Below are 115,343 nucleotides of genomic sequence, written 5' to 3'. Positions count from 1 at the left end.
AGAAGACATTTGAAGAGCAAAACGTGAAAGCACAGGTCGCTTATGCAAGTAAAGCATTTTCGACGATTGCCATGCTTCAACTGGCGGAGGAAGAAGGTCTATCGCTTGATGTTGTATCTGGTGGAGAGTTATATACGGCCATCGCTGCAGGGTTTCCATCTGAGAGAATTCATTTTCATGGAAACAATAAGAGTAGAGAAGAATTAGAAATGGCGTTAGATCACAAAATTGGCTGTATCGTGGTTGATAATTTTTATGAATTAGATCTATTGAAAACCATCTGTCTTGAAAAAAGTGAAACCATCAGCATTTTGCTTCGGGTAACACCTGGCATTGAAGCGCATACACATGATTACATCTTAACAGGGCAGGAAGATTCTAAGTTTGGATTTGATTTGCAAAATGGACAAGCCGAAGAGGCATTAATGAACGCACTTCGGGTTAAGCAATTTGATGTTTTAGGACTGCATTGTCACATTGGCTCACAAATTTTTGAAACAACTGGTTTCTTGCTCGCAGCTGATAAAATTGTTGGCAAAATGAATCAATGGAAAAACACGTTAAATTTTGAAGCTAAGGTTTTAAATCTTGGCGGCGGTTTTGGAATACGCTATACAAGTGAAGATGAGCCACTGTTACCTTCACAATATGTTAGTGAAATTATTAAAGAAGTGAAGAGATTGATACAGCAATACTCCATGGAAATGCCAGAGATTTGGATAGAGCCTGGACGCTCACTTGTTGGTGACGCAGGTACGACTCTATATCAAATAGGTTCCTCGAAAGAAGTTCCAGGAGTTAGAAAATATTTAGCTGTTGATGGTGGAATGAGTGACAATATTAGACCTGCTCTCTATCAGGCTAAGTATGAAGCTGTTTTGGCAAATAGACCTTTAGCCGAAGCGACGGCAAAGGTTTCTATAGCAGGTAAATGCTGTGAATCAGGTGATATGCTGATTTGGGATTTACCACTCCCAGAGACAGAGGAAGATGACCTTTTGGCTGTATTTTGCACAGGGGCATATGGATATGCGATGGCAAACAATTATAATCGAATACCACGCCCTGCAGTCGTATTTGTAGAGAACGGCAAAGCAACTCTTGTCGTTAAAAGAGAAACGTATCAAGATCTGCTTCGGTTAGATCTTCCCTTAAAATAAATTAGCTGCCGCAATGCGGCAGTTTATTTATTTTGTTTCTTAAATGGATTATTTTTTAAATATAGTGTAGAATGACAACATGTACGCTATCTTCAAATTACATTTGGAGGATTTCTCATGAAGAAAAGTAATTGGACGGTTTTTAGTCTCCTTGTTGGACTTGCCCTGCTATGGGGGATTATTTATTGGGTTTTTATTGTACCAAAATAATAATGCTAATTGGGATTGATAGATAAACAATTATTATGTATGATTGACAATAATGAAACACTTTACGAATTTGACTACATATTATAGAGAAAACTGTTTATATAAGATGGTTAGAAAAAATATACTATCCCCTAATCTGGGTTTATTTAATATAATGAGGGAGCTATTATGTTAATTCGTTATAAGAAAACATTTGAAAAAATAGCCATGGGCTTATTGTCCTTTATGCCAACTGAAAAGGACTTGAAGAAACTCCAGTTAACCATTAAGGAGTATGAAACAGAAGAAAACTTGCAGCTTTTTCTATGGAAGGAAGAAGATATTATCGGACTTATTGGGGTTCAAATGAATGAACATGATTCTTCCATAATGATTCAACACATTTCTGTCAATCCCTCACACCGCTATCAAGGGGTGGGGAAACGAATGGTTAAAGCCTTGAAGGATTTGTATCCAGAAAAGAATATAACAGCTAATAATAATACTGCACCGTTTGTTGAAAAATGTGATTTTTGCTAACCCTATAATAGAAAGGCAACGAAAAATTATTCGTTGCCTTTTTTATTCATCATCGCTTTCATTCGTTCTTTTATAACGTCAGTACGGTCTCGTAACATATGTCTATGAATAATAGATTCATCATCAAAATTACTTTCTTGTCCCCAGTTAAACCCTTTGTTTTCACATTCCTTTATGCAGGCTTCTAAAAGTAGGGGATCAGAAATCGGCAATGTAATGGTTTGGTAGCTTTCTTCATTAGCAGCTTGCGCTAACAGTTTTGTAAGCAAAGGGAAAATTAGATCACAATCCAATCCAAGAAGGTTTAACTCCCGATCATGGCCAGAAAAGATTTTTATCGCTTTTTCCAATGTACGTTTAGCGCCATTAAAGTTTCTTCGTCGATGATGGTACCTTGAAACCGCCAAAAGGATAAAGCCTACCCAAGTAGAATCTTTACTTTTGTCGTTAGATTCTTTCCAATACTCTTCTAGTATCTCATGGCATTCAAAATAATCTCTGTCTCCATTAAAATGGACTAAAAATTCAATATACTGCGCTGGGTACAAAAAATCACCCCTAATTGATTAGATATGTACAGTGTAGCACATAATCAATGTTTCTTCAGTATTCCCCTATGGGAAAAACCCGCCTAAGAAAGGCGGGCTCGCTTGGATTTAATCTCTAACTTAGAACCAAGAAGCACCAACGATAATTAACAGAATAAATAGTACCACGATTAATGCAAAACCGCCTCCGAAACCGCATCCATCAGACATGTGTCAAAACCTCCTATATGTTTTGTTATTCTTTTCACTCTCATCATATGTACAGTCCCTGTCCAGTGTTATGGGCAAACATCAATTTTTCAATAAATAGCGAAGCCAATTCATTTTCCTATTGGATAACCTATTTGATTCCTCTATACTAGTAATAGTCATAAATATGAAATATACTTCAAGGATTCTGGTGAAAGATGATACACTATAATGTAAAAATTGATGCGTTTGAAGGTCCATTGGATTTATTGCTCCATTTAATAAATCGGCTTGAAATTGATATATACGATATTCCTGTTGCCCAAATTACTGAGCAATACTTAATCTATATAAAAACAATGTCAGAACTTAAATTGGATATAGCCAGCGAGTTTCTCGTAATGGCCGCAACCTTATTAGCCATCAAAAGTAAAATGTTATTACCCAAGCATGAAGAGGAATTGGATGATTTAGATTCCGACATTAGTTACGAAGAAGACCCTCGGGACGAGTTAGTTGAAAGGTTAATTGAGTATCGGAAATATAAAGATGCTGCTCTTGATTTAAAGTCGCTCGAGGAAGAACGAGGACTCATGTATACGAAACCCCCGAGTGACCTTTCAGATTTTGAAAAAGACAAACAGCAGGATAAGACTGAATTAAATGTTACTCTATACGACATGCTGGCCGCTTTTCAAAAGCTATTACGCAGAAAAAAGCTGCAACGTCCAATGGCTACAAAAATTGCCAGACAAGAAATATCTATAGAGGCAAGAATGACAGAAATTATGAATGAATTAAAGCATATAAAAGGACGAAAAAACTTTTTCGATTTATTTCCCGTTGCTGCAAAAGAACATATCGTTGTGACATTTTTGGCAGTATTGGAGCTTATCAAAAGAAAAGCAATAGACGTAGAACAACATGAAAACTTTGGAGATATTTTTGTTCATGCAGTTAAGGAAGGAGCAGAAGGGCTTGGAAATAGTTAATTGGCACAGTATTTTAGAGAGTCTTTTATTCGCTGCGGGTGACGAGGGGCTTACGTTAAAGCATGTGGCCGAGGTCCTCGAGGTAGAAGAACTCAAGGCAGGAGAAATAATAGAAGAATTAAGACAAATATATGAAATAGATAAGAATCGCGGCATTATGATTGTCCAGCTCGCTGGTACCTATCAGCTTGCAACAAAAAAAGAAAATGCAGCGTATCTTAAAAGACTAGTTGACTCCCCTAATACTTCTGCTTTGTCTCAGGCAGCCTTGGAAACATTGGCTATCATCGCTTATAAACAGCCAATCACACGTGCAGAAATAGAGGAGATTCGTGGTGTAAAAACAGAAAGGCCGCTCCATACCTTAATGACGAAAGCACTTATAAAGGAAGTTGGAAGGGCGGAAGGTACAGGAAGAGCATACCTATACGGGACCACAAAAGAATTTCTTGATTATTTTGGATTAAAAAACATCGCTGAATTGCCCAAACTCCCTGATAGAGTCGAAGAAGAATTTGTACAGGAAGAAGCTGACCTCTTTTTTGAAAAGTTCCAGGAAAGCATGAACCCTTAAAAGTAAAACAATTTCATTAGTTGTGATAAAATAAAAATATGATTTCAAAGAATTTCCGAAAATTCTACTTATTCGCGGCTAAAGGGGATTGATTTAATTGTTAATTAAAGAATGCACCGGATACGAATTGGAAAAGGAAAAATCAAACACTTCTGAAGACTTCTTTAATAGAAGTGAAGTAACTTTCATCGATGGTTCTGAGGAAAGAACACTGCACGTATTGTATGTTAGATACTTTGATGAGTTTCTTCAAGAACTCACTCCTTTTCAGGAAAACCCAATTTTGTCACAAGACAATATTGAAGTGAACTTTAAGGATATTGTGGCATTAGTATGTTTAATCAAGAACCCGGGTTTACGTAATCGAAAACGGTTATACATTAACTCCAAACAGGAATTTGCTTCATATTTTCAAGATATTGATTTTGATAAATTACCAGAAATAGTACTTGCTGTTAAGCAAAACCATAAATTTGAACTCCGTTCTCCACTGGACTACATTAAGCAATCGAGATAAGAGGAGATTTTAAGAATGCAGAAGGGGTGTTTGGATGGGAAATTCACTAGTTAAGACACAGCTAAAAGATGTTGGAGGATTTTTAACTTCGACAATCGGAACACTAGAAAATTATTTGAATGAAACAACGCTATCTCAAATGGAACAAGAATTATCAGGAGATTCAAGTTATTATAGATTAATTCTTTCCAATTTGAGAAAATTGCTTGTTTTTTGTGAAGAAGGTCTAGATGCTTGTTCAGTAATTTTGCAAAGTGAACCTTTTCAAAAGCCCACTGCTGAGAAAACTCTTTATCGTATTTTTCATCAGTGTATTGAAGAATTTTTCTCTCCCAAAAACGATGCTTGGTTTGAGGATAGTCGCTCTGCCTATACAGGACGAAATTCGATAAAATTTTATAAATCTGTACCTGAAAGTATACAAAAGTTAGTTAAAGGTCTTGAAGGTGAATTTCAAAGGGTTAGAGAAGAACTGGAATATTATGAAACAGATTATCGTACGAAAATGATTCAATCTAAATAAATGATTAAAAAACTGTCCTTTTATAAGGCCAGTTTTTTTGTTCATATTCCATAATATTTTTCATACCTTTTAGGGTTAGATTTGAAATAAAAGGGAGGGATATTATGAATCGATTTAGTCAATATGTCCAAGAGTTATTTGAATGGAACGAGCAAATGAAAGAATTTCTAGAAACAGAAGATGTCAAGGATAATTTAGAGTTATGGGAACAGCTTGAACATTTTACTGATTTAATCGAGAATACTACCGGAACATTATCTGATCATGACATGCTAAGTCTTCAATCGAAAGCTGAAGAAATTCATGAACACTTGGAAAGTTATTTTGCTCGTAAACAAGGAGTGGGGAATATCTGGGGTGAAAAAAAGAGCGTGCCGCCTGGCGGTCATACACTCCCAGAACTCCCATATGCCTATAATGCCCTAGAACCCTATATCTCAGAAGAAATTATGAGACTGCATCATGATAAGCACCATCGCTCCTATGTAGAGGGTTTAAACAAAGCAGAGGTAAATTTGAAGAAGGCTAGAGACAACAATGATTTCTCCCTTATAAAACATTGGTCAAGGGAATTAGCCTTTCATGGTTCAGGGCATTATTTGCATACAATTTTTTGGAGAAATATGATCCCAAAAGGAGGAGGAAGCCCTCAAGGACTCCTAAAAAAAGAAATAGAAAATTATTTCGGCAGCTTTGACAAATTTAAAAAACAATTCTCAGAAGCAGCGAAACAGGTTGAAGGCGTTGGGTGGGCGATCCTTGTTTGGTCCCCGAGGGCGAGACACCTTGAAATAATACAATCCGAAAGACATATGTTGTTGACACAGTGGGACACCATACCTCTCTTAGTTTTAGATGTTTGGGAACACGCGTATTATCTTCAGTATAAGAATAATAGAGCTGGTTACGTGGAAAATTGGTGGAATCTTGTCAACTGGAACGATGTCGAGATGAGGTTTGATAAAGCCTCTGAAATTAAGTGGCCAGCATACTAAATGAGAAGGCAATCGGCTAGGAGGCGATTGCCTTCTCATTTTTTAGGACAAATAGTCATATCAAGCCTTGTCCTGCATAAAATTTTAGAAAGCAAGGGCAGTAAGTATGGCTGCTAGAAATGTTAACGAAGGGGACGAGGTAAACTTATGAGAATGATTTGGAAGCTAGTCATTTTTGCCCTCATGGTCTCACTATTCATTGCAAACATTCCTCAAAAGGTGGATGCTTCCGTTTCCGTAAGTGCACGTGGTGCAGTTCTAATGGAGCAAGAATCTGGGCGTGTCCTATTTGAGAAAGATGCCCACACAAAAAGAAGGATTGCTAGTATTACGAAAATAATGACAGCAATTCTTGCGATCGAATCGGGTAAAATGGATGAGATAGTGAAAGTAAGTGAACAAGCTACCCGTGCTGAGGGATCATCAGTGTACTTAAAGCCGGGTGAAAAGATTAAACTTAAGCATTTAGTTTATGGACTTATGCTAAGGTCAGGAAATGACACAGCTGTTGCTATAGCTGAACATGTTGGTGGAAGTATGGATGGGTTCGTATATTTAATGAACCAAAAAGGAAGAGAAATCGGAATGTTAAATACACATTTTTCGAATCCACATGGCTTAGACGACCATGAAGACCACTATTCAACCGCCTATGATATGGCCTTATTAACCCGGTATGCTATGAAAAATAAAACATACCAAAAAATCGCTGGAACAAAGACTTATAAAGCACCAAATCCTACTGAAAATTGGGATCGTCAGTGGAAAAATAAAAACCGTTTACTCACAAAATACAAATATACGACTGGCGGTAAAACTGGGTATACAAAACGGGCCAAAAGAACCCTTGTTACAACAGCAGCCAAAGGAGACATGAGTTTAATTGCTGTTACATTGAATGCTTCTGATGATTGGAATGATCATATTGCCATGTATGAAAATGCTTTTAAAACTTATGATATGGCGGAAGTGTTGTCAAAAGGGAAAATAGAAATAAAAACAAATAAGATTTATCAAAAACATCTATATATTAAAAATACTATTGTTTACCCTGCCACAAATGAGGAAATGGACTTGTTCTCCATAAAATATAAATTAAATAAGCCGGGAGAAGATTGGGAGGACTCGGACCATAATGGTGAGGCTGTTGGTAAAGCGCAGGTGTTCCTGGATGGAAAAGTGGTTAGAGAAACACCTATTTATTATCAAGGAAATCCTGAGAAGAAAAAAGGACTATTTGATTCGTTAAAAAGTATATTTCTATCAGTTATTGGCGTGAAACTAAATGGTTAATTATATTTGGGTTTTTATGACAATTGTTGGTTTCGTTTTTGCGATGATTAACGGAACAATGGAGGAAGTAAATAAAGCAATATTTGATGGAGCAAAGGAGGCAGTGACTCTTTGTATTGGTTTAATCAGCATTCTTGTTTTTTGGCTGGGGATGATGCGGATTGCTCAAGAATCAGGGTTGCTTGAATTATTAACTAAATTATTTCGCCCGCTTGTAAAAAGATTATTTCCTGATGTGCCAACGAACCACCCCGCAATGGGATATATATTATCTAATATGATTGCTAATATGTTCGGCCTGGGTAATGCAGCTACTCCGCTTGGAATTAAAGCAATGGAGGAATTAAAGCAATTGAATGGCGGCAAGAATTCAGCCAGTCGTTCAATGGTTACGTTCTTGGCTATAAATACGGCGAGTATTACCATCATTCCTACAACGGTCATTGCAATTCGAATGAACTATAATTCTGCATCCCCAACTGAAATAGTTGTACCAACCTTAATCGCAACCATCATTTCCATGCTCGGAGCTGTTTTGATAGATCGTTATTTTTATAATCGACGAAGTCGTAAAGGATGAATGGAATGGAATTTCTTTCGGTCATTTCCCTAGGTTTTATCCCAGTTTTAATAGGAATTATCCTTCTATATGGTACGGTTAAACGAGTTCCGACCTATGAGAGTTTTGTTGAAGGTGGAAAAGAAGGAATCAAAATTGCTTTTTCCATCATTCCATTTCTTGTAGGTATGCTGGTGGCGATTACGGTCTTCCGTGCTTCAGGTGCGCTGGAAGCATTAATGAACTGGATTAGACCAATGATGGAAGCAATAGGTGTTCCAGCAGAAATTGTCCCCTTAATCTTAATAAGACCGATATCTGGAACAGCTGCACTAGGTATGACTAGTGATTTAATTGCTGTATATGGTCCAGATTCTTTTATTGGAAGGCTGGCCTCTGTATTGCAAGGCAGTACAGATACGACCTTTTATGTGTTAACGGTTTATTTTGGTGCCGTAGGGATCAAAAAAATGGGAGACGCATTAAAGGTTGGACTACTTGCGGATGTGGTGGGCATAATAGCAGCTATTCTTGTTGTGATAGTTGTATTTGGTGCAAAGTAAAAAGCTTAATTTGTTCATTATATAAATAAGCAGGTTCCTAGTAAATGACATTTATAGGAACCTGCTTATTTATTTTTTTTATAAAATAGCCGTTACTTTGAAAAAAGGCGATTTTGTGTCATAATTCATTAGGAAAGAATAACTAATTGTTTTCCTAACAAACTGTGGTACTGCACATAGTGTTCAAAATAAAGGTAAACAGCTGAGGTGGATCATAATGGAAAGATTGCAAAAGGTAATGGCACGAGCTGGTATAGCTTCACGAAGAAAATCTGAAGAGCTAATAAAAGAAGGTAAGGTAAAAGTTAATGGGAAAATAGTTACAGAAGTAGGTGTAAAAGTTACACCTTCTGACAGGGTTGAAGTGAATGGAATCCAAATTGAGAAGGAAGAACCCGTTTATTTTCTTTTGTATAAACCACGCGGTGTCATATCGAGTGTAAGTGATGATAAAGGAAGAAAGGTGGTAACAGATTTCTTTCCATATATACAAGAAAGAATCTTCCCGGTGGGACGGCTTGATTATGATACTTCCGGATTATTACTGCTAACAAATGATGGGGAGTTTGCAAATTTACTTATGCACCCTCGGAATGAGATAGAAAAAACTTATGTAGCTAAAACGAAAGGAATTCCATCAAAGGAGAATCTTAGAAAACTGGAGAGAGGAATTCGTCTTGAGGATGGAAAAACTGCGCCTGCTAAAGTCAAAATGCTTTCTGTAGACAAGCAAAAACAAACTGCAATCGTGGAAATTATCATACATGAAGGGCGAAATCGTCAGGTTAGGAGAATGTTTGAAGCAATTGGACATGAAGTTTTGAAACTTAAACGGGAACGATATGGTTTCTTAACATTGCATGGTTTATCTGCTGGGGACGCTAGAGAACTAACGCACCATGAAGTGAAACTATTAAGAGGACTATCATTGGAGTCTACTAAAAAAAATTCATAAAGCTGTCACAATTGTGTTTGTATGTAATTACTATTGCTATAGGGGAAAGTGATATAATTTAGACAATTGTGTTTAGAAATAGGAACTTTCAGGGGGGAGAAAAATGAAAAAACGGCGATTAGTTATGAGGACAACAATCCTCATTGTTCTTGCTGCGGCCGTTGCCTACACGCTGTATGCCAACCTTACAAAGGATAATAGAATGAAAGTGGAAGTTGGTAAACAAGCTCCTGATTTTGCATTGGTTGATATGGAAGGTGAAAAACATAAACTTTCCGATTATAAAGGGCAGGGAGTATTTTTGAATTTTTGGGGAACTTGGTGTAAGCCGTGTGAAGCGGAGATGCCTTATATTAATAACCAATACAATCATTATAAAGACAAAGGTGTTCAAGTACTGGCAGTTAATGTCAGTGAATCTGAATTAGCCGTAAATCAATTCGCAGAGCGAAAGGGGTTAGACTTTCCGATTGTGATTGATACCGACGGTCAAGTTCAAGCTGCATATGGAATTAACCCTCTTCCAGCAACATTTTTAATCGACAAGGATGGTAAAGTGGTTAAATATCATACAGGGACATTAACTGAGTCAACTGTAAGGGAGTTTATGGAGAAAATTAAACCTTAAGGGTTTGTAGGGAGTTTTTTGCAATGAAAGATATTAAATGTGAATGCGGACATGTTAATCCACATGGAACCGTATTGTGTGAGGCATGTGGTAAAGTTTTTGATGAGCAATCAAAAGATAAATCGTTGCTGGATATGCGGTATGAAGGCAGTGCTCGCCGTTCACAAACATATAATAAATCTATTGTTGATAAAATATGGAACTTTTTTTCTTCGGTAAAGGTAGGTGTGTGGCTCATTGTCATCACCTTAGTTGCTTCTGCAGCTGGGACGATTCTTCCACAGGAAATGTACATACCCCCTACAATGCCGGCAGAAGAATACTATGAAGATCAGTATGGTTGGTTTGGGAAATTATACTATGAGTTAGGCTTTAATAATTTGTATAGCTCATGGTGGTATCTAGTATTAATCGCAATGATAGGTATTTCTCTGGTCATTTGTAGTCTAGACAGGGTGGTGCCCTTGTATAAGGCACTAAAAGCCCAAAGAGTAACTAGGCACGAGGGATTTTTAAAACGCCAGCGTCTGTTTGGAACAAGCGAGAACGTTATCGAACAGGACATCGCTGGTGTTAGAGAACGATTGAAGGCAAAACGCTATCATATAAGAGAAGAAAACGGGGACTTACTTGCTGAAAAGGGTCGTTTTTCTCGTTGGGGTCCGTATGTGAACCATGTTGGATTAATTGTCTTCTTAATCGGAGGCATGCTGCGATTTGTTCCAGGAATGTACATTGATAAAGTCTTGTGGCTTCGTGAAGGTGAAACCAAGGTTGTACCCGAAACAGACGGACAATACTATGTAGCAAACGAGAAGTTTATTCTTGAAAATTATGATAAGGAAAGAGACAAAACCTTTGAAGCGGCGATCGATCGCGCTGGCATGGTAGTTAAGAATTATCAGACAAATGCAGTGCTATATAAAAGAGTTGGACCTGCAATTCCTGGGGAAAAGCCAGAATTAAAAAAGGTTAAGGAACACGCAATCAGAGTTAATCAGCCATTGAAGTTTGAAAAGTTCGCTCTATATCAAGTTGACTATAAACTTGATGAACTTAATACAATGTTTTTCTCATTAACAAACAAATCTAGTGGTAAAACCTTTGGAGACATAAAAATAAACCTTTATGATCCAAAGCCAAAATATGACCTAGGAAATGGATATCAGGTTGAAGTTTTGAGCTTCTTTCCAGATTTTGAATTTGCAGAAAGTGGAGAGCCTACTACAAAATCAAGAATACCTAATAATCCTGCCTTTGTTTTTAAAATGACTTCACCAGAAGCACCAAATGGGGAAACTAGTTTTGTTGCGATTCAGCAAACCATTGAGCCATTAGGGGATAATCAATACAAAATGGCTTTCAAAGGAATCGAAACCAAAAATGTTACGGCCCTAACCGTTCGAAAAGATTTAACAATTTGGATTATTATGTTAGGCGGTATTCTATTTATGATTGGTGTTATCCAAGGCGCATATTGGAACCATCGCAGAATTTGGGTACAACATAAAAATGGTGAAATCTGGATTGCAGCCCATACGAATAAAAATTGGTATGGTCTAAAAAGAGAAATTGAAAGTGTACTAGCTAACACGAAAATTAATATACCTATTGACCAGATTGAAAGTCAAAAAGTGGATAAGGAGGGAGTCTAGTTGGTAACAATAAGTAGTAATTTACTTTATATTTCGTTTGTTCTTTATTTAGTTGCGACCCTCTTCTTTGGTGGAGCCATCAAGGCTAAAAAAGATATTGGAGAAAAGAAAGGTACAAACCGCTGGGGGAAAATTGCCGTTTTTTTAACAATAGTCGGCTTTATTTCACAGGTGGGATATTTTATTACAAGATGGATTGCCGCTGGACATGCACCGGTAAGTAATCTATTTGAGTTTACAACCTTTTTCGGAATGTGTCTCGTTGGTGCATTTATAGTCATTTATTTTATTTATCGGACACCGCTACTTGGGTTGTTTACAATGCCTGTTGCAATACTTGTTATTGCCTATGCAAGCATGTTTCCTAGAGATATTTCTCCATTAATACCTGCGCTGCAAAGTGACTGGCTTCATATCCATGTTACAACCGCAGCCTTAGGTGAAGCAATTTTAGCGATTAGCTTTGCAGCTGGATTGATTTATCTAGTAAAGGTAATTGATCAATCTAAAGCGAGCAAGAGAACATTTTGGCTCGAAGCGGTGATGTTTGGTTTAGTAACCACCCTTGGGTTTGTTCTTGTCTCCACATTATTCTCTGCTATGGATTACAAAGCAGAATTTAATTGGATTGATAAGAATAACCAAGTGGCCACAATTGAATATACAATGCCGGCGATTACTGGACCTCATGAAGGGGAACTCCTAACAAAAGATAAATTTGAACCGCTCGTAGAAATGCCTGCAATAATAAATGGAAAGAAAATGAATTCTGTTATTTGGTCATTTATCGGAGGTTTTATACTCTATGGGTTATTAAGATTAATACTAAGAAAACGAATTTCGGCTGCTCTTCAACCTTTAGTTAAAAACATTAATCTGGATTTTGTTGATGAAATAAGTTATCGTTCAGTATTAATTGGTTTCCCGGTATTTACCTTAGGGGCATTGATTTTTGCAATGATATGGGCACAAATTGCCTGGACAAGATTCTGGGGCTGGGATCCAAAAGAGGTATGGGCGTTAGTTACGTGGTTATTCTACGCAGCCTTTTTACATCTCCGTCTTTCAAAGGGCTGGCATGGGGAAAAATCAGCATGGCTGGCCGTAATTGGTTTTGTTATTATCATGTTTAACTTAGTGGCAGTAAACCTTGTGATTGCGGGCCTCCATTCATATGCTGGATAATAAGAAATGAACTTTATAGCCTTTACTTGTCCCAAGTAAAGGCTATTTTTCAAATATTTAGTTTGTAATTAGTTGGTTTGTCAAAAAATCGACACTTTTTGCAGAGACAATTTCGTTTAGTTGTAGATTATAATAGTCACATTTTGTAAAATAACTGCATGGGGGGATTATTAATGGATAAAGACGTGAAAATTTTAGTAGTAGATGACGAGGAAAGAATTCGTCGTTTATTAAAAATGTATTTAGAGCGTGAGGAATATTCAATTGATGAAGCTGAGGATGGGAATGAGGCATTAGCGAAAGCGATCGCAAATGATTATGATGTAATCCTTTTAGACTTAATGATGCCTGGTAAAGATGGATTAGAGGTTTGCCGTGAATTAAGGGAAAAGAAGGCTACACCTGTAATCATGTTAACTGCCAAAGGTGAAGAGGTTAATCGTGTACAAGGCTTTGAAGTGGGTACAGATGACTATATTGTAAAACCATTCAGCCCGAGGGAAGTAGTTTTGCGAGTAAAGGCTCTATTAAGAAGATCATCTCAAACAAGTTATCTCCAAACAGATACAACAACAAAGGATGTTATTGTGTTCCCACACTTAACAATTGATAATGACGCACATAGAGTTTTGGCTGATGGTAAGGAAGTAAGTTTAACGCCTAAAGAATATGAGTTACTATATTTCCTAGCTAAAGCACCTGATAAAGTTTTTGACCGGGAGCAATTACTAAAAGAAGTATGGCATTATGAATTTTTTGGTGATTTACGTACGGTTGATACACACGTTAAGCGTCTCCGTGAAAAGTTAAATAAAGTTTCTGAGCAGGCAGCAAGAATGATTGTAACAGTTTGGGGAGTAGGCTACAAATTTGAGGTAGTTAATGAATGACCTTTTTACGCAGTGTAGTTGGTAAGCTCTGGCTTACCATAATATTTTTGGTTACCTTTATCCTTTTTATTCTAACAGTCATGCTACTTGAGTTTTTTGAGAATAACACCATTATGGGAACCAAAAATGATTTAACTCATCAGGCTGAGAAAATAGCTAATGTTCTGGAAAATCATCCTGATGAGCAATTTCCTTTAGGTTTAGAAATCTCTTGGGAAATTATTGATGAAGTTACAAATGTAGTCATCATTAAAAATGACCAGGAAGTTTATTTCTCTCCTAACTCGGAAAAATCAGTAAAGTTGTCGGTTCCAGACATCCAAAATGATATCGAATTGTCCAAAGTGTTTGAAGAAAACAGGACAGTTGAAAAAGTATCGAAGCTTTCCATTAATGAATCGGACCAAGACGCTGCAAAATATTCAATCATTGGTGTTCCGCTGCACATTGATGGACAAAATGGTGCTGTTTTTATTTATCAATCATTGGAAGTAGTCGAGGAAACTACTCATTCAACAACTAATTTTATATTGCTTGTTGCGGGTGTTGCAATTATCTTGACAACTATTTTTGCTTTCTTTTTGTCTACCAGGATTACTGCGCCATTAAGGAAAATGAGAGAAGCAGCATTCGAAGTAGCAAGAGGGAAATTTGACACGAAAGTACCAATCCTCACCCATGATGAAATAGGGGAACTTGCTACAGCTTTTAACCAAATGGGGCGGCAGTTAAAGTTCAATATGAATGCCCTTAGTCAGGAAAAAGAACAGCTTGCTAGTATTCTGAGTAGTATGGCAGATGGTGTAATAACCTTTAATCGTGATGGGACAATCTTAATAACCAACCCTCCTGCAGACCGCTTTTTACAATATTGGTACTATGAAAAAGGTGGACCTCACACCACTTCTGAAGAAATACCAACAGAAGCTATGGAACTTTTTCAAAGAGCTGTTGATACGGAGAAGGAGCAAATAGGGGAAATTTCTCTTCAGGGCCGCCATTGGGTCATTCTGGTAAGTCCGCTTTATAGTAACCGATTTATTCGTGGAGCAGTAGCTGTACTAAGAGATATGACAGAGGAAAGGGTATTAGAAAAAATGAGAAAGGACTTTATTGCAAATGTTTCTCATGAACTTCGAACGCCGATTTCCATGTTACAGGGCTATAGTGAAGCCATTGTCGATGATATTGCAGAATCTCAGGAAGAGAAAAAGGAAATGGCTAAAGTCATCTATGATGAATCTCTAAGGATGGGGAGACTTGTTAATGAGCTGCTTGATCTTGCTAGAATGGAAGCAGGGCATATTCAATTAACACTTGATGAGGTTAACCTCTATTCGTTTATGAATAGAATTGTCCATAAATTTCAAGGTCTGGCTAGGGAAAATGATATCTACTTAAGTGCTGACCTAGAAAATGATTTACCTAATGTTTTATTTGACCCTGATCGTATTGAACAAGTACTGACCAATTTAATTGATAATGCAATCCGTCATACTCCACAAGGAGGATCAGTCAGGCTACTTGTCAAAGCTGATGATTTAGGAATAAAAGTGGAAGTGTCGGACTCAGGTTCAGGTATACCGGAAGAAGATTTGCCTTTCGTCTTTGAACGTTTTTATAAAGCGGATAAAGCCCGAACGAGAGGAAGAGCTGGTACAGGACTGGGATTAGCTATTGCGAAAAATATAATTGATGCCCATCGAGGGCATATTTCCGCACAAAGTAAAATTGGACAAGGAACGACATTTAGCTTCTTACTTCCACGAAAATAAGAAAAAAATGGCGATTTCTATTGATTCACGGGAAACATATTCTAAAATCTAAAACTCATCTACTACGGGTGAGTTTTTTTGTTTCCTTAGAATGCCTTCACTTTTTGGCTTAAAAAGTCTATATTTAAAATGTGAAACTTTTTGTACATAAGTATCGACTAATTCTATGAACGGGGAGGGGAATGGATGAACTCCGTTTTCGATGAACTATATCAAAAATATCATCATGACGTTTTTCAATTTTTATTTTATATGGTTAGAAATAAAGAGCAGGCAGAGGATTTAGTACAAGAAGTATATATCAGGGTGTTTAAATCGTATCATCGCTTTGAAGGAAAGAGCAGCGAAAAAACATGGCTATTTTCTATCGCACGTAATGTTGCAATTGATTCTTTTCGGAAGCAAAAGGGATGGAAGGGCAGGCTGCTAGAAAAGTTTGATTGGTCTTCCAGCCAAGTAAAAGATGACTATCCCATCCCAGAAGAAATTATGATTCATAAGGAAGAAATTAAACGGATCTATCAATGTTTGGAACATTGTACAGTGGATCAGCGTTCTGTTGTCATATTGCGATTTTTAAATGATTTATCAATAACTGAAACGGCCGAAGCTCTTGGATGGACAGAGGGTAAAGTGAAAACTACACAGCACCGTGCAATAAAAGTATTAAAGAAGCATATGGAAATGTTTAATGAAAAGGAGGGATTAGATAGTGAAGAAGTCAGAGTGGAGCGATAAGCAGCTCGAAGAATTACTAAGGCAAATGCCCAAAATCCATGACCATCGCAATCCTCGTGACATATACCAAAATCTTTCCATAAAAAAGCGAAAACGGTCTGCATGGATTATACCGGGTATTGCAACTGCAGCCGCATTACTTCTTTTTTTCTTATTAGTTCCAACAATGTTCGATAGAACTGAATATTCTCTTGATCGTGCTGTTCAGGAGAAAGTTTCCAAGGAGGAACAAAAAAGTTTATCTCAAGAAGATTCATCGACTCTGAAAGAGGATTCAACGAAAAACGAGACAGGAATATCAGGCACGGAACAAAAAATGCTCATGACTTCGAGTGATAAAACAGCATTGTATGATGATGAATTAGGAAATGGGACAGTTCTTACCTACTGGATTCCTGATTCTCAAGCACAAATTTTAGTGCCTGTATCTACAGTTGTTCAACTAGATCAAAATAAAAACTGGCTCACTGCTTTCATCGAAACAATGGGATTATTAAAGGAAGAGGAATGGGGATTATCAGACTATTATCCTCTAAATGCGACTTTAACATTAGATACTACAAATAACACCGTAATGGTTGATGTGCCTATTAATCATAAATATGGAGAAGGTTCAGCGTCTGAAACGAAATTTATTGATTCTTTAAAGAAAAATATCTCTTCAAATAGTCAAGTTAATAAAATTATGCTTACTACGAATGGTCAACCAGGAATAGAATTTGGTAATTTTGGTGAAATCAAAGAAATACAAGTTGAATCAGAAGGTAAACATGCCTATTTCTTTTATACACCAGATGGAATGGAAACCACCTACCTTGTCCCTACCACTGATAGTTATCAAAATATTAATGCTGCTTTCGAAGCGATGAAGACAGAGCCATTAGAAATGGGTTTAACAGCCTCAGTAGTACCATCCTTTTCTTTTAAGGATATTGAAATCAAGGAAAATAAATTAATTATTACAATAGATGAAAATGCAGTAATGGAAAATAATTTAGAAAATGTTTACTCCTTAGAAGCTATTTTATTGACAGCAAAGGGTTTTGGAATAGATACTGTAAGGCTTCTAAACGCTCCTATCAATAGTTTAGGACCGTTTGATTTAACAAAGGATATAAAGGTTCCATTAGCGCCCAATTATCGTCCAATTCAATAAAATTAGACAAAAAAAGATTAACCGTAACAAGGTTAATCTTTTTTTATCTAGTTTCACAAGAGTAATCTCCTGGATCGAAGCCTCGCACCACGAGGAGGCACCTTTCACTTTTCGATACTTTTATGAATAGGGCTCTTTTAAAACTGAATGTTAATTTAACTGTGTTTGGAGAGTAAGCGGAGAATTTCCGTTTAAATTGGTAATTACCCATATTTCCTTAAAAATAAGCGGAGTTTTTCCACTTATTGTATCGAAATCCATGGAATTTGTCTTATTTAAAGCAGTTAACCGGAATATCTCCGCTTATTTCTGCTTTTTAAGCTCATCTTTATACAATAGCCGGAAATTCTCCGCTTATGAATTCTCGGCCCTACACGAAATCAACAATAAATAATAACAGAGCAATGAATAAAAAACCATTTCTCTCCAAATTATAACAAGTATGTTCAACCGCTCTCATCAAATTGTATGTTCTAAACATGAAGAGATAAACATATGGTTTGTGGAGGAGAGGACAAGATTAAGGAGGAAAATAATTAAATGCGAGACTACATAAGGCGGCTTTTAATCGCCGCAATTATGGCGCTTTGTGTCAGTTTATTATTTTTAGGCGGTAAGCAGACCGAAGCGAGTATGCAGGATTCAAAAGAAATAAAAGCTGGATGGATATGGCCCACGGATGGTGTCATATCTGATACATATGGGACTAGGCATGGTACACATAAAGGAATAGATATAGCTGGAGGTCTTAACTCTCCTATAGTTGCTGTAGAGGATGGTGTAGTAGGTAAATCCTATTATTCCAAAACATATGGAAATGTTATCTTTATTAAACATCCCAATAATTTTGTTACGGTATATGCACACTTAAATAATCGACTTGTAAATGAGGGGCAGGTGATTAAGCAGGGTGATAGAATTGGAACCATGGGAAGAACGGGTGAATCTACAGGTGTTCATCTCCATTTTGAGAGTCATCAAATCGAATGGACGTATGATAAGAAAAATGCTATAGATCCTGAAAGGATGCTTGGCAATGCTGAGGTGGGTGTGGCAGTAACAGGAGGTATGGCGAGTACTTCAGATAGCTTAGCAGCTAGTACCAATGTAAATAGTGATAAATCCCATTATATTGTACAAACTGGAGACACACTGACTTCCATTGCAAAGAAAAGTCATCTTTCAGTTGAAAAGCTAAAGGAAGTAAATCAACTAAAATCAGATCTTATCATGCCTGAACAAATTTTAGTTCTCCATTGATAATTTACAGTGCACTAACCAATACATATGCGGTTAGTGCTTTTTTCTTTTCAAGACTAATTTTTATTTGTATAATAAAATGGAAACTAAATATCGATCTATCTTCGGGGCAGGGTGAAATTCCCGATCGGCGGTATTAGAGTAAAACTCTTGAGCCCGCGAGCCGTAATGGCAGGATTTGGTGTGATTCCAAAGCCGACAGTATAGTCTGGATGGGAGAAGATGGAGGTTCTGCGACGTTTAAAAAATGCTGGTATTTTGAACGTTTATTAAGAGTGCCTTTGTAAAATCCCTCAAGATATTCTTCTTGGGGTTTTTTAATTTTAACTCGGACACCTTATCGCTGATGAACCTCTCTTCCTAACTTGATGGATCAAAAAGGAGAGAGGAAAAATTGAAAAAAAAAATGAGTGTCAAAGCAATTGTATCAATTGGAATGCTGAGCAGTATCGCATATCTTTTAATGCTAATTAACTTCCCGCTTCCGCCATTCCCAAATTTCTTATTTATTGATTTTAGCGATATCCCAGCTTTAATCGCAGCTTTAATTTTTGGACCTGTTGCAGGAATATTAGTTGAGTTTTTCAAAAATGCACTTAATTATGTAGCTACTGGAAGTGCAACAGGATTTCCCGTTGGGCATATTGCTAATTTTCTAGCTGGTATTTTGTTTGTACTGCCTACGTACTATGTCTATAACAAAATGAAAACCAGAAAAGGAATGACTCTTGCACTCATCGTCGGAACTCTTATTATGGCGGTCATGATGAGTATTTTAAATTACTTGTTTATCTTACCTGCTTATACTTCGCTGCTAAAGTTCCCTGACATGCGTAATTTAGTAGTACCCGCTATTTTACCTTTTAATATCATTAAAGGCATTGTAATGTCTTCAATATTTATGCTGTTATTCATTAGAATGCAGTCTTGGATTAATAAATTAACCATTGTAAAAAGTGCTTAAAGCTAAGAAACCAGGTGTGAGCTTGGTTTCTTTTTATTTCAGGTACACAGATACATAAATAACCCCCGCCTAAGTTAGCGGGGGTAGCAGCTTAACAATCTTTTAATGACAAAATATTATTCGAATTTTGTTGCGTTGCCATCAAATGGTTCGTCAGCAACTTTAATTGAATCTGTTGGACATCCCTCGAAAGCATCCATCATATCATCAATTAAAACATCTGGGATTTCAACAATACCCTCATTATCATCAAGAGTTACGAATGCAATACCCTCATCATCATAATCGTAAATGTCTGGTGCTGCTGCGCCACATGCTCCACATGCAATGCAAGTTTCTTTGTCAACAATCGTATACTTTGCCATGAAAAAAAAACCTCCCAATAAAATAACTTACTATCTTCCATATATTATGGAAACGCATTACTCATTCCTATTGTAAAACTCTACGAGTAACTTTTCAATAGAAAAATGCTCTATAGGTTTTGGATTCCCCCAATCTTCCACAATTTTAAGCAACATCACCCTCAGTTTCATGGTAGAATAAAGGATAGAAAAATAGGTGATTTTGTCGATTCTCAACAAAAAGTGGTGGAATGGAATGAGTAACATTAAAAACATTTTGTTATATTGTTTAAAACAATTAAATGGTGAACGAACAATTTATTCCATCTATCACCTATTAAATGGAAAGAAGTCGTCGCAAACCCTTCAGGATGCACATTTATTTTCATTAAAAAGGTACTTTCGAATTCTTGAACCATTAACCCGTGATGCTTTTGATGAAATTTTCAACCACTTACTTGAAAAAAAACTGGTGGAAGCTTGTGGGGAACAAAGATTTCTACTTACCTCAGCAGGTGAAGATTATTTATTAAATCATGCACAGCCGTATTATGTGAATGGATGGCGATATCAACCCTTTACTTTAATAGTATGGGAAAGACTCTCGCTGTTAGTACAAGTCACTTCAAATTTTACATTCCAAGAAACAAAATATATCCCAATTCAAAAAAATGTGGAAGTTCATAACTGGCTAAAGGGGTTTCTGAAGTCTACATCTGTACCAAAGGCAGAGCTCGGAAAATCGCTTTTTTTTGAATTAGTGCAAATTCTAGAACACGCAAGGGATGTCAATCCAGAGGTCTTGATATTTCGATTAACAGGATACAAACAAATTGGAAGGACTTCATCCCAAATTGCCAAAGAATTAGAGTTAGATTCAATACAATATCATCTTGAATTTATCAATGCAATTCATTGCTTACTTCATTTTGTTGAAAGTGAACCGGCTCGCTTTAAAGTGTTATCATCGCTGTTTACTAATTTAGACCATAAGGATACCTTAACGCTTTCGGCGCGTAAAACCCTGGTACTGTTAAATCAAGGCTTTACCACTGAGGAAATCGCCGGCATTCGGAATTTAAAAATAAGCACGATCGAAGACCATCTAGTGGAATTTGCTTTGAATGTTAAAGATTTTTCAATTAACTCGTTTGTAGATGAAGAAATTCAGCTAATGATTCTAGGAATTTCAAGGCAAGAATCGACTAGGCAGCTTAAGGTAATTAGGAACCATATCAAAACAGCTTCTTACTTTCAAATCAGACTCGTTCTTGCAAAGTATGGTGATAGACAATGGAACTAGAGAATCTTTTGAATAAGCATTTTGGATATAAAACCTTTAAAACGGGGCAGAAGGAAGTGATTTCTTCTCTGTTAGGAGGAAACCACACGATTGCCATGCTTCCGACTGGCACTGGTAAATCCTTATGTTACCAACTCCCCGCTTATTGTTTGGATGGTCAAATTTTAATTATTTCTCCTCTGTTATCTCTTATGCAGGACCAGGTGGAACAATTAATGAAGTTTGGCGAGAAACGGGTCATTGCATTAAACTCGTTTCTTGACGCTGAAAAGAGAGGCTACGTATTACGTAATTTAAAACAATACAAATATATTTTTGTTTCGCCCGAGATGTTAAGCATGCCTATAATAATGAAAAAACTGCAGGCTCTTACTGTTTCATTATTTGTAGTAGATGAGGCACATTGTATTTCACAATGGGGCTACGACTTTCGCCCGGAATATTCGAAATTAGGGGATTACCGAAAACAATTAGGGAATCCTCTAACCCTTGCTTTAACAGCAACAGCAACCAAAAAAGTAAGAGAGGATATCATTCAATCTCTCGACTTACAGAAATTCACTAAGATTGAATCAACGATTGACCGGCCAAATATTGCTTTTTATATTGAAGAAGTAACTAACTATTATGATAAACAATCAAGACTGATTGAATTAGTTCGAAAGCTTCAGAAACCTGGTATCATTTATTTTTCAAGTAAGAAAATTGCTGAACAAATGGCCTCACTATTAGCGGACAAGGGAATTACGAGAGCTATGGCCTATCATGGAGGCTTAGACCAGGAGCAAAGAATATTAATACAACAACAATTTATTCACGGACAACTCGATATTATTTGTGCAACAAGTGCTTTTGGGATGGGAGTTAATAAGGAAAATATTCGATTTATCGTTCATTATCATATGCCAATGCAAATTGAGTCTTACCTGCAGGAGATTGGTCGAGCTGGACGCGATGGTGAGGATAGTGTTGCAATTTTATTATATGCTCGGGGAGACGACCAGCTTCCTATACAGCTGGCAGAAGGCGAATTACCGTCTGAACAGCAAATTGATTGGCTGTTCTCATATTTTCCAAAGGAAGAAATACTGATTGACCATTTTCTTGACATGAATCAGCACTTAAGAGAGGATGGGGGATTCTCCGAGGTTCAGTGGAGGATCATTCAAGACTTTATCAAAAAGTCTCTGAAATTCACCAATTTAGAACAAGCAAAACAGCGATTGAAGGACTTTGTTAATGCTAGATTAAAGGTGAAAAAGGACAATATTCATTATCTGAAAAAGTGGATTGAATCCAAGTCGTGTAGAAGAGAATTAATTTTAAATTATTTTGAAGACGAGCTGGTACTAGAAAAAATACAGAATTGCTGCGATGTTTGTGGTATACAGTTAGAACAATACCAGGCAGCTGAAGATTTCCACAGCCATCCTGATAATGCAAAAATGTGGAAGGATTATTTAGCCAATATTCTACTAAATCGTGAGTTGAGGTAATGAAAAATAAATACAATGAACTAATCAAAGGATTAACGGATAGAGAACTTCTCTCTCATCTATATATGACCCAAATCTTCCTGCTTGTCATTACTTTTGTTTTAGGCATTCTTTTGTTTGACCATTTTTCATATTTGTATACAATTGACTTCTCGGATATAAGAATTTTGTTAATCGGCATTCCTGCCGGTGTAGCTGTTGTCATTGTTGATATTATATTAATGAAATTACTCCCGAAGTCTTTTTACGACGATGGCGGACTGAACGAGAGGATATTTAAAAATCGAAGCGTCATCCACATAGCAGGGATAGCCGCATTGGTAGCATTTAGTGAAGAGTTGCTCTTCCGTGGTGTCATCCAAACCAAGGTTGGACTAATTTTTGCAAGTATTATTTTTGCTATCATACATTATCGTTACCTTTTTAATTGGTTTTTATTTTCTAATATTGTCATTATTAGTTTTTTAATTGGCTTCATTTATGAATGGAGTAACAATTTAGCCATAACGATAATCATGCATTTTACCATTGATTTTTTATTAGGGCTTTATATTAAATATAAAAACACCATAGATGTCGATGGAACAGGAGGATTGCTTCATGAATAAAGAAGAACCTTTTAGAAGCCAGGCAGAACGGCTAAAACGGAGAATTGAAAAAATTAATGAAGAAACAACTGAGGTTCGTGACCAATTACCTCCAAGAGAACAAATTCATAGGGAAAAAAGAAAGAAAACAAAATGGAAAGTAAAATATCCTATCATTCGTATTTTAGTATTATTTTTTATTCTTCTTCCAATCGTTATTTTTAGTGCATACTCGTATCTTGAGGAGGGAAAAGGCAGCAAAACTGAGAAAGTTACTGGTGACTCTTCTGGATATGAAGTGATTAACTTTGAAAAAACTGAAACTGAAAGTACTGTTGAAACAAAGGTAGAGGAAAATGAAAATACTCCAGTGGAGGAGGAGCAAGAGGCCGTTGAAGTTCAAAAATCTATCAGTGAAGATACTTCAATAGCAACTCCAGCTCCTGAACCAACAACGATTAGTGGGCAAGGCACAGATAAAAATGTTGAACCAGCTCCTCAAGTGATTTATCATACGGTTAAACCGGGAGAAAACCTATATCGGATTTCATTGAAATATTACCATTCAAAAGCTGGGGAGGATATTATCCGAAAGGCCAATAACATTTCTAGTAATGAAATTTATTTAGGTCAGGTTTTAAAAATTCCATTAAACAAGTAGCCGATCATGTTTGATCGGTTTTTTTTTATTTAATTCTTTCATAATTTATCGGACAAGTTCATATTTATGTTACTGAGGTGGTTATAGTATGGATAAACCAATTCGTTCACTTGAACATACTGATGAGGCAACAAAACAAATGCTAGAAAACGTACGTAAAAGGAAAATAAAGTTTGATACAGCCAAGAGATGGCACTATTTAACAATCTATTCTATGCTGTTATTTGCTCTTTTATTTTTTAGTTATTTTTATTTTAATATTGCAAAACAATACTCTTATTCTTTCTTTGCAATGTTTTCTGCCTCTGTAAGTGATGCTATAAATATTGGATTGTTTGCCATTACAGCAATTCTCTATGGAGCAATGAATGTCCTAAGACAGCAGAAGGATAAAAAGGAGAAGGAATACCAAGAATTAAGGTGTGAAATAGTAAATCGAAGTAAGGATCTTTGGAAGAAAGAAGAACATTGGAAAAATCGCCATATTGATTTTGAGGTAATGAAAAATATATATGACATTAATCTTTATCACGAAAAAAAATAAGAAGCAGTATTAAACTGCTTCTATAGTCCGATATTAAAAGAACTTCTTCTTACCCTGTTCTTCCTTTAATATTTCTACTGCTTCCATGAAGCGTTGCGAATGAATAATTTCGCGTTCACGTAGGAACCGTAACCCATCATTTAAATCTGGATCATCGCTCAGGTTAATAATCCATTGATAAGTAGCTCTTGCCTTTTCTTCAGCCGCAATATCCTCGTAGAGATCAGCAATGGGGTCACCTTTAGCTTGTATATAAGTTGCTGTCCACGGTACCCCAGAGGAATTTTCATAATATAAGGCGTTATCATGAATAGCATAGTGATCTCCTAAACCGGCTGCTTTCATCATTTCTGGAGTGGCATCCTTTGTGAGTTTATAAATCATTGTGGCAATCATTTCCAGATGGGCGAATTCCTCTGTGCCGATATCCGTTAATAATCCAATTACTTTATCAGGTATAGAATATCTTTGATTTAGATATCGTAATGCCGCTGAAAGTTCGCCATCAGCACCGCCATATTGTTCAACTAAATATTTTGCCAATGTAGGATTACAAGTACTCACCCGAACTGGGTATTGAAGCTTCTTTTCGTATATCCACATGTACAATATTCCCTCCCTGAGTTTTTATATTTAGACTTGCCATGGCCAAGGTGGTTCGTTCCAATTCCATGGATGTCCAGAATAACTGTGCCCATATTGCATCAGTGGTCCAAATTGGCTTTCAAATGCCTTTTTTACGGTCTTTCTTTCTTTAACATAATGATTGAATTGCTTAATAGCTTCAAGATCATCAGGGTGTGTATCTAAATATAAGGTTAATTCAACTAAGACAAAGTCAACCGCTTGTAACTGCTCCATGATTTGATAATATTCTGGCGGGATTTGTTTCATCTAGGGTTTCCCCCTTTGGCTAACTCAAATGGGTTGAAGTAGGGATCGTAAAAAGCTTTCCACAGTGTTCCTGCTCTTAGTGCTTCCTGTGGTGAGAATTGAGGCAAATTTGGCGGCTGGAATCCGATATATAGATTCGGCGGAGTAGAAAAAGTTTTTTCTAGAATCGGCTTGCAGGGGTCAAATGGACTAGCAATAGGGTGCCAAGTTTTATATAGTGTAAACATAGTAGCCCTCCCTTGATTAATATCATTAATAAATATGAAAAATCTCTAGATTCATGACATAATATTGAAATAAAAAGGATATTCCCAATGTTTTGTTGAAGTATAAATAGGAAGGATAATTACTTAGAGGTGATGGATAGTGTTTGTTAAAAATATGATGATTCCAAATCATGCCTGTGTGACGGTACAAGAAGACACAACATTGGCTGTTGCATTAGAACAATTAGAGAAAAATGAAATTGATGGAGTTCCAGTTTTACAAGGAGAAAAGTATATAGGGGTAGCAACACGTTACAAGATTTATGAGAGCTACTTTCATTCCGGCAAATCAAAAGAAGAGTATATAAATACCATCACAGTTAAAGATGTTGCAACCCATCAGGAAAAGTTTTTAGTGGGCGAAGAAGTTTTTGAAAAAACACTTCTAGATTTAAAGGATTTTCCATTATTAGCGGTGGTTGACTCAAACCGTAAATTCCTAGGGGTTGTGACACGGTCAGATGTACTATCCACTTTTCAGAGCGCTTTCGGTGTAAACCGTCCAGGGGTACGGATTGCCTTTACTTCGGTAGAAACAGAAGGTCGAATTGCTAGGCTTTCTGAAATTGCCCATCACTTCCATGAACATATTATTTCACTTGTAACGTTTGATGAGACTGATAAATTAGTTCGAAGAATTGTTATGAAGGTTGAAAAGAAAGATAATATCGATCGGTTTACAAAGAAACTGGAAGAACAAGGTTTCCGGATCTTAAGTATACAGGAAGATTAGTTAATCGAATTGGAAAGAAATTAAATCCTTCTCATACAATCTATGGGAGGGATTTTTGTGTTGAAGTTAATCTGGCGGATGTTTTTTATTCTTCTGTGCGGGTATTTATTTATTGAATGGTTTCCAATTACTTATCCATTTCATATTTCTGATATTTTGGTCGGACCGATTATTTATCCATTGGAATTTTTTGCTGCCTTATTCGCTTTTTTCTTCGGATTAGGTGTAAGTGTACAACAAATTCAAGAGATTCTGAAACTTATAAAGAAGGGATTAAAGAAAAAAAGGAGCAAGCTTTAGTTGTTTTTAGTTTTAGTTTTCTTTATGGTATGATTTCCGTAGGACACCTTAGAAGGGAAAAGGGGAATTGAATGAATATTATTTTTGTTTTTGTTTTACTTTTAATTCTGGGAATAGCTTTAATCTTATATATGGCTAAAGAAGCATTCCTCAATCATGTGGTACATCATAAAATGACCTTTGAAGACTTTCCAGAGTCATTCGGAGCGGTATCAATATTTTTTATCTCTGATATACATAAGCGCCTCATTTCAGATGATATTATCAATGCAGTAAAAGGAAAAACTGATATTGTAATAATTGGCGGGGATTTAACGGAGAAGAAGGTTCCTTTTCCAAGGGTTAAGAAAAATCTAGAGAAATTGAAACAGGTAGGTCCTGTATATTTTGTATGGGGCAATAATGATTATGAAACTGACTTTCGTAAATTAGATGCCATACTCTTGGATTATGGAATAAAAGTTTTAGATAATACTTCAGCTATCTTTGAATCTAAAAATGGTGATAAAATATCTTTGCTTGGTGTGGATGAACTAGGTCAAGGGAGAGACAGATTGGACTTGGCGTTGTTAGACGCGGAGAATAACAGCTTTAAAATATTAGCAAGTCACTACCCGGATATCACAGATAAAATATTGCCAGAACATAATATTCGTCTTGTGCTAAGTGGTCATACTCATGGTGGACAAATACATATTTTGGGTTACAGTCCATTTGAAAAAGGGAAAGTAGAAAAATTAGATAATACTACTATTTTAATTAGTAATGGGTATGGTACGACAGGGGTCCCGTTAAGGTTAGGGGCACCTGCACAGTGTCATTTGATCACAATCAAAAAAGGTAGTTAATTTTTTTCAAGAATGGTTTGTTAAATGTCGGAGGAATCAGGATGGACGACCAAGAAGGTAAATATAATATTAAAGCGGCTGCATTAATGTTGGGGATTCAGCCAGGAACGCTAAGAGCGTGGGAAAGAAGATATCAAATGATTGCTCCAGTTCGAAATGAAGCTGGCCATCGATTATATACAGAAGAGCATATCAAAATACTTCAGTGGTTAATAAAGAAGGTTAATCAGGGATTTACTATTAGTCAGGCCGTCTCTTTACTGGGGCACAATCAATCGCTAATGGATTCAGAAACCTTAACCCTTAATCAGGGAAATCCACTAATCAATATAACAGACTCTCTTTATGAAGCCTTAACTCACTTTGAGCATGAGCGGATAGCCGAAATTATTAATAATATGTTTAGTATCTTCACAATGGAAAAAGTAATTATTGATATTTTTGGTCAGATTTTAAAGAAAATAGAGGATTCTTTTGTCTCAGGGAAAATAATACCTGCACAAAAGTATTTTTCCTCTTCGCTTATAAAAGCTAGAATTACGATGATTATTAACAGCTTTCCTATTAATGTACATCATAATAAAGCTATCTGTATAAACTGGGCTGAGGATCAGGATAATACTGATCTGCTATTGTTTACTTTTTATTTACAAAAACGTGGTGTTCAAGTTATAAATATAGGTAAAATTTATTCAGAAGGTGAGCATAATCAAATAACGGATATGATTCATCCAGATTTAATCATCATTTTCTGTGAAGTCCAAGAAGAGTTAACAGAAGTACTTTCATTGGTTAAACACCTATCGTTGAAACATAGGGATATTACGATTGGACTTGGAGGTAAGGCTATAACCGCCATAAAACCATCTGAAAAAGGTCAATACGCATCCTTTATTTTTGGACAAACAAGGAATGAATGGGAAATGTGGCTTTTGGAAAGGATGGTATTTTAGACAAAGCACCAACCAAAGCCATTGACATACACTAGGGATAAGAGTTATGTCACGGCAGGGGGCAAAAGAGCATGCGCTTAGAACGCTTAACAGTCAATAAGATAAAAATTTTTTTAACCTCTGATGATTTACTGGAAAGGGGACTTTCCAAAGATGATATTTGGAAAGATTCTATAAAATGGCATCAACTTTTTCACGACATGCTGGAGGAGGCAAGTGAAGAATTTGATGTTGAGATACAGGGTTCTGTTGCAGTTGAGATTTTTTCCTTGCAGGCTCAGGGGATGATTATGATCATAACCGTCGACGATTATATTGAAGATGAAGAAGTCTTGTTTGATGGCTTTGTGGAGATGCAAGTAAGGGTTGAAGGTTGTGAAAACCTACTGTATCAATTCGAAAGTATTGAAGATATTATCGCACTTTCTCATAGGCTATTTGCATTAAAAGTATGTGGTGGAAGTTTATATTCTTATAACAATCGATATTACTTAAATATGAATAACATTGATTCATCTATAATTGAGAAAATTGCAGCATTTTTATCCGAGTACGGTAATCCATCCATTCTAAGCACACACTTACTTGAAGAATATGGGAAACGAATTGTTGAAGGTAAAGCGGTGGAAACGATTCAAAAATATTTTAAATAGATTTCTGATGCTTTGAGGAAATGTAAATAGGAGTCCGCCGCTCCTTTTTCTTTTGGTAAAAACCCCAGTATATATGAATGGAAGCGGTTACAAACAATAGCTCGAAAATAGTCAATAGTGAATTTTTAATCTTGCATAAATCATTTAAACGTGTATACTTGTGTCTGAAAGCGACAACATTTGTTAAAGTGATTTTTCTAGGAGGTTTACAGGATGTCAGCCGAAAAAGGTAATGAAAAAACTAATCAAGAGGAAGAAAATAATGTATTAACTTCAACACAGACCGTTATACATAAAGCTCTTGAAAAGTTAGGTTATCCTGAAGAAGTATATGAGCTTTTAAAAGAGCCCTTACGTATGATGACAGTGAAAATTCCAATAAGAATGGATGACGGTTCAATTAAGATATTTACCGGCTACCGAGCGCAGCACAACGACGCAGTCGGTCCGACAAAGGGTGGGATAAGGTTTCATCCAAATGTTTCGGAGACAGAGGTAAAGGCCCTTTCCATTTGGATGAGCTTGAAATGTGGTATTGTTGACCTGCCATATGGCGGTGGAAAAGGCGGAATTATTTGTGACCCGCGTGATATGTCATTTAGAGAACTTGAAAGATTAAGTCGTGGATATGTACGAGCCATAAGTCAAATCGTAGGTCCTACAAAAGATATTCCTGCACCAGATGTTTTTACAAATTCCCAAATTATGGCTTGGATGATGGATGAGTATAGCCGTATTGATGAATTTAACTCTCCGGGATTTATTACTGGTAAGCCTCTGGTTCTAGGGGGCTCACATGGGCGTGAATCTGCTACTGCAAAGGGTGTAACCATTTGTATCCGTGAGGCAGCTAAAAGAAAGGGAATCCAAATTGAAGGTGCACGGGTGGTAGTTCAAGGCTTCGGTAATGCGGGAAGCTATTTGTCAAAATTCATGCATGATGCAGGAGCGAAGGTTGTAGGTATTTCCGATGCTTATGGTGCTTTATATGATCCTGAGGGTCTTGATATTGACTATCTTTTAGACCGCCGTGATAGTTTTGGTACTGTTACAAAGTTATTTAATAACACAATCTCGAATAAGGAACTGTTAGAACTTGATTGTGATATTCTTGTACCTGCTGCCATAGAAAATCAAATTACAGCTGATAATGCACATAATATTCGTGCTGGAATCGTTGTAGAGGCTGCTAATGGACCAACAACACTTGAGGCAACTGAGATACTAACCGAACGTGGTGTGTTACTGGTTCCGGATGTACTTGCTTCTGCTGGAGGCGTAACTGTTTCCTATTTTGAATGGGTACAGAATAACCAAGGTTATTACTGGTCTGAGGAAGAAGTGGAAGAAAAACTCGAAAAAGTAATGGTGAAATCATTTAATAATATTTATGAAACAGCCCAAACTCGACGTGTAGATATGCGCTTGGCCGCATACATGGTTGGTGTTCGTAAAATGGCTGAAGCAAGCCGTTTTAGAGGATGGATTTAAAAACATTACGTATTGAAACATATTGGAAAAACTCCTATCATATGACGGTAGGAGTTTTTTGTGGAATAATAAATTGAGGTGATCAATTTGCAAATAGAAGATATTATTATAGTCGGTGGTGGACCATGCGGCTTAGCTGCAGCCATTGCCTTTAAAGAAATAGGGCTTAATCCGCTTGTTATTGAAAAAGGGAATGTTGTAAATGCAATCTACCATTATCCGACACATCAAACGTTTTTTAGTACAAGTGAAAAATTGGAAATCGGAGAAGTCCCATTTATTACTGAAAGTTATAAACCTAAAAGAAATCAAGCGCTTGTATACTACCGGGATGTTGTAAAAAGGAAAAAACTGCGTATCAATTCTTTTGAAAAAGTTTCAAGTGTTTTTAAAGAAGGAGAACAATTTCAAGTAATATCGGATAGACAAATGTATCAATCTCGATTTGTTGTGATTGCTACAGGATACTATGACCACCCAAACTATATGAATATTCCTGGGGAAGATTTGCCGAAGGTATCTCATTATTTTAAAGAAGCACATCCATATTTTGATAAGGATGTCTGTGTAATCGGCGGAAAAAATTCTAGTGTAGACGCAGCGATTGAGCTCGTAAAAGCAGGTGCAAGAGTAACTGTTTTATATCGTGGAAAAGAATATTCCTCTAGTATCAAGCCATGGATACTCCCGGAATTTGAAGCATTAGTACGAAGCGGTATTATTACAATGGAGTTTGATTCTCATATCATAAAAATAACGGAAGATCAGGTGCGATATAAAAAAGATGGAGAAGAAAAGTCAATATACAATGAATTTGTTTTTGCGATGACTGGATACAGACCAGATCACCAATTCCTAAAAAAGATGGGAATATTAATTGATGAGGAATCCGGTAGACCATTATTTAATCCTGACACAATGGAAACAAACGTTGAAGGGATTTTTATCGCAGGAGTTATCGCTGCTGGTAATAACGCAAACGAAATATTTATTGAAAATGGCAGGTTCCATGGTGGACTTATTGCACAATCAATCAAAGAAAGAGTAATGAAAGGGTGAAAAAAATGAAAAAGGTTGTATTGTTAACCACTGGAGGAACGATTGCCAGTAAAACGAATAAGGAATCCGGGAAATTAGCTTCAGGTGAGCTAACAGGCGAAGAACTGGCAGCAATGTGTAATCTGCCAAATGATATCGAAGTTATAATCGAATCTGTATTTCAAAAGGCAAGTATACATATTACATTTGATGACCTAGTCCTCTTAAAGAATAAAATCGAAAAATATTATGAGGATGATACCGTTTCTGGAGTCGTGGTAACACATGGTACCGATACTCTTGAAGAAACAGCGTACTTTCTTGATTTAACTATAAAAGATTCAAGACCTGTGGTTATAACTGGATCTCAACGTTCCCCGGAGGAATTAGGAAGCGATGTTTATATAAACTTAAGACATGCTATATACTCTGCCTGTTCAGAGGACTTGTTAAATGCGGGTGCTGTTGTCGTGTTTAATGAACGTATCTTTGCTGCAAGGTATGTAAAGAAAGAACATGCCTCTAATATTCAAGGTTTTAACGTATTTGGGTTTGGCTATCTAGGAATCATCGATAATGATGTTGTTCAGATCTTTCAAAAGCCAATAAAGCGTGAATACTTTGCCATCCAATCACCAGTACCACAAGTAGATATCATAAAATGTTATATTGGTGCTGATGGAAAATTTATTAGAGCTGCGAGAGAGTCCGGGGTAAAAGGAATTATCCTTGAAGGTGTTGGACGAGGTCAAGTAGCACCTCAAATGATGGAGGAAATAGAAAAATCACTTTCCGAAGGCATTGTCTTAGTGGTCACAACTAGTGCGGAAGAAGGTTCTGTTTATACAACTTATGATTATAAAGGAAGCGCTTATGACCTTTATAATAAGGGAGTCATCCTCGGAAGTGATAATGATTCCAAAAAGGCTAGAATTAAATTAGCAGTGGCACTTGCTAGTGGACTAGAAAAAATAAATTTTTAATCGGCCATTCATAAATGGATTTAATCTTTCATTTAATTAATGACAATATCATGTTAGGATTAAAGTAACGAATTGATTGAAATGAGGATTAACCATGCTGGGAATTTTATCAGCCGGTATTGCCCCCGGACTGGCCCTATTAAGTTACTTTTATTTAAAAGATGAATATGAGTCAGAACCCATAACCGTAGTTTTAAGAACCTTTATGTTTGGTGTTCTGCTAGTGTTTCCAATCATGTTTATTCAGCATGTACTTCATACAGAGAATATAATCAAATCTGGTTTTATTGAAGCATTCCTTTCCTCAAGCCTTCTAGAGGAATTTTTCAAATGGTTTATCCTTTTTTATGCTATTTACCAGCATGTGGATTTTGATGAGCCATTCGATGGAATTGTCTATGGTGTGGCAGTATCGCTTGGTTTTGCCACCGTCGAAAATATTTTTTATTTAATTGCTAATGGAATTGAACATGCGATGGCGAGGGCGCTTCTACCTGTTTCCAGCCATGCTCTATTTGGAGTCATTATGGGATTTTACATCGGTAAAGCAAAATTCACAGATGGAAAAAAGGCAAAATGGGTAGTTATCTCCTTACTTTTTCCATTCATACTTCATGGATTTTATGATTATATATTAATTTCACAAGAAAACTGGTTATATATTATTTTACCTTTTATGATTTTTCTTTGGTGGTTTGGTTTAAGGAAGGTTAAGCTTGCGAGAATATTAACAACTAACCATAAGAAAAAACAATATTCAGCTCAAAATTCCTTTCATTCCTAATGAAGAATTCTCTTCATTCTAAATGAAGGGAATTTTTTTTGAATAAATTTGCCATTATGACAAAAAATAGGCCTACATCTAAAAAGATTTACAACTGGGGGTTACATTACCATGAAGAAGAAAATCGTAACATTGACTATTCCAATCTTAATCTCCCTTTGTATAATGCCATTTACGTTTCTAGAGAACAACAGGGCATTTGCATTCTCTAATCAGGTTATCCAGCAAGGTGCGGTTGGAGATGATGTCATTGAGCTTCAATCTAGACTTCAGTATTTGGGATTTTACAATAAGAAAATTGATGGAGTGTTCGGTTGGAGCACTTATTGGGCATTAAGGAATTTTCAATATGAGTTCGGGTTACCTATCGATGGCCTAGCAGGAACGGAAACAAAAGCAAAATTGGTCAAAGCAAGTAAATATAATAAACAGTTTGTGAAGGAACAAATCAATAAAGGAAATAAATTTACACATTACGGTGGAGTAGATCAAAATAAGCAGAGTGCACCACAGTCAAAAGCACCAGCTAAAGCTCCTGCCAAAGCACCTAGTCCAAAACCGGCTGCACCTGCTCCAAAAGCTGCACCAACTAAACCAACTGCGGCTAATACTCCAGGTGGATTCTCAAGTAATGATATTCAATTGATGGCTAATGCTGTATATGGAGAATCAAGGGGTGAACCATATACAGGTCAAGTGGCAGTAGCAGCTGTTATTCTAAATAGAGTCAATAGCGCTTCCTTTCCAAACACAGTGTCAGGAGTTATTTTTGAACCTGGTGCCTTTACGGCTGTTGCCGATGGACAAATTTGGCTTACCCCGAATGCAACAGCTAAAAAAGCAGTTTTGGACGCCATTAATGGCATTGATCCTACTGGCGAAGCACTTTATTATTTTAATCCGGCAACAGCTACAAGCAAGTGGATTTGGTCAAGACCACAAATCAAACGAATTGGGAAACATATTTTTTGCGAATAGAGGGGTGAAAAGGATGATAAGAGGAATAATTATTGGTGTTCTAGCACTGGGTGTGGCAGGAACAGCCTACTGGGGATATCAAGAACATCGGGAAAAAAATGCTATCTTATTAAATGCTGAAAATAATTATCAACGTGCCTTTCATGATCTTACTTATCAAATGGATTTACTTCACGATAAGATTGGAACCACTCTTGCGATGAATTCTAGGCACTCTTTATCCCCTTCACTAGTTGAAGTTTGGAGACTTACCTCTGAAGCACATAGTGATGTGGGGCAGCTGCCGTTGACATTGCTTCCATTCAATAAAACTGAGGAATTTTTGGCTAAAATTGGAAAGTTTAGTTATCGAACAGCAGTAAGAGATTTAGAAAAAGAACCATTATCAGAAGGGGAATATGAAACCTTAAAGGTTCTATATAAGCAATCTGGGGATATTCAAAATGAACTGCGTAAAGTCCAACATATGGTTTTGCAAAATAATCTTCGCTGGATGGATGTTGAACTTGCGTTAGCCTCAGGAAAAGAACAAACCGACAATACGATTATTGATGGATTTAAAACAGTTGAAAAAACCGTATCAGGCTACGATGAAAGTGATTTTGGTCCGACCTTTACGAACTTGCAAAAGAAGGATGACAACTTTAAGAAAATTAAGGGGAAAACCATATCCGAAAAAGAAGCCATCAGCATTGCGAAGAAATATATGAAATTTGATGGGAATGCAGAGGTTAAAGTAACGGAGAATGGTAAGGGTTCAGACTACGGTTTTTATAGTATCTCGATAAGAAATAAGAAAACAGGTCAAGAGGGCAGCATGGATATTACCAAAAAAGCAGGGTATCCTATTTGGTTTATTAATCATAGAGATGTTACCAAGCAGAATCTTAGTTTAAACGATGCTAATCTTAAAGCTGCAGCATTTCTAAAGGAGAATGGGTATAAAAACCTAGAACTGTTTGAGAGCACTCAATATGATAATACTGGTTTATTTAATTTTGTCACCAAAGAAAACAATATCAGAATTTATCCTGAAGCGCTCAAAGTAGAAGTAGCGCTCGATAATGGCAGCATTATTGGATTCTCGGCAGAGGATTATTTAAAATCATTTAATGAAGCAAGAGAAATTGAAAAACCAGTATTAACTAGTGAACAAGCTCGAGCAAAGGTAAATCCTAACTTTAAAGTAATGGAAGAAAGACAAGCGGTCATTGTAAATGATTTGAACAAAGAAGTATTATGTTATGAATTCTTAGGAACTATTGGTGACGACTCCTATCGAATCTTTATTAATGCAGTAGACGGTGTCGAAGAAGAAGTAGAAAAACTAAAAAATGCCGAAGAAGTCTATGACGAAGTAATCTAAGGTATTAGAATAAAATCATGCCATCGCTCCAATAATAGGAGTAATTGGAATTTGGAGTGATGGTATGAAGATTGTAGAAAGAATTTTAATAAAGGTAATTATAATCCAATTTATCTTTCTTTTTTTCGCTCAGCTAATCTTACATCAACTAGATATTTTTCCACAATTAGAACAGTTAATAAAATACGAAGGTGTAAATGAAAATACATTTACTGAGATTCTACAAACCTTTAGTGAATAAAAAGCAGGATTCCTGCTTTTTTTTTATTCTCAAAGTGGGAACAGTATAAAAGAAAATCAATTATAAAAAATGCTAAAATAAAGAGGCATTCAGCTTTCTTATGGTAAAATAAATAAGAATGTGTCAGACGAACATGTGTAAACTTAGGAGGATCTATGGAAAAAAAATTATCAATTGCAATAGACGGACCTGCGGCAGCCGGCAAGAGTACAGTAGCAAAAGTTGTGGCAGAAAAGTTATCCTACATATATATAGATACCGGTGCAATGTATCGAGCCTTAACATATAAAGCACTGGAAAATAACCTAAATTTAGAAGATGAAAACTCACTATTAAACACTCTATTATCAACAAAATTAGAACTATTTCCGTCACCAAAGGGTCAATTGGTGTTTCTTGATAAACAAGAAGTAACTGAAGCGATTCGTTCAGCAAAAGTGACAAATTCCGTTTCCATTGTGGCCAAGCACCAAATGGTCCGTAAGGAAATGGTGAGAATGCAGCAATCCTTCGCCGTAAATGGAGGGGTTGTGATGGACGGCAGGGATATTGGGACACATGTGCTTCCAAATGCGGAAGTAAAAGTTTTCCTGCTTGCAAGTGTAGAAGAAAGAGCGGTAAGACGACATACGGAAAATCTCCAAAAAGGCTATCCTTCCGATTTAGAACAATTAAAGGCAGAAATCGCCCGTCGTGATAAAATAGACTCTGAACGAGAATTTGCGCCTTTGAAAAAAGCAGACGACGCAATTGAAATTGACACAACATCTTTGACGATCCCAGAAGTTGTAGAAAAAATTATGGCTCTAGTGCATGAAAGGGTTGGATGAGTGTGACGTTTTATTCGTTTGCAAGATCAGTTGTTGCGGGAGTTATTAAACCGTTATATCGAATTGAAGTTAGTGGATTAGAGCATTTTCCTAAGGATGGCGGGGTGCTGCTTTGTACAAATCATATTCATAATTTTGATCCTTTGGTCGTTGGTATTACAGCTCCTAGACCTGTCCATTTTATGGCAAAGGAAGAACTATTTAAAGTTCCTGTATTAGGTAATATAGTGAGAAAGTGCAACGCTTTCCCGGTAAAAAGGGGGAAGGGGGACAGGGAATCACTAAGAGCTGGATTAAAGGTATTAAAAGATGGAAATGTTTTCGGGCTTTTTCCTGAAGGAACACGAAGTAAAACCGGTGAAATCGGCATAGGTCTAGCGGGAGCAGGTTTTTTTGCTCTTAGAACAGATGCTGATGTGGTCCCCTGCGCTATAATTGGTCCCTACAAAAGTTTAGGGAAATTAAAGGTTGTTTATGGAAAACCGATTGCAATGGAGGAAATGAGGGCAGCAAAAGCCTCTGCTGAGCAGGTGACTGAATTAATAATGTCAGAAATCCATAAACTTATTAAAGAGCACCGATAGGTTCTACTTGACAAAATCCGCTATTTGTAAGAAGTTAATAAAAAGAGATTTTATTAGAATATTCACTCGTTTATCATTTTGATATTATATAATTTATTTAGTAGTAATTGGATTAAGGAGGAATACATATGTCGGAAGAAATGAACCAAGTAGAAGTAAAAAATTATACCGTTGGTGATAAAGTCACCGGACAAGTCACGAAAGTAGAAGAAAAACAGGTTATTGTAAATATTCAAGATAGTAAACATGATGGTATCATTCCAATTAGTGAGCTTTCTAGCCTTCATGTTGAAAAAGCCTCTGACGTTGTTTCTGAAGGTGATGAATTAGAACTTGAGGTATTAAAAGTGGAAGAGGACGCCCTTGTCTTATCAAAAAGAAAAGTAGATGCTGAAAAGGCTTGGGTAAATCTTGAAAATCTTTTCAATAGCGGAGAAATATTTGAAACTGAAATAAAGGATGTAGTAAAGGGTGGTCTTGTCGTTGATCTTGGCGTACGGGGCTTTGTGCCAGCATCTTTAGTAGAAGCTCATTTTGTCGAAGATTTTTCAGATTATAAAGGTAAAAATCTAACTTTTAAGATTGTTGAGCTCGATAAAGAAAAAAATCGTCTAATTCTATCACACCGTGCAGTGGTGGAAGAAGAAAAAGGAAAACATAAGAAAAACATCCTTAACACGATTACTTCAGGATCAGTAATTGATGGAACTGTTCAAAGAATTACAGATTTTGGCGCATTCGTTGATATTGGCGGTATTGATGGCCTTGTTCATATTTCTCAACTATCATATGAACATATTAATAAACCTTCAGATGTGGTGCAAGAAGGTCAAAAAGTAACAGTTAAGGTTCTTAGTGTAGATCGTGATAATGAGAGAATTTCTTTATCAATTAAAGAAACACAGCCAGGACCATGGTCTAATATAGCTGAAAAAGCACCTAAGGGAAGCTCGTTAACAGGAACAGTGAAAAGATTAGTTTCTTATGGTGCATTTGTAGAAGTTTTCCCTGGCGTAGAAGGCTTAGTTCATATCTCCCAAATTGCCCATAAGCATATTGGTACACCTCATGAGGTATTAAAGGAAGGGCAAGAAGTGCAAGTGAAAGTACTAGATGCAAACGAACAGGAGCAGAGACTTTCACTTAGTATAAAAGATCTTCTTGAAAAAGAAGTGGAAGAAAACTTTGATTATGAACTTCCAGAAGAATCTAAAGGATTCCAGCTTGGCGAAATGATTGGCGATAAATTAAAGAATCTGGGAAAATAATGGTGATATAAAGTGTCTAGATCTGAACGGAAATGGGACCATATTCGCTATGCAATAGAAACTGGGCAAAAGCGATCAACAGCATTTGATGATGTCCAATTTATTCATCAAAGTTTACCAAACATTAATGTTTCAGATGTCACCTTTGATCAGAAAATTGGCGAACTTTCTTTAAGTTCGCCAATTTTTATCAATGCTATGACAGGCGGCGGTGGGGAAAAAACCTATTCCCTTAATAAGCAGCTGGCAATAGTGGCAAGGGAAGCTGGACTTGCCATGGCAGTGGGATCACAAATGTCAGCATTGAAGGATCAATCTGAGAGATATACATATGAAGTAGTTAGAAGAGAAAACCCATCTGGAGTGTTGATTGCCAATTTAGGAAGTGAGGCAACTCCTGCTCAAGCAAAAGCGGCAATTGATATGATTGAGGCAAATGCCCTGCAAATCCATTTAAATGTAATCCAGGAACTCACAATGCCCGAAGGAGACCGGGAATTTTCTGACGCTTTAAAAAGAATAGAAGCCATTATAAAAGTGGTTAACGTCCCTGTCATAGTAAAGGAAGTCGGCTTTGGGATGTGTAAAGAAACGGTAGAGACGCTTTCATCAATAGGTGTTTCAGCTGTGGACATTGGAGGTTTCGGGGGAACCAATTTTGCTCAAATAGAAAACAAGCGAAGTAAAAAATCACAAGCGTTCTTTAATCAATGGGGAATACCTACAGCGATATCAATTTCTGAAGCCTCTCATGCTTCAAAATCAATTACAATCATTGGTTCTGGGGGAGTTACTTCTAGTGAAGAAATTGCTAAAGGAATAGCGTTAGGAGCTAGTGTGATAGGCTTTGCAGGCTTTTTCTTAAAAATCCTTGTTGAAGAGGGAATCGATGCACTATATGAAGAAATTTCGTCCCTTCATGATGAGTTAACCATCATTATGACGGCTTTAGGAGCGAAATCTATTCAAGAACTACAAAGAGTCCCATTGATGATAACTGGTCAAATGCATCATTGGTTAAATCAAAGAGGAATTGATACAAAAACATACAGCCAGCGAACTATAAAATAAGCTCCCGCAGCAAGCGGGAGCTTATTTTTTTCAGCTATACTTATTATCGTTTAATCCACGTGCCTCTTCTGGGCTTTGAAGCTTAGTTGAACCTGGATAATGCAGCGCCTGGTCACGGTCTGATTCAACTTTACCACTTGCTTTTAACTTTTTTTCTTGTCGATCTTTTCCCATTTCTCCACACCTCCTACTATTAACATGAATTTGTTGAGGAAAGATTATTCAGGGAAGTATGAAACTACATAAAGAATACCGATAATGGAGATAGTAGGAGGTGTGTGATATTGGAAGGTTTAATGTTTTATTGGATTTTTTGGTTATTTTGGGTATATATAACCTTTTTTATGAACAAGCAAAATCCCTATCGTACAAAATTAGCAACCGCCATTTTAGTTTTGATAATCCTTTCAAATTTAAAATTTATGTTTTTGAGCTACGAGTTTTATGCTAGTGGATTATTTATGCTGCTATTATCTTATATTATTTTTAGTAAGAAAAAGCTGGGTTCATTACTATATGCCTTTATTTGTTCATTTATTGTAACGATTGCATATGTGGCATTTAACTTATTTGTCATTTATGATCCAGTATGGGTGATTTTTCAAAAGGAATGGATGATGGGAATATTTTTTTGCTGCTTAGCAATCTTTTTACAAGCATCACTTAAAGACAGATTGTTAATGATTGTAAGTGGCAGTGTACAAGGAGAAATCTTATATGCCTTTTATTTGAGTAAATTTGAATTTTCATATTCGATTGGTTCCATGGCATACCTTGATGTGATTTCATTAATTACAATTCTTTTGGTAAGTTGGAGTATCCTAGAAAATGCAGGTTCCTTCTTTCAAAACCATTTTCATTTTTTGGAAAAGGGCAAGCAAAAATCTTCCTAACATAATTCTTCCATGTTATGGATTGCGGTAAAGGACTAACATTGCTAAAATAATATGGTTAGACCCTTCTCTTCAAAGAAGGGTTTCTTTATCATTAGTACGCAATTGCTTAATTATATAAAATTGAGTTTCTCTGCTTTAACGATAATAATAACAAAATATTGATAATCATATGGATGAAAGGATGGCGATTATAATGGTAAAACCTGTTATAGCCATTGTAGGGCGACCAAATGTTGGGAAATCAACTATTTTCAACAGAATTGTAGGGGAAAGAATTTCCATCGTTGAGGATATCCCAGGAGTGACGCGTGATCGAATCTATAGCTCAGGGGAATGGTTGACACATGATTTTAATGTAATTGATACGGGTGGTATTGATATCGGGGATGAACCGTTTCTCGAGCAAATTCGCCAGCAGGCAGAAGTAGCGATTGATGAGGCTGATGTTATCATTTTCTTAACAAACGGAAGAGAAGGGGTAACGGCTGCAGACGAAGAAGTAGCAAAAATTTTATATAAATCAAAAAAACCAGTCGTATTAGCTGTTAATAAAATTGATAATCCTGAAATGCGTGAACAAATCTACGATTTTTATTCTTTAGGATTCGGTGAACCTATACCAGTATCCGGCTCTCATGGCCTTGGATTGGGTGATCTACTAGATGAAGCCGCTAAACATTTCCCTAAAAATAAGGGACAGGACTATGGTGAAGATGTCATTAAATTTTCTTTAATAGGCCGACCTAATGTTGGGAAGTCGTCATTAGTGAATGCAATTTTGGGTGAAGATCGTGTCATTGTAAGCGATATTGCAGGTACAACGAGAGATGCTGTCGATTCTCCTTATACATATAATGGCGATAAGTATGTCATTATTGATACGGCTGGAATGCGGAAAAAAGGAAAAGTCTATGAGAGTACCGAAAAATATAGTGTACTCCGTGCCTTAAGGGCAATAGAACGGTCCGATGTTGTTTTAGTTGTCATTAATGCAGAAGAAGGAATCATTGAACAGGATAAGAAAATTGCCGGATATGCCCATGAAGCTGGAAGGGCAATTGTTATTGTAGTCAACAAATGGGATGCTGTTGAAAAAGATGAAAAAACAATGAAGGAACTTGAACAAAAAATTAGAGAGCATTTTCTCTACTTAAGTTATGCTCCGATTGTTTTCTTGTCTGCAAAGACGAAAAAACGTATTCATACTCTACTGCCAATGATTAATACAGCTAGTGAAAACCATGCAATGCGTGTCGAAACAAGTGTGTTAAATGATATAATTATGGATGCAGTAGCCATGAATCCAACACCAACGGATAAAGGTCGTCGATTAAAAATTTACTACACCACACAAGTAGCTGTTAAACCGCCAACCTTTGTTGTTTTTGTTAACGAACCAGAATTAATGCATTTCTCTTATGAGCGCTTCTTAGAAAATCGAATCCGGGAAGCGTTTGGATTCGAAGGAACCCCGATAAAAATTTATGCAAGAGAAAGAAAATAATTTTACGGTGGGAGTGATCTAAATGCGGGAAAAAAAAGAAGCTGTAGCTGTTATTGGTGCCGGCAGCTGGGGGACCGCACTCGCGATGGTCCTTGCAGACAATGAGCATGAAGTCAGATTGTGGAGTCATAATGAATCCCAGGTTAACGAAATCAATGAGTTTCACACAAATAAAAAGTACTTGCCTGAAATTGATTTACCTGCATTAATTGTTGGTTATGCTTCATTAAGTGACACTCTATCCGGAATTAAAACCGTGATATTAGCGGTACCAACCAAAGCCATACGCGAAGTACTTGGGAAAATACGTACAGTTCAAAACTCGCCATTGACGATTGCGCATGTAAGTAAAGGAATTGAGCCGGATTCCCTTTTGAGAATAACTGAGCTGATAAAGGAAGAAATGCCAAGTGAGCTTTTAAAAGCTGTGGTCGTCCTTTCTGGTCCAAGCCATGCTGAGGAAGTTAGCCTAAGACATCCGACAACTGTAACTGTTTCGTCAGAAAATATGGTTGCAGCAGAAGAAATACAAGATTTGTTTATTAACCATAATTTTCGAGTCTATACCAATCCAGACGTTATAGGGGTGGAAATTGGTGGAGCATTAAAAAATATCATTGCTTTAGCTGCCGGAATTACGGACGGGCTTGGGTACGGTGATAATGCTAAAGCTGCCTTAATAACGCGAGGACTAGCTGAAATCGCTCGACTTGGAACAAAGATGGGAGCGAACCCTCTCACTTTTTCTGGGTTAGCTGGTATCGGGGATTTAATTGTAACTTGTACAAGCGTCCATTCGAGGAACTGGAGAGCGGGAAACCTACTTGGTAAAGGGAACAATCTTGATGAGGTTCTCGATAATATGGGAATGGTTGTTGAAGGAGTTAGGACAACGAAAGCTGCCTATCAACTTGCTAAAAAGTATGAGGTCAGTATGCCGATTACATTTGCCCTTTATGATGTTTTATTTAATGGGAAAAATGCGAAAGATGCAGTTGATGTTTTAATGGCACGTGGAAAGACTCATGAAATGGAGGATTTAGTTAATATTCTCGAAGAAAGAAATCATGAAGATTAAAAAATGCGCACTTTTACTGAAAAAATAGGCATTCATTGAGTGCGTTTTCCCGCATAGTTGCATACAATGCAAGCGAAGCACACGTGTAGTATGAACCTAAATGTTTGGGTTATTTAGTCACTAAGGCTGAAGTAAGGAATTCGCCCCTCTTTACTTCAGTTTTTTTATGTTGAAAAATAAAATTTTTTATGAAATGGTGTGACTATGTTATAATAGCTTTCGGAATAAGGGGGGTGTCCTAATGTCACCAGGTATGTTGAAAATGTGGATATCGATTGCCGGAATGGGAATTATGTTCCTTGCTATTATTACAATTTATTTGAGCCGTTATAAGTTAACAGGAGTCCTAAAGTTTTTTACTGCGGTACTTGCTTACATTTTTTTAATCATTTCGGGAATCACGTTGGTTATTGTCCTTTTTACATAAGGTTGTTTTCAAGAAAAAAGAAAAAATAGGTGATTGTATGAATTGGAAGGCCATTGTCACATTGATCGTTCTAACTTCTTTGTTTTTATCGGGATGTATGTATCCATCTGAGAAGTTAGCGGAAAATCAAATCCCATATACAGACCAAATCGCTGCAGTTCAACAAGCAGTAAATTCTTTTAAGGAGGATAATGGCGGAATCTTGCCGATAAAAACAAGAGACGCTGAGACTCCAATCTATCAAAAATATCCAATTGAATTTAAAAAATTAGCTCCTAAATATATTGCAGAGCCTCCAGGGAACGCGTTTGAAAGTGGCGGGATATTTCAATATGTCCTAGTCGATGTAGAAACCAATCCAACTGTAAAACTATTAGATTTGAGAATGGCTGATACCATTCGGGATATTAATCTTAGGATAAAATCCAACGGTTACCCGCAATATAAAGAAAAAATTGCTGATAATGTATATACAATTGATTTTAACGAATTGGGGTATAAGCAGGAGCCGTACGCCATTAGTCCATACTCGAATCAAAATCTGCCGCTTATAGTAACGACAAATGCGGAGGTCTACGTCGATTACCGTCAAGATTTATTTCAGGAACTGAAGAAAACGGACGAGAAGGTAATACCAGGCGAGGATATTCGTAATATTCTTGTAAAAGATTCGATGTTTGTTCCCGCCTATTCTTTACCGTATACAGTGGATTCTAAGACTAAAGAACCAGTTTTTTTAAAGCAATAAGTAATATCAAATAGTCATAACCCTTCTCCTTCGAAATATATTGTAGGAGTAGGGTTTTTTTTGGTTATATAAATGCCATATACCAGTTCGGTTAAAGATATACGGTTTGGGTGTCTCTCCCGTGTTACTTTTTCCATAAACCCTCATTCAATCAACTGTTCAGACACAACAGATACTAGCATATTCAAGAAATAAATAGTTAAGGGGGTAAAAAAATTTCAAAAAACTGTCATAACAATGTAGGACAACGTCATAAATATATATTGTCCAAAAATATCTTGATGGATAATATTATCCCACTTTACTCTATGATCGGGAGGGGATCACTTGGAAAAGGTTGATATTTTCAAAGATATTGCCGAAAGAACTGGCGGTGATATTTATTTAGGAGTAGTAGGTGCTGTTAGAACAGGAAAATCCACATTTATTAAAAAATTTATGGAGCTTGTGGTTTTACCCAATATAGACAACGAAGCAGAGAGATCTAGAACAGTGGATGAACTTCCACAAAGTGCTGCAGGGAAAACAATCATGACAACCGAGCCCAAGTTCGTTCCGAATCAAGCTGCTAGTGTGCATGTAGACGAAGGACTTAATGTAAATATTAGACTGGTTGATTGTGTCGGTTATACTGTACCAGGTGCTAAAGGGTACGAGGATGAAAATGGTCCTAGGATGATTACGACTCCTTGGTATGAAGAGCCGATTCCGTTCCATGAAGCGGCTGAAATTGGAACAAGGAAAGTCATTCAAGAGCATTCTACGATTGGTGTAGTGGTGACTACTGACGGTACAATTGGTGAAATACCAAGAAGCAATTATATCGAAGCTGAGGAAAGGGTGATTAATGAGCTTAAGGAAGTTGGCAAACCGTTTATTATGGTTGTAAATAGCGCTCAGCCATATCATCCGAGCACGGAAACACTTAGATCCAGCTTAGCCGAAAAGTATGACATTCCAGTATTAGCAATGAGTGTTGAAAGCATGCGTGACAGTGATGTACTTAACGTTCTGAGAGAGGCGCTTTACGAATTTCCAGTACTTGAGGTTAATGTTAATCTCCCTAGCTGGGTAATGGTATTGAGAGAGAATCACTGGCTGCGTGAAAGCTATCAAGAAGCAGTAAAAGAAACGGTCAAAGATATCAAGAGATTAAGAGATGTTGACCGGGTGGTGCAGCAATTTAGCGACTTTGACTACATTGAGAAAGCGGGATTAGCCGGAATTGAAATGGGTCAAGGTGTAGCAGAAATCGACTTATTTGCTCCAGATGAACTATACGATGATATTTTAAAGGAAATTGTCGGGGTAGAAATTAGGGGGAAAGACCATCTCCTTGAGCTTATGCAGGATTTTGCTCATGCAAAAGCGGAGTATGATCATATATCAGACGCCCTAAGAATGGTGAAGCAGACAGGTTACGGTATTGCCTCACCGTCACTATCTGATATGAGTCTAGAAGAACCGGAAATTATTCGCCAAGGCGCAAGATTCGGAGTAAGGCTGCGGGCTGTAGCTCCATCAATTCATATGATAAAGGTCGATGTTGAATCGGAGTTTGCTCCTATTATTGGTACTGAAAAGCAAAGTGAGGAGTTAGTTCGCTACTTAATGCAAGACTTCGAAGATGATCCTCTATCCATTTGGAATTCGGATATATTCGGACGCTCGTTAAGCTCCATCGTTAGGGAGGGTATACAAGCAAAACTATCCTTAATGCCTGAGAATGCGAGATATAAATTGAAAGAAACACTAGAGAGAATTATAAACGAAGGTTCAGGCGGTTTAATTGCAATAATTCTTTAATACTGGAGACTCCAATTTGGAGTCTTTTTTCTGTTTTTACAAAAATCAACAGCTAATTTAGTCAAAAATAGGAGGAATTTGTAGAAATGAAGAAAAGATTACCATTATTTCATGAAATATTCTTGATAAGCTTAAATGATTGTGATAATCTTTTAACAGATTCACGTTTAGTGCTTAAAACCTTTATATAATAAGGTTTTTTATTAAAAAGTAAATTAAAATATCAAAAAATGTAATTTTTAATTACTTTGCCAATAAAACCGCACTATGACGTATAGAAATTAGAAAAATTGTTTAGAAATGTAGATAAGTAATCTTATTTACGATTCTTAACTTACATTATTGGGAGGAGGTGAATAGCATGAACAAGACAGAACTAATTAACGCAGTTGCAGAAGCAAGCGAACTTTCTAAAAAAGACGCTACAAAAGCAGTTGATGCTGTTTTTGATTCAATTCTAGATGCATTGAAAAATGGTGATAAAGTCCAATTAATCGGTTTTGGTAACTTTGAAGTACGCGAACGTGCAGCACGTAAAGGACGTAATCCTCAGACTGGTGAGGAAATCGAAATTGGTGCAAGCAAAGTTCCTGCTTTCAAACCAGGTAAAGCACTTAAAGATGCAGTAAAATAATTACATAAATTTATTGCTTCGGCAAAAAGGTCATGGTAACGTCCATGACCTTTTTTCTATGTAACTTTGAATTTATTTAGTTCTCGCTGCGAGAGGCTAATAGGTCTAGCCGCTAACACTTTTCTCTTTATCTGCAGTTGTGCTAATATGTATTTGTCATATATACTTGTTTGATACAGTATAGGGGGAATATGCATGACTGAAGTGAATCGCACCCAAATTGAGGAAGCGGTGCGTTTAATATTAAAGGCGATTGGCGAAGACCCGACGAGAGAAGGCCTTGTTGATACGCCGAAACGAGTAGCAAAAATGTATGAAGAGGTCTTTAGTGGTCTGAAAGAAGATCCGAAGAAACATTTTGAAACCATATTCAGTGAAGACCATGAAGAACTAGTTTTGGTAAAGGATATCCCATTCTATTCCATGTGTGAACATCATCTTGTACCTTTTTTCGGAAAAGCACATGTAGCATATATACCTAAAAATGGTCGTGTAACAGGATTGAGTAAATTGGCAAGGGCAGTAGAAGCTGTTGCTAAGAGACCTCAGCTGCAGGAGAGAATTACCTCTACCATTGCTGATAGCATGATGGAAAAATTAAGCCCTCATGGAGTAATGGTGGTTGTCGAGGCAGAACATATGTGTATGACGATGCGCGGGGTAAAGAAACCAGGCTCAAAAACTGTGACAACAGCAGTTAGGGGAAATCTTGCCAATGATACAATTGCTCGATCAGAAATTCTAACATTAATTAAGAATTAAGTGGGGGATACTATGGAAAAGCGTGAAGCGCAAAGTAGTGACTTTGTTGTGATAAAAGCAATCGATGATGGAGTTAGTGTAATCGGTTTAACGCGGGGAACGGATACAAAATTTCATCATTCTGAAAAGCTTGATAAAGGGGAAGTATTAATTGCTCAGTTTACAGAACATACATCAGCAATAAAAATTAGAGGAAATGCAAAAATAATGACTCAATTTGGCGAAATTGAAAGCGAAATGAATAAATAACTGAGATCTTGTCTAATTCGTTCATGTTCATTATTTTTATGATTCTTATGCCCTGCGGTAGAAATGTATTTATTTTGTGAATTTCTGCCCATACATACGCTTTTATGATATAATTGTCACTGCCTTGTTTAAACAAAAGGAACAAAAAATATATAAATTCGGGGAAGCAAGGGTGATTATATTGCCAGACATTCGACAAAAGTTTACAGACATTAAGGAGCAAGTTGAGCAAAAAGTATTTCATCCTTACTTGCTAAAACATATCGAAATGCCTGTAATTGATGAAGATAAACTGCTTATTCTTGTATCCATTATGGATAGACTCGAATTGTCTTACAATGAGATAAAGAATTACGCAATGACAACAATGCTAATACAAATTGCCCTTGATACCCATGAGCATATATCGAATGCTGCTGTTGATGAAATTAATAGACAATTAACAGTCCTAGCTGGGGATTATTATAGTGGATTGTATTATAAACTGCTGGCTGAGTCAGAAGATATCAATATGATAAGAGAACTCTCCAGAGGTGTAAAAGAAGTTAATCAACATAAAGTATCCATTTATCAAAAAGAACTGGATGAAATAGAAAAATTAATGTCAAGTATAAAGAAAATTGAAAGCTCTTTACTCGTGAAATTCTCTGAATGTTTTAAAGTGGACTTATGGAATGAATTTATAATAAATTTATTTTTCTTTAAACGTTTGCTCCTCGAAAAAAACCGCTTCTTGGAAACTGGAAGCAGCTTCATGTTCGAATCGATGAAGGATCTTATTTTTACGAATAAAAATCTTTCAATTAAAAAATTATCAAATAATCAGCAAAGAGATTTGCTTGTGATTTGTGATCGTTATCTTGATTCTTCAAAAAAATTTCTAATAAATGGAATAAGTCAGCTCCCATATTTAAATGATATGCTTGAAGCTAGAATTACTTCGATCATTAATGAACATCAACCATTTGCGAAAACTTTAGTGGAAGAAGGGTAAGCATATGCAGCAATCCAAGGAACAGCGAGTTCATAAGGTTTTTGAGAAAATTTCCGATAACTACGACAAAATGAACTCTGTGATTAGTTTCCAGCAGCACATAAAATGGCGTAAAGATACGATGAAAAGAATGAATGTCAAGCCAGGTTCAAAAGCGCTGGATGTCTGTTGTGGAACAGGGGATTGGACCATTGCATTAGCTGAGGCCGTTGGTCCTTCCGGTGAAGTTACTGGATTGGATTTTAGTCAAAATATGCTAAATGTTGGGATTGAAAAAGTAAAGAGCATGGGTCTAAAGCACGTTAACCTAATCCATGGAAATGCCATGGAGCTGCCTTTTGCTGATAATAGCTTCGATTATGTAACAATAGGTTTTGGCTTACGAAATGTACCGGATTATCTTCAAGTGCTAAAAGAAATGAACCGTGTATTAAAGCCAGGAGGCATTGCAGTCTGCTTAGAAACCTCCCAGCCTACTCTTATTGGTTATAAACAACTTTATTATTTTTATTTCCGATTTATCATGCCGTTGTTTGGCAAATTATTTGCAAAGAGCTATCAAGAATATTCTTGGCTCCATGAATCTGCACGAAATTTTCCGGGTATGAAAGAATTAGCGCGGATGTTTGAGACTGCAGGCTTTAAAGATGTTTATTTTAAGCCATATAGTGGTGGAGCGGCAGCAGTTCATATAGGGTATAAAAAGTAAAACTTTTTGATATGTAAACAGGATGAAAAGCTGGTGAATACAAATGAAATTAAAGATGATGTATTCATTTTTGAATTCAGATATTAATATAATTGAGAAAAATTTAGAAGAGACAATCCAGGCGGATTCTCCTCTTTTGAAACGGGCTTCTTTGCACACCCTGCAGGCAGGAGGTAAAAGAATTCGGCCTGTTTTTGTTTTATTGGCTGGAAAGTTTGGCCAGTACGATATTAATGTGATGAAAAACGTTGCAGTTGCACTTGAATTGATTCATATGGCTTCTCTTGTGCATGATGATGTAATCGACGATGCGGATATTAGAAGAGGCCAGCCAACAGTTAAAGCAAAATGGGACAACAAGACTGCTATGTATACGGGTGACTTTATTTTTGCCCTTTCCTTAGAATTGATGAGCAAAATTAATAAGCCCTTAGCTCATAAAATATTGGCCCATACCATTGTTGAAGTATCTATTGGTGAAATCCAGCAAATCAAAGATAAGTATCGTTTTAATCAAAATCTTAGGGATTATTTGCGTAGAATTAAGAGAAAGACTGCCCTATTAATTTCTGCCAGCTGTCAGCTCGGTGCTATCACTGCTGGTGTTGATGAGACTATTCATAAAAAATTGTACCTTTTCGGATATTACGTAGGAATGGCATTCCAAATAACAGATGATATTTTGGATTTTACCTCGACGGAAGAAGAACTTGGTAAGCCAGCTGGCAGCGACTTACTACAGGGGAATATTACTGCTCCAGCTCTTTTTGCAATGGAAAATGATACAATTCGCCGTGAGATTGAAAAGGTTCACGAGGATATGGGACCTGATCAAATACAGAACATAATTTCCCTTATTAAAGAGTCAGGTGCTATTGAAAGATCCATCGCATTAAGCGATATGTATCTAGATAAGGCCCTAGAAGTACTAGAAGAACTCCCAGCTAATAAAGCAAAAAAAACACTGCGGGATATCGCTAAATATATTGGAAGACGCAAATATTAAGGAAAAGAGAGTGAAACCGTGGTTTACTCTCTTTTTTTATTTATTCACGTTTTGAAATCGCTTTCGACTTGCGAAATATTCGAAAAAATGGTAACATCTTCATGGATTGTCCCACTATGGCAATTATTATACATACTATATTAGGAGTGGAATACATGGAAAAAACATTTTTAATGGTGAAGCCTGATGGTGTACAGCGTAATTTAATCGGAGAGATCGTTGCTCGTTTTGAAAAAAAGGGCTTCCAATTAGTAGGCGCTAAATTAATGAGCATCCCGACTGAACTTGCTGAGGAGCACTATGGTGAACATAAAGAACGTCCATTCTTTGGTGAATTAGTAGATTTCATTACATCTGGACCTGTTTTTGCTATGGTTTGGCAAGGTGAGAATGTTATTGCAACTGCTCGTCAAATGATGGGTGCAACAAATCCTAAAGACGCAGCACCAGGAACAATCCGCGGCGATTTTGGCTTAACTGTTGGAAAGAATGTTATTCACGGTTCGGATTCACCTGCAAGTGCGGAGCGTGAAATTGGATTGTTTTTTAAAGAAGGCGGAGTTGTTGAATACTCTAAACTAGTTAACGAATGGATTTACTAATTTAGATAAAAGAGGCACTTGTATAGCATATACGGGTGCCTTTTTGTATGCGTATACATTTGAAAAAATAAAAATATTTTAGAAACAATAGTATACAAATAGAGTATCTGTTATTATCATTAGATAAATAATCATCTTGCAATTTATGCTATTTTCAGATAATTATACTAGGTTTATTAGTCTGTTTATGGTATATTTATAAAAATCCTTTAATGAGTTGAAGGGGGAAAGTGTAATGGGAATGAGATACTTAACAGCTGGAGAATCACATGGTCCAGAATTAACAACAATATTAGAAGGACTACCAGCAGGAATGCCTTTATTAGCGGAAGATATTAATACAGAGCTGGCAAGACGCCAGCAAGGATATGGCCGTGGAAGAAGAATGCAAATAGAGAAAGATACGGTTCAAATCACATCGGGAGTTCGTCATGGTCAAACACTTGGATCTCCTATTGCTTTAGTGGTTGAGAACAATGACTGGAAGCATTGGACTAAAATTATGGGAGCAGACCCACTAATTGAAGGTCAAGAGGATGAAGTAAAACGTAAAATAACTCGACCAAGACCTGGTCATGCAGACTTAAATGGTGCGATAAAATATGGTCATCGAGACATGAGAAATGTCCTAGAACGATCATCTGCGCGAGAAACTACTGTTAGAGTTGCTGCGGGTGCTGTTGCTAAGAAACTATTATCTTTAGTTGGTGTTACACTTGTTTCACATGTTGTCGAAATTGGCGGTATTAAGGCTAATGGCAACCTAAATTTATCAATTGATGAGCTAAAGGAGCGAACCGAGCTTTCACCTGTACGATGTGCAGACCCTGATGTAGAGCAGGAAATGATGAATGCCATTGACAATGCTAAGAAGAATGGTGATTCTATTGGCGGCGTTGTCGAAGTCATTGCAACTGGAATGCCGGCAGGTGTGGGCAGTTATGTTCAGTATGATAGGAAATTAGATGCAAAACTTGCAGCTGCTATCGTAAGTATCAATGCCTTTAAAGGAGTAGAATTTGGTATCGGCTTTGAAGCAGCAAGAAAGCCTGGAAGTGAAGTTCATGATGAGATTGTTTGGGATCAAGATAATGGTTATACACGAAAGACAAATCGTTTAGGCGGTTTTGAAGGTGGAATGTCCACTGGTATGCCGATTGTCGTTCGCGGAGTTATGAAGCCTATTCCAACGTTATACAAGCCGTTAATGAGTGTTGATATCGATACGAAGGAGCCGTTTTCTGCAAGTGTTGAGCGTTCAGATAGCTGTGCTGTACCTGCTGCAGCTGTTGTTGCGGAAAATGTTGTCGCATGGGAACTTGCTAATTCGCTTATCGATCAATTCTATAGTGATCGGTTTGATACATTCGCTGCTGAAATTAAACGTCAGCGTGAATACGCGAGGGAATTTTAATGGAGACCATTCAAATTCAAACAAGCTCCAAAAGCTATAATGTGTTTGTTGGCGAAGGCGTAAAAAATGAAATCAGCTCTTTTTTAAATAATCATTTTACAAAACTGACTAAAATATTAATTATTACAGATGAAACGGTTGCAAGTATTCATCTTGATAATCTATTAATGCTTCTGACTGAATGGGATCCAGTTGTTTTTACAGCTCCTAGTGGTGAAAAAGCAAAAACGTTCGAGGTATACTATGACGCCTTATCCACCGCATTAGAAAACCAACTAGACCGAAAATCTGTCATTCTTGCTTTTGGCGGTGGTGCAGTAGGTGACTTGTCAGGATTTGTTGCAGCCTCTTTTATGAGAGGTATACCATTTATTCAAGTTCCAACTACTATCCTTGCACACGATAGTGCTGTTGGTGGGAAAGTCGCTATTAATCATCCTCTGGGAAAAAATATGATTGGTGCTTTTCATCAGCCAGAGGCTGTTTTCTATGATTTAGAATTACTCCATACACTGCCTGAACAAGAAATTCGTTCAGGTTTTGCAGAGGTTATTAAACATGCACTTATTTATGACTCAGCCTTTTATGACTGGCTGAAAACAGATATTCATCATCTTGATTCGTTAACCACAGAACAATTATTCAAATCACTTACTAGAGGAATTCAAATAAAAAATGAATTTGTTTCTAAGGATGAGAAAGAAACGGGAATTCGTGCGTACTTGAATTTCGGACATACACTAGGACATGCCATTGAATCAGAAATGGGCTATGGGAATTTTACACATGGCGAAGCCGTAATGATTGGTATGATTTTTGCGTTAAAGATCAGTAAAGAGGTTTCAGGTCTAGCCTTTGATACAGAAGAGTTTATTACCTGGGTGCAAAGATTGGGATACCAAACAGAAATACCAGGTCACTTAACAAACGAGCACTTGCTGGCAAAAATGAAGCTAGATAAGAAATCAGCTGGTGGAACAGTGAAATATGTAGTATTAGAGCAAATAGGAAAACCAAAACTTTGTGAGCTTTCAGATGATTTTTTAATAACACAGCTCGAGAATTTCAAATAACAAGGGGGGCTTTTCATGATTCGAGGGGTGAGGGGAGCAATCACCGTAGATTGTAATTCTGAAGAATCTATTTTAATAGCTACAGAAGAGCTTTTGAGACAAATAATTGAGGGTAACAATATTCTTCCAGAGCAAGTTGCTTCCGTATTTATATCAACCACTGAGGACCTAAACGCTACTTTTCCTGCAAAGGCAATGCGTAAGTTTGCTGGCTGGACCTTTGTACCAGTTATTTGTATGAGAGAATTGCCAATACCTAATTCATTGCAAATGTGTGTTAGAGTTATGATGCATGTAAATACAGCTGTACCGCAGGAAGAAGTTGTACATGTTTATTTAAAAGGGGCAACGGTATTGAGACCTGACTTAGGCAATAGTGTTGCCAAATAGGCGTTTAATTTCAAGTTAATAAAAGGATGGAGTGTAGAGAAATGAGATGGAAAGAGCAATTATTAACACTGACTCCATATCAGCCAGGAAAATCAATTGAGTCAGTTAAAAAACAATATAATTTAGAACAGATTGTTAAGCTTGCATCAAATGAAAATCCTTTCGGGTGTTCAAAAAACGTTCTTTCTGCCTTACAAAGTCACCAGCCAGGCTTTGCTATTTACCCTGATGGCTACATGACAAGCTTAAGGGAAGCTGTAGCTTCTTTTTTAAAGGTAGGTCAAGATGAACTAATATTTGGTAATGGGTCGGATAACATTATTCAGATTATTTCACGGGCTCTGCTGCACCCTGGTGCCAATACCGTAATGGCGACACCTTCCTTCTCACAATACAAACATAATGCGATAATTGAAGGAGCAGAAATAAGGGAAATTCCATTACTTGATGGTCAACATGATTTAGAGAAGATGTATGCTGCGATTGATGAGAATACTAATGTTGTCTGGGTTTGCAGTCCTAATAATCCGACAGGTACATATGTCCCAGAAAGTAAATTAACACCATTTCTGGATAAAGTTCCTTCCGATGTTTTAATCGTGTTGGATGAAGCGTACTATGAATATGTATTTGCAGATGATTACTATGATTCAATTGAATTAACAAGAAAATATCCAAATTTAATCGTACTGCGAACTTTTTCGAAAATTTATGGTCTTGCATCACTAAGGGTCGGCTATGGTGTTGCCAACCGGTCAATCATTCAAGCTTTGGAACCTGCAAGAGAACCTTTTAATGTTAATTCATTTGGACAGGTAGCTGCAATCGCTGCACTTTCCGACCAAGAGTTTGTTCAAGATTGTAAAAAGAAAAATAGACAAGGTTTGACTCAATTCTATGATTTCTGTGAGAGACATAATCTAAGCTATTATCCTTCTCAAACAAATTTCGTTTTAATAGATATTAATGCAGATGCTAATCAAGCGTTCCAATTTTTATTGGAAAAAGGCTATATTGTAAGATCAGGGAGTGCGTTAGGATTTCCTTCTTCTTTAAGGATTACCGTTGGCTCTGCAGAGCAAAATGATGGGGTGCTAAAAGCATTAGGAGAATTTTTAACGCAACAAAATACAGCGAAACTCAAGTTGAACTAGGGGGACTACCAATGAAAGGCCGAGTTTTTGTTATTGGGCTTGGGTTAATTGGCGGTTCTTTAGCTTTATGTATTAAGAAAGAACATAAAGATGCTATCCTAATAGGCTATGATATCAATCAAGAACAAGCTAGACTTGGTAAAATGCTAGGTGTTATTGATGAAGTGGCTAATGATATCGTTGAAGGTGCTAAAACCGCTGATTTAATTATTATTTCCGCTCCAGTAATCGAAACGGAAAAGATTATTCACTTATTGTCAGAGCAATCGTTAAATCCAGAAGTAATTATTACGGACACCGGAAGTACAAAAAGTAAAATTGTGGGCAATGCTGCAAGCCTAAGAAAAAAAGGATACACCTTTATCGGCGGCCATCCGATGGCTGGTTCCCATAAAAGTGGTGTGTCTGCTGCAAAAGAAATTCTTTTTGAAAATGCCTTTTATCTATTTACGCCAGAGGACCATATTGAAGACTCCAAGGTGGAAAGGCTAAAGGAATGGCTCAAGGGTACAAATGCCAAATTTTTAACCGTTACCCCAGAAAATCATGATTACTTAACAGGAATTGTTAGTCATTTCCCTCATATCATTGCTGCGTCGATTGTCCGTCAAACGGAAAGGTTAGCAGAAGGTGAGAGTCTTATTCCACGTTTAGCGGCAGGAGGCTTTAGAGATATTACTAGGATTGCTTCGAGCAGCCCGGCAATGTGGAAGGACATATTACTGCATAATCGCAAGGTTTTGATAGAATTAATCGATAAATGGAAGGAAGAAATGGATTGGGTGAAGGTGTTACTCGAACAGGAGAATAGTGAAGAAATTTTCCGCTATTTTCTGCAGGCGAAGCAATACCGTGATGGTCTCCCGGTAAGAGAAAAGGGAGCCATTCCTGCATTTTACGATTTGTTTGTTGATGTTCCAGATTATCCTGGTGTTGTTTCAGAGGTTACAGGATACTTAGCAAAAGAAAATATCAGTATTACAAACATCCGCATACTAGAAACTAGAGAAGACGAAATTTATGGAGTCCTAGTCATTAGTTTTCAAACAGAAGAGGATCGTGGGCGGGCAGAAAGATGTATTCATGCCTGTTCAAGCTATGCTACATCGATTGGAACATAATTTGATTTGAATATAGGTGATGAAATGGAATTAATAGCATTAAAGCCAACACTGAAGGGTTTAAAGGGCAGTATTGAAATACCTGGAGATAAATCAATTTCACATCGTTCTGTTATGTTTGGTTCGATTGCCCAAGGTATAACAAGGGTGACAAATTTCCTGCCGGGCGATGATTGTTTAAGTACTATTTCTTGTTTCCGAAAGTTAGGAGTCGTCATTGAAGAAAGTGAAGAAGGTCTAACGATTTATGGGAATGGATTTGATGGATTAAAAGAACCTAACGAACTATTGGATGTTGGAAATTCTGGAACAACCATACGGCTATTGTTAGGAATTTTAGCGGGAAGACCATTTTACTCAGCACTTATAGGTGATCAGTCGATTGGAAAAAGACCGATGACTAGGGTAACGGAGCCATTAAGAACGATGGGGGCAAAGATCGACGGCAAAAAGAATGGAGAATTTACTCCACTTAGTATTCGCGGTGGACATCTAAATCCAATTACCTATAATATGCCAGTAGCAAGTGCTCAGGTGAAATCTGCTTTAATCCTTGCGGGTCTTCAAGCTGATGGAGAAACAACCATAATCGAAAAAGCTGAATCACGCGATCATACAGAAAGAATGATTCGTAAATTCGGTGGGGAAGTCGGGAAGGATAACCGTAAAATAACGGTAAAAGGAGGTCAAAAGCTAATTGCTTCTGATATTCTTGTGCCAGGGGATATTTCCTCAGCTGCGTTTTTCCTTGTTGCAGGTGCGATTGTGGAAGATAGCGAAATTCTTTTAAAGAATGTGGGTCTAAATCCGACTAGAACAGGGATTATTGAGATTATGAATCAAATGGGAGCTAATTTGGAAATTCACAACAATGATGAAAATTCGTTTGAACCAGCTGGTGATATTACAATTAAGACTTCCAATCTAAGAGGAACTGTTGTTGAGGGAGATGTTATCCCAAGATTAATTGATGAAATCCCAATCATTGCTCTACTAGCGACACAAGCTGAAGGGAAAACAATTATTAAAGATGCATCCGAGCTCAAAGTGAAAGAAACCAACCGAATTGATACTGTCGTTCAGGAATTAACAAAATTGGGTGCTTCAATAGAAGCCACTAATGATGGTATGATCATTAATGGTGGAACTACCCTTAGAGGTGGAAAAGTATCCAGCCATGGTGACCATAGAATTGGAATGATGCTCGCAATCGCTTCGTTGCTATGTGAGGGCCAAGTAGAGCTAGAAGATCCAGAAGCAATCTCAGTTTCGTATCCGAATTTCTTTAACCATCTAAATAGCCTGAAAAACTAAAGCTGCCTTTGTGCAGCTTTTTATGTCTTTATTTTCCGGTTCTAGTTTTTAAGGATCATTCATAGCTTGTCTTAAAGAAGTATAGCTGTGAAAAGGGTGGTAGGATGGGTTATATTATCGAAAATGCTAATATTTTAAAGGAGAAGAAACTTTCAACATCATCACTATTGATTGAAGGAGAGCACATTACTGCAAAGAAAGAACATATACACCATAATAAATTAATAAAGATGAATGCAGAGTCTTATATCATGACCCCTTCTTATGTACTTTTAGATACAAGAATACCTCTTAATGCCGCCTTTCAAGAATTTCGAGCATACATGGTTGAGAAATTTCTTATGAAAGGATGTACCACATTATTTACCTACAGTTCGATCACGTACGAAAGTGAATTAACAGAAAAGATCAGAGAAACTAAAACGGCTCTCATTAGCAGTCCCGTCGATTTTCTCATAAGTGTAAAAATTCCATTGCGTCTTTTAACTCCCTCATTTATAAGGAAATGTAAAAAAGAAAGGGTGCCTGCCATCTTTATCGATGTAGAGGACCTTGATGAACTAAACAATATGCCATGGGGATGGATTAAAGAAGCACTTTTTCCTTATAATTGTCCGCTTGTTCCATTAATTTCTAATCACCTAAAGAAGGATGCTAAAAGGGCCATGTCGAAATGGAAGGATATAATGGAAAATCAAAAAATTCCTGCCATCTTACAAGAAATAAAAGAGAATCAGCCATTGTCCATTTCAGTATTAAATAAAATTGGCTTATATCCCCAAAAAGCAAGTTTATTGCATGGAGCTGAAGTAAGCTATAATCTATTTCATAAGGCTGAAGAAATCATCAATGTTGATGAAGTGGAATTATTTCATTATCATAGTGATAGACTTCTAGTTACAGTTCATAAAGGTAAAGTAGTACGTGCAGGGGAAGAGGTTTTATTTAAACCTGGATATGGAGAATATGTTAGGGTACGAACTCCATCTTATTTTGCACTTTAGAATTTAGTTTGCATGCTTTTTTCTTATTTTTTGTTCCTAAAAACTGCAAAGTTTAAGAAAAGAGCCTTAGTTAATTAAGGGAACCGAGAGGAAAGAGATAATGGACAGAGTAAATAAAATTATTACAATGTTGGAAAACGGCCAACATAATGAGGCCATAAATGAATATAATGTTGTATTAACAAAAGGTCAGCCCGATGAAAAATTCCTTCTTGCTGAAGAAATGTTCCAATTTGGATTTTTAGATGAATCTAAGGTACTGGTTGAAAACCTATTAACCATTTATCCTGAAGAGGGTGAACTGCTCGTCTTACTGGGTGAAATATTAGTGGACGCCGGCGATGAGGAACAAGCAATTCTTGAATTAGAAAAAATCTCCGAACACGACCCCAGCTTTGGACAATCTCTCTTGCTGTTAGCAGACTTGTATCAAGTTCAAGGTTTATATGAGGTATGTGAAAGAAAACTGCAGCAAGCAAAGGATATATTGCCAGATGAGGTTATCATTGATTTTGCACTTGGTGAACTCTACAGTGACCAAGGTGAAGTAACGAAAGCGCTAAAGTCATATGAGGCTGTTTTAAAGGAGCAGCAAGAGGTTGCAGGAGTTAGTATTTATCAGCGAATGGCTGAGCTTCTAAGTGCCTCTGGTGAATTTGAAGAAGCTCTATTCTATTACGACAAAGCCATTGATGAGAAATTGGAAATTAACACACTATTTGGTTATGCTTTTACAGCACTTCAAGCAGGATATAATCGAACTGCCATCGAAAGATTCGAGGAATTAAAAGGGCTGGACCCAGAATACCATTCCCTATATCTACATCTGGCCAAGGCATATGAACGGGAAGAAGAACTTGATAAAAGCTTAAACATAATACAAGAAGGTATTAAGCAGGATGAATTTAATAAGGATTTATTTTTCTTTGGCGGCAAAATAGCCATTAAGCTCACACAGCCAGACCTGGCAGAACAATATTTCCGTGAGGCACTTGCTTTAGATCCAGGCTTTACTGAAGCAGCACTAACATTAAATAAGCTTTTCTTTCAGCAAGAAAGATACGAAGCTGTAATTGATTTGATTTCACAGCTGGACTTTGTAGAAGATGAAGAACCCCAGCTCTTATGGGATTCCGCCCTTGCCTACGATAAGTTAGAGGAATATTCCGTGGCATTAGACAAATATGAAAGTGCATATACTTTTTTTAAGAATAATGAAGCATTTTTGAACGATTATGGTTATTTTTTAATTGAAGAAGGAAAAATCGACCTTGCTGCCGAAATTTTTAAACAGTTACAAAAAGGTGATCCCACAAATGGAGAGTATGCTGATTTGCTTGACCGTCTAATTAGTAGAGAGAATTAATAAAAAGCTGAATATACAGAGGAGGGAAACTATCATATGGCAACCCCTGTTTCTGTCAACGAGAAAAAGGACTTTATTCGCTGGTTTTTAAATCATTATCAATTAAAACGAAGAGAGTGTGTTTGGATTCTGAATTATTTAATGAGTCACGACCAATTAATGGAGAAGGTTCATTTTGTAGAGCAAGCACAGTATTGTCCGCGTGGGTTGATCATGTCAACTCACTGTGTTGATAAGGTACCATTTCGCTTTTATAAAGAGAATGTTATGACAACTGATGCTGAAAAATCCTTTCATGATATTCGGTTAAATCGTGACGAAGATATTTTTATTCAATTAAACTTTCATGCTTCCAATCAAGCGCACCAGTACGCGGCTGTATTAGAGGAAAATCCATTTGTTCCTAAACACCTTCAAGTAAATGAGAAAGACGGAATTATAGCAGAACAATTTCTGCAAAACAGTATTGAGCGTTTCCAACGCGAAAAGCTGCTTCAATTAATTGACGAAGCCCTTGATAAACAGGATAAAAAGGCCTTTAGTGACTTAACCGAAAAGCTTAATCAACTTAAGGAAGCAGAGGAAAATGGAAGCTTGCGATAAGCAGGCTTCTATTTTTTATGTTAACTGAATTTTTTCTCTCTTTTCCTTTTATGTTTTATTTAAAAAAATGATATGATAGAGCTAATGAATAAAAGGGGAGTGTATAAATGAAGTGGGTTTCAAAGGATATAGAAACATATTTATCCGCAAAGGAATATGTGGATACGGCAGTAATCCCATTGTATTCTGTTTCATTTGGGAATGAAATGAAACAATCTGCCTCAAGCGCAGAATTTATAACGTTACTAACCAATTACCTTGAGAGACAGTTTACTGGAAGACTTATGTTGGTGCCTCCGTATACATACTTAAAAAGTGATCAGTATGAGGATATAATGAATGGATTGAAGAAGTGGGAAGAGAAAATAGAAAAAAACGAGTTTAAACATATATTTTACATAACGTCTGAAATTGAGTGGAAAAACGTTGAGGACGAGCTTAAAGGTTCATTAATTTGGCTTCCATCCCTGCCGCTTGAGTATTTGAATGAATCACAAAAGATGTCCATGATTGAGAGTCAAGTAAAACAGCTTCTTACCCTTTTTACACAAAAGTGGCATGAAAATTTGTAATTCTTTGCTGATTAACATGTTTTTAAAATAGTATGATATTGACCTAGGATAAAGATTGATATATCATGGTTATGTCCTAGTTTTATATGTGTTTAAATTATGTCCGATGGACTTAACTTGTGAATAGAGGGGGGATAAGCATGAGTAAGCATCGCGTATCAAGAAGACAATTTTTAAGCTATACTTTGACTGGTGTAGGTGGATTTATGGCAGCAGGTATGTTAATGCCAATGGTTCGTTTTGCCATTGACCCTGTATTAAAGGCCGAAGCAGGTGGAGATTTTATTGCAACTCCATTGAAAATTAAAGACATCACTGCGGAACCACAACGAGTTGATTTCACGTTTGAGCAAAAGGATGCTTGGTATACTTCAGAAGTTACAAATACGGCATGGGTTTATAAGGATGAACAAGATAACATTGTTGCCCTTTCTCCAGTTTGTAAACACTTAGGTTGTACTGTTGGTTGGGCATCAAGCGAGGACCATCCGGATCAATTCTTCTGTCCATGTCACTTTGGACGTTATACAAAGGATGGAACAAACGTAAAAGGTACTCCACCACTAGCACCACTTGATGTATATCCAATTCAAGAAAAAGACGGTTTACTTTACTTAGGTAAAGCTGAACCACGGACAAAGGAGGCGTAATCATTGTTAAACAAAATTTACGATTGGGTAGATGAACGTTTAGATATTACGCCTTTGTGGCGCGATATCGCAGACCATGAAGTCCCTGAGCATGTAAACCCTGCGCATCATTTTTCGGCGTTCGTTTATTGCTTTGGCGGTCTAACGTTTTTTGTTACGGTAATTCAAATTCTTTCTGGTATGTTCTTAACCATGTATTATGTACCAGATATCAAAAACGCGTGGGAATCTGTATTCTATCTTCAAAATGAAGTAGCTTTCGGACAAATCGTACGCGGTATGCACCACTGGGGTGCTAGTTTAGTTATTGTAATGATGTTCTTACATACATTACGCGTTTTCTTCCAAGGCGCTTACAAAAAACCACGTGAACTTAACTGGATTGTTGGAGTTCTCATTTTCTTCATCATGCTTGCATTAGGTTTAACTGGTTATTTATTACCTTGGGATATGAAAGCGTTGTTCGCAACAAAAGTTACACTTCAAATTATTGAAGCAGTTCCGTTTATTGGTGTTTACCTTAAAACGTTACTATCGGGTCATGAGACCATTGTTGGTGCTCAAACCCTATCTCGTTTCTTTGCGATTCACGTGTTCTTCTTACCTGCTGCGTTATTTGCTTTAATGGCAGCACATTTCATGATGATTCGTAAACAGGGTATATCAGGACCACTTTAATACTAATTTGATACCCAAAATTTTTAGCTTAATTTACGAATAAAGGAGGGGGATTGTTCGATGCATCGCGGTAAAGGGATGAAATTCGTAGGTGACTCACGTGTGTTGGCACCTGAGGCTCGTACGAGTAAAAATATTCCAAAAGATTACTCAGAATACCCTGGTAAAACAGAGGCGTTTTGGCCTAACTTCCTTTTGAAAGAATGGTTGGTAGGGGCAGTATTTCTTGTCGGCTTTTTATGTTTAACTGTTGCACATCCGAGTCCACTTGAAAGGATTGCGGATCCATCAGATACAGGTTATGTACCAATGCCAGACTGGTATTTCTTATTCTTATACCAATTACTTAAGTACGAATTTGCAGCAGGACCTTATACAGTAATTGGAGCAATGGTTATCCCAGGACTAGCTTTTGGAGCATTATTACTAGCACCGTTCATCGATCGTGGACCTGAACGTCGTCCAAGTAAACGTCCATTAGCAACTGGTTTTATGTTGTTAGCGCTGGCTGCAATTACATTTTTAACATGGCAGGGTGCTTCTACCCATGACTGGGAAGCAGCAAAGGAATATGGTAAAATCGTTGCTGACGTTGAAATTGATAAAACCTCAGAAGAATATAACATTGCTTCAGAAAATACTTGTATCACTTGTCATGGAGACAGCTTCCAAGGTGGAGCTGGTGCCCCAACGTTGATTGAAACAGGACTTACTGCTGAGGAAATTGCGACAATTGCAAAAGAAGGTAAAGGAGCAATGCCTGCAGGTGTCTTTAAGGGTGATGACGATCAGCTTAAAAAGCTATCTGAATACATCGCAAACTTAGGGAAATAATAACAGATTGTAAAAAAGCTGACGGATTTTCGTCAGCTTTTATTATTAAAAGAAACGAGGAATAGAAGTGAAATGGATATATCCTCTACTGGCCAACAAGTCATTTATATGGTTATTGCTTTTAGTTAATATTGCAGGGACCATTTACGGGTATATATGGTATGGGTGGCAGTTAAAAGAAACGCCCCCTATTTTCCTTATTTTTGTACCTGATAGCCCTACTGCTAGTTTATTTTTCGTTTTTGTTCTAGTGGCGTTTCTTTTGAAAAAGAATTGGCCGCTTATAGAGGCACTTGCGATTGTCACTTTATTTAAATATGGAATATGGGCTGTGGTGATGAATCTTCTAGTCTTTTTCGTTCAAGGCGAGTTGGATTGGATCGGCGTTATGTTAATATTTTCTCATTTTGCTATGGCGGTTCAAGCATTACTGTATTCCCCTTTTTATCGATTTAGATGGTGGCATTTGATTGTTACAGCGCTATGGACTTTACATAATGATGTGATAGATTATGTCTTTTTCATGCTCCCTCGTTATCACATGTTAAATGATTTTACACCGCAAATTGGATATTTTACCTTTTGGCTATCGGTGTTGTCAGTAGGAATTGGTTATTATTTTGTCTTACGACCGAATCGATTTAAACTTACTATTTAAAAACTAGAATGAAAATAGTTTTAGATAGGATAAAAGATGGTCTAACCTTGTCCAACCCTTCATACATTTTAATAGTAATGATAGGGGGGACAAGGTTTGAAGTACAAATGGGTTCTAATATTTTTCATTGTCATTATGCTCTCTCCCATGGCGGTTAGTGCGAATTTGCAAACACCGATAGAGAAGCTTGATAATATCTCTGATGAAGCACTTCAAATGATAAAGTTTCAGAGGTATGAGGATGGTAAAAAGCTTTTAAGTTATTTTTCAGAGCAGTTCTCAGACATCTCAAAAAAAGAACATCCCTTTACGATGGATGAATTAAGAATTATTACCGTATCTCATGACGAGGCAATGGAGGCGGCAGCCAGCACAAATATGGAGTACGAGGAAAGAGTTAAAAGACTTACCAAGTTTCGTTTAGTGGTTGATGCGATTGCTACGAGTCATCAGCCATTATGGACTGAAATGAAGAATCAAATTTTAACGGCATTCCATGAAGCGAGAGAAGCAGCAAATACAGGTGATTCTGCACATTTTCATTCAAATTTCAATAATTTTATGGCCTTATACAATGTTATTTATCCAAGTATGAAAATTGATGTTTCAGCAGAGAATATTCAAAGAATAGACGCACGCATCAATTTTATTGATGAATATCGTTCAGAGGTTGTTAACAACGTTAAAAGCCAACAGGAATTAGAAGGTCTAGAAATGGATTTAAAGAATCTTTTTGAAAACATGGATGAGGATGAGGCAGACCCATCACTGTGGTGGGTAATCATATCTACAGGAAGCATTATCATTTTAACTCTTTCTTATGTAGGTTGGAGAAAATATCAGGGTGAAAAGGATATGCGAAAAAATCGTTCTAGAGTGCATAAGGATTAAGTTTGAACTTCACGTAGATGATTACACCTATAGAAGTACTGGAGGTTCAAAATGGGATTTTTAATTTATTTTCTTATTGTTATGTTGGTACCCTTATGGGCTCAATTTAGGGTGAAGGGTACTTTTGTAAAATATTCTCGTGTAGCTAATTCCAGCTATCGTACAGGGGCAGAGGTAGCGCGGGAAGTGCTTAATGCAAACGGGCTTTTTGATGTAGGGGTTGAAGAGGGAAGAGGATTTTTAAGTGATCACTATGATCCAAGGTCGAAAACGGTGAGGCTTTCCCCTGAAAATTTTCGTGGTCATTCCATAGCTTCTACTGCCATTGCAGCCCACGAGTGTGGACATGCTATACAAGACGCACAGCGTTATACATTTTTACGGTTCCGTCATGCTTTAGTACCTGTGGCAAATATTGGATCTAATTTTTCTTGGGTACTTGTTTTGATGGGGATTTTTTTTCAAATGAGCGGACTTTTGTTAGCTGGTATTGTATTCATGGCAGCGGCTGTACTTTTTCAATTGATTACGTTACCGGTTGAATTTAATGCCTCCAATCGTGCAATGGACCAAGTAGTTTCATTAGGGTTAATCCGTAATGAGGAAGAGCGGAATGCTAGAAAGGTTTTAAATGCTGCAGCCTTAACCTATGTAGCAGCAGCTGCGGTAGCTGTTTTAGAGTTATTGAGGCTAGTCCTTATCTTTACTGGAATGAATAGAAGTAATGAATAAAAGCAATGTCCAGCTGGACATTGCTTTTTAAATTTCAATTGGTTTTTTATTTTCATCTAGTGTAAAACCTTCTCCGTGGACATCATGGACAATGGTAACCGAAACAAACGCATGTGGGTCAACGGAAGTAATTAAATTTTTCAAACGTACAATCTCATTTCTAGCCACAACACAGTATAAAACTTCACGTTCCATTTTTGTAAAAGATCCATACCCCTTAAGAACGGTGACACCACGGTCCATTTCAGCCATAATCTTTTTGGCGATATCATCATTTCTTTCAGAGACAATCATCGCACCTCGGGCGGTATAGGCCCCTTCTTGGATAAAATCAATTACTCGTGCTCCAATAAATACAGCGACCAGTGTATACATCGCCTCTCTATAATTGAGATAGGTAAGAACAGAAGCCCCAATCACACATATATCAAAGATGAACATGGTCCTCCCCATGCTCCAGCCTGCATATTTCTGAACAAGTCTTGCTATGATGTCTACTCCACCTGTTGTACCACCATAGCGAAAGATAATACCTAAACCAATTCCTAGAAAAACACCTGCAAATAGTGCTGCCAGCAACAAGTCGTCCTTCAGCGGCATGTCGATAGAATAACGTTGGAATATCCATAAAAATAGGGAGAGGCCAACAGTACCAAGCATTGTATAGAGGAAAGAGTTTCTCCCAAGCAATTTCCATCCAATAAAAAAGAGCGGGATGTTTAAAATTAAGTTTGTATAAGATGGATCCCATTTGAACATGAAATAAAGAAGAAGGGTTATACCTGTAAAACCACCTTCAGCAAGTTTATTTTGCATATTAAAATGAACCAGTCCAAAAGACATAATTGCTGTTCCAACTAAGATAAATAAAACATTTTTAATTTTAAGACCAAATATCATGATTTCTCCTCCTTTGCCAAATATTCCCCAGCCAGCGGCTTTTATTATAGCGAATTAACAATAGAAGAGCAATTTTAAGCAGGAAAGTTTATACGTAAGGGCTGTTTTCTAAAAGATTGTTGTTAAAATCTTAAAGCCGATTTTAACGTAGAAATATCTATTTTGTGCTTTAGATTTAGTTTGCAGGCTCTTATCTTATTTAAATTTTGTTCCAAAAAAGCATCGGAGCTTAAGAAAAGAGCCTACTTGATATAAAAATATTTGTAAAACGAACCTATTTTCGCTAATGTATTTAGTAGAAGCTTTTGTAATTATCAAAAGAGGTGAATGGGTGTGCCCAAAGGGAAGTCTATCAAAGATTTACAGACGGAAGTAGATACATACATAAGTCAATTTAAAGAAGGTTATTTTAGTCCATTGGCAATGGTGGCACGTCTAACAGAAGAGCTAGGAGAACTTGCTAGAGAGGTCAATCATTATTACGGTGAGAAGCCAAAGAAATCCAGTGAAACCGAAAAGGCTATTGAGGAGGAACTTGGAGACCTTCTTTTTGTTATTATTTGCCTGGCCAATTCATTAAATATTGACTTGGAAGAGGCGCATAATTATGTCATGAATAAATTTAATACGAGAGATAAGGATCGTTGGACGAGGATAGAAAATATCAGTGAGGAGAGTAAATGAATGAATAGCGTAAAAATTATAATTGCGGGACCTCGTGGCAGGATGGGGAGTGAGGCAGTAAAAATGGTAACAAATACTGAACATTTTGAACTAGTGGCAGTAGTTGACCATAAATATGACGACCACATGTTAAGTGACCTGGACGGTTTCCAGTCTATTAAAAATGTTCCCATTTACTCAACCATCGAAAAGGGTCTTCAAAGTGCTCAGTGTGATGTATTAATTGACCTTACTACACCTGAAGTTGGAATGCATCATGCGAGAACAGCTCTGCAGTATAACGTGAGGCCAGTTGTAGGAACCACTGGGTTTACAAAAGCAGACTTAGAGGAGTTGGAGCGTATTTGTAAGGACAAGAAGTTAGGGTGTATAATAGCCCCAAACTTTGCACTTGGTGCTGTATTAATGATGAAGTTTTCGCAAATGGCTGCAAAATATTTTAATGATATTGAAATCATCGAACTTCATCATGATCAAAAATTGGATGCTCCATCCGGAACTGCGGTTAAAACTGCTGAAATGATGGCAGCTGTGAGAGAATTTAAAGAACAGGGGCATCCTGATGAGAAAGAAACAATCAGTGGCGCTAGGGGTGCAGAGTTTAATGGAATGCATATCCATTCTGTGAGACTCCCTGGGTTAGTTGCTCATCAACAAGTTTTATTTGGTTCAGATGGGCAAACACTATCGATTCGTCATGATTCCTACAATCGCGCATCCTTCATGTCCGGTGTGAAAATAGCAGTTGAGACCGTAATGAAGCAAGATGTTTTTGTTTATGGACTTGAAAATATTCTAGAATAGGAGTACTACCATGAATATAGCCTTAATCGCACACGATAATAAAAAAAATGATCTTGTACAATTTGCAACAGCCTATCAAACAATCTTTTCAAAGCACACGCTTTTTGCAACTGGGACTACTGGGTTGAGAATTCAAGAAGCAACAGGATTACCTATTACAAGATTTCAGTCTGGTCCACTTGGGGGAGATCAGGAAATAGGTGCAATGATCGCACAAAATAAAATGGATGCCATTTTCTTTTTTCGTGACCCGCTAACTGCGCAGCCACATGAACCAGATGTAACTGCACTTGTTCGTTTATGTGACGTCTATTCAATTCCTCTTGCAACAAACATGGGGACTGCTGAACTCCTGATAAGAGGTTTAGATGAAGGGTTTCTAGAGTGGAGGAATATACTTCATAAAAACGGTGAAAGTGATGAACGTTAATCCCTTACATATACTAGCATTTGGAGCCCATGCCGATGACGTGGAAATCGGCATGGGAGGAAGCATTGCAAAACTTTCAGCGAGTGGAAAAAGGATAGGAATTTGTGATTTAACTGATGCAGATTTATCTTCAAACGGGACCATCGTATTAAGAAAGCAGGAAGCAAAGAAAGCGGCTGAAATATTGGGTGTGACTGAGAGATTGTCTTTGGGGTTGCCAGACAGAGGGCTCCTTCTTAAGGAAGAATTTATTAGAGAGATTGCTTCGGTCATTAGACGATTCCAGCCACAAGTTGTCTTTGCCCCCTATTTTGAAGACCGTCATCCTGACCATGGGAACTGCGCCCGCCTTGTAGAAGAGGCGGTCTTTTCTGCTGGAATAAGAAAATACCAAACGAAAAATGAAGAAGCACCTCATAAAGTTTCGAGGCTATATTTCTATATGATAAATGGATTTCATAAACCAGATTTCACCATTGATATTTCAGAGACAATAGAGCATAAAATAGCTGCTTTAAGGGCCTATAAAAGCCAATTTGAACAAACAGATAGTAGTGTTGAAACACCGCTTGTAAATGGGTATATAGAAACCGTTGAAGCAAGAGAAAGATTATTCGGTCAACAAGTTGGAGTTAAATTTGCAGAAGGTTTTAAATCAAATGTGCCAATCCTCCTGAATCGTGACTTGATTGGAGATTAAAAATGAGGAAATTAAAAATTGGAATTACCTGTTATCCCACGGTTGGCGGCTCTGGAGTCGTAGCCACGGAATTAGGAAAAATGCTTGCTGAAAAGGGACATGAAATTCATTTTATTTCATCGAGCATACCTTTTAGACTTAATCGAATGTATCATAATATTTTTTATCATCAAGTTGAAGTAAATCAATACTCTGTATTTCAATATCCACCTTATGACATTGCTTTAGCTAGTAAAATGGCAGAGGTTGCAAACAGAGAGAATTTAGACATTCTTCATGTTCATTATGCAATTCCGCATGCAGTTTGTGCAATATTGGCAAAACAAATGTCTAAGGTGGATGTTAAGATAGTCACCACCCTTCACGGGACAGATATAACGGTATTAGGTTACGATCCATCGCTAACTGAAGCCATTAAGTTTGGCATAGAGAAATCGGATGTTGTCACAGCTGTTTCAAGGTCTTTAATCAATCAGACTCATGAACTTATTCAGCCAGACAAACAAATCGAAACGGTTTATAATTTTATTGACGAGAGATTTTATCAAAAGAGAGAAGCAAATCATTTAAAAAAAGAATTTGGGATTCAAGATAACGAAAAGGTTGTCATCCATGTTTCGAATTTCCGGCCAGTTAAACGAGTTCAGGACGTTGTAAAGACATTTGCCAGAATATCAGCAGCGTTGCCGGCTAGATTACTTCTAGTAGGGGACGGTCCTGAAATGACTCCTGTGTGCAGGTTAGTCAAAAAATTAGGATTAACGGATAAAGTTCACCTGCTTGGGAAACAGGAAAACCTTGATGAGTTGTATTCAATCAGTGATTTAAAGCTTTTATTATCAGAAAAGGAAAGCTTTGGTCTGGTGGCGCTCGAAGCAATGGCATGCGGGGTGCCGTGTATTGGTACGAATGTTGGCGGAATGCCTGAAGTCATTCAGCATGGAGAAACAGGATACATATGTGAATTAGGGGATATTGAAGATATTTCTACAAAGGCAATCAGGGTATTAAGTGACGAACAATTACATCAGCAATTTGCTGCTAACGGAATTGCTGTGGTTAACACAAAATTTAGAGCACAAGAAATTGTCGGACAATATGAGCAATTATATTTTAAGCTCTTAAATTAAGGGTGATTTGAATGAGAGAGCCATTTTTAGCGGCAGTACCAGTTATAGAAAAGCTGGAATCTGCCGGGTTTGAAGCTTATTTTGTCGGAGGTTCTGTCAGAGACTTCCTTTTAAATAAGGAAATAAACGATGTGGATATTGCAACCTCAGCAACCCCTAGTGAAGTAAAGCAAATATTCCCAAAAACTGTTGATGTAGGAATTGAACATGGAACTGTTTTAGTCCTTTTTGAAAATCAGTCATATGAAATAACTACGTTTCGTAGTGAAGCAGAATATGAAGATTTTCGCAGACCGAAAGAAGTTTCATTTATTAGAAATCTGAGGGAAGATTTGCAGCGTAGAGACTTCACGATGAATGCGATTGCTATGGATAAGAATGGAAATCTTATTGATCCTTTTAATGGGAAAATTTCGATTTTGAACCAAGTCATACAAACAGTTGGAAAAGCAGTTGATCGATTTCAAGAGGATGCTTTAAGAATGATGCGTGCAGTGCGTTTTGTTAGTCAGTTATCATTCAAAATTGAAAAGGAAACGTTAAATGCATTGATTGACTTGGTACATTTACTTGAAAATATTGCGGTTGAACGAAAACAAGCTGAGTTTGAAAAATTACTTTGTGGTGATGATCGAAAGCAAGCATTAGAACTAATTCTTCAAACGAATATTTATTCCCACCTACCAGGTTTATCGGGTGGAGAAGACGGCATTAAATTAATGGTTGGGTACAAGCTTGAAAAATTAAACAAACGTGAAATGTGGGCATTGCTTGTTTACTGTCTGAATATCGAGAAGAAGGACATCGAGCATTTTCTCAGGGGCTGGCGAATCCCTTTGAAGGAAATCAGGGAGATTCAGCTTATACTTCAGTACCTGTATCAGAGAATCGAAACTAGCTGGTCCTTGTATGATTTATATACTGCTGGTAAAGAAGTTTTTGTTTCGTCTGAAATTCTATACCTTGTCATAAAAGGGATTGAGAATCAAAATACCATTCAGCATTATTTACAATTGTTTGAAAAACTTCCGATTAAAGATCGGTCAGAGATGGATGTCACAGGAAATGACCTAATGAATTGGTTTAACAAAACCGGCGGACCATGGGTGAAAGAAGTATTGTTAAGGGTTGAGCATGCTATTATAGCAGGTAAAATAGCAAATAATAAAAAAATCATAAAGGAGTGGCTGATGGAGTGCAATCACAACTAAGGAAAGATTTGCTTGATGCCTTCACAAATGCCGGGGAAGCCTACCTATCGGGGCAACGGATTGCAGAATTGATTGGCTGCTCCCGGACAGCTGTCTGGAAGCATATTGAGGAACTCCGTAAAGAAGGATTTGAATTGGAAGCTGTACGGCGTAAGGGATATCGGATTGTGAAAACACCCGAAAAAATCACAGCAGATGAACTTCGGCTTGGACTAAAAACAAATTTTATGGGTAAGAACGTTCACTATGAAGAAACCGTGGAATCAACTCAAAAAATTGCACAGCGGTTAGCTTTTGAAAATGCACCAGAAGGAACAGTTATTATTGCAGAAGAGCAGGTAGCTGGTCGTGGGAGAATGGATCGAAAATGGCACTCACCTAAGTATACAGGCATTTGGATGAGTATTATCCTAAGACCAAACATTCCGCTGCCAAAGGCGCCACAATTAACGCTATTAACAGCGGTGGCGATTGTTCAGGCGATCGAGGATCTTACAGGTCTGCTGCCGGAAATTAAATGGCCTAATGACATCCTCATTAGAGGGAAAAAGGTAACGGGAATATTAACGGAACTTGAAGCAGAAGCGGATCGTATCAATTCAATCATCATTGGAATCGGCATGAATGTTAACCAAACAAAAGAAGACTTTCCTAGTGAGTTGAAAGAGATTGCCACATCACTTTCTCTTGAAAAAGGGGAAAAAGTATCCCGTTCGGACTTAATCAAGGCGATTTTTCTGAATCTCGAAAAATTGTATCTCCTTTATCTTGAAGAAGGTTTCTTTCCTATCAAGCTTCTTTGGGAAGGGTATGCCATTAGTATTGGCAGGAAAATTACTGCCCGCACACTCTCTAATTCCATAATCGGTACCGCACAAGGAATTACAGATGATGGAGTTTTAATATTGGTTGATGAACATGGAAAAACACACCATATTTACTCAGCGGATATTGAGTTATAAAGATAGCGGTTATTGATGAAAAGAATTTCTTGCGGTTTTCTGAATTTTTTCTTATAATTCAAATAATGGGCGGTATCGCTTTCGAGCTGCACCTGAAACTGCTTTTTACAATTAAAAAAGGTTTCTGCCTAGATCCGTATAACGGACCGGGACAGAGGGATAAAACATGTAAAAGAGTACCAAGATCCTCTGCCTTCAGTTGGATCTTTTTATTTGCTCTTTTTTAACCCCTCTTCCTACTAAAAAGGAGGGAATGTTGATGAAGCAAAGTACAGATTTCTTGAAAATGAAAGAAAACAAGGAAAAAATCGTCATGCTCACTGCTTATGATTACCCATCTGCTAAGCAGGCAGAGCAAGCAGGAGTGGATTTAATTTTAGTTGGAGACTCTCTTGGTATGGTGGTACTTGGATATGATTCCACAGTGCCGGTGACGCTGGAAGACATGATTCATCACACAAAAGCGGTTAAACGAGGAGCTAAAGATACGTTTATTGTCGTTGATATGCCGTTCTTAACCTATCATTTATCAGTAAGGGATACGTTACAGAACGCCGGCAGATTAATTCAAGAGTCGGGGGCCCACGCTGTCAAGCTAGAAGGAGCAGATGATGTAATAGAACAGATTTCAGCGCTTACTAATGCTGGAATTCCGGTTTGTGGTCATCTTGGATTAACTCCGCAATCCGTGGGCGTATTAGGCGGTTATAAAGTTCAAGGAAAAGACGCGAAAGGTGCAATGAAATTACTGCAAGACGCAAAAAAATGTGAGGAAGCCGGGGCATTCGCTATTGTGCTAGAATGTGTACCTAAGCAGCTTGCAGAGGAAGTTGCAAAGAATGTAACCATTCCAATAATTGGTATCGGAGCAGGGGGAGAGGTAGACGGACAGGTACTCGTCTATCACGATATTTTAGGTTATGGTGTAGAGAGGGTGCCTAAGTTTGTAAAGCAATATTACTCCCTTAATCCGTTTATTCTTGAATCCATTCAATCCTATGTGAAAGAAGTAAAGTCGGAACAGTTTCCTGAAGATAAACACTCCTTTACGATGAAAGAAAGAGAGCTTAGTGGACTTTACGGAGGGTTAAAATGAGAGTTATTACCACGATACAAGATATGCAAACAGAAATTTTAAAACTGAAATCCCAATCTAAATCAATCGGATTTGTGCCAACTATGGGATTTTTACATGAGGGTCATTTAACTCTATTAAAAAGAGCGAGAGAAGATAATGAGATTGTTGTTTTAAGTATTTTTGTAAATCCGCTGCAATTTGGTCCGACAGAAGATTATTCAACTTACCCTAGAGATTTTGAGAGAGATCAATCATTAGCTGAGTGTGAAGGGGTAGACTACCTTTTTTATCCTTCAGCAAAAGAAATGTATCCGCATTCTTCTTCTGTTAGCGTAATTGTACAGGAACGTACCGATGTTTTATGCGGGAAGTCTAGACCGGGCCATTTTAATGGTGTAGCAACTGTTTTAACGAAGCTATTTAATATTGTGCTGCCAACAAGGGCTTATTTTGGCAAGAAGGATGCGCAGCAAGTTGCTGTTGTAGAGGGGTTGATCACGGATTTTAATTTTCCGATTGAATTAATTCCTGTAGATATTGTCCGTGAAGAAGATGGTCTTGCGAAAAGCTCTCGAAATGTTAATTTATTGCCTGATGAGAGGCGTCAAGCTGTAGTTCTTTTCAAAAGCCTAACCACCGCTAAGGAGACCATAGAGGGAGGGGAACGGAACCCTCGAGCTATTAAGGATGTAATCTCAAACTTGATAGGTTCAGAATCTAATGGAGAAATTGATTATGTAGAGATTTATTCTTATCCTCAGTTAAAAGCACTAGATTATCTAGAGGGAACCTGTATTTTAGCGATAGCCGTTAAATTTTCAAAGGTTAGATTAATAGATAACATCATCCTAGAGGTCAGCCATGAATTTGGAGGAGTAAAATAATGTTTCGGCATATGATGAATGGAAAAATCCACCGTGCTACGGTGACGGAAGCTAATCTAAATTATGTTGGCAGTATTACAATAGATCAAGATTTACTTGATGCGGTTGGTATGGTCGCAAATGAAAAGGTGCAAATTGTTAATAACAATAATGGGGCAAGACTTGAAACGTATATCATCCCAGGTGAAAGAGGAAGCGGTGTTATTTGTTTAAATGGGGCTGCTGCAAGGCTTGTACAAAAAGGTGATATTGTTATTATTATCTCATATTGCCTGGTAGCTGAAGAAAAAGTTCCAAGCCATAAGCCTAAAGTAGCGATTATGGATGAACATAACCGAATAAAAGAACTAATTTATGCTGAACCAGCATTAACGATTATGTAATAAAATCCCCAGTCTGGGGATTTTTTCTTTTTTTATGATAATTTTATATACTATAACGTAAGGTTTTCTTTTTCTTTTTGCTTTTTTGTGATACCGTTTTAATGAAGGTTTGAGGTGTTAGATAGAATGAAAAATAAATTTGTTGTAGTCGACTTGGAAACTACAGGAAATAACCCTAAAAAAGGGGATAAGATAATCCAATTTGCCGCTGTGGTCATTGAAGATGGGAAAATCACGGAAAGCTTCTCATCTCTAATCAATCCCCAGAGGTCAATCCCAGCTTTTATTGAGGAATTAACCGGCTTAGAGGATAAGATGGTAAAAGATGCTCCATTATTTGAAGAAATAGCCCCGAAGGTTAACTCGTTATTAGAAGGTGCTTATTTCGTTGCGCATAATGTTTTATTTGACTTGTCTTTTTTGCAGGAAGAGTTAATTCAAGCTGGATTTGATGGCTTTTATGGATCAGTTTTAGATACCGTTGAAATGGCAAGAATTATATTTCCTACTGCCGATGGCTATAAGTTATCAGACTTAGCAGTTAGAGAGGATCTGCAACATGATCGCCCTCACCAGGCTGATAGTGATGCTCAAGTCACGGCTGAGCTATTTCTTATACTTGTAAATCATTTATTTCAATTACCGGAAATCACGCTCCGACAGCTTTCGCAGCTTGCAGGGGGCTTAAAAAGTGATTTACAACAACTGATAGAAGAAATTATTTTAGAATTAGACCTAACAAGCGTCAGCTGGTACGAATCGATTAAAATATGTAACAATTCACTTGCCTTGAAAAAAACACAGAGCAGTACAACTTCCACTCGGAGGCAATATGAGGAGAAGTACCAGTTTCCAACCGGCGAAGACGAAAAAGTGGATATGGTTAAACGTGCTTTTACCAACTTTGAAAAGAGAATAGGACAATTTCAAATGATGGATGGGGTTTACCATGCTTTTGAATCTAGGAAGCATACTCTCATTGAAGCAGGAACTGGTGTTGGAAAATCTCTTGGATACCTGCTTCCAGTTGCTTATTTTGCAAAACAAAATAAGCAGCCAATTGTAGTGAGTACACATACCATTCAACTACAAGAACAAATTATTCATAAAGAAATTCCTTTATTAACAAAGATCCTTCCTTTTGAAATAAAGTGTGTTTTGTTAAAAGGGAGAAATCATTACATTAGCTTAGAGAAATTCGCTCTTTCTTTGTTGGAGGAAAATGACAATTACGATACCACGTTAACCAAAATGCAAATACTTGTCTGGCTGACGGAAACGGATACGGGAGATCGAGATGAGCTAAACCTCTCAAGCGGAGGCAATATTTTTTGGAATAAAATTAAAAATGATCAAACAATCTTCCCAATGAATAAACTTTGGCAGGAAAAAGATTTCTATTTACGTGCCAAAAGCGAAGCGCAGAATGCAGACATCATCATCACTAATCATTCACTGCTATTAAGTAATCTATCAGCTGAAACATCCCTATTGCCAGAATTTGATTATGCTGTCATTGACGAAGGACATCATTTTGAGAAGGTAGCAAGTCAATATTTTGGCCGCTCATTAGACTACTTAACTACTCGTTTGCTTGTAAGCCAATTTGGTCAATTTGAGCAGCGCCTGCTGTTTTATGAGCTAGAAATGATACTTGATTCTCTAAAAATTGCTAGGGATGAGGTACCTCTTGGGAAAGTAAATCAACTGGCAGCCGATCTTTCTTATGAAATGGACGAGTTTTTTAAACTGACTGCCCTGTATGCAAAATCAAATTCTGGAGAAAGAAGAGGCTTAAATCGAGCGAAGGTGCGTTTTTCACATAACAATGGAGGCAAGGAGAAAAATGCCTTAGTCCATAGTGCCGAGCGGTTTGCATTCTTATTGAAAGACCTGGAAACAGCGATAACACAGCGTCTAGGACTGGTAAAAAAATATAAGGAATCACTAAAAAGTAAACAAAAAGGAAAATTAGAGGAAATCATATCCTTTAGAAATGAACTAGAAGAGCTGAGATTGACAGTTCAAGATTGCTTTATTAAAAAATCAAATGATGTTAAGTGGATAGAAATAGATTTCCGTTCTCAACAGAATGTAACCACCTTCTATGCCCAGCCAGCTTTTGTATCGGCTTCGCTGAAGGAGAGGTTTTTTAATAGTAAAAAGGGAGTTGTCTTAACTTCAGCAACCCTGACTGTCAATCATTCATTCGATTACGTTCTAAAAGAAATTGGGCTAGTCAAAGAGGATACTTTAACCAAGGTTATCCCATCTCCTTTTGATTATAAAAATCAGGTTCAGCTTTTAATTCCTGAGGATTTACCAGAGGTAAATGCAGTGAGTCTAGAAGATTATGTCATTGCCATAACCGAACACATTATCACAATTGCTGAGGCAACTAATGGAAGAATGTTGATTCTCTTTACCGCTCACGACATGTTAAAGAAAACTTATGAGCTTATTAAAGAAAGTGGATTCCTCAATGACTTTGCTATGATTGCACAAGGAATTACGAGCGGCAGCCGAACCAGACTCACAAGAAATTTCCAAAGGTATGATAAAGCCATTCTGCTAGGGACAAGCAGCTTCTGGGAAGGGGTAGATATTCCAGGAGAGGATTTATCCTGTCTTGTGATTGTCAGATTGCCATTTAGTCCTCCTGACGAACCACTGACAGAAGCTAAATGTCAAGTCATCAAACAGCAGGGTGGAAATGCTTTTACGGAGTATTCATTGCCAGAAGCAATTCTCCGATTTAAGCAGGGCTTTGGACGTTTGATCCGAACGGAAAAAGATCGGGGGATTATGATGGTTTTTGATAAAAGGATTACTACTACAAAATACGGTAAGGCTTTTCTTAAATCAATTCCTGATGTACCGATGAAAAAGGGAGATATCGACGAGTTAGTTCAAATAATTTACAAATGGTTATAATGAAATTTGGAAAATTTACACATCCTAATGATATGGGAGGTATGTGTATGAAAATGTTATTAATTGTGGCAGCAATCTTCTTTCAGTTAACTTCGATTGGCAGTGCCTCTACTTTTGAATATAGTAATGTGGAAAGCATCGATTTAAATTTAAAGGACCATGAGATTGCTGTTACGTTTTTAGGATTAGGTGATGGTGAAGCCACTCTTATTCAAGGCTCAAATGGAGAAAATATCTTGGTTAATACAGGTGGAGAAGCAACAAGCGAAAACCTAAGTGAATTACTCAAAACATACCGTGTAAAAGAAGTTTCAACTTTAATTATTACCAGCCGTCAGAATTTATTTGTTGACCAACTTACTCAAATGATACCAAAATATAAAGTAAAGAAATTGATTTCAACACCTGAGATAACAAACGAAATAAAAAATATGACTTCGCTCTTTTCCGAAGTGGAAGTGATTCCATGGCACGAGAGTATAACCCAAGAATTGTTCCCTGATTTATCTGCAGAGGTACTATTTACAGGAAAAGGTGAAAATGAAGGAATCGATTTTACCCTGAAGTTTTTTAAGCATTGCATTTTTTTTATGACTTCCTCTAGTGACCAAGTTGAAGAAAATTTATTACATAAACCATTAGATGACGTTACGATTTTTAAAGTACCTAACTGGGCTAAGGAAGATTCGTTATCTGAGAGATTAATTCAATATGTTAATCCGCAAATAGCGATTTTGTTTGAGTCAGAGCAGCACCAACCTGACCCTGATATTATCTATAATTTGCAGGATGCATGGTCAGAAGTCTTTTTTACCAAAAAGCATGGTACGATAACGATAAAATTTACCGAAAATAACTACGAAGTATTTACCTTTCCTGTAGAAAAGGGAGACTATAGCTGATATTATTGCTTTAGAGAGATAAAGGAGGAATACTATGGAGTCAAAAATAGAAGTCCTCTCGACTGTAAAGCTTTCGCATAGTCCGGACTTATACAAAATTGTTGATGCCCTTAATCGAACCTTAAAACAGCAGGACCTAATGTTCGGCTTGGCACTCGACAAAGAAGATCAAAGTAAAGCCATTTTTACGATTTATCGTACATAAAGATGTAAAGCGAAGGCTACCGCCTCGAGGCTGGAAGAAGTGGAGTACAATGAAAAAAATAATCTTAGGTATAGTTTTATTTATTGCAGTTTGTGTAGGGGTATTTATTAAAGTCTATGCAAGTGCCCATGAGCCGTTAAATGCAGCAGAAGAAAAAGCCGTTTCCTTGGCAAAGGAAAAAGTCGAGATTAGTGAAGTAGATGATTTCCATATCTATCACGGAACAGAAACGGTAAGTGTTCTAGAGGGAAAAAATAAAAAGGGTGAAGATATCATCGTATGGATTCCTGAGAAGAGCAAGAAAGTCATTTGGGATAAACGGAAAAACGGAATCTCAAAAGAAGATGCAGTACAAAGACTTTTGGATGAGAAGAGTCCAAAAAAGATTATCTCCGTTAAATTAGGAATGGAAAATAATATCCCATTATGGGAAATATATTACCGTTCTGAAAATAATTTAATAAATTATTATTATGTTCACTTTAAAACAGGTGAATGGTTAAAAAAAATTGAAAATTTATAGCTTTATTGGAGCAGGAGGAGAAGGAAATGGCAGTAAAATTAGCAAGCAGAGTACTGGCGCTTACACCGTCAACAACATTAGCAATTACAGCGAAGGCGAAAGAACTAAAGGAACAAGGAGTGGATGTGATTGGTTTAGGAGCTGGTGAGCCAGACTATAACACTCCACAGCATATTTTAGACGCGGCAGTTCGTTCCATGAATGAAGGGCATACGAAGTATACTCCTTCCGCAGGATTACCTGCTTTAAAGAAAGCGATTATCGAAAAATTTGATAGAGACCAAGGTCTTTCCTATAAATTAAATGAAATTATTGTAGGAAATGGTGCGAAACATGTGTTGTATACGCTCTTTCAGGTACTCTTAAATGAAGGTGATGAGGTTATTATCCCTACACCTTATTGGGTAAGCTACCCTGAGCAAGTTAAATTAGCAGGCGGCGTTCCTGTATATGTAGATGGATTAGAATCACAGCAGTTTAAAATTACGCCTGAACAATTAAATTCGGTCATTTCCGAAAGAACGAGAGCAGTTATTATCAACTCGCCTAGTAACCCTACTGGTGTAATTTATACAGCAGAGGAACTGCGGGAATTAGGTAAATTATGTCTTGAAAAAAACATATTAATCGTCTCGGATGAGATTTATGAAAAGCTTATATATGGTGAACATAAGCATGTATCAATTGCGCAGCTATCACCGGAATTAAAGGAGCAGACCATTGTTATTAATGGAGTTTCAAAATCACACTCTATGACAGGCTGGCGTATCGGCTATGCAGCAGGGAATAAGGAGATTATTGAAGCAATGACAAATCTTGCGAGTCACAGTACATCTAATCCGACGACAACTGCACAGTATGCCTCTATCGCTGCTTATAATGGTCCACAAGAGCCCGTAGAAGAAATGCGGCAGGCATTCGAACAACGGTTAGAAGTAATATATAATCAATTAGTTTCGATACCTGGTTTCACCTGTGTAAAGCCACAAGGAGCTTTTTACTTATATCCAAATGTAAAGGAAGCAGCTAACATAACAGGATATTCTGATGTTGATGCTTTTGTAGAAGCGCTATTAGTAGAGGCAAAGGTAGCGGTTATTCCAGGCTCTGGGTTCGGTACTCCAGATAATATCCGACTATCCTATGCAACTTCTCTAGATTTACTAGAAAAAGCTGTAGCAAGAATGAAAGATTTCGTTGAATCGAAACGTCAAGATTAAAAATATTGGATGACCCAAAAAAGTCTGCACCTGCAGGCTTTTTACTTTTTAGATAAAATCTGGATAAGTCCATCCTCTTACTCAGGCAGGTTGTTCATGTTATACTAATCAAGAGGTGTCGTAAAGATGAAAACAAAAATATTATCATGGCTTCAGGAAGGTAATATAACGGTTCCTGCTGTATTATTTTCTGAGTACCGCAATATGAATCTTAATGAATATGAACTTGTTCTTTTATTAAATATCATTACCTTTATAGAAAAGGGAAATGACTTCCCAACCCCAGAAGAGCTTTCCTCACGAATGACGATTACCGTTTCGGAATGTAACGATATTCTGCGAAGATTAATCCAAAAAGGGTTTATTGAAATCATAGATGAATATTCATCAGAAGGAATTAGGTTTGAGAAATACTCCGTTCAACCATTATGGGAGAGACTTGTAGAACAATTTTTAATGAAAAATAAACAGTCACAGGAAGTTACTAAAAAGGCAGACGAAAGTGATCTTTATACGTGTTTTGAGAAGGAATTTGGACGGCCTCTATCCCCGTTTGAATGTGAATCATTGGCCATGTGGATGGATGATGACCACCATGATCCCATTATTATCAAGGCAGCCTTGCGAGAGTCAGTCATGTCAGGAAAGTTAAACTTCCGGTATATTGACAGGATTCTTTTTGAATGGAAAAAGAATGGCATTAAGACTATTGAACAGGCTAAAAATCACGGAAGAAAGTTTCGCCAAAAGCAAACACCTAATAGAACTGCTCAAGATACTCAAGCGTCTTCAACTCATTCTGTGCCTTTTTACAATTGGCTCGAGCAATAAACATATTGAACGAGAGGAAAATTCCTCTCGTTTGTTTCCATTTTTATAAAATTATTACTCATGGCAGGTGACTCTCTTTGTTAAACAATACACAGATACGTTTTTGTCTAGATAAAATGGACGAAATGTTTCCTGATGCACATTGCGAACTTATACATTCAAATCCATTTGAGCTTGTGATAGCAGTGGCATTGTCTGCACAATGTACGGATGTACTCGTGAACAAAGTTACAAAAGAATTATTTGAAAAATACAAAACTCCAGAGGATTATTTAAGTGTGTCTCTAGAAGAATTGCAAAATGATATTCGCTCTATAGGACTCTATAGAAACAAAGCAAAGAATATCCAAAGTTTGTGCCGATTACTTTTGGATGAATACAATGGAGAAGTACCGCGTGATCGTGATGAATTAACGAAACTTCCTGGTGTTGGAAGGAAAACAGCGAATGTTGTGGTATCAGTGGCATTTAATATACCAGCCATTGCCGTGGATACGCATGTTGAAAGAGTAAGTAAACGCCTAGGAATATGCCGCTGGAAGGATTCCGTTTTAGAAGTGGAAAAAACGTTAATGAAGAAAGTCCCTAAGGGTGAATGGTCTGTTACTCATCATAGATTAATTTTCTTTGGCCGATATCATTGTAAAGCTCAAAACCCACAATGCCCTGTTTGTCCGTTATTAGAGCTGTGCAGGGAAGGTAAAAAGAGAATGAAGGCGAGGGAAGTAGTGAATGGATAAAAAACTAATCATCCCTTATCTAGAGGAGCTAGATTTAGAAGTTTCGGAAGAGAATATTTCCCTCTTATTAGTGAATTGGGGTGAGGTAAGAGCTGAACTTGAAAAGCTTTATCGTAATCGCGATCAAAAATCCACACTTCAATTGATGAAGAAAGGGATCGGTTATTTCCTTCAATTTCTTAATTGGTCAAATGATAGACAAGTTCATTCAAAAGAACCTATTCCATTTAAGCTATTAGAAATAAAACCGGTTAATCTCGAAGAAAGATTAACTTATATACTTTCGCGGCCCAACTTATTTCATTCTTACCGCCAACTTTCTGAGTTATTCACGGAGCAAGAAAAACTGTTTGCTAAGAAAAATATCGTAAAAAAGCGTCTAGACCAAAAGGGCTAGACGCTTTTCTGCTATCGGAGTATTATCCTCCACTTCGATTACCCGTTGGATTGCCATTACCTGTTCCGGTTCCAGTTCCAGTTCCAGTTCCGGTTCCAGTTCCGGTTCCAGTTCCGGTTCCAGTTCCGGTTCCGGTTCCGGTTCCAGTTCCAGTTCCAGTTCCAGTTCCAGAATCAGTAGTTCCTGGTTCATTACCACCATTACCTTCTCCATTACCATTACCATTACCTTCTCCATTACCATTGCCGTTGCCGTTGTTGCCATTACCTTCACCATCTTCATTCTGTTGAGGTAAAGGAATCACAACTGAGGTTGCAGCAGGATCACTTCTCTTGCCGTCTATTATGGCTGTAATTGTAATGCTATATGTTGTACCTGGTGTTGGGTTTTGAAGTGTAACGACTCTTTCTGTTATAGTTGATGTTTTTGGTGCAACACCATCAGTTACTGTGATTTCGAATTGGACATTAGCATTGTTTGGATTGTTGTAATCCCATGTCAGGGTCACATTGTTTTTTCCTGCATCATAGATTGCTTTTGGATTGCTAGGTGCTGCAATCTTGTTGTATTTCTCTGAGACTGTTTTTGGTGCATGACCTTTCACAGCGTACTCAGTAATTACCTCACTATCCGGAGTGAATTCACTTGCTAATGCAGGTGGTTTTGACCCTTTTTCAATTCTTACCTTTTGTACGCTGTCTGGAACAGGGAAGTCAGTTGTCTTGATATCTTTTGATACATATTCCATGAGATTCTTAAAGATTAATTGGGCAATCCTTTGATCTGCACCTGGTTGAATAGGTGTTTTAATACTGGAGTAACCCGTCCAAACAGCTGCGGTGTAGTTGGTTGTGTATCCGGCGAACCATGCGTCAGGAACAACCTTACTGCTTGTGATATTCCATTTTTTCATATCAGCTTCTGTATAATTGGTGGTACCTGTTTTCCCTGCAATCGGAAGCCCTGGAACTCTTGCTGTTGTCCCTGTACCTGGAGAAACTAGAACGCTCTTTAACATATCTGTAATCATGAAAGCAGTCGAATCCTTCATAACAAGTTTCGATTCAGGTGCAGTGTCAAGGACTGTACCATCTCTGAGCTCTATTTTTTTGACGGCATAAGGTTTCGTGTACATTCCATTATTTCCAAAAGCACTATAAGCTCCGGCCATTTGAAGAGGTGAAACACCGACCGTTTTTCCGCCAAACCCGCCGATGGCATAGGATTCATAAATTTCCTTTAACGGAATACCTAAGTTGACAGCAAAATCTTTAGCTTTTTCTAAACCAACCTGCTGAAGTGCTTGAACTGCAGGCGTATTTCTAGAATATTGTAAGGCAGTGCGCATAGAAATTGGTCCCATATATTTGTCATCCCAGTTACCAAACTCTTGACCAGTGGAATACTTTATTGGTTTATCATCAATCGTTTGGTATGTACCCCAATTAAGGTATTCAATAGCTGGGGCATAATCAAGTACTGGTTTAATAGTTGAACCCGGCTGGCGCTGCGTATCGATTGCGTAGTTAAAGCCACGGCTCACCTCTTGGTTTCGTCCGCCGCCAATTGCACGGATTTCCCCTGTTTTGGTGTCAATGAGCGCAATCCCAGCTTGAAACTCAGCATCTGGATATTGTATGACCTCATCCGTATTAAGAATGGTATTGACATGTAATTGTGCGTTTTTATCAAGTGTTGTATGAATGATTAAACCATCGGAAAATATATCAAAGTCTCCTTGATCTTCCACTTCGTCGATTACTGCATCAACAAATGAATCATACGGTTTTTCGTCTCTAACTCTTTCCTCGTCTTTAACCAATGTAGCTGTCACTGGAACACTTTGTGCTTCTTCCATTTGTTCTTTGGTAATAAAGCCATGCTGCTCCATTAACATTAATACAATGTTACGTCTTTTTTCTGCTAAATCTGGATGATCGAATGGGTTGTAATTATTTGGACTTTGCGGCATTCCAGCGAGCTGCGCAGCTTCTGGAAGCGTGAGTTCATTTAATGGTTTCCCATAATAAATTTTTGCAGCTGTTGCAAGGCCATGACTGTTTTCAGATACAAAGACTTTGTTAACATACATTTCAAAGATTTGATGCTTTGTATATTTTTGTTCAAGCTGATAGGCCATCCAAACTTCCTGAACCTTTCGCTTGATGGTTTTTTCAGGAGTCAAAAATGAGTTTTTTATAACTTGCTGTGTAATCGTACTTGCTCCTTCAGAACCAAATCCTTCGCGGAAATTGGCTACAACAGCACCAGCCAAGCGGATGGGGTCTAAACCATGGTGTTTATAAAATCGTACATCTTCTACTGCTAAAACCGCATCTTCAACAAGTTTTGGAATATCTTTGTAGTTTACATATTCGCGGTTGACCGAACCAACTTCTGTAATCAACTCGCCATCTTTATCTAAAACCTTAGAAGAGATGGGGTCTTTTAATAATTTCGGATCAAGTTTAGGAGTATCCTTTACTAAATAAGCAAAAGTTCCAACGCCAGCCAAAATACCAATTATGCCAAGGGCAACAAGGACTAGAAAAATCTTTTTAACCATGCCGCTAGATTTTTTCTTTGCTTTTTGTTTTCCTTTGGGCTGCTGTAGTTTTTTACGGCGCTCCTCTCTCGATTCTGCCATGATAAATTTCCTTCCTTTCATACTTCAAGCTTTTTCACTAAATCTAAAAATGAAAAAGGCTATCTATGATTTTAATATAGTCAATTCTTGGGTGAAATCCAAGTGGAATGAATATTCCCATTTGCTCGATTTCCTCTTTTGTAATAGATTTTCTCCCCCCATTTTTCATTCTATCCCAAAAGGACAGCAAGTGTTGGGCTTGCAGTAAAAACACTTGTTCCTGCTTTGAAAAACGGAGAATAACGAAACAGATACCACCATGAGAAACAACTTCCTGCATATGATCAATTTGGTGCTGATGAAAATTTTTTAATGGAAACGAGGTTTGATTTGCCGTTTCCTTCGCTTCAAAATCAATGTATTTACCTTTATATACCCCGTTATAATCAGTGGTCGAAGCTTGTTTGAAATAAGCTTCTTTAATAACAGCAGCACTTCTTTTAGGATAGTCTACTTGAACAATTTGGACAGGTGTAGGTTTCTTATGGATGACAGCGATATTTCTTTCTCGATAATATTCATTCGTTTCATTCAAATCATCTTCAAGGGTCATTCCTCTATTACTATAGGAGTGAGTACTTTGTTTCTTCACTTTGGTTTCTGTTTCGGTCACTTTTGGAATGTACCTTTTTCCGTTTGGATAATTAAAGTTCATGATAAGCACCTCTCAAGCTATTACTTATCATAACAAATCTCCGGTGTTATGGGGTGTATAAAATTATTTGGTATACACACGCTAATAAAAATACTGTACCTTGACTGCCGAGAAAAAGCATGATTCTTTTTTCATAAATCATTCATTCTCAAAAACTACCTATTTGAAAGTAGAAGGTGAATATGAATCATCTTACAATACATGAGATTGAGACTATCAGTCAAATAAAAGCAGAAACGAATAAAAAGAATCTTGATAATATTTCAAGAACAGACGCTTATTTCACTTATTTTAAAAATAACTCAGATATTGTATGGTCCTTCCTTGCCAGTATGGTATCAAGGAATGGCGGCTGGAACATGTGCGATCTGGAGGGACATGTCTTTCGAGAAATTTTAGAGCCTAATACAAGAAAAGAATTATTTCTTACTTTTGAGAGAGCCAATTGGTTGATTTTTCATGACGTCTACCCGCAGTTACTGGTCTATCAATATTCGACGAAATTTAAGCGTCCAATGTTTCATCTGCTTCCATACTTTAAATGTTCTGAATTTATCCAAAAAGAGTGGGAGAGATATTGGAAAGAAGGAAATCGGGAACGGCTTACCACCGCATTAATCATTAATGAGCAAAATGTTATTGATACACCTGTAATCCAACATCCAATATATAAAAAGAGGGTCTTCCAGTCCTGGATTTTTAATATTCAAGATTGGCTTCATTTTAGCTGCGTCCTATTTCCAACCTGTGGGGGGGAATTATATGGTGCCAGTGTAAATGGCTTTAGGTCACTCTCGAAGAGAATTAATCTTGGTAAAAGGCTGGCAAGAATTTTGACCCATCCGCGTCTATTTCCATTTTTTTTCGAGTTTGCTGATAAAACACCGCATACGGGGTCGCGAAATGATTATGAACAATATTTTAAGACTAAAACCAACCGTAAAACACCAATATTAAGAGCCACCTTTCCAATCATTGAGCACAATCACTATGAATATGAAGATTGGAGTGAAAGAAAGGTAATATCCCCTGCGTGGCTGCATTTCCCAGCAATACACCGTCATCCTATTCACTTAACAGATTGGTACTTCGACAAATCAAATCAGTTGGATTTAATGTTAGCCTTACATAAGGCATCGCATATAAAGAAAATATAAAAAGCAAGGCGAGAAGCCTTGCTTTTATGCTCCTTATTCAGCCGGACGATTTGGTCCTTCAAGCTTTTTATCACCATAGCCAACTTTATTTTCTACTTGTGCTGCACCAGATTTTTTGTTTTGTTTCTTTTTGGACATTTTCAACACCTCCAATTTTAGCTTGTTCGATTTTCTATTTTTCATGCGAAATGTGCTAGTGTCGAATGAGAAGGTAATAAATGCCACAATGGCACTTTCTTTGCCGAATCTCTTCTAGTTTTGTCAAGGGGGAAGGAAGCCTTAAAAAGAAAGCGAATAGTACCTAGTATATAATCGCGAGGAGGTTCTTAATTTGATGAATTCGTCATTGCCGGAAAAGGAAAAGCTGCTTTCTATGTTGACAGAGATACATGATCAATTAGAAGAATTGGAGATTGTGCTGGAAGCATCTTTCTCAGACCTTCGCATTCAAATGAATAATGAGGAGTTAAATAAATTAACCGCACCTGTACAGAGACTCTCTAATCTTGAAGAAAAACTAGATAAAATAAATCCAACATCCAATGAAACAAATTCAGAACAGAACAATTCAGTCGCAAAAGCACTAAAACTTGAAATGGGCTTCTGGTTACCGATAGAATATGAATAAAATCAGATTGAGTAGCTTTATTAAAAGCTGCTTTTTATTTTGTATGTTAGAAAGGAATAATGTCCCATGCGAGCAGAAATTCTGGTCTTAACCAAAAAGCTGTTAAACTATAACCATTTATTTATGAAATATTACCAAGAAGCCCGGGAGAATGGGACCAGCCATGATTTTCATGAAGTGATTAAGCCTTTTGCTAACGAAGTTAAGAAGGTTTCCCAAGAATGGGCCACATTGTTGAAAAACTGGTTAGTAAAAAATCCGCAGAAGCATCTCCATCTGAAACAAATCGATACGACCTTAGATCATATTGATCAATTATCAATACAGGCTTTTTTCCCGAAAACAAGCCGTTCAAGATTTTTAAATGCAAATCGGACGGTCGAATTTTTTCTGTTAGAGATTTTGAAAGAATTAGAAAAATAAAAGAGATGCGCAGATCGCATCTCTTTTAGGGCTTGTCTAGCTGTATTTTACTATTTTATGAATTTTCGATGAGGGAGTCTTCCTTATAATCGTCAGGAATTACGGCGCCCTGAGCTTCAAGATCACGTACAAGCAGGCGATATTCTTTGATGTTAATCTCGTTGTGAATATAAGCCTTCTTAGCAAAATCCATTAATGCGTTTAGATCATCAGTACTGTAATCTCGACTTTGAATAAATTTGCTTTTTAGTGAGCGAATGTCCATATGTAACTCCTCCTTCATCTTTTTTTTATAGTAACATGAAAAAAAAGGATTCCTAGTTTTTAAAATATTTAAACTTTAGACAAATTTCTCTCCATTTTGACATTGAAATCAAGTTGAAAATATGCACCCTTAACTTAATTGATACATAGTGTGTAGTAATGAAAATGCGGAGGAGATGTTTGCCCATGTACGGTAGAAATCAATCGAACTATTATATAAATCATGGATACTCGGGGCAAATGCAGTACAAAAGCCCAGGTTATTATCCATCCATTTTTGAACCCGTTCCTCGTAATCAGCCATATCCTTACCAGGCAGTACAAAGCATGGAATGGTATCCATATCAACAACCAAATCCTTACTATCAACAGAGCTATCAACCATATGATCCTACCTATCAGCCTGGTGTCAAACCTGCGCAAATGTCCAATCTAACCGGCCATAATCCTCATAAAAATGCACAATTTCTATTTCAAAACCCTTTGCAGCCGCAGGAGGAAATGCCGCTAAATCAGTATATGCCGCAAATGAACGGATATAGTGTAATGAACCCGTATCCAAAACCAAATGCAATGATAAAGCAGCCTGGGGGAATTCAATCTATAATGAATTCTTTTAAATCACAAGACGGGTCAGTCGATGTAAATAAGATGGTGAATACAGCCGGGCAGGTAGTAAATGCAGTGACCCAAGTATCCTCTTTAGTGAAAGGACTTGGAGGAATTTTTAAAGCCTAAAACGGTAGAAAGACGGCAAAAGCCGTCTTTCTTTTTGGGGATTTGTCGAAAAATTTGTGTTTTAACTTTTTATTTCAATTCTTTAGTCGTCTATATTTATTGTTTTTCCTCGTACTTGTGGAATTCGAATTGTCAGTAATCCATCTCGATAGGAAGCCCTTACCATTTTTTCGTTAATGTTAATAGGTAAGGGAATGGACCGGGTAAGTCTCTGTTGTGAAACCCTTTTTTGGAAAAAGTGATTGTTTATATCTTCCTTCGTTTCCATTTCATTATTCTCGACAGAAATACTTACATGATTAGGTAAGATATTAAGTCTTATTTGCTCCTTTTTAACCCCCGGCAGCTCCGCTATAATAATATATTCGTCCTCTGCTTCCTGAACCTCTACAGGAAAAGCGCCAGTTGGAAACGGACTATTAAAAAATTCATCAATCGATTGTAGAAATCCTTTTACTGGTTTTTCATGGAAAAAGTCATTCATCGTTCTGAAAAATTCACGAAATTGCTCAGGTTTAACCTTCTTATTGTTATTTTGGTCACTTGGAGGCATGGATGACATCAAACTTTCCCTCACTTTCCATATTTTCTCACCATATCATATGCGTTAGGCGATTGTTTGTGCAGCGTCATAAGATTGTGATAACTTTTTGAACCTTTTATTACAAATCAATTATTAGTGATAAATGTCACATTAAAAAATTTCTAGTCTTTGTATCCTGAGAAAGTAATTTACGAGAAAGCGAGGGAACAGAATGTTCTGTAATCAATGTGAACAAACTCCTGTTGGAGGCTGTACAGTTGTAGGTGTTTGTGGGAAAGATGAAACGATTTCAAGCTTGCAGGATACCATTATCTACGGATTAAAAGGAATTGCAGCCTACCGGACGCATGCTAATCAACTTGGCTATACCGATTCATTTGTTGATACAACTACACAAGAAGCTCTTTATATGACATTAACAAATTCTAATTTTAATGTTCAGGAACATATCGACATGGCAATGAAGGTGGGGCAGGCAACAGTACGTGTGATGGAAATGCTCGATGAAGCACACACAAATCGTCTTGGCATTCCCGAGCCGATCACTGTCAGCCAAAACAAAATTGAAGGAAAATCCATTGTGGTTTCGGGTCATAACTTGTTTGCACTCGAGGAACTACTAAAGCAGACTGAAGGAAAAGGCATTAATATTTATACACATTCTGAAATGCTGCCCGCACATGGGTACCCGGCATTAAAGAAATATCCTCATTTAAAAGGTAATATTGGAAAAGCGTGGTATGACCAACGACGTCTATTTGAAAAATTCCCTGGTGCGATTTTGGCAACCACCAACTGTGTTATGCCAATTAAAGGTACATATGCAGATAGAATGTTTAGTTATGAAGTAGCAGGTCTTGAAAATGTACAAAAAATTATCAATGAAGATTTTTCACCGTTAATTGAGCGAGCACTTGAGCTTCCTGAAGCGGATATACATTCAGATGAAACGTTGCTTACAGGTTTCCATCATGAAACGGTTCTGGGCTTAGCACCAGAAGTAATTGAGGCTGTAAAAGCTGGGAAAATAAAACGCTTCTTTGTCATTGCTGGATGTGATGCGCCTGGTAAAGGTGGAGAGTATTATCGCGAATTAGCAACCTCTCTACCGCAGGAAACCGTTATTTTGACAACATCATGTGGTAAGTTCCGCTTTAACGATGTTGATTATGGTGTTGTTCCCGGAACAAATATTCCACGTTATATTGATTTAGGGCAGTGTAACAACTCAGGATCTACTGTTAAGATTGCGATGGCACTAGCTGATGCATTTGGGTGCGAAATCAATGAACTTCCTGTTAGTATTGTTTTATCCTGGTTTGAGCAAAAAGCAGTAGCCATTCTTTTAGGGTTATTTAGCTTAGGAATACAGGATATTCGTATTGGACCAAAGCCGCCTGAATTCATTTCAGAAGGTGTCCTGCAGGTTCTAAAGGAAACATTTAACTTAAAATTAATTGGTACTGCTCAAGAAGACATGGCAGACATGCTTCAGTTATCAAAAGCTTAATCAAGAGAAAACCGCAGCAATCAAACGCTGCGGTTTTTTAAATTAAATTAATTTCTGAAAGCAATACATCAATATCTATAATCATATTACCGCGATCATCTACTTCGATTAGGTCGTCCTTTTTCATTTTTGTCAGCGTTCTACTGATCGTTTCACGAGTAGTTCCAATCATGTTGGCCAAATCACGGTTGGTAAACTCAGATTTTAGAAGAATCGTTCCATCCGCTAATTCCTTTCCATGCTTTTGCCCAAGACGAATAAGGAGCTTTATGATTTGCTCATATGTATTGTTAAGTATTTGTTCCTCCAGCCTGTTTTGTAAATCCACGATTTTTTCGCCGAGAACTTTAAATACTTTAATACTTAGTTCAGGATACTCAATGAGAACTCCTTCAAATTTTGAAATAGGGACTGCAATCAGCGTTGATGGTTCAAGAACTTCAGCGTATGCAGGGTAACTGCCTTTTCTAAAGAAGCCGACGTGAGGAAACATCTCACCCTTTTTCATCATGGCGACAATTTGTTCTTTTCCGTGAATATCACTTTTGTATACTTTTATTTTCCCATCATAAATGAAATAAACATTCTCTAACGGGTCACCTTGAAGAAAAACATGACTTTGCTTTTTCCATTCTCTTGCAATGGAAATGTTGGCAATCTTCGTTAATTCGTAGTCATCTAATTCCTTAAAAAGCATGAACTCAGAAAGCACCTTCTTAATATCTTCAATTCTCATGCTCCACCTCCACAGACGAAATAAAATACCTTATACTATTGTAGCAGACAACTATATAATAATTAACAAGCTTTTTCTGCGAACGTTTATTCGCTATAATGGTAATAACGAGGTGATTCTATGAAATTGAAAAAAAACCTGCAAGACATTCTTGCAGATTTAAAAATAAATGAAAGTTTTAAGGAAAATATTGTTACCTGGAAGACACTTGAGGCCAAAGAAGCTCAAACCGTGTCCCTTCCGGATAACCTTCATTCCGCATTAAGAGATTCACTAACTAGTAAAGGGATAGAAAGGCTGTACACACACCAAAAATCTGCTTATGAAAAGATTATGACTGGTAATAGTATTGTAGCCGTTACGCCTACTGCATCTGGAAAAACACTGTGCTATAACCTGCCCGTTTTACAAAGTATTTTATCCAACCCTAATGCAAGGGCCCTTTATATGTTTCCCACAAAAGCACTTGCGCAGGATCAGAAAAGTGAGATAAATGAAATTATCCAGGCTGCAGGAATTGATATTAATAGTTACACATATGACGGTGATACACCAGCCAACATTCGCCAAAAAGTCCGTAAAGCTGGTCATGTTGTCATAACCAATCCGGATATGCTTCATTCAGCCATCCTGCCTCATCATACGAAATGGGTTTCACTCTTTGAAAATCTCAAATTTGTCGTGATTGATGAGCTTCATACGTATCGAGGCGTTTTTGGAAGTCATGTGGCCAATGTTATTCGCCGACTAAAACGAATTTGTCGTTACTATGGCAGCAATCCAGTTTTTATATGTACATCTGCCACGATTGCAAATCCGCTTGAGCTTGCTGAAAACCTAACGGAAGAAAACATGGTCCTGATTGATAATAATGGTGCCCCTAGTGGAAATAAGCACTTTCTCTTTTATAATCCACCAATTGTAAATAAACCCTTAAATATTAGAAGAAGTGCAACACTTGAGGTTCGGAAAATTGCAGGTGAATTGTTGAAAAATAAAATTCAAACCATCGTCTTTGCTAGAAGCAGAGTCCGAGTCGAAATTATTTTAACTTATCTGCAAGAGTTGGTAAAAAATCAATTAGGACCTAAATCAATCATGGGGTATCGTGGAGGATATTTACCAACCGAAAGAAGAAAAATTGAAAAAGGTCTTCGTTCCGGGGATATTTATGGAGTAGTTAGTACAAATGCACTAGAATTGGGAGTAGATATTGGCCAGCTGCAGGTATGTATTATGACTGGGTATCCTGGAACCATTTCCAGCGCTTGGCAGCAGGCGGGGAGAGCAGGAAGAAGACATAGCGAAGCCCTTGTTATTATGGTTGCGAGTTCTAGCCCACTGGATCAATACATTATTCAGAACCCGGAATACTTTTTTAATAAAAGCCCAGAGACAGCAAGAATTAATCCTGATAACTTAATCATTCTAATTGACCATATGAAATGTGCGGCTTTCGAGCTGCCTTTTAAGGCTGATGAGCAGTTTGGAAACGTTGGAACGGAGGATTTGCTTGAATATCTAACAGAGGAACGGATTCTATACCAGAACGGCGATAAATGGTATTGGATGAATGATTCGTTCCCTGCACATAATATTAGTTTACGCTCCGCTTCTCAGGAAAATGTTATCATTGTAGACCAATCAGATGTGGCAAATGTAAAAGTAATCGGAGAAATGGATCGCTTTTCAGCCATGACGCTGCTGCATGATGAAGCCATCTATCTGCACCAAGGAACACAATTTCAGGTAGAAAAGCTCGATTGGGAAGAAAAAAAGGCATTTGTTCGGGAAGTGGATGTTGACTATTTCACAGATGCTAATTTAGCTGTACAACTAAAGGTGTTAGAAGAGGACAAGCTTAAAAAGTTGGAGTATGCAGAGGTTGGTTATGGGGATGTGAGCGTCCGCGCAATGGCGACTATCTTTAAGAAAATTAAATTCGAGACCCATGAAAATATTGGTTCTGGCCCAATTCATCTCCCCGAAGAAGAGCTGCACACGAGTGCCGCATGGATTTCGTTAAATAAGTCGTTCGCAGAAATGGGGCAAGAGCGATTAGAACAGGGACTTGTTGGCACAGCACACGCCTTAAATCATATTGCACCACTATTTGTCATGGCAGACCCACAAGATATTCATGTGATTCCGCAGGTTAAAGCGGATCATAATGAGAAACCGACGATTTTCTTCTATGACCGTTATCCTGGAGGCATCGGTTTAAGTGAGAAAATTCATTCGGGAATGCCAGTGGTATTTGCTGAAACGAAAAGGATGATTGATAACTGTAAATGTCAAACAGGATGTCCGTCGTGTATTGGAACCGACACAGTCGGTGAGACGGCAAAAAGTGATACTTTATCAATAATTGAAGCTTTTATAAATCCTTCCAATTAAAATGAGGAAGTGCTGAAATGTCATTGAAAAATAAATTAAATCGTTTAAAGCCGCATATTTCAGGAGGAGCCTCACCAATAAACAATACTCCTCCTAAGACTGCAAGGATAGAGATACCTTTCCTTTCAAAATGGGAAAGTGAAAATGTGACCCCTTATTATTTGGATCAGGATTACTGCCTGATTCGTGAAGTGAAATATCCATTGTCACAAAAGCATGGTCATTATCATTTTCATGATTTTCTTACAGCTGTTGATATTTGGAATAAGCAGCCTATTAGCCATCCATTATCAGCAGAAGGACATTCTGCAGAGGAATTATTCTTTTTTGATACAGAAACAACCGGACTTGGCGGTGGAACAGGGAATACGATATTTTTACTTGGATATGCAAGCGTAGTCGGTGAAAATCTTGTTTTAAGGCAGCATATACTTCCACACCCAGGTGCGGAAGTCCCTTTATATCAAAGCTTTCTGGAAAACGTCAACTATAAAACATTAGTCACTTATAATGGAAAATCCTTTGATTGGCCACAAGTAAAAACCAGGCACACCCTTGTTAGGGATCATGTACCTAAGCTTCCTGCATTTGGTCATTTTGATTTATTTCATGCAGCAAAAAGACTATGGAAACATAAATTGGAGCGACTTAAACTAGCTGTGGTTGAAAAAGAAGTCTTAGGGGTAGAACGGCAAGATGATATACCTGGGTATTTAGCTCCGATGATTTATTTTGATTTCGTTGAAAGTAAACAGCCTGATGGAATGCTTGGAATCATCAAGCATAATGAAATCGATATATTATCACTTGTCACATTATATACCCATATAACCTATCAACTTTGTGGAATAGACAACAACCAAACACGGAAAGAATCATTTGAAGTCGGACGCTGGTATGCTGCTCTGGGGGAAAAGGCCGAAGCAGCTAAGGTATTGACGAAGCTTGTGGAGGGCAGTGACTTTACATCTTTACAAGCAAAGCTTGCATTAGCCTATCAATCTAAAAAAGAACAAAACTGGGAAATTAGTTTATCATTATTTAAAGAAGTGGCGGACGTTGAAAACCCGAAGTTAAGTGTTGACGCATGCATCGAGGCTTCTAAAATATATGAGCATAAGATAAAAGATTATAAGCTTGCATTGGATTATTGCCTAAAGGCTTCGGTAATAGTGGAAAATACCAATAGTCCCATGCAAAAAGTTCAGCAACAGATCGAAACAAGACTGACCCGGCTAGAGGGGAAATTCGCTAAATTTCCTAGGCAGGCGCAACATTCTTCAACTCTCGATTATTTGTAACAAAAATTTCACATTTAGCAACGAAAATAATCGTTTTCCCATATTGTTTCTTATAGTTGAAACATGTAAAATATTAAACTGTGAGTAAAAAACGACTATAAAACAATAATGGAGTAGATACTATGTATAAAGCAATTTTGTATTTATTTTTTGTTGTCGTTTGTTTGACTGCTGTACTTTTTTCAAGCTTAAAAGATAACTTATATTCGATGCTATAAAAAGTCAAAGCGCCATCCTTCAGATATAGACATGTATCACTGAGCGCTTAAACTAGACAGTTGTCTAAGTGAAGTTAATTTTAATTTGATAATTGAAAAAATAGGTATTTTCCTTAGTACAAGAAATACTCTCCTATCATAGGCTGTTAATGTAAACAGAATATATTAATTGAAGGGAGAGCTTATATTGTATCTTGGAACTAATTTTGCGCCGCCAGTCATTCATCCGACTCAGCAATTCGTTAACCATACTTTCTCAACAACGGTGGTACCACATATTCATCCGAAACATATTACAACGATTAATCATCATATGTTCCAGCATAAACACTATTGTCCAACAACAGCTTCTTGCTGTGAGGTGTGCAGTAATCAGCACATTGACTGTTGCTGTCCAGGTGGTCCGACACCTATGCCGGCACCTATAGCGGCACCTATGGCTGCACCAACGGCTGTTGCCGGAGCTCAGAGCAATGCATTACCAAATATGCCACCAAACATGGGACCAGGCATGATGGGACCGGGCATGGGACCAGGCATGATGGGACCGGGCATGGGACCAGGCATGATGGGGCCAGGTATGGGACCAGGCATGATGGGGCCAGGTATGGCACCAGGAATGGGACCGGGTATGGCGCCAGGTCAATTACCTCGACCTAAGCGTTTATGGGGATAACAATTACTAACAAGGGCAATTTTGCCCTTGTTTTTTTTATTTTTTTTGATATGTTTATAAAAATAGCTGGCGCTCATCTGCCGCCAAATAAGGAGAATAACCTTGATTAAAGTTTTAGCTGTATCAGGTTACAAACCGTTTGAATTAGGGATATTTAAAAACGATCATCCTGCTGTCATGTATATTAAAGAAGCTCTAAAGAAAGAGCTAATCCAAATGATGGAGGGAGGATTAGAGTGGGTATTGATTAGCGGACAATTAGGTGTGGAGCTTTGGGCTGCCGAAGTTGTTTTTGAACTAAAAACAGAGTTTCCTGATGTAAAACTAGCTGTTATTACCCCATTTTTAGACCAGGAATCCTCTTGGAGTGAAAACAACACGGAATGGTATAAATCAATTCTTGCAGAAGCTGATTTTATCGATTCAGTAACGAAGAAAGGGTACGAAAAACCTTGGCAGTTTCGTTTGAAGAATCAATTTTTTATTGAAAAAAGCGATGCACTGCTCCTTTTATATGATCAGGAGAAAGAAGGAAGCCCAAAATACATATACGAAATGGCGGTACAATATCAAAACAATCATTCATATCCTATCCAGCTTGTCACATTTTATGATTTACAAGTAATTGTAGAAGAAGAGGAATTAAAACATTTGGATTTTTAATGATAAGTACCAAATTACTATTGATCAAATAGGATAAGAAAGAAAAATTGACAAAATCGCATATTTTTGAAAAAATAATAGGTAATGATTGGCGAATGACTTGAGGTGAATTGAATGGTGTCCGATAAAGTGAAATTGACCGCTAAGGATATTTTAGAAAAAGAATTTAAGACCGGAGTCCGAGGCTATAAACAAGAAGATGTTGATAAGTATCTGGACTTGATTATCAAGGATTATGAAGTGTTCCAACAGGAAATTGAAGATTTGCAGCAAGAAAATCTCCGTTTACGTAAACAGCTAGAAGAAACATCTAGAAGACAGCCGGTAACACAACCTGCAGGAACGACGAATTTTGATATTTTAAAGCGATTATCGAATCTTGAAAAACATGTATTTGGCAATAAACTTTATGATTAACAGATGGTACCTTGATTTCCTAATTAAAACCATTGATTAATAAAATACAAATGCATATAATAGAAATGTACTCATTAATAACGTTCGGGTAATCGCTGCAAGGAGCATTTGCTTATTGTAGAGGAAAGTCCATGCTCGCACGAGCTGAGATGCTCGTAGTGTTCGTGCCTAGCCAATTCATAAGCTAGGGCAGTCTTGAGCCAATGGCTTGGCTGACGGCCGGGAAAATACCTAAGTCCGATTAGGATATGGTATGAATACCTGTAAAAGTGCCACAGTGACGGAGCCTTTTCAGAAATGAAAAGGGTGGAACGAGGTAAACCCCACGAGCGAGAAACCCAAATAATGGTAGGGGCACTTTCTCTGAGGAACTGAACGAGGAGAAGGACAGATTCAATGAATCTGTAGATAGATGATTACCACCTAAGTACGAGGCGTGTAACGTCGTTTGCAGTACTATGGTACAGAACATGGCTTACAGAACGTTATTAATGTTAATAAAGTTTACGGTATCGACTCTCCATATGAGGAGAGTCTTTTTACTTTTAGGCTATGTTAAAGATTATCGTTGATTGTATATTTGTGAATGGAATCGCTCGCTCATGATTGCATGGGCTTACTGATTTTGGTCTATAATGGTATGATAGGCAAGCATACATTCATACATAATAAGGTAAAAAGTTAAGGGTGGAATAAATGGGAAAATATCAATTAATTGCTACCGCTGCGATGGGGCTGGAAGCATTAGTGGCAAAAGAAGTACGTGCTCTCGGTTATGAGTGTGAAGTGGAAAACGGCAAAGTTATTTATACTGGTGATGAAAGTGCGATTGCCCGCAGTAATATGTGGCTTCGAACAGCTGACAGAGTAAAAATAAAAGTCGGTGAATTTAAGGCTTATACTTTTGATGAATTATTTGAGAAGACAAAAGCATTACCATGGGAAAAATACCTCCCTGAGGATGCAGAGTTCCCAGTTACCGGAAAATCAGTAAAATCAAAATTATTCAGTGTCTCCGATTGCCAGGCAATTGTAAAAAAAGCAGTTGTGGATCGAATGAAAAGTCATTATAAGCGCAGCTCATGGTTTGAAGAGACAGGTGCGTATTATCGAATAGAAGTTGCATTGTTAAAAGACGTTGCAACGATAACGATTGATACAAGCGGTCAAGGACTCCATAAACGAGGATACCGTGTTGATCAAGGTGAAGCTCCGTTAAAGGAAACCCTTGCAGCAGCCTTGGTATCGTTAACGAATTGGAAGCCCGATAAACCATTTATCGACCCTTTCTGTGGTTCTGGAACGATTCCAATTGAAGCGGCCATGATTGGTCAAAATATTGCGCCCGGTTTTAACCGTGAATTTGTGTCAGAAAATTGGAATTGGATTCCAGGGAAAGTATGGGACGAGGCTCGAACAGAGGCTGAGGATTTAGCAAATTATGATCAACCCTTGGATATTATGGGAACCGATATTGATCATCGTATGATTAAAATCGCTCAAGAAAACTCCTTTGAGGCAGGCCTTGGTGACCTTATCCAATACAAACAAATGCAAGTAAAAGATATAACAACAATCAAAGAATATGGCGTGATTGTTGGTAATCCTCCATATGGAGAAAGACTTGGTGAGAAACAAGCAGTTGAGCATATGTATAAGGAAATGGGACAGGCTTTTAGTAAGCTTGATACCTGGTCCATCTATATCATGACCTCCAATGAACAGTTCGAGCAATTTTATGGGAAACCAGCAACAAAGAAGCGGAAGCTGTTTAATGGCTTTATCCGCACAGACCTTTATCAGTATTGGGGAAAAAGACCTCCCCGTACAAATGAATAGTAGAGATTAACAATTGGAGCCTAATGATAGAGGCTCCATTTAATTCGTTATAGGAGTGGTGATATGCAAGACCGTATTCCATTTGTGGTGTCCAAAACTGAGTCCTTTTATGACAAGCTGAGTGAATGGATTGGCGATTTATTTTATGATATTTTACCCGAAGCAGGTTTTGAATTACGAGATGAACAAATTTTTATGGCCTTCCAGCTAGAAAAAGCATTTAAAGATAAAAAGGTCATGTTTGCAGAGGCTGGAGTAGGTACCGGAAAGACAATTGTTTACTTACTTTATGCGATTATGTACGCTAGATACACTAATAGACCAGCCATCATTGCCTGCGCGGATGAAACATTAATCGAACAGCTCGTAAAAAAAGAAGGCGACATTGCCAAGCTCGAAAAGGTACTTGGGCTCAATATGGATGTAAGATTGGCAAAATCAAGGGACCAATATCTTTGTTTAAAAAAGCTGGATTATGTGAGGCATGAAGACTTTAACGATGATATAGCCGGAATTTATGAAGATTTACCAGATTTCGTCCATAGTGATGGCTCCATGCAAAAATTTGAAAAATATGGCGACCGTAGGGATTATCCTTCTTTGTCCGATGAAGCATGGGGTAAAATAAACTGGGATATGGTCCAAGACTGTTTTTCTTGTGAAAAAAGACATCGTTGCGGCCTCACTCTAAATCGTGATTTTTACCGTCACGCGAAAGACTTGATTATTTGCTCACATGATTTTTATATGGAGCATATTTGGACAAAAGAATCACGGAAGCGGGAAGGGCAGCTGCCGTTATTGCCTGACCACTCGTCCGTTGTTTTTGATGAAGGACATTTACTCGAGTACGCAGCACAGAAGGCATTAAGCTATCGTTTTACAGATTCTACTCTAGAGACATTACTTACAAGGTTGATGGAAAATGAAGTACGTGAAAAAACGCTATACACCATTGAGGAAGCTCTTTTAGACAATGATAAGTTCTTTAGTACTATTTCACAGCACGCAGTTCCATCAGAAGGTTCAGAAAAACAAATGATTACCATGCATCCTTCTTTAATACAATATGGTAAAACGCTGCTCAATAGGCTCCAAGCAATCGAAGAGGAGCTCGTCTTTGAGAGTGAATTGTATGTGATCAATGAATATGATTTAAAAATTGTCGAGGAATATTTGGAGCAGATCACTTACTCATTATCACTTTTTCTTAAAGAAATGAACGGGATTACTTGGTTTGAGGAAAAGGGGTATGAACGGACACTTGTAATTATGCCGAAAATGGTAGAAGAAGTCATGAGGGATGAAGTATTCTCACAAAAGAAACCGTTCATCTTTTCTTCTGCGACATTATCGAATGAAAAGAAGTTTGATTACATCGCTAATAGCTTGGGTATTAAAGAGTATTTATCCTTTTCTGTTGATTCACCTTTTGATTACGAAGAAAAAATGGAAGTATATATTCCGAGATTCAATGAAAAATCGTTCGATGATAAACTCGATTATGTCATTAACAAGATACTTCAGTCAGAAGGCCGGGCACTTATTCTTCTAAACAATCAAAATGAATTAAAAGTTATAAAAGAAAAGTTGTCAGGGAATATTCCGTATCCTGTATACTTTGAAGGTGATGAAGAAATAAGCACGCTTGTTTCCAAATTTCAAAATGAAGAGCACGCCGTTCTTTGCACCATTCACCTTTGGGAAGGTTTAGATATACCAGGCAGATCATTGGAAAATGTTATCGTTTTTTCACTGCCATTCCCACCGAATGACCCCGTGTTTACGGCTAAAAGAAATGGTGTTAGTGATTCATTTGAGGAAGTAGATTTACCATATATGCTGCTGCGATTAAGACAGGGGATAGGTCGATTAATTAGAAGTGAAAACGATCAAGGCAGTGTGCATATCATGCTAAATGAGAATATCGATTCAGCCTTATTACAGAAAATTAAAGATGTTCTACCGACACAAGCACTAGAAGTATAAGCAAAAGGTCAGCACAATCGGCTGACCTTTTCTGTTTCTTATCTACCTAATAAACGAAGGCCCTCAGCTGTCATTTTCTCAGGTGACCATGCAGGTTCCCAAACGAGATTCACTTCCACGTTTCTTGTTTCTTCGATTCCTTCGATACTATAACGGACTCCTCTTGTAATACTGTCATGAAGAGGGCAGCCAGGTGTCGTTAATGTCATCGTTACCTCTACGTCATTACTATCCGTCACATCAACATAATAAATTAACCCTAAGTCGACAACATTAATATTTAATTCAGGGTCATATACACTCTTTAACGCTTCGATCACTTTATCTTTTAGAATCATCATAAGCACCTCTTTATTTTTTTAAGACTTTTAGGATACTAATTGCAATTAGGATAAATACACTGGATAAAACAAATTGTCCGATATTAAAGATTAGAATGGTCTCAAAAAAGATTGAAAAGAATACAGCAAATACTGCTATTACAAATAAGGAAAATAAAGGAACAACAATACTCTCATTCATCATTTCTTTTAAGGACGGAACCGATTTTTTTCCGATCTCCTTACTGTATTTATATGTCCACCAAAGGAACGGAACAATTTTATATAAATAGCCCATAATACTAAGGACAATCCAAAGTAATAAATATAAGTAAATGAACGGTCCGATTAGGGCTGAATTTTGATTACTCCATAAGGAGATGAATGCTGCTAGGTGGATGATATTACCTAAACCAATTGCAACTAAGGCAAATGTAAACGAATGATCCAGTTTTTTCTTTAACCTCTTTTTAATAATGATAGAGATATGCCAGCTGAAAACGGAAAATCCTGCGAGTAGTAGGAAAAATCCTGCCTTTAATAAAAATGGATTCCCATTAAAGAATGAAAGTAATGTAATAACAAGACCAGAAACATAAAGTCCGTATACATAACGAGCCTGTACCATAGGAAACCCGTGTGATAATGAAAACATTGGAACCATTTTATAAGAAAAACCGAAAATTAATAGTGTAAACCAGCCTGTTACACCCATTAAAAGATGGCTTTTAAAAATAGCTTGATAGTACGCAGCAGCAAATCCTGTTTGTAGTGAATAAATCAAAGTTATCCCCAAGAATATCGTCAAGAATAAACAAACAAGGGCACTTCCAACAAATGCTGTTAGAATATTTGGTTTTGCCTGCTTTCTCATGGTCATAAACATTTGAAATAAGAACATTAATATGCCCATTAGCATCAGAATTCCTGGAATCAATGCGTTATGTGGAGATATATATAACATCCAGGAAAATGTTGCGATGCCAATAGCTGTAACAAAAAATTGGATAAAACCAAATTTCTCATTCCAAATTGGCGTTAAGAAAGCAACTGGTACAAGCTGATACATGGCACCCATCGCAACCATAAGAGCCCAGCCCAAGACCAGTAAGTGGGCAGCTGACCAGATTGCGGGAATGCGAAAAATGCCGTTTACAACCATTTGTCCATTTACTAGGACTAAGATTTGTGATAACACCAGCGCAATTAGGCTGAAAATTATAAATGAGAATGGAAGCTTACTATTTGTTTCACTTCCCATTGTCTGAGGAAGCATCATTCTTCACCTTCTTACCGGAAAATTTCAATTTTGAAACTTCCATCGTTTTGTGGTTCTGTTCGCTGCTTATAGCCCAGTTCCTCAAGCTGTTCATAAAGGAACATGGGTCTTCTCTCATTAATTATTGTTAATACTTCGCCTTCAGCTAAATTTTCTAAAGCTGCCAAAGTCCTAATCATTGGCTGAGGCGGTTCTAAACCTCTATTATCTAATATCATCGTTCATCACCCTTCTCTATCTTTTAAGCATTCTTTGTAAAGGTAACTTTCCAGTGCTTTTCTCCCATTTCCTCTGCTTCATGCGTAAAGCCTTTTGCTTTTAATACAGTAAATAACGGTACAGGCTTGAAAGGAGCATGGAGGATAAAAATATCATTTTCTTTCACTTCTTTGATGGCTTCCATAATTTTTTGGAATGGTTCAATCTTATTCTTTAAATCTTCTCTAACATCTAGCTCAATAATCTTTTTTTCCACTTTTAACAACTCCTTGAATGATTTTTAATAGAATAATTCCTGCTCCAGTGCATCGCGGTCAATTAGATAGAAGCCATTTTCGCACAAGTTAATGTAGTTTTTCTTTTTTAAATGGTTAATGGTTCTGCTGACTGTTTCTCTAGAGGTGCCAATCATGTTCGCCAGCTCACGATTTGTAAATTGTGTTGTAAGCTGATACTTGTTACCAGCTTGTTCACCGTTTGACTGACAAAGTCGAATAAGGAGTAAAACAATTTGTTCAAAGGTATTATGGAGAACCTGTGCCTCTAACCTTCCTTGGAGGTCGACGATTTTCTCTCCTAGGACTTTAAAAAGTTTGATGCAGAGTTCTGGATTGGCAATAAGTGTTTCTTCAAATTTATCTATTGGTAAAACAATGAGATTTGCCTCTTCTAACACCTCAGCATGTGCGGGGAAGTTTCCTTCTCTGAAAAACCCTGCATGTGGAAACATCTCACCTGGTTCGAGTACTGATACAATTTGTTCCTTCCCGGAAAAATCAGTTTTATAGATTTTGATTTTTCCTGAATGGATGAAAAATACCCGATCAAGCGGGTCTTCCTGCATAAATACATACATTTTCTGCTTATATAAGCGTGTCAAAGCAATTTTTATAAAGGGTTCCAGCTCCTTATCTGATAATTCTTTAAATAGAGGGACGGCTGATAATCTTTTTTTTATGTCCTCTTGCCTCATTAACATCACCTTCGTATTAGTAATTATTGATTAGCTTCATTTTATCAGTGATGGAAGAGGAATTATGTGACCTCCATCATAGATAGCAAATTTTATTGAAAATAATTCTCAGGTGGCATGTGGTAAAAATCACAAGCTCATCATGAGGAGTTTCACTTTGTGAATTTCTTGTGAACGATAGAATACGTAAGGTAATCAAACGCGAAAGGATGACAGAAATGGAAATACAACGGGGGACAAAAACAAACACAATGGTGAAGGCGAATCGAAATGCACTGTTAAAATCCATTTTAATAATTACGATATTGCTAAGCTTCACCGTTTTGTTGGCTGGCGGCTATTGGATTTTTAAGGAGCAGGCACCACGACCTTTAGAAATAACTAATGAAAACGGGGAAGTGCTTTTTACAAAAGAAAGCATTATGGGAGGACAAGCAGTTTTCCAAAAATATGGCATAATGGATTATGGAACAGTTTTAGGTCATGGCTCCTATATGGGTCCAGATTATACAGCTGAAGCTCTGAAGATATATACCGAAGGAATGCAGGATTATCGAGCTAATGAGAAGTTTAACAGCAACTATGCTTCTTTATCTGAGGATGAAAAGTCTATTATTAAAAATATTGTTATCAAAGAAATGCGTGAAAATCGTTATGATAGCAGTTCAGATACGATGAAATTAACAAATGCTCAAGCTTTTGGGCTTGAAAAAGTAAGAGGATACTATAATGAAATCTTTACTAAAGGTGATGGCTGGGGATTAAAGGAGAATCTGATTAAAGAGTCAGATATGCCAGAGAAAGACCGTGCTTATGTTGCTGAAGGTGATCAAATCGAACAAATCTCAGATTTCTTCTTCTGGACTGCATGGCTTTCAAGCACTGTGCGTCAAGGGGATGAAATTACTTATACTAATAACTGGCCATATTATGAAGATGCAGGTAACCAAATGTCGTTCTCTGCCATCCTTTGGAGCGGTGTCAGCGTAACCTTATTAATTCTCTTTATTGGTATCATTTTGTGGGTGTTCTATCGTTATCATTTAGACATGGACAAAGCATATAAGGAAGGAAACTTCCCACAAATCGACCTGAAGAAAATTCCACTGACGCTGTCACAAGTAAAAACAGGAAAATATTTTGTTATCGTTGTGGCTCTATTCTTTGTCCAGGCTATGCTCGGTGCATTATTAGCCCACTATTATATAGAACCAGATAGTTTCTTTGGAATTAAATGGATTCATGACATTCTTCCATTTAATATTACAAAAGGCTATCATTTGCAGCTAGCGATCTTTTGGATTGCAACAGCTTGGTTAGGAATGGGGATTTATATAGCACCGCTTGTCGGCGGATACGAGCCTAAAAAGCAAGGATTATTGGTAGATATATTATTCTGGGCATTAGTTGTCCTCGTTGTTGGAAGTATGATTGGCCAATGGCTGGGTGCAAACGGCTACTTAGGAAACAATTGGTTCCTCCTTCGTCACACTGGCTGGGAATATATTGAGTTAGGACGTTTATGGCAGATTATTTTGATAGTTGGAATGCTCATTTGGCTTTTCATCGTTTATCGTGGACTTAAGAGTGGATTAAAGCGTGAAAGCGATAAGGGTGGACTTATACACTTATTGTTCAACTCGGCAATTGCTGTACCGGCATTCTACATCTTTGCCTTATTAATCAACCCTGATACAAGCTTTACCTTTGCTGACTACTGGCGCTGGTGGATTATTCACCTTTGGGTAGAAGGTATTTTTGAAGTATTTGCAGTTGTTGTTATCGGATTCTTAATGGTACAAATGAAGCTTGTAACAAAGAGTTCTACCGTAAAAGCACTTTATTTCCAATTAATTTTACTTTTAGGAAGCGGCGTTATCGGTATAGGACATCATTATTATTACAACGGTTCTGCTGAAATTTGGATTGCCCTTGGTGCTGTATTTTCTGCGCTGGAGGTTATTCCCTTAACGCTCTTAATTCTAGAAGCTTATGAGCATTATAAGGTAATGAAAGATGGAGGTAATAATTTCCCTTATATAGGTACCTTCTGGTTCTTGATCTCTGTTGGTATCTGGAATTTAGTTGGAGCAGGGGTCATGGGCTTCTTAATCAATCTGCCTGCAGTAAGTTTCTTAGAACATGGCCAATTCTTAACACCTGCCCATGGACATGGATCAATGATGGGTGTCTACGGTATGTTCGCCTGTGCAGTCTTACTGTACTCATTGAGAAATATCGTCAAACCAGAGGCATGGAACGATAAGTGGGTAAAAATCAGCTGTATTATGTTGAACGTTGGTCTTGCAGGTATGGTATTTGTGTCGCTGCTGCCAGTTGGAATTATTCAATTGAAAGAAGCATATGACAAAGGATATGCAGCTTCCCGTTCAGCTGAATTTCTTCAAAAGGATATTGTTCAGAGTATTTTAACATGGCGTGCTGTTCCAGATACGATTTTCTTAATGGGTGTTGTTGTGTTACTCGCATTTAGTTTGAAGGCTCTTTTCCATCTTCGCAGGCCAACACATAAGGAAGAAGAGCCGCTTCCGGTAAAAGATTTAGCAGTGGACGAAGACTAAGCATAAATGGAAAAATCCGCAAGGGCTAAGCTTGCGGATTTTCTTTTTGGTTCGAATTGCAGCATTCAAAACAATAGATTTTTCGGTCGTCAGATTGTACTCCGTTAAAGAAGCCATCTAAACAATATATTTCTTTGTCGCATGTGGTGCAATGACCAATTAGTTCTTTCATCATCTTTCTCCTTCCGACACTATTAACAAAATCATCCTATAAGTGTGATGGTCAACACTATGGAAGATAGACATATTCCTTATAATAAAAAAGAAGTAACAAATTAGAGGGAGTGAAAATAATGCAAACATTTGCAACGATTATCCATGTGCCAGATTTTCCACCGCGTGAAAAGCATTCAACTATTTTTAAGGGTTTTGATGAATTAAATTCTGGAGAGTTTATGCAGATTGTGAACGACCACGATCCAAGACCCCTTCAGTATCATTTTATGATGGAAAGACCTGAACAATTTACTTGGGAGTACCTTGAAGAAGGTCCTGAAGTTTGGAAGGTATCAATCGGTAAAAAGTAAACTGGTTGTACATTATTTCAAATAATACTTAACCTCTGAATATCTTATTTTGTTTTTCCTGAACTCTTTCCCTAAATTTCATTTTACAACAGAATTAATTTTCTGTTGTTTTTTTATAAATAGATTTTCAGAAAAATATGATAAAATACAAATGGTTAGTAAAAAGGGGGGACTTAATATGAGAATGACTCCAGAACAAGTAGAAAAGAAATTTTTAGAATATGTTAAGAAAATGAGTGCCTATAATGAAGCACTTGGGTTGATTTATTGGGACCTAAGGACGGGGGCTCCAAAACAGGGAATGGATCAGCGGTCCGAAGTAATTGGCATGCTTTCCTCTGAAGTTTTTAAAATGTCAACCTCTGAAGATATGGCAGCATACATAGCAACCCTTTCGCAAAATCAACTATCTGAAAAAAATGCGAAAATACTTGAAGAATGTAAAAAAGAATACGAACGTAACAAAAAAATTCCAGCGGAGGAATACAAGGAATATGTTATTCTCCAATCCAAAGCAGAATCTGTCTGGGAACAGGCAAAGGAACAGTCCGATTTTGCGTTGTTCAGACCTTACTTAGAAAAACTGGTTGCAACGACAAAACGTTTTATTGATTATTGGGGTCATAAAGGAAATCCATATGATGTTTTATTGGATTTATATGAACCGGGTATGACAGTAGAAGTTCTTGACCAGGTTTTCGGAGACTTAAGAGAGAAAATTGTACCGCTAGTCAAGCAGATTGAGAATTCTCCTGCTAAACCTAAAACAGAGTTTCTGTTTAAAACTTTTAAAAAGGATAAACAGAAGGCATTAAGCTTGGAGATTCTTGCTAAGATGGGCTATAACTTTGACGCTGGCAGGCTTGACGAAACCGTACATCCCTTTGCAACCGGATTAAATCCAGGAGATGTCAGGGTTACCACTAATTATGATGAGCAAGATTTCCGCACGGCTATTTTCGGTACCATCCATGAGGGCGGTCACGCGTTATATGAACAAAATATTTCAAAGGACTTGATTGGCACGCCGCTATGCACTGGAACATCAATGGGTATACATGAATCGCAATCCCTGTTCTACGAAAATCTTGTCGGCCGCAGTTTTTCTTTTTGGAAAAATAACTATGAGCTCTTGAAGACATATGCAACAGGTCAGTTTGATGAAGTTTCTATAGAAGATTTCTACCGAGCAATAAATGAATCGAAGCCTTCGTTGATTAGAATTGAAGCAGATGAATTAACATACCCTCTCCATATCATCATTCGCTATGAAATTGAAAAAGGTTTATTTAATGGAGAGATAGAGGTGAAGGATCTTCCTACGGTTTGGAATAAATTATATCAAGAATATCTTGGGATTACACCAGACAATGACGCAAAAGGTGTCCTTCAGGATGTTCACTGGGCAGGGGGAAGTTTTGGCTATTTCCCGTCGTATGCACTGGGATATATGTATGCTGCTCAGTTTAAGAACAAAATGCTTGTAGACTTGCCTAACTTTGACCAATTGTTAGAGGAAGGTGATTTGCTGCCAATCAAGGAATGGCTGACGCAGAATATTCATCGGTATGGGAAGCAGAAAAAACCTTTAGAAATCCTTCATGATGTAACAGGGGAAGGATTAAATGCTCAATATCTAATTGATTATTTATTTGAGAAATATGGAAAAGTATATCAATTAAGTGAGTAGGAGGATAAGGAGGGAAAGAAAAGTTCCCTTCTTATTTATTTCATAAAGGGTGTGTGTAATGGGGAAGATTGGACCAATTATGATGATTGCCGTCAGTGCAGCTTTGTGGGGCAGCATCGCAATTTTTGTTAGAAAACTAGCTATTTTAGGTTTTACTTCAATGGAGATTGTTACCTTGAGGGTAGTCACAGCAGTGTTGCTGCTTGGGATAATCGGCATAATAAAATATCCAGGACAAATGAAAATTCATTTTGTCGATAGTAAATACTTCATTGGAACCGGGATTTTCAGTATTGTTCTATTTAATTGGTGTTATTTTACTTCTATTAACCAATTGAGTCTATCATTTTCTGTTATTTTACTTTATACTGCTCCTACCTTTGTAGTGATTCTTTCTTATTTATTTTTAAAAGAAAAGATGGATAGCAGGAAAATCATTTCAGTAATTGGGACATTGATAGGTTGTGTTTTAATTGTTGGAGTTAGTTTAAAAGATACGCCATCATTGAATCTTGTTGGGATATTAACAGGATTAGGCGCCGGTTTCGGTTACGCTTTATATACTATATTCGGAAAATTTGCTTTAGCAAAATATCGCCCATTCACGGTTACTTTTTATACTTTCTTAGTTGCCGCAATAACGTTACTTCTATTTACAGATCTTATTGAGAAAGGAAGTCTGTTAATAAATAGGGAAGTCATCCTTTACGGAGTAGGTTTAGGGTTATTTCCAACCGTAATAGCTTACTTATTATATACAAAGGGCCTTGAGAGAATGGAGAGCAGTAAAGCTTCTATTATCGCAACCGTAGAACCTGTGGCTGCCACATTACTAAGTGTTTTTCTCTATAATGAAAACTTCGGTGTCCTCCAATTTGTTGGAACTGTTATTATCTTGTTATCAGTTATTCTGGTAAACTTGCCGAAAACAACCTTAAAAATGCCAAAAAGGCTTCACTATAAATGAAGCCTTTTTGGCATTTTTACCAAGAACCCCATGTTTTAAATCCTGGTGATCCTGGAGGTGCATTTTGAATTATATCGATAAATGGTATAGTGTAAGCGAAAAGGATAAGTAAAGCTGTAATACCCAGCCATAATTTCCAGTTTTCAAATATCATTGGTGCTTTTTCTTCTAAATTCTCTGCTTCACCTACAGGGAATTCTTCTTCTCCTTTAGGTGCAAAGAAAGCAAGATTAACAAAAATAATAAGCATTAAAATGATTCCAAGGAATAGAATAGAGCCACCAACTGCTTGTGCAATTTGGTAAGGAATCCATTCAGCTGCTTGCGCTGAATCGCCGTATGTTGAGAAGGCTGAACGTCTAGGACCGCCAAGAAGACCTTGGAAATGCATAGCACCTGACATAAAGGCCATTCCGATAAACCAAACCCAACCTTGAATAATTGCTAATTTGTTCATTGCTTTCGTTAACTTACGTCCAGTCAAGTGCGGAACAAGCCAAAAAGTAATTCCAAAGAATGTTAACACAACAGAGGTTGCCGCAGTTAAATGGAAATGCCCTGTTACCCAAATAGTATTATGAACCACTTGGTTCATTTGGTTGGAAGCATTGATGATACCGCCTGCACCCGCAGGGATAAAGCTTGCCATTCCAATGAATGGAACTGTAAAACGAGCGTCTTTCCAAGGTAAAACTTTGAACCAGCCAAACAGTCCAGTGGCCCCTTTAGAACGACCATATCTTTCAAACGTTGCAAATAAAGAAAATGCTGTCATTAATGACGGGATGATAACCATGAACGTTAAAACTACCTGTAAAAATTTCCACGCTGGATCAATACCAGGCTCAGTTAGTTGATGGTGAAAACCAACTGGAATGGAGAATAGTAAAAACAGTATAAAAGATAAACGTGCTAAAGAATCTGAGAAAATTTTACCGCCAATAATTTTTGGTATAATCGCATACCAGCACATATAAGCAGGAAGTAACCAGAAATACACGAGCGGGTGCCCGAAATACCAGAACAATGTACGGCTGACAAGGACATCAACGGTATCTACCAAGCCAAGTGACCATGGAAGTAACTGGAATAATACGGTTGATGCAACACCTAGTGTTGCAACAATCCACATGACTGTATTTATAATAGCCATAAAGCTTAACAACGGACTAGGTTTACCTGGGTTTTCTTTACGCCATCTTGCATAAGTCATAATTTGGGCAGCACCATCAAGCCAGCTGCCAACAACCACAAATGTCATACCTAAGTAGAAAATCCAATGTGCTTTTAATGGTGCATAGAAAGTGTAAAGAACAGAAGCTTCTTTCAGTAAAACCATTGTTGCCGCCATAATTGTTCCAATCGTCATTACCCAAAATCCAATCCAGCCAATCCGGCGTGCTGCTGGTGAATGAGTACCTGCTGTACGGCTGATAGCAGCATATTGGAATCCCATTATAAAGAACGTGGTTAAAACAAGACCCATTAAAACGCCATGTACAGTTAAAACTTGATAATAATCAATACCCCATGGAAGTTCAAATTTACCAGAGCGGACAAGGGTTTGCAGTAAGCCCATTAGCCCGCCTAAAGCTAAAGCGATAAAGGCAACATAAAAGTGTGCCATCGCAAGCTTTCCATCACGTGGATCAACTTTTAATTTTGTTGTTTGGCTGCTCATTATTTAACCACCTTTATCTTAGAACTCATTAAGTGGTGACCTGTACCACAGTACTCGTTACATACCACTAAGTATTCGCCCTCTTTATCGAATGTTGTGACAATCTCGTTAACATAACCTGGTTCAAGCATCATATTGATATTTGTTCCAGCTACTTGAAAACCATGTACAACGTCTTTTGTTGTCGCAATAACTTTTACTTTCGCTCCAAGAGGCACTTCTACTTCGCCAGGATTGTAGAAGAAGGCAGAAGCGACATACACTAATTCATAGTCCCATTCTTTTCCTTCAACCTTGTTTAATCCTGGCTTATCAAATGGAGCCTGGGTATCAACTTTTTTTGGATCAATAGTAGTTAAGCAGCTTGGCGGCTTGTTTCCTAAATAAAAAGCGCTTACGCCTACTACAGATAAGAAAACCACTAGTGCGCCTATACCGAATATAAGCCAAATTTTTTCAAACTTATGCATATGCATGGTTTTTTCCCCTTTCCCTCTCTAAAAACGGTCTAAAAATAAGAAGTACACACTTACCCAAGTGACAACTAAAAAGATTCCCAAAAAGAAAACGGACGCTAATGTCCCTTTAAGAGAAGAGCTGTCTTCAATTTCTGTTTTTTTGTTTGTTTTCAATTCCGCTTTCGCCATCCCCCAAGACTCCCTTCAGAATAGTTAAATAAAATAATAAGTTCTCTTTCATAATACAAAACAATTGTGAAGATAAAATAACAAAATTGACAGTTCACAAAATGTTCATTCCTTAGATAAGTACTATGTTAATAGTAATAAATTGATATAACAGTGATTTATATCACAATAATAGGATTGAACTTGTGGCTAAATTGTGAACTATCACATATTACCTGTGATAAAAGTAATTGATTATCTCTGTTATGATCTAAAAAGCCTGTTTTATCAATAGTTGTCACAAATTTGAATCTTTTTCATAGAATAATTATAGATGTATCTAAATTTTGAGAAGCGAGCGTGTTACGAATGGAAAAATATTATTGTGAACCATGCCGTCTCCTCTATGACCAAATTGAATATTGTAAAGTCTGTGGATCCTTAGCAGACAAAAAGATTAAAATTGAGGTTCAAGCCCAATCAGAGAAACAGTAAAAGCTGATAATGCGCCGTAATCAGGTGCTTTTTATTTATTGGAGTAATGGCCATTCAAGGCTTTTAAGAAAAATGGAAATGTTTTCGTAATGATTTAGCTGCAGCATCTCAGTTATAATCAAGGAGCACAACAACAACAACCTTCAAAACGTTGGCTTCCCTCAAGCAGGGAAGCTTTTTTTTGTACATATATCTCCTTATTTTGGAAAAAATACCATTACCTACAATCAAGGAGATTAAACGAATGCCAACGATTCTTTCAGTAGCAGAAGCAGTTCCGGAATTTGTAATTAAACAAGAGCAAGCGATTGACTTTGCCAGGGAACTTTTTTCAGAAAAATTTAAGGATATCGAAAGGCTGCTTAAAGCCTTCCAAAATGGTCAAATCGAAAAAAGACACATCGTAAAAGATATTGTTTGGTATAGAGAAGACCATTCATTTGCAGATAAAAACAATGCCTATATTGAATCTGCTGTGTCATTGGGAATGCAGGCAATTAAGAAATGCCTTAAAAATGAGACATTTTTAGCTAGAGAAATACATTGTGAAGAAATTGACGCGATATTCTATATTTCAACAACAGGTATGGCAACCCCCAGCATTGAGGCAAGAATCATGAATCGATTACCGTTTCAGGAAAACACAAAAAGAATTCCCATTTGGGGGCTTGGCTGCGCTGGAGGTGCTGCCGGAATATCGCGTGCATTTGAATTTTGCAAAGCCTATCCAGATTCCAAGGTTTTAGTGCTTTCGGTTGAACTCTGCAGTCTAACCTTTCAAAGGAACGACCTTTCTAAGAGTAATTTAATTGGGACCTCACTATTTGCTGATGGGGTTGCATGTGCATTGATTTGTGGTGATAAGATCAACATTGACGATCTTTGCGCAAAAAAGACGGCTCCAGCGATAATTGAAACTCAATCTACGTTAATGCCGGATTCCTTAGATGTTATGGGGTGGGATATACGCGACCAAGGACTATTCGTAGTCTTTTCCAGAGATATCCCAAGTATTATTGAGGAGTGGCTAAAACCTAATGTTAGTAAATTTTTAAATGGGAATGGACTCCAGCTGTCCGATATTGACTATTTTATTGCACATCCTGGAGGAAAAAAAGTCATTGAAGCTTATATTAAATCATTAGGAATACATGACTCGATGACTGACATTTCTCTTGAGGTGCTGAAGCAATTTGGAAACATGTCGTCGGCGACCATCTTGTATGTCCTTAGACGATTTATGGAAAAGGGTGGGGAAGCAGGTGCTTATGGAATGTGCACCGCTCTTGGACCAGGATTTAGTTCAGAGTTACTTTTACTAAAATGGGGGTAAAGGATGATTCCTTTTTTTATATTTATTTCAGTATTAATTGTTCAACGTTTATTTGAGTTAATGATTGCTAGAAGAAATGAGAAGTGGATGAAGGAACAGGGAGCGTTTGAATTTGGTAGGAGGCATTATCAATTTATCGTGTTGATGCACTCTATGTTTTTTGTTGTTTTACTTTTTGAGAAACTTACTTTTTCTCGTGAGGTTTCTGTTTACTGGCCATTGTTATCGTCGGTGTTTATTTGTGCGCAGTTGATTAGAGTTTGGGCGATTTCTTCACTTGGCCGATATTGGAATACCAAAATTATCGTTTTACCTAATGTTGACGTTGTTAGAAGAGGCCCATATCGGTTTATCAAACATCCGAATTATTTGGTAGTTTCCATTGAACTTTTGGTCGTACCACTGATGTTCGGTGCATATGTGACAGCGTGTCTGTTTACGATATTAAATATACTCTTACTGTCAATCAGAATACCAGCAGAGGAAAAAGCACTGGGGGAACTCACTCAATACGAAGGAAGTTTTGAAAATTGTAATCGATTTCTACCGAAATTGTTAAATAAATATGACAATTAACTTATCTATGTTGAAAATGATTATCAGTTGTGATATCCTAATTTTAAAGAAGAATGAAAATCATTCTCATCACAATCGAGCGGATAGGAAGGTGTCAATATGGCTTTTGCATTTGTAGGTGGAACGGTAATCATATACGCATTTGTCATGAAGCACGTCTTGAAGAATGTAACACATTAACGGTATTTGTTAATAAGCCTAGGTGGTATCCTTGGCTTATTTTTTTTGAAATCTAGTTATGAAAATGAAGAGGGCACCTATATAACCGAGAGTTCTTATAGTGATCGAACCGAACCTGGAAAAAGGGTTAGGGTAACTATGGAGCTTTAATAATGGCCGAACCGAAGCTGAAAAAGGGTTTGGGTAACTATAGAGCTCCTATAGTGAACGAGCCAAAGCTGAACAAGGATCTTGGGTAACTA

At 37.3% G+C, this 115,343-nt stretch carries 127 protein-coding genes, 1 other RNA gene and 1 riboswitch (1 of these 129 running past the window's edge); of the genes, 107 read left to right on the top strand and 21 right to left on the bottom strand.

Annotation, left to right across the window (positions count from 1 at the left end):
* Positions 1 to 1,160, top strand: partial view of a diaminopimelate decarboxylase gene (lysA, locus tag BANA01_RS00625; RefSeq protein WP_034677318.1) — the 3' portion only. Its footprint begins 145 nt before the window's first position; the window shows 1,160 of its 1,305 coding nt (coding positions 146-1,305); its start codon lies off the left edge, out of view; the stop codon is at positions 1,158 to 1,160.
* Positions 1,161 to 1,538: 378 nt separating this feature from the next.
* Positions 1,539 to 1,889, top strand: a complete 351-nt coding sequence (locus BANA01_RS00620; protein ID WP_034677320.1) for a GNAT family N-acetyltransferase — start codon at positions 1,539 to 1,541, stop codon at positions 1,887 to 1,889.
* A 26-nt stretch (positions 1,890 to 1,915) separates the two neighbouring features.
* Here the strand turns inward: BANA01_RS00620 and BANA01_RS00615 are convergent, their stop codons facing one another.
* Positions 1,916 to 2,437, bottom strand: a complete 522-nt coding sequence (locus BANA01_RS00615; protein ID WP_034677323.1) for a DUF309 domain-containing protein — start codon at positions 2,435 to 2,437, stop codon at positions 1,916 to 1,918.
* 120 nt (positions 2,438 to 2,557) lie between these two features.
* Positions 2,558 to 2,647, bottom strand: a complete 90-nt coding sequence (locus BANA01_RS00610) for a YjcZ family sporulation protein (protein WP_063251248.1) — start codon at positions 2,645 to 2,647, stop codon at positions 2,558 to 2,560.
* Between the two features lie 197 nt (positions 2,648 to 2,844).
* Here BANA01_RS00610 and BANA01_RS00605 point away from each other — a divergent pair, with 197 nt between their 5' ends.
* From BANA01_RS00605 to BANA01_RS00520, 18 genes are all read left to right on the top strand, one after another.
* Positions 2,845 to 3,618, top strand: a complete 774-nt coding sequence (locus BANA01_RS00605) for a segregation/condensation protein A (protein WP_034677269.1) — start codon at positions 2,845 to 2,847, stop codon at positions 3,616 to 3,618.
* On the top strand, positions 3,605 to 4,192 hold the full coding sequence (gene scpB / locus BANA01_RS00600; RefSeq protein ID WP_034677272.1) for an SMC-Scp complex subunit ScpB: 588 nt from the start codon (positions 3,605 to 3,607) through the stop codon (positions 4,190 to 4,192). Before BANA01_RS00605 ends, scpB begins: the two co-directional genes overlap by 14 nt.
* Positions 4,193 to 4,289: 97 nt before the next feature.
* A complete protein-coding gene (locus BANA01_RS00595) occupies positions 4,290 to 4,709 on the top strand; it encodes a hypothetical protein (protein ID WP_034677275.1) in 420 nt (139 codons plus the stop codon).
* Between the two features lie 34 nt (positions 4,710 to 4,743).
* Positions 4,744 to 5,232, top strand: a complete 489-nt coding sequence (locus BANA01_RS00590; RefSeq protein WP_034677277.1) for a YpuI family protein — start codon at positions 4,744 to 4,746, stop codon at positions 5,230 to 5,232.
* Between the two features lie 104 nt (positions 5,233 to 5,336).
* Positions 5,337 to 6,227, top strand: a complete 891-nt coding sequence (locus tag BANA01_RS00585) for a superoxide dismutase (protein ID WP_034677279.1) — start codon at positions 5,337 to 5,339, stop codon at positions 6,225 to 6,227.
* 147 nt (positions 6,228 to 6,374) lie between these two features.
* A complete protein-coding gene (locus BANA01_RS00580; RefSeq protein ID WP_174524388.1) occupies positions 6,375 to 7,520 on the top strand; it encodes a D-alanyl-D-alanine carboxypeptidase family protein in 1,146 nt (381 codons plus the stop codon).
* A complete protein-coding gene (locus tag BANA01_RS00575; protein ID WP_034677281.1) occupies positions 7,513 to 8,100 on the top strand; it encodes a nucleoside recognition domain-containing protein in 588 nt (195 codons plus the stop codon). Before BANA01_RS00580 ends, BANA01_RS00575 begins: the two co-directional genes overlap by 8 nt.
* Positions 8,101 to 8,105: 5 nt before the next feature.
* Positions 8,106 to 8,642, top strand: coding sequence for a spore maturation protein (locus BANA01_RS00570; RefSeq protein WP_034677283.1), 537 nt, complete (start codon positions 8,106 to 8,108; stop codon positions 8,640 to 8,642).
* A gap of 217 nt (positions 8,643 to 8,859) precedes the next feature.
* Complete coding sequence (gene rluB, locus BANA01_RS00565) at positions 8,860 to 9,597, top strand: 23S rRNA pseudouridine(2605) synthase RluB (RefSeq protein WP_034677285.1); 738 nt, start codon at positions 8,860 to 8,862, stop codon at positions 9,595 to 9,597.
* A gap of 103 nt (positions 9,598 to 9,700) precedes the next feature.
* Positions 9,701 to 10,225 (top strand): thiol-disulfide oxidoreductase ResA, encoded by a 525-nt coding sequence (gene resA, locus BANA01_RS00560; RefSeq protein WP_034677287.1) that lies wholly within the window; start codon positions 9,701 to 9,703, stop codon positions 10,223 to 10,225.
* Positions 10,226 to 10,248: 23 nt separating this feature from the next.
* Positions 10,249 to 11,880, top strand: a complete 1,632-nt coding sequence (gene resB, locus BANA01_RS00555) for a cytochrome c biogenesis protein ResB (protein WP_034677289.1) — start codon at positions 10,249 to 10,251, stop codon at positions 11,878 to 11,880.
* Positions 11,881 to 13,065, top strand: a complete 1,185-nt coding sequence (ccsB, locus tag BANA01_RS00550; RefSeq protein WP_034677291.1) for a c-type cytochrome biogenesis protein CcsB — start codon at positions 11,881 to 11,883, stop codon at positions 13,063 to 13,065. It abuts the gene before it with no gap.
* A gap of 173 nt (positions 13,066 to 13,238) precedes the next feature.
* On the top strand, positions 13,239 to 13,955 hold the full coding sequence (locus tag BANA01_RS00545) for a response regulator transcription factor (RefSeq protein WP_034677293.1): 717 nt from the start codon (positions 13,239 to 13,241) through the stop codon (positions 13,953 to 13,955).
* Positions 13,952 to 15,730 (top strand): ATP-binding protein, encoded by a 1,779-nt coding sequence (locus BANA01_RS00540; protein WP_034677295.1) that lies wholly within the window; start codon positions 13,952 to 13,954, stop codon positions 15,728 to 15,730. Before BANA01_RS00545 ends, BANA01_RS00540 begins: the two co-directional genes overlap by 4 nt.
* A gap of 186 nt (positions 15,731 to 15,916) precedes the next feature.
* Positions 15,917 to 16,468 (top strand): RNA polymerase sigma factor SigX, encoded by a 552-nt coding sequence (gene sigX / locus BANA01_RS00535; protein ID WP_063251247.1) that lies wholly within the window; start codon positions 15,917 to 15,919, stop codon positions 16,466 to 16,468.
* The gene (locus BANA01_RS00530; protein WP_063251246.1) at positions 16,443 to 17,624 is read left to right on the top strand and encodes a GerMN domain-containing protein; all 1,182 of its coding nucleotides are present in this window, start codon (positions 16,443 to 16,445) and stop codon (positions 17,622 to 17,624) included. The genes sigX and BANA01_RS00530 overlap by 26 nt, the downstream gene beginning before the upstream one ends.
* Positions 17,625 to 18,164: 540 nt before the next feature.
* A complete protein-coding gene (locus BANA01_RS00525; RefSeq protein WP_063251245.1) occupies positions 18,165 to 18,884 on the top strand; it encodes a peptidoglycan DD-metalloendopeptidase family protein in 720 nt (239 codons plus the stop codon).
* A 96-nt stretch (positions 18,885 to 18,980) separates the two neighbouring features.
* A riboswitch (FMN riboswitch) is annotated at positions 18,981 to 19,112 on the top strand.
* A 178-nt stretch (positions 19,113 to 19,290) separates the two neighbouring features.
* The gene (locus tag BANA01_RS00520; protein ID WP_063251401.1) at positions 19,291 to 19,848 is read left to right on the top strand and encodes an ECF transporter S component; all 558 of its coding nucleotides are present in this window, start codon (positions 19,291 to 19,293) and stop codon (positions 19,846 to 19,848) included.
* A 116-nt stretch (positions 19,849 to 19,964) separates the two neighbouring features.
* Here the strand turns inward: BANA01_RS00520 and BANA01_RS00515 are convergent, their stop codons facing one another.
* The gene (locus tag BANA01_RS00515; protein ID WP_063251244.1) at positions 19,965 to 20,213 is read right to left on the bottom strand and encodes a ferredoxin; all 249 of its coding nucleotides are present in this window, start codon (positions 20,211 to 20,213) and stop codon (positions 19,965 to 19,967) included.
* 235 nt (positions 20,214 to 20,448) lie between these two features.
* On the opposite strand from BANA01_RS00515, the gene BANA01_RS00510 reads away from it, so the two are divergent.
* From BANA01_RS00510 to BANA01_RS00490, 5 genes are all read left to right on the top strand, one after another.
* Positions 20,449 to 21,495, top strand: a complete 1,047-nt coding sequence (locus tag BANA01_RS00510; RefSeq protein ID WP_063251243.1) for a YpbB family protein — start codon at positions 20,449 to 20,451, stop codon at positions 21,493 to 21,495.
* Entirely contained in the window at positions 21,486 to 22,991 is a 1,506-nt protein-coding gene (locus BANA01_RS00505) for a RecQ family ATP-dependent DNA helicase (protein WP_063251242.1), read from the top strand. The genes BANA01_RS00510 and BANA01_RS00505 overlap by 10 nt, the downstream gene beginning before the upstream one ends.
* Positions 22,991 to 23,599, top strand: a complete 609-nt coding sequence (locus tag BANA01_RS00500) for a CPBP family intramembrane glutamic endopeptidase (RefSeq protein WP_063251241.1) — start codon at positions 22,991 to 22,993, stop codon at positions 23,597 to 23,599. The genes BANA01_RS00505 and BANA01_RS00500 overlap by 1 nt, the downstream gene beginning before the upstream one ends.
* Positions 23,592 to 24,239 carry a LysM peptidoglycan-binding domain-containing protein gene (locus tag BANA01_RS00495; RefSeq protein WP_063251240.1) on the top strand — a complete coding sequence of 216 codons (648 nt, stop codon included), beginning with the start codon at positions 23,592 to 23,594 and terminating at the stop codon, positions 24,237 to 24,239. Before BANA01_RS00500 ends, BANA01_RS00495 begins: the two co-directional genes overlap by 8 nt.
* Before the next feature lie 88 nt (positions 24,240 to 24,327).
* Positions 24,328 to 24,783, top strand: coding sequence for a DUF2663 family protein (locus tag BANA01_RS00490; protein WP_063251239.1), 456 nt, complete (start codon positions 24,328 to 24,330; stop codon positions 24,781 to 24,783).
* Between the two features lie 33 nt (positions 24,784 to 24,816).
* On the opposite strand, the gene BANA01_RS00485 is transcribed toward BANA01_RS00490, so the two are convergent.
* The 3 genes from BANA01_RS00485 to BANA01_RS00475 are packed head-to-tail and all read right to left on the bottom strand — an operon-like array spanning position 24,817 to position 25,904.
* A complete protein-coding gene (locus BANA01_RS00485) occupies positions 24,817 to 25,386 on the bottom strand; it encodes a manganese catalase family protein (RefSeq protein ID WP_063251238.1) in 570 nt (189 codons plus the stop codon).
* Positions 25,387 to 25,416: 30 nt separating this feature from the next.
* Positions 25,417 to 25,677 (bottom strand): spore coat protein CotJB, encoded by a 261-nt coding sequence (locus BANA01_RS00480; protein ID WP_063251237.1) that lies wholly within the window; start codon positions 25,675 to 25,677, stop codon positions 25,417 to 25,419.
* On the bottom strand, positions 25,674 to 25,904 hold the full coding sequence (locus BANA01_RS00475) for a spore coat associated protein CotJA (RefSeq protein WP_063251236.1): 231 nt from the start codon (positions 25,902 to 25,904) through the stop codon (positions 25,674 to 25,676). The genes BANA01_RS00480 and BANA01_RS00475 overlap by 4 nt, the downstream gene beginning before the upstream one ends.
* Before the next feature lie 139 nt (positions 25,905 to 26,043).
* Here BANA01_RS00475 and BANA01_RS00470 point away from each other — a divergent pair, with 139 nt between their 5' ends.
* The 16 genes from BANA01_RS00470 to fni all read left to right on the top strand — a co-directional run bounded on the left by BANA01_RS00470 (position 26,044) and on the right by fni (position 40,064).
* Positions 26,044 to 26,676 (top strand): CBS domain-containing protein, encoded by a 633-nt coding sequence (locus BANA01_RS00470; protein ID WP_063251235.1) that lies wholly within the window; start codon positions 26,044 to 26,046, stop codon positions 26,674 to 26,676.
* A 57-nt stretch (positions 26,677 to 26,733) separates the two neighbouring features.
* Complete coding sequence (locus BANA01_RS00465; RefSeq protein ID WP_063251234.1) at positions 26,734 to 26,976, top strand: hypothetical protein; 243 nt, start codon at positions 26,734 to 26,736, stop codon at positions 26,974 to 26,976.
* A gap of 71 nt (positions 26,977 to 27,047) precedes the next feature.
* Positions 27,048 to 27,824 carry a metallophosphoesterase gene (locus BANA01_RS00460; RefSeq protein WP_174524387.1) on the top strand — a complete coding sequence of 259 codons (777 nt, stop codon included), beginning with the start codon at positions 27,048 to 27,050 and terminating at the stop codon, positions 27,822 to 27,824.
* A gap of 41 nt (positions 27,825 to 27,865) precedes the next feature.
* Positions 27,866 to 28,777, top strand: coding sequence for a MerR family transcriptional regulator (locus BANA01_RS00455; protein ID WP_063251233.1), 912 nt, complete (start codon positions 27,866 to 27,868; stop codon positions 28,775 to 28,777).
* Between the two features lie 71 nt (positions 28,778 to 28,848).
* Positions 28,849 to 29,430, top strand: coding sequence for a genetic competence negative regulator (locus BANA01_RS00450; RefSeq protein ID WP_063251232.1), 582 nt, complete (start codon positions 28,849 to 28,851; stop codon positions 29,428 to 29,430).
* Between the two features lie 213 nt (positions 29,431 to 29,643).
* On the top strand, positions 29,644 to 30,921 hold the full coding sequence (locus tag BANA01_RS00445; protein ID WP_063251231.1) for a Glu/Leu/Phe/Val family dehydrogenase: 1,278 nt from the start codon (positions 29,644 to 29,646) through the stop codon (positions 30,919 to 30,921).
* An 87-nt stretch (positions 30,922 to 31,008) separates the two neighbouring features.
* The gene (locus tag BANA01_RS00440; RefSeq protein ID WP_157411692.1) at positions 31,009 to 31,980 is read left to right on the top strand and encodes a YpdA family putative bacillithiol disulfide reductase; all 972 of its coding nucleotides are present in this window, start codon (positions 31,009 to 31,011) and stop codon (positions 31,978 to 31,980) included.
* A 5-nt stretch (positions 31,981 to 31,985) separates the two neighbouring features.
* Positions 31,986 to 32,942: an asparaginase gene (locus BANA01_RS00435; protein WP_063251398.1), complete on the top strand. Its 957-nt coding sequence runs from the start codon at positions 31,986 to 31,988 to the stop codon at positions 32,940 to 32,942.
* Between the two features lie 94 nt (positions 32,943 to 33,036).
* Positions 33,037 to 33,726: a glutamic-type intramembrane protease PrsW gene (gene prsW, locus BANA01_RS00430; protein ID WP_063251230.1), complete on the top strand. Its 690-nt coding sequence runs from the start codon at positions 33,037 to 33,039 to the stop codon at positions 33,724 to 33,726.
* Positions 33,727 to 33,837: 111 nt separating this feature from the next.
* Positions 33,838 to 34,704 carry a spore cortex-lytic enzyme gene (gene sleB / locus BANA01_RS00425; protein WP_063251229.1) on the top strand — a complete coding sequence of 289 codons (867 nt, stop codon included), beginning with the start codon at positions 33,838 to 33,840 and terminating at the stop codon, positions 34,702 to 34,704.
* A 13-nt stretch (positions 34,705 to 34,717) separates the two neighbouring features.
* Positions 34,718 to 36,070: a germination protein YpeB gene (gene ypeB / locus BANA01_RS00420; protein WP_063251228.1), complete on the top strand. Its 1,353-nt coding sequence runs from the start codon at positions 34,718 to 34,720 to the stop codon at positions 36,068 to 36,070.
* A 64-nt stretch (positions 36,071 to 36,134) separates the two neighbouring features.
* Positions 36,135 to 36,311: a DUF5359 family protein gene (locus BANA01_RS29780; RefSeq protein ID WP_169803630.1), complete on the top strand. Its 177-nt coding sequence runs from the start codon at positions 36,135 to 36,137 to the stop codon at positions 36,309 to 36,311.
* Between the two features lie 155 nt (positions 36,312 to 36,466).
* A complete protein-coding gene (gene cmk, locus BANA01_RS00415; RefSeq protein WP_063251227.1) occupies positions 36,467 to 37,141 on the top strand; it encodes a (d)CMP kinase in 675 nt (224 codons plus the stop codon).
* 2 nt (positions 37,142 to 37,143) lie between these two features.
* Positions 37,144 to 37,725 carry a lysophospholipid acyltransferase family protein gene (locus BANA01_RS00410; RefSeq protein WP_063251226.1) on the top strand — a complete coding sequence of 194 codons (582 nt, stop codon included), beginning with the start codon at positions 37,144 to 37,146 and terminating at the stop codon, positions 37,723 to 37,725.
* A gap of 128 nt (positions 37,726 to 37,853) precedes the next feature.
* Positions 37,854 to 38,993, top strand: a complete 1,140-nt coding sequence (gene rpsA / locus BANA01_RS00405; protein WP_063251225.1) for a 30S ribosomal protein S1 — start codon at positions 37,854 to 37,856, stop codon at positions 38,991 to 38,993.
* Between the two features lie 12 nt (positions 38,994 to 39,005).
* Positions 39,006 to 40,064 carry a type 2 isopentenyl-diphosphate Delta-isomerase gene (fni, locus tag BANA01_RS00400; RefSeq protein WP_063251224.1) on the top strand — a complete coding sequence of 353 codons (1,059 nt, stop codon included), beginning with the start codon at positions 39,006 to 39,008 and terminating at the stop codon, positions 40,062 to 40,064.
* 30 nt (positions 40,065 to 40,094) lie between these two features.
* Here fni and BANA01_RS28905 read toward each other — a convergent pair whose 3' ends face one another.
* Positions 40,095 to 40,238, bottom strand: coding sequence for a YpzI family protein (locus BANA01_RS28905; RefSeq protein WP_082799342.1), 144 nt, complete (start codon positions 40,236 to 40,238; stop codon positions 40,095 to 40,097).
* Positions 40,239 to 40,348: 110 nt separating this feature from the next.
* Between BANA01_RS28905 and BANA01_RS00395 the strand changes: the two genes are divergently transcribed.
* From BANA01_RS00395 to BANA01_RS00255, 29 genes are all read left to right on the top strand, one after another.
* A complete protein-coding gene (locus tag BANA01_RS00395) occupies positions 40,349 to 40,957 on the top strand; it encodes a YphA family membrane protein (protein ID WP_063251223.1) in 609 nt (202 codons plus the stop codon).
* A gap of 196 nt (positions 40,958 to 41,153) precedes the next feature.
* Positions 41,154 to 42,464: a ribosome biogenesis GTPase Der gene (der, locus tag BANA01_RS00390; RefSeq protein WP_063251222.1), complete on the top strand. Its 1,311-nt coding sequence runs from the start codon at positions 41,154 to 41,156 to the stop codon at positions 42,462 to 42,464.
* 22 nt (positions 42,465 to 42,486) lie between these two features.
* A complete protein-coding gene (locus BANA01_RS00385; RefSeq protein ID WP_063251221.1) occupies positions 42,487 to 43,542 on the top strand; it encodes an NAD(P)H-dependent glycerol-3-phosphate dehydrogenase in 1,056 nt (351 codons plus the stop codon).
* A gap of 241 nt (positions 43,543 to 43,783) precedes the next feature.
* Positions 43,784 to 43,969: a DUF2768 domain-containing protein gene (locus BANA01_RS00380; RefSeq protein ID WP_063251220.1), complete on the top strand. Its 186-nt coding sequence runs from the start codon at positions 43,784 to 43,786 to the stop codon at positions 43,967 to 43,969.
* A gap of 37 nt (positions 43,970 to 44,006) precedes the next feature.
* Complete coding sequence (locus tag BANA01_RS00375; protein ID WP_063251219.1) at positions 44,007 to 44,717, top strand: hypothetical protein; 711 nt, start codon at positions 44,007 to 44,009, stop codon at positions 44,715 to 44,717.
* 327 nt (positions 44,718 to 45,044) lie between these two features.
* A complete protein-coding gene (gene spoIVA / locus BANA01_RS00370; RefSeq protein ID WP_063251218.1) occupies positions 45,045 to 46,523 on the top strand; it encodes a stage IV sporulation protein A in 1,479 nt (492 codons plus the stop codon).
* 361 nt (positions 46,524 to 46,884) lie between these two features.
* The gene (gene hbs / locus BANA01_RS00365) at positions 46,885 to 47,157 is read left to right on the top strand and encodes a non-specific DNA-binding protein Hbs (protein WP_034676225.1); all 273 of its coding nucleotides are present in this window, start codon (positions 46,885 to 46,887) and stop codon (positions 47,155 to 47,157) included.
* A gap of 195 nt (positions 47,158 to 47,352) precedes the next feature.
* The gene (gene folE, locus BANA01_RS00360) at positions 47,353 to 47,919 is read left to right on the top strand and encodes a GTP cyclohydrolase I FolE (RefSeq protein WP_034676224.1); all 567 of its coding nucleotides are present in this window, start codon (positions 47,353 to 47,355) and stop codon (positions 47,917 to 47,919) included.
* 12 nt (positions 47,920 to 47,931) lie between these two features.
* Positions 47,932 to 48,168 carry a trp RNA-binding attenuation protein MtrB gene (gene mtrB / locus BANA01_RS00355; RefSeq protein ID WP_034676222.1) on the top strand — a complete coding sequence of 79 codons (237 nt, stop codon included), beginning with the start codon at positions 47,932 to 47,934 and terminating at the stop codon, positions 48,166 to 48,168.
* A 172-nt stretch (positions 48,169 to 48,340) separates the two neighbouring features.
* Positions 48,341 to 49,162 carry a heptaprenyl diphosphate synthase component 1 gene (locus BANA01_RS00350; RefSeq protein WP_235847035.1) on the top strand — a complete coding sequence of 274 codons (822 nt, stop codon included), beginning with the start codon at positions 48,341 to 48,343 and terminating at the stop codon, positions 49,160 to 49,162.
* 4 nt (positions 49,163 to 49,166) lie between these two features.
* Positions 49,167 to 49,871: a demethylmenaquinone methyltransferase gene (locus BANA01_RS00345; RefSeq protein WP_034676216.1), complete on the top strand. Its 705-nt coding sequence runs from the start codon at positions 49,167 to 49,169 to the stop codon at positions 49,869 to 49,871.
* Between the two features lie 43 nt (positions 49,872 to 49,914).
* On the top strand, positions 49,915 to 50,877 hold the full coding sequence (hepT, locus tag BANA01_RS00340) for a heptaprenyl diphosphate synthase component II (RefSeq protein WP_034676213.1): 963 nt from the start codon (positions 49,915 to 49,917) through the stop codon (positions 50,875 to 50,877).
* A gap of 155 nt (positions 50,878 to 51,032) precedes the next feature.
* A complete protein-coding gene (gene ndk / locus BANA01_RS00335) occupies positions 51,033 to 51,479 on the top strand; it encodes a nucleoside-diphosphate kinase (protein WP_034676210.1) in 447 nt (148 codons plus the stop codon).
* Positions 51,480 to 51,720: 241 nt separating this feature from the next.
* A complete protein-coding gene (gene aroC, locus BANA01_RS00330) occupies positions 51,721 to 52,893 on the top strand; it encodes a chorismate synthase (RefSeq protein WP_034674492.1) in 1,173 nt (390 codons plus the stop codon).
* On the top strand, positions 52,893 to 53,966 hold the full coding sequence (gene aroB / locus BANA01_RS00325) for a 3-dehydroquinate synthase (protein WP_034674486.1): 1,074 nt from the start codon (positions 52,893 to 52,895) through the stop codon (positions 53,964 to 53,966). Before aroC ends, aroB begins: the two co-directional genes overlap by 1 nt.
* Positions 53,967 to 53,981: 15 nt before the next feature.
* The gene (aroH, locus tag BANA01_RS00320; RefSeq protein WP_034674488.1) at positions 53,982 to 54,356 is read left to right on the top strand and encodes a chorismate mutase; all 375 of its coding nucleotides are present in this window, start codon (positions 53,982 to 53,984) and stop codon (positions 54,354 to 54,356) included.
* A 41-nt stretch (positions 54,357 to 54,397) separates the two neighbouring features.
* Complete coding sequence (gene hisC / locus BANA01_RS00315; RefSeq protein WP_034676236.1) at positions 54,398 to 55,510, top strand: histidinol-phosphate transaminase; 1,113 nt, start codon at positions 54,398 to 54,400, stop codon at positions 55,508 to 55,510.
* 11 nt (positions 55,511 to 55,521) lie between these two features.
* Positions 55,522 to 56,631 carry a prephenate dehydrogenase gene (locus BANA01_RS00310; RefSeq protein WP_034676233.1) on the top strand — a complete coding sequence of 370 codons (1,110 nt, stop codon included), beginning with the start codon at positions 55,522 to 55,524 and terminating at the stop codon, positions 56,629 to 56,631.
* A 24-nt stretch (positions 56,632 to 56,655) separates the two neighbouring features.
* The gene (gene aroA / locus BANA01_RS00305; protein ID WP_034676230.1) at positions 56,656 to 57,945 is read left to right on the top strand and encodes a 3-phosphoshikimate 1-carboxyvinyltransferase; all 1,290 of its coding nucleotides are present in this window, start codon (positions 56,656 to 56,658) and stop codon (positions 57,943 to 57,945) included.
* A gap of 104 nt (positions 57,946 to 58,049) precedes the next feature.
* Positions 58,050 to 58,949 carry a hypothetical protein gene (locus BANA01_RS00300; protein ID WP_034676227.1) on the top strand — a complete coding sequence of 300 codons (900 nt, stop codon included), beginning with the start codon at positions 58,050 to 58,052 and terminating at the stop codon, positions 58,947 to 58,949.
* 100 nt (positions 58,950 to 59,049) lie between these two features.
* Positions 59,050 to 60,315, top strand: a complete 1,266-nt coding sequence (locus BANA01_RS00295) for a tetratricopeptide repeat protein (RefSeq protein ID WP_063251217.1) — start codon at positions 59,050 to 59,052, stop codon at positions 60,313 to 60,315.
* Between the two features lie 36 nt (positions 60,316 to 60,351).
* Positions 60,352 to 60,918 (top strand): ReoY family proteolytic degradation factor, encoded by a 567-nt coding sequence (locus tag BANA01_RS00290; RefSeq protein ID WP_034676255.1) that lies wholly within the window; start codon positions 60,352 to 60,354, stop codon positions 60,916 to 60,918.
* A 107-nt stretch (positions 60,919 to 61,025) separates the two neighbouring features.
* A complete protein-coding gene (locus tag BANA01_RS00285; protein WP_034676252.1) occupies positions 61,026 to 61,490 on the top strand; it encodes a YpiF family protein in 465 nt (154 codons plus the stop codon).
* Between the two features lie 140 nt (positions 61,491 to 61,630).
* Positions 61,631 to 62,140, top strand: a complete 510-nt coding sequence (locus tag BANA01_RS00280) for a QcrA and Rieske domain-containing protein (RefSeq protein ID WP_034676250.1) — start codon at positions 61,631 to 61,633, stop codon at positions 62,138 to 62,140.
* Positions 62,141 to 62,143: 3 nt separating this feature from the next.
* A complete protein-coding gene (gene qcrB / locus BANA01_RS00275; RefSeq protein ID WP_034676248.1) occupies positions 62,144 to 62,818 on the top strand; it encodes a menaquinol-cytochrome c reductase cytochrome b subunit in 675 nt (224 codons plus the stop codon).
* A 60-nt stretch (positions 62,819 to 62,878) separates the two neighbouring features.
* Positions 62,879 to 63,652 (top strand): menaquinol-cytochrome c reductase cytochrome b/c subunit, encoded by a 774-nt coding sequence (locus BANA01_RS00270; protein ID WP_034676245.1) that lies wholly within the window; start codon positions 62,879 to 62,881, stop codon positions 63,650 to 63,652.
* A 67-nt stretch (positions 63,653 to 63,719) separates the two neighbouring features.
* Complete coding sequence (gene lhaT / locus BANA01_RS00265) at positions 63,720 to 64,310, top strand: lipoprotein heptaprenylglyceryl N-acetyltransferase LhaT (protein WP_034676243.1); 591 nt, start codon at positions 63,720 to 63,722, stop codon at positions 64,308 to 64,310.
* Between the two features lie 96 nt (positions 64,311 to 64,406).
* Positions 64,407 to 65,201, top strand: coding sequence for a sporulation protein YpjB (gene ypjB, locus BANA01_RS00260; RefSeq protein ID WP_034676241.1), 795 nt, complete (start codon positions 64,407 to 64,409; stop codon positions 65,199 to 65,201).
* A 51-nt stretch (positions 65,202 to 65,252) separates the two neighbouring features.
* Complete coding sequence (locus tag BANA01_RS00255) at positions 65,253 to 65,933, top strand: zinc metallopeptidase (protein WP_034676239.1); 681 nt, start codon at positions 65,253 to 65,255, stop codon at positions 65,931 to 65,933.
* 27 nt (positions 65,934 to 65,960) lie between these two features.
* Here BANA01_RS00255 and BANA01_RS00250 read toward each other — a convergent pair whose 3' ends face one another.
* The gene (locus BANA01_RS00250) at positions 65,961 to 66,833 is read right to left on the bottom strand and encodes a YitT family protein (RefSeq protein WP_034676237.1); all 873 of its coding nucleotides are present in this window, start codon (positions 66,831 to 66,833) and stop codon (positions 65,961 to 65,963) included.
* A gap of 333 nt (positions 66,834 to 67,166) precedes the next feature.
* Between BANA01_RS00250 and BANA01_RS00245 the strand changes: the two genes are divergently transcribed.
* The 18 genes from BANA01_RS00245 to BANA01_RS00165 all read left to right on the top strand — a co-directional run bounded on the left by BANA01_RS00245 (position 67,167) and on the right by BANA01_RS00165 (position 82,851).
* The gene (locus BANA01_RS00245; RefSeq protein WP_157411691.1) at positions 67,167 to 67,517 is read left to right on the top strand and encodes a nucleotide pyrophosphohydrolase; all 351 of its coding nucleotides are present in this window, start codon (positions 67,167 to 67,169) and stop codon (positions 67,515 to 67,517) included.
* Entirely contained in the window at positions 67,518 to 68,321 is an 804-nt protein-coding gene (gene dapB, locus BANA01_RS00240; RefSeq protein WP_063251215.1) for a 4-hydroxy-tetrahydrodipicolinate reductase, read from the top strand.
* Positions 68,322 to 68,331: 10 nt separating this feature from the next.
* Entirely contained in the window at positions 68,332 to 68,751 is a 420-nt protein-coding gene (mgsA, locus tag BANA01_RS00235) for a methylglyoxal synthase (protein WP_063251214.1), read from the top strand.
* Complete coding sequence (gene bshB1, locus BANA01_RS00230) at positions 68,741 to 69,451, top strand: bacillithiol biosynthesis deacetylase BshB1 (protein ID WP_063251213.1); 711 nt, start codon at positions 68,741 to 68,743, stop codon at positions 69,449 to 69,451. Before mgsA ends, bshB1 begins: the two co-directional genes overlap by 11 nt.
* A gap of 2 nt (positions 69,452 to 69,453) precedes the next feature.
* Entirely contained in the window at positions 69,454 to 70,581 is a 1,128-nt protein-coding gene (gene bshA / locus BANA01_RS00225; protein WP_063251212.1) for an N-acetyl-alpha-D-glucosaminyl L-malate synthase BshA, read from the top strand.
* 11 nt (positions 70,582 to 70,592) lie between these two features.
* On the top strand, positions 70,593 to 71,792 hold the full coding sequence (locus BANA01_RS00220) for a CCA tRNA nucleotidyltransferase (protein WP_063251211.1): 1,200 nt from the start codon (positions 70,593 to 70,595) through the stop codon (positions 71,790 to 71,792).
* The gene (locus BANA01_RS00215) at positions 71,777 to 72,754 is read left to right on the top strand and encodes a biotin--[acetyl-CoA-carboxylase] ligase (protein WP_174524386.1); all 978 of its coding nucleotides are present in this window, start codon (positions 71,777 to 71,779) and stop codon (positions 72,752 to 72,754) included. The genes BANA01_RS00220 and BANA01_RS00215 overlap by 16 nt, the downstream gene beginning before the upstream one ends.
* 259 nt (positions 72,755 to 73,013) lie before the next feature.
* The gene (gene panB, locus BANA01_RS00210) at positions 73,014 to 73,850 is read left to right on the top strand and encodes a 3-methyl-2-oxobutanoate hydroxymethyltransferase (protein ID WP_063251209.1); all 837 of its coding nucleotides are present in this window, start codon (positions 73,014 to 73,016) and stop codon (positions 73,848 to 73,850) included.
* Entirely contained in the window at positions 73,847 to 74,716 is an 870-nt protein-coding gene (gene panC / locus BANA01_RS00205; RefSeq protein WP_063251208.1) for a pantoate--beta-alanine ligase, read from the top strand. Before panB ends, panC begins: the two co-directional genes overlap by 4 nt.
* Positions 74,716 to 75,099: an aspartate 1-decarboxylase gene (gene panD, locus BANA01_RS00200; RefSeq protein ID WP_063251207.1), complete on the top strand. Its 384-nt coding sequence runs from the start codon at positions 74,716 to 74,718 to the stop codon at positions 75,097 to 75,099. Before panC ends, panD begins: the two co-directional genes overlap by 1 nt.
* A gap of 126 nt (positions 75,100 to 75,225) precedes the next feature.
* Positions 75,226 to 78,033, top strand: a complete 2,808-nt coding sequence (dinG, locus tag BANA01_RS00195) for an ATP-dependent DNA helicase DinG (protein WP_063251206.1) — start codon at positions 75,226 to 75,228, stop codon at positions 78,031 to 78,033.
* Positions 78,034 to 78,080: 47 nt separating this feature from the next.
* Positions 78,081 to 78,935 (top strand): ComEC/Rec2 family competence protein, encoded by an 855-nt coding sequence (locus BANA01_RS00190; protein WP_063251205.1) that lies wholly within the window; start codon positions 78,081 to 78,083, stop codon positions 78,933 to 78,935.
* A gap of 34 nt (positions 78,936 to 78,969) precedes the next feature.
* Positions 78,970 to 79,140, top strand: coding sequence for a YpmA family protein (locus tag BANA01_RS28900; protein WP_082799341.1), 171 nt, complete (start codon positions 78,970 to 78,972; stop codon positions 79,138 to 79,140).
* A gap of 49 nt (positions 79,141 to 79,189) precedes the next feature.
* Positions 79,190 to 79,663, top strand: coding sequence for a cell wall elongation regulator TseB-like domain-containing protein (locus BANA01_RS00185; RefSeq protein WP_063251204.1), 474 nt, complete (start codon positions 79,190 to 79,192; stop codon positions 79,661 to 79,663).
* A 26-nt stretch (positions 79,664 to 79,689) separates the two neighbouring features.
* Positions 79,690 to 80,883, top strand: coding sequence for a pyridoxal phosphate-dependent aminotransferase (locus tag BANA01_RS00180; RefSeq protein ID WP_063251203.1), 1,194 nt, complete (start codon positions 79,690 to 79,692; stop codon positions 80,881 to 80,883).
* A gap of 126 nt (positions 80,884 to 81,009) precedes the next feature.
* A complete protein-coding gene (locus BANA01_RS00175; protein ID WP_063251202.1) occupies positions 81,010 to 81,714 on the top strand; it encodes a DnaD domain-containing protein in 705 nt (234 codons plus the stop codon).
* 77 nt (positions 81,715 to 81,791) lie between these two features.
* A complete protein-coding gene (nth, locus tag BANA01_RS00170; RefSeq protein ID WP_063251201.1) occupies positions 81,792 to 82,454 on the top strand; it encodes an endonuclease III in 663 nt (220 codons plus the stop codon).
* Entirely contained in the window at positions 82,447 to 82,851 is a 405-nt protein-coding gene (locus tag BANA01_RS00165) for a YpoC family protein (protein WP_063251200.1), read from the top strand. The genes nth and BANA01_RS00165 overlap by 8 nt, the downstream gene beginning before the upstream one ends.
* A gap of 22 nt (positions 82,852 to 82,873) precedes the next feature.
* On the opposite strand, the gene BANA01_RS00160 is transcribed toward BANA01_RS00165, so the two are convergent.
* Positions 82,874 to 85,498, bottom strand: coding sequence for a penicillin-binding protein 1A (locus BANA01_RS00160; RefSeq protein ID WP_063251199.1), 2,625 nt, complete (start codon positions 85,496 to 85,498; stop codon positions 82,874 to 82,876).
* A 43-nt stretch (positions 85,499 to 85,541) separates the two neighbouring features.
* Positions 85,542 to 86,153, bottom strand: coding sequence for a Holliday junction resolvase RecU (recU, locus tag BANA01_RS00155; protein ID WP_063251198.1), 612 nt, complete (start codon positions 86,151 to 86,153; stop codon positions 85,542 to 85,544).
* A gap of 182 nt (positions 86,154 to 86,335) precedes the next feature.
* Here recU and BANA01_RS00150 point away from each other — a divergent pair, with 182 nt between their 5' ends.
* From BANA01_RS00150 to BANA01_RS00140, 3 genes are all read left to right on the top strand, one after another.
* Positions 86,336 to 87,310: a DUF2515 family protein gene (locus tag BANA01_RS00150; RefSeq protein WP_063251197.1), complete on the top strand. Its 975-nt coding sequence runs from the start codon at positions 86,336 to 86,338 to the stop codon at positions 87,308 to 87,310.
* Between the two features lie 331 nt (positions 87,311 to 87,641).
* Positions 87,642 to 87,938, top strand: coding sequence for a hypothetical protein (locus BANA01_RS00145; protein WP_063251196.1), 297 nt, complete (start codon positions 87,642 to 87,644; stop codon positions 87,936 to 87,938).
* A gap of 66 nt (positions 87,939 to 88,004) precedes the next feature.
* The gene (locus BANA01_RS00140) at positions 88,005 to 88,361 is read left to right on the top strand and encodes a DUF1798 family protein (protein WP_063251195.1); all 357 of its coding nucleotides are present in this window, start codon (positions 88,005 to 88,007) and stop codon (positions 88,359 to 88,361) included.
* A 55-nt stretch (positions 88,362 to 88,416) separates the two neighbouring features.
* Here the strand turns inward: BANA01_RS00140 and yppF are convergent, their stop codons facing one another.
* Positions 88,417 to 88,626 (bottom strand): YppF family protein, encoded by a 210-nt coding sequence (gene yppF, locus BANA01_RS00135; protein WP_063251194.1) that lies wholly within the window; start codon positions 88,624 to 88,626, stop codon positions 88,417 to 88,419.
* Between the two features lie 185 nt (positions 88,627 to 88,811).
* Between yppF and BANA01_RS28895 the strand changes: the two genes are divergently transcribed.
* Positions 88,812 to 89,363 (top strand): YppG family protein, encoded by a 552-nt coding sequence (locus BANA01_RS28895; RefSeq protein ID WP_169803629.1) that lies wholly within the window; start codon positions 88,812 to 88,814, stop codon positions 89,361 to 89,363.
* An 82-nt stretch (positions 89,364 to 89,445) separates the two neighbouring features.
* Here BANA01_RS28895 and BANA01_RS00125 read toward each other — a convergent pair whose 3' ends face one another.
* Positions 89,446 to 89,925 (bottom strand): Hsp20/alpha crystallin family protein, encoded by a 480-nt coding sequence (locus BANA01_RS00125; RefSeq protein ID WP_063251193.1) that lies wholly within the window; start codon positions 89,923 to 89,925, stop codon positions 89,446 to 89,448.
* Positions 89,926 to 90,118: 193 nt separating this feature from the next.
* Between BANA01_RS00125 and hcp the strand changes: the two genes are divergently transcribed.
* The gene (hcp, locus tag BANA01_RS00120; protein WP_063251192.1) at positions 90,119 to 91,417 is read left to right on the top strand and encodes a hydroxylamine reductase; all 1,299 of its coding nucleotides are present in this window, start codon (positions 90,119 to 90,121) and stop codon (positions 91,415 to 91,417) included.
* Positions 91,418 to 91,454: 37 nt separating this feature from the next.
* On the opposite strand, the gene BANA01_RS00115 is transcribed toward hcp, so the two are convergent.
* Positions 91,455 to 92,153, bottom strand: coding sequence for a Crp/Fnr family transcriptional regulator (locus BANA01_RS00115; protein WP_063251191.1), 699 nt, complete (start codon positions 92,151 to 92,153; stop codon positions 91,455 to 91,457).
* A gap of 120 nt (positions 92,154 to 92,273) precedes the next feature.
* Here BANA01_RS00115 and BANA01_RS00110 point away from each other — a divergent pair, with 120 nt between their 5' ends.
* The 8 genes from BANA01_RS00110 (at position 92,274) to BANA01_RS00075 (ending at position 101,653) form a co-directional block, all read left to right on the top strand.
* Complete coding sequence (locus tag BANA01_RS00110; RefSeq protein WP_063251190.1) at positions 92,274 to 94,550, top strand: DEAD/DEAH box helicase; 2,277 nt, start codon at positions 92,274 to 92,276, stop codon at positions 94,548 to 94,550.
* Positions 94,551 to 94,567: 17 nt separating this feature from the next.
* On the top strand, positions 94,568 to 95,851 hold the full coding sequence (locus tag BANA01_RS00105) for a ribonuclease H-like domain-containing protein (protein ID WP_063251189.1): 1,284 nt from the start codon (positions 94,568 to 94,570) through the stop codon (positions 95,849 to 95,851).
* Positions 95,852 to 96,256: 405 nt separating this feature from the next.
* Complete coding sequence (locus BANA01_RS28890; RefSeq protein WP_082799339.1) at positions 96,257 to 96,745, top strand: CotD family spore coat protein; 489 nt, start codon at positions 96,257 to 96,259, stop codon at positions 96,743 to 96,745.
* 105 nt (positions 96,746 to 96,850) lie between these two features.
* Positions 96,851 to 97,408 (top strand): SLOG family protein, encoded by a 558-nt coding sequence (locus tag BANA01_RS00095; protein WP_063251397.1) that lies wholly within the window; start codon positions 96,851 to 96,853, stop codon positions 97,406 to 97,408.
* A gap of 114 nt (positions 97,409 to 97,522) precedes the next feature.
* Positions 97,523 to 97,825 (top strand): cell division regulator GpsB, encoded by a 303-nt coding sequence (gpsB, locus tag BANA01_RS00090; RefSeq protein WP_063251187.1) that lies wholly within the window; start codon positions 97,523 to 97,525, stop codon positions 97,823 to 97,825.
* Positions 97,826 to 97,905: 80 nt separating this feature from the next.
* Positions 97,906 to 98,308, top strand: an RNA gene (rnpB, locus tag BANA01_RS00085) — RNase P RNA component class B.
* A 213-nt stretch (positions 98,309 to 98,521) separates the two neighbouring features.
* Positions 98,522 to 99,664 (top strand): THUMP domain-containing class I SAM-dependent RNA methyltransferase, encoded by a 1,143-nt coding sequence (locus BANA01_RS00080; protein ID WP_063251186.1) that lies wholly within the window; start codon positions 98,522 to 98,524, stop codon positions 99,662 to 99,664.
* A 63-nt stretch (positions 99,665 to 99,727) separates the two neighbouring features.
* Positions 99,728 to 101,653, top strand: coding sequence for an ATP-dependent DNA helicase (locus BANA01_RS00075; RefSeq protein WP_063251185.1), 1,926 nt, complete (start codon positions 99,728 to 99,730; stop codon positions 101,651 to 101,653).
* Positions 101,654 to 101,691: 38 nt separating this feature from the next.
* On the opposite strand, the gene BANA01_RS00070 is transcribed toward BANA01_RS00075, so the two are convergent.
* Genes BANA01_RS00070 through BANA01_RS00050 form a run of 5 tightly spaced genes read right to left on the bottom strand, consistent with a single transcriptional unit; the run spans position 101,692 to position 104,444 of the window.
* Entirely contained in the window at positions 101,692 to 101,991 is a 300-nt protein-coding gene (locus tag BANA01_RS00070) for a metal-sulfur cluster assembly factor (protein WP_063251184.1), read from the bottom strand.
* A 13-nt stretch (positions 101,992 to 102,004) separates the two neighbouring features.
* On the bottom strand, positions 102,005 to 103,249 hold the full coding sequence (locus tag BANA01_RS00065) for a hypothetical protein (protein WP_063251396.1): 1,245 nt from the start codon (positions 103,247 to 103,249) through the stop codon (positions 102,005 to 102,007).
* A gap of 14 nt (positions 103,250 to 103,263) precedes the next feature.
* Positions 103,264 to 103,470: a DUF2249 domain-containing protein gene (locus BANA01_RS00060; RefSeq protein WP_063251183.1), complete on the bottom strand. Its 207-nt coding sequence runs from the start codon at positions 103,468 to 103,470 to the stop codon at positions 103,264 to 103,266.
* Positions 103,471 to 103,493: 23 nt separating this feature from the next.
* Positions 103,494 to 103,727, bottom strand: a complete 234-nt coding sequence (locus BANA01_RS00055; RefSeq protein WP_063251182.1) for a DUF2249 domain-containing protein — start codon at positions 103,725 to 103,727, stop codon at positions 103,494 to 103,496.
* A 24-nt stretch (positions 103,728 to 103,751) separates the two neighbouring features.
* Entirely contained in the window at positions 103,752 to 104,444 is a 693-nt protein-coding gene (locus tag BANA01_RS00050; protein ID WP_063251181.1) for a Crp/Fnr family transcriptional regulator, read from the bottom strand.
* Between the two features lie 218 nt (positions 104,445 to 104,662).
* On the opposite strand from BANA01_RS00050, the gene BANA01_RS00045 reads away from it, so the two are divergent.
* From BANA01_RS00045 to BANA01_RS00030, 4 genes are all read left to right on the top strand, one after another.
* The gene (locus BANA01_RS00045) at positions 104,663 to 107,026 is read left to right on the top strand and encodes a nitric-oxide reductase large subunit (protein ID WP_063251180.1); all 2,364 of its coding nucleotides are present in this window, start codon (positions 104,663 to 104,665) and stop codon (positions 107,024 to 107,026) included.
* 293 nt (positions 107,027 to 107,319) lie between these two features.
* Entirely contained in the window at positions 107,320 to 107,553 is a 234-nt protein-coding gene (locus BANA01_RS00040) for a DUF2249 domain-containing protein (protein ID WP_063251179.1), read from the top strand.
* Positions 107,554 to 107,731: 178 nt separating this feature from the next.
* Positions 107,732 to 109,243 carry a carboxypeptidase M32 gene (locus BANA01_RS00035; protein ID WP_063251178.1) on the top strand — a complete coding sequence of 504 codons (1,512 nt, stop codon included), beginning with the start codon at positions 107,732 to 107,734 and terminating at the stop codon, positions 109,241 to 109,243.
* Positions 109,244 to 109,301: 58 nt separating this feature from the next.
* Entirely contained in the window at positions 109,302 to 110,210 is a 909-nt protein-coding gene (locus tag BANA01_RS00030) for a DMT family transporter (protein ID WP_063251177.1), read from the top strand.
* Between the two features lie 16 nt (positions 110,211 to 110,226).
* Here BANA01_RS00030 and BANA01_RS00025 read toward each other — a convergent pair whose 3' ends face one another.
* From BANA01_RS00025 to BANA01_RS00015, 3 genes are read right to left on the bottom strand one after another with little or no spacing between them, the layout of a single operon-like run.
* Positions 110,227 to 111,891 (bottom strand): b(o/a)3-type cytochrome-c oxidase subunit 1, encoded by a 1,665-nt coding sequence (locus tag BANA01_RS00025; protein ID WP_063251176.1) that lies wholly within the window; start codon positions 111,889 to 111,891, stop codon positions 110,227 to 110,229.
* Positions 111,891 to 112,367 carry a cytochrome c oxidase subunit II gene (locus BANA01_RS00020; protein ID WP_063251175.1) on the bottom strand — a complete coding sequence of 159 codons (477 nt, stop codon included), beginning with the start codon at positions 112,365 to 112,367 and terminating at the stop codon, positions 111,891 to 111,893. The genes BANA01_RS00025 and BANA01_RS00020 overlap by 1 nt, the downstream gene beginning before the upstream one ends.
* 21 nt (positions 112,368 to 112,388) lie before the next feature.
* A complete protein-coding gene (locus BANA01_RS00015) occupies positions 112,389 to 112,538 on the bottom strand; it encodes a cytochrome c oxidase subunit 2A (RefSeq protein ID WP_063251174.1) in 150 nt (49 codons plus the stop codon).
* Between the two features lie 718 nt (positions 112,539 to 113,256).
* Between BANA01_RS00015 and BANA01_RS00010 the strand changes: the two genes are divergently transcribed.
* Both BANA01_RS00010 and BANA01_RS00005 read left to right on the top strand, forming a co-directional pair.
* On the top strand, positions 113,257 to 114,345 hold the full coding sequence (locus BANA01_RS00010) for a type III polyketide synthase (RefSeq protein WP_063251173.1): 1,089 nt from the start codon (positions 113,257 to 113,259) through the stop codon (positions 114,343 to 114,345).
* 3 nt (positions 114,346 to 114,348) lie between these two features.
* Positions 114,349 to 114,921, top strand: coding sequence for an isoprenylcysteine carboxyl methyltransferase family protein (locus tag BANA01_RS00005; RefSeq protein ID WP_174524385.1), 573 nt, complete (start codon positions 114,349 to 114,351; stop codon positions 114,919 to 114,921).
* Positions 114,922 to 115,343 lie beyond the last annotated feature (422 nt).

Origin of the sequence: Neobacillus niacini NBRC 15566, from assembly GCF_001591505.1 — a bacterium.
Classification (GTDB): domain Bacteria; phylum Bacillota; class Bacilli; order Bacillales; family Cytobacillaceae; genus Neobacillus; species Neobacillus niacini.
The sequence above is the reverse complement of the archived record's forward strand: the minus strand, read 5'-3'. Positions and strand labels throughout refer to the sequence as shown.

Excerpts from the sequence above, each read along its gene's own strand:
- hcp (WP_063251192.1), top strand. The coding sequence starts at position 90,119 with ATGTTCTGTAATCAATGTGAACAAACTCCTGTTGGAGGCTGTACAGTT.
- BANA01_RS00485 (WP_063251238.1), bottom strand. The coding sequence starts at position 25,386 with ATGTGGATATACGAAAAGAAGCTTCAATACCCAGTTCGGGTGAGTACT.
- BANA01_RS00270 (WP_034676245.1), top strand. The coding sequence starts at position 62,879 with ATGCATCGCGGTAAAGGGATGAAATTCGTAGGTGACTCACGTGTGTTG.
- aroB (WP_034674486.1), top strand. The coding sequence starts at position 52,893 with ATGGAGACCATTCAAATTCAAACAAGCTCCAAAAGCTATAATGTGTTT.
- panB (WP_063251209.1), top strand. The coding sequence starts at position 73,014 with ATGAAGCAAAGTACAGATTTCTTGAAAATGAAAGAAAACAAGGAAAAA.
- BANA01_RS00385 (WP_063251221.1), top strand. The coding sequence starts at position 42,487 with ATGCGGGAAAAAAAAGAAGCTGTAGCTGTTATTGGTGCCGGCAGCTGG.
- BANA01_RS00035 (WP_063251178.1), top strand. The coding sequence starts at position 107,732 with ATGAGAATGACTCCAGAACAAGTAGAAAAGAAATTTTTAGAATATGTT.
- BANA01_RS00445 (WP_063251231.1), top strand. The coding sequence starts at position 29,644 with ATGTCAGCCGAAAAAGGTAATGAAAAAACTAATCAAGAGGAAGAAAAT.
- BANA01_RS00185 (WP_063251204.1), top strand. The coding sequence starts at position 79,190 with ATGAAAAAAATAATCTTAGGTATAGTTTTATTTATTGCAGTTTGTGTA.
- der (WP_063251222.1), top strand. The coding sequence starts at position 41,154 with ATGGTAAAACCTGTTATAGCCATTGTAGGGCGACCAAATGTTGGGAAA.
- BANA01_RS00580 (WP_174524388.1), top strand. The coding sequence starts at position 6,375 with ATGAGAATGATTTGGAAGCTAGTCATTTTTGCCCTCATGGTCTCACTA.
- BANA01_RS00460 (WP_174524387.1), top strand. The coding sequence starts at position 27,048 with ATGAATATTATTTTTGTTTTTGTTTTACTTTTAATTCTGGGAATAGCT.
- BANA01_RS00310 (WP_034676233.1), top strand. The coding sequence starts at position 55,522 with ATGAAAGGCCGAGTTTTTGTTATTGGGCTTGGGTTAATTGGCGGTTCT.
- BANA01_RS00570 (WP_034677283.1), top strand. The coding sequence starts at position 8,106 with ATGGAATTTCTTTCGGTCATTTCCCTAGGTTTTATCCCAGTTTTAATA.
- ypeB (WP_063251228.1), top strand. The coding sequence starts at position 34,718 with ATGATAAGAGGAATAATTATTGGTGTTCTAGCACTGGGTGTGGCAGGA.
- BANA01_RS00510 (WP_063251243.1), top strand. The coding sequence starts at position 20,449 with ATGAGTAACATTAAAAACATTTTGTTATATTGTTTAAAACAATTAAAT.
- panC (WP_063251208.1), top strand. The coding sequence starts at position 73,847 with ATGAGAGTTATTACCACGATACAAGATATGCAAACAGAAATTTTAAAA.
- BANA01_RS00455 (WP_063251233.1), top strand. The coding sequence starts at position 27,866 with ATGGACGACCAAGAAGGTAAATATAATATTAAAGCGGCTGCATTAATG.
- BANA01_RS00125 (WP_063251193.1), bottom strand. The coding sequence starts at position 89,925 with ATGTCATCCATGCCTCCAAGTGACCAAAATAACAATAAGAAGGTTAAA.
- BANA01_RS00450 (WP_063251232.1), top strand. The coding sequence starts at position 28,849 with ATGCGCTTAGAACGCTTAACAGTCAATAAGATAAAAATTTTTTTAACC.
- BANA01_RS00080 (WP_063251186.1), top strand. The coding sequence starts at position 98,522 with ATGGGAAAATATCAATTAATTGCTACCGCTGCGATGGGGCTGGAAGCA.
- BANA01_RS00190 (WP_063251205.1), top strand. The coding sequence starts at position 78,081 with ATGAAAATGTTATTAATTGTGGCAGCAATCTTCTTTCAGTTAACTTCG.
- BANA01_RS00025 (WP_063251176.1), bottom strand. The coding sequence starts at position 111,891 with ATGAGCAGCCAAACAACAAAATTAAAAGTTGATCCACGTGATGGAAAG.
- BANA01_RS00295 (WP_063251217.1), top strand. The coding sequence starts at position 59,050 with ATGGACAGAGTAAATAAAATTATTACAATGTTGGAAAACGGCCAACAT.
- BANA01_RS28895 (WP_169803629.1), top strand. The coding sequence starts at position 88,812 with ATGTACGGTAGAAATCAATCGAACTATTATATAAATCATGGATACTCG.
- BANA01_RS00280 (WP_034676250.1), top strand. The coding sequence starts at position 61,631 with ATGAGTAAGCATCGCGTATCAAGAAGACAATTTTTAAGCTATACTTTG.
- BANA01_RS00490 (WP_063251239.1), top strand. The coding sequence starts at position 24,328 with ATGGATAAACCAATTCGTTCACTTGAACATACTGATGAGGCAACAAAA.
- BANA01_RS00070 (WP_063251184.1), bottom strand. The coding sequence starts at position 101,991 with ATGATTCTAAAAGATAAAGTGATCGAAGCGTTAAAGAGTGTATATGAC.
- bshA (WP_063251212.1), top strand. The coding sequence starts at position 69,454 with ATGAGGAAATTAAAAATTGGAATTACCTGTTATCCCACGGTTGGCGGC.
- BANA01_RS00620 (WP_034677320.1), top strand. The coding sequence starts at position 1,539 with ATGTTAATTCGTTATAAGAAAACATTTGAAAAAATAGCCATGGGCTTA.
- BANA01_RS00505 (WP_063251242.1), top strand. The coding sequence starts at position 21,486 with ATGGAACTAGAGAATCTTTTGAATAAGCATTTTGGATATAAAACCTTT.
- BANA01_RS00525 (WP_063251245.1), top strand. The coding sequence starts at position 18,165 with ATGCGAGACTACATAAGGCGGCTTTTAATCGCCGCAATTATGGCGCTT.
- BANA01_RS00575 (WP_034677281.1), top strand. The coding sequence starts at position 7,513 with ATGGTTAATTATATTTGGGTTTTTATGACAATTGTTGGTTTCGTTTTT.
- BANA01_RS28905 (WP_082799342.1), bottom strand. The coding sequence starts at position 40,238 with ATGGGAAAAGATCGACAAGAAAAAAAGTTAAAAGCAAGTGGTAAAGTT.
- BANA01_RS00110 (WP_063251190.1), top strand. The coding sequence starts at position 92,274 with ATGAAATTGAAAAAAAACCTGCAAGACATTCTTGCAGATTTAAAAATA.
- hisC (WP_034676236.1), top strand. The coding sequence starts at position 54,398 with ATGAGATGGAAAGAGCAATTATTAACACTGACTCCATATCAGCCAGGA.
- yppF (WP_063251194.1), bottom strand. The coding sequence starts at position 88,626 with ATGGACATTCGCTCACTAAAAAGCAAATTTATTCAAAGTCGAGATTAC.
- BANA01_RS00345 (WP_034676216.1), top strand. The coding sequence starts at position 49,167 with ATGCAGCAATCCAAGGAACAGCGAGTTCATAAGGTTTTTGAGAAAATT.
- rpsA (WP_063251225.1), top strand. The coding sequence starts at position 37,854 with ATGTCGGAAGAAATGAACCAAGTAGAAGTAAAAAATTATACCGTTGGT.
- BANA01_RS00255 (WP_034676239.1), top strand. The coding sequence starts at position 65,253 with ATGGGATTTTTAATTTATTTTCTTATTGTTATGTTGGTACCCTTATGG.
- BANA01_RS00050 (WP_063251181.1), bottom strand. The coding sequence starts at position 104,444 with ATGAGGCAAGAGGACATAAAAAAAAGATTATCAGCCGTCCCTCTATTT.
- BANA01_RS00515 (WP_063251244.1), bottom strand. The coding sequence starts at position 20,213 with ATGGCAAAGTATACGATTGTTGACAAAGAAACTTGCATTGCATGTGGA.
- resB (WP_034677289.1), top strand. The coding sequence starts at position 10,249 with ATGAAAGATATTAAATGTGAATGCGGACATGTTAATCCACATGGAACC.
- BANA01_RS00010 (WP_063251173.1), top strand. The coding sequence starts at position 113,257 with ATGCCAACGATTCTTTCAGTAGCAGAAGCAGTTCCGGAATTTGTAATT.
- hepT (WP_034676213.1), top strand. The coding sequence starts at position 49,915 with ATGAAATTAAAGATGATGTATTCATTTTTGAATTCAGATATTAATATA.
- panD (WP_063251207.1), top strand. The coding sequence starts at position 74,716 with ATGTTTCGGCATATGATGAATGGAAAAATCCACCGTGCTACGGTGACG.
- BANA01_RS00180 (WP_063251203.1), top strand. The coding sequence starts at position 79,690 with ATGGCAGTAAAATTAGCAAGCAGAGTACTGGCGCTTACACCGTCAACA.
- resA (WP_034677287.1), top strand. The coding sequence starts at position 9,701 with ATGAAAAAACGGCGATTAGTTATGAGGACAACAATCCTCATTGTTCTT.
- rluB (WP_034677285.1), top strand. The coding sequence starts at position 8,860 with ATGGAAAGATTGCAAAAGGTAATGGCACGAGCTGGTATAGCTTCACGA.
- dinG (WP_063251206.1), top strand. The coding sequence starts at position 75,226 with ATGAAAAATAAATTTGTTGTAGTCGACTTGGAAACTACAGGAAATAAC.
- BANA01_RS28900 (WP_082799341.1), top strand. The coding sequence starts at position 78,970 with ATGGAGTCAAAAATAGAAGTCCTCTCGACTGTAAAGCTTTCGCATAGT.
- BANA01_RS00150 (WP_063251197.1), top strand. The coding sequence starts at position 86,336 with ATGAATCATCTTACAATACATGAGATTGAGACTATCAGTCAAATAAAA.
- BANA01_RS00495 (WP_063251240.1), top strand. The coding sequence starts at position 23,592 with ATGAATAAAGAAGAACCTTTTAGAAGCCAGGCAGAACGGCTAAAACGG.
- aroA (WP_034676230.1), top strand. The coding sequence starts at position 56,656 with ATGGAATTAATAGCATTAAAGCCAACACTGAAGGGTTTAAAGGGCAGT.
- BANA01_RS00610 (WP_063251248.1), bottom strand. The coding sequence starts at position 2,647 with ATGTCTGATGGATGCGGTTTCGGAGGCGGTTTTGCATTAATCGTGGTA.
- BANA01_RS00520 (WP_063251401.1), top strand. The coding sequence starts at position 19,291 with ATGAGTGTCAAAGCAATTGTATCAATTGGAATGCTGAGCAGTATCGCA.
- BANA01_RS00380 (WP_063251220.1), top strand. The coding sequence starts at position 43,784 with ATGTCACCAGGTATGTTGAAAATGTGGATATCGATTGCCGGAATGGGA.
- BANA01_RS00605 (WP_034677269.1), top strand. The coding sequence starts at position 2,845 with ATGATACACTATAATGTAAAAATTGATGCGTTTGAAGGTCCATTGGAT.
- mtrB (WP_034676222.1), top strand. The coding sequence starts at position 47,932 with ATGGAAAAGCGTGAAGCGCAAAGTAGTGACTTTGTTGTGATAAAAGCA.
- BANA01_RS00005 (WP_174524385.1), top strand. The coding sequence starts at position 114,349 with ATGATTCCTTTTTTTATATTTATTTCAGTATTAATTGTTCAACGTTTA.
- BANA01_RS00065 (WP_063251396.1), bottom strand. The coding sequence starts at position 103,249 with ATGCTTCCTCAGACAATGGGAAGTGAAACAAATAGTAAGCTTCCATTC.
- BANA01_RS00585 (WP_034677279.1), top strand. The coding sequence starts at position 5,337 with ATGAATCGATTTAGTCAATATGTCCAAGAGTTATTTGAATGGAACGAG.
- BANA01_RS00545 (WP_034677293.1), top strand. The coding sequence starts at position 13,239 with ATGGATAAAGACGTGAAAATTTTAGTAGTAGATGACGAGGAAAGAATT.
- ndk (WP_034676210.1), top strand. The coding sequence starts at position 51,033 with ATGGAAAAAACATTTTTAATGGTGAAGCCTGATGGTGTACAGCGTAAT.
- sigX (WP_063251247.1), top strand. The coding sequence starts at position 15,917 with ATGAACTCCGTTTTCGATGAACTATATCAAAAATATCATCATGACGTT.
- BANA01_RS00015 (WP_063251174.1), bottom strand. The coding sequence starts at position 112,538 with ATGGCGAAAGCGGAATTGAAAACAAACAAAAAAACAGAAATTGAAGAC.
- BANA01_RS00375 (WP_063251219.1), top strand. The coding sequence starts at position 44,007 with ATGAATTGGAAGGCCATTGTCACATTGATCGTTCTAACTTCTTTGTTT.
- BANA01_RS00020 (WP_063251175.1), bottom strand. The coding sequence starts at position 112,367 with ATGCATATGCATAAGTTTGAAAAAATTTGGCTTATATTCGGTATAGGC.
- gpsB (WP_063251187.1), top strand. The coding sequence starts at position 97,523 with ATGGTGTCCGATAAAGTGAAATTGACCGCTAAGGATATTTTAGAAAAA.
- BANA01_RS00500 (WP_063251241.1), top strand. The coding sequence starts at position 22,991 with ATGAAAAATAAATACAATGAACTAATCAAAGGATTAACGGATAGAGAA.
- BANA01_RS00060 (WP_063251183.1), bottom strand. The coding sequence starts at position 103,470 with ATGATATTAGATAATAGAGGTTTAGAACCGCCTCAGCCAATGATTAGG.
- mgsA (WP_063251214.1), top strand. The coding sequence starts at position 68,332 with ATGAATATAGCCTTAATCGCACACGATAATAAAAAAAATGATCTTGTA.
- BANA01_RS00250 (WP_034676237.1), bottom strand. The coding sequence starts at position 66,833 with ATGATATTTGGTCTTAAAATTAAAAATGTTTTATTTATCTTAGTTGGA.
- BANA01_RS00175 (WP_063251202.1), top strand. The coding sequence starts at position 81,010 with ATGAAAACAAAAATATTATCATGGCTTCAGGAAGGTAATATAACGGTT.
- BANA01_RS00290 (WP_034676255.1), top strand. The coding sequence starts at position 60,352 with ATGGCAACCCCTGTTTCTGTCAACGAGAAAAAGGACTTTATTCGCTGG.
- BANA01_RS00140 (WP_063251195.1), top strand. The coding sequence starts at position 88,005 with ATGCGAGCAGAAATTCTGGTCTTAACCAAAAAGCTGTTAAACTATAAC.
- sleB (WP_063251229.1), top strand. The coding sequence starts at position 33,838 with ATGAAGAAGAAAATCGTAACATTGACTATTCCAATCTTAATCTCCCTT.
- BANA01_RS00480 (WP_063251237.1), bottom strand. The coding sequence starts at position 25,677 with ATGAAACAAATCCCGCCAGAATATTATCAAATCATGGAGCAGTTACAA.
- BANA01_RS00435 (WP_063251398.1), top strand. The coding sequence starts at position 31,986 with ATGAAAAAGGTTGTATTGTTAACCACTGGAGGAACGATTGCCAGTAAA.
- BANA01_RS00160 (WP_063251199.1), bottom strand. The coding sequence starts at position 85,498 with ATGGCAGAATCGAGAGAGGAGCGCCGTAAAAAACTACAGCAGCCCAAA.
- BANA01_RS00220 (WP_063251211.1), top strand. The coding sequence starts at position 70,593 with ATGAGAGAGCCATTTTTAGCGGCAGTACCAGTTATAGAAAAGCTGGAA.
- cmk (WP_063251227.1), top strand. The coding sequence starts at position 36,467 with ATGGAAAAAAAATTATCAATTGCAATAGACGGACCTGCGGCAGCCGGC.
- BANA01_RS00300 (WP_034676227.1), top strand. The coding sequence starts at position 58,050 with ATGGGTTATATTATCGAAAATGCTAATATTTTAAAGGAGAAGAAACTT.
- BANA01_RS00165 (WP_063251200.1), top strand. The coding sequence starts at position 82,447 with ATGGATAAAAAACTAATCATCCCTTATCTAGAGGAGCTAGATTTAGAA.
- BANA01_RS29780 (WP_169803630.1), top strand. The coding sequence starts at position 36,135 with ATGAAGATTGTAGAAAGAATTTTAATAAAGGTAATTATAATCCAATTT.
- BANA01_RS00475 (WP_063251236.1), bottom strand. The coding sequence starts at position 25,904 with ATGTTTACACTATATAAAACTTGGCACCCTATTGCTAGTCCATTTGAC.
- prsW (WP_063251230.1), top strand. The coding sequence starts at position 33,037 with ATGCTGGGAATTTTATCAGCCGGTATTGCCCCCGGACTGGCCCTATTA.
- BANA01_RS00590 (WP_034677277.1), top strand. The coding sequence starts at position 4,744 with ATGGGAAATTCACTAGTTAAGACACAGCTAAAAGATGTTGGAGGATTT.
- BANA01_RS00285 (WP_034676252.1), top strand. The coding sequence starts at position 61,026 with ATGAAGTGGGTTTCAAAGGATATAGAAACATATTTATCCGCAAAGGAA.
- BANA01_RS00105 (WP_063251189.1), top strand. The coding sequence starts at position 94,568 with ATGTCATTGAAAAATAAATTAAATCGTTTAAAGCCGCATATTTCAGGA.
- aroC (WP_034674492.1), top strand. The coding sequence starts at position 51,721 with ATGAGATACTTAACAGCTGGAGAATCACATGGTCCAGAATTAACAACA.
- BANA01_RS00115 (WP_063251191.1), bottom strand. The coding sequence starts at position 92,153 with ATGAGAATTGAAGATATTAAGAAGGTGCTTTCTGAGTTCATGCTTTTT.
- recU (WP_063251198.1), bottom strand. The coding sequence starts at position 86,153 with ATGAACTTTAATTATCCAAACGGAAAAAGGTACATTCCAAAAGTGACC.
- BANA01_RS00075 (WP_063251185.1), top strand. The coding sequence starts at position 99,728 with ATGCAAGACCGTATTCCATTTGTGGTGTCCAAAACTGAGTCCTTTTAT.
- dapB (WP_063251215.1), top strand. The coding sequence starts at position 67,518 with ATGAATAGCGTAAAAATTATAATTGCGGGACCTCGTGGCAGGATGGGG.
- BANA01_RS00540 (WP_034677295.1), top strand. The coding sequence starts at position 13,952 with ATGACCTTTTTACGCAGTGTAGTTGGTAAGCTCTGGCTTACCATAATA.
- BANA01_RS00040 (WP_063251179.1), top strand. The coding sequence starts at position 107,320 with ATGCAAACATTTGCAACGATTATCCATGTGCCAGATTTTCCACCGCGT.
- hbs (WP_034676225.1), top strand. The coding sequence starts at position 46,885 with ATGAACAAGACAGAACTAATTAACGCAGTTGCAGAAGCAAGCGAACTT.
- BANA01_RS00045 (WP_063251180.1), top strand. The coding sequence starts at position 104,663 with ATGGAAATACAACGGGGGACAAAAACAAACACAATGGTGAAGGCGAAT.
- aroH (WP_034674488.1), top strand. The coding sequence starts at position 53,982 with ATGATTCGAGGGGTGAGGGGAGCAATCACCGTAGATTGTAATTCTGAA.
- bshB1 (WP_063251213.1), top strand. The coding sequence starts at position 68,741 with ATGAACGTTAATCCCTTACATATACTAGCATTTGGAGCCCATGCCGAT.
- BANA01_RS00030 (WP_063251177.1), top strand. The coding sequence starts at position 109,302 with ATGGGGAAGATTGGACCAATTATGATGATTGCCGTCAGTGCAGCTTTG.
- folE (WP_034676224.1), top strand. The coding sequence starts at position 47,353 with ATGACTGAAGTGAATCGCACCCAAATTGAGGAAGCGGTGCGTTTAATA.